General features: G+C 52.7%; 83 protein-coding genes and 4 tRNA genes (1 of these 87 cut by a window edge). 30 read left to right on the forward strand and 57 right to left on the reverse strand.

Features of this window, described 5'->3' with window-relative positions; all coding sequences use genetic code 11:
• Positions 1-197, forward strand: the 3' portion of a protein-coding gene (locus NNO08_RS03955) for a MerR family transcriptional regulator (RefSeq protein ID WP_271440203.1). The gene continues 196 nt to the left of window position 1, outside the view; only the last 197 of its 393 coding nucleotides appear in the window; its start codon lies off the left edge, out of view; its stop codon occupies positions 195-197.
• Between the two features lie 56 nt (positions 198-253).
• Here the strand turns inward: NNO08_RS03955 and gltX are convergent, their stop codons facing one another.
• The gene (gene gltX, locus NNO08_RS03960; protein ID WP_271440202.1) at positions 254-1669 is read right to left on the reverse strand and encodes a glutamate--tRNA ligase; all 1416 of its coding nucleotides are present in this window, start codon (positions 1667-1669) and stop codon (positions 254-256) included.
• A 258-nt stretch (positions 1670-1927) separates the two neighbouring features.
• Here gltX and NNO08_RS03965 point away from each other — a divergent pair.
• The 4 genes from NNO08_RS03965 to NNO08_RS03980 all read left to right on the forward strand — a co-directional run bounded on the left by NNO08_RS03965 (position 1928) and on the right by NNO08_RS03980 (position 2327).
• Positions 1928-2003, forward strand: a tRNA-Val gene (locus tag NNO08_RS03965).
• A 46-nt stretch (positions 2004-2049) separates the two neighbouring features.
• Positions 2050-2125 (forward strand) — tRNA-Val (locus NNO08_RS03970).
• Positions 2126-2171: 46 nt separating this feature from the next.
• Positions 2172-2247 (forward strand) — tRNA-Val (locus tag NNO08_RS03975).
• 4 nt (positions 2248-2251) lie between these two features.
• Positions 2252-2327: transfer RNA gene (locus NNO08_RS03980), tRNA-Lys, on the forward strand.
• A 159-nt stretch (positions 2328-2486) separates the two neighbouring features.
• Here NNO08_RS03980 and NNO08_RS03985 read toward each other — a convergent pair.
• The 3 genes from NNO08_RS03985 to xapA all read right to left on the reverse strand — a co-directional run bounded on the left by NNO08_RS03985 (position 2487) and on the right by xapA (position 5781).
• A complete protein-coding gene (locus NNO08_RS03985; RefSeq protein WP_271456225.1) occupies positions 2487-3371 on the reverse strand; it encodes a LysR family transcriptional regulator in 885 nt (294 codons plus the stop codon).
• 265 nt (positions 3372-3636) lie between these two features.
• Positions 3637-4893: a nucleoside permease gene (locus tag NNO08_RS03990; RefSeq protein ID WP_271456226.1), complete on the reverse strand. Its 1257-nt coding sequence runs from the start codon at positions 4891-4893 to the stop codon at positions 3637-3639.
• Between the two features lie 57 nt (positions 4894-4950).
• Entirely contained in the window at positions 4951-5781 is an 831-nt protein-coding gene (gene xapA / locus NNO08_RS03995) for a xanthosine phosphorylase (protein ID WP_271448565.1), read from the reverse strand.
• 284 nt (positions 5782-6065) lie between these two features.
• Here xapA and NNO08_RS04000 point away from each other — a divergent pair, with 284 nt between their 5' ends.
• Positions 6066-6830 carry a nucleoside-specific channel-forming Tsx family protein gene (locus NNO08_RS04000; RefSeq protein WP_271440198.1) on the forward strand — a complete coding sequence of 255 codons (765 nt, stop codon included), beginning with the start codon at positions 6066-6068 and terminating at the stop codon, positions 6828-6830.
• Positions 6831-6861: 31 nt separating this feature from the next.
• Here the strand turns inward: NNO08_RS04000 and NNO08_RS04005 are convergent, their stop codons facing one another.
• Complete coding sequence (locus NNO08_RS04005; RefSeq protein WP_271456227.1) at positions 6862-7788, reverse strand: LysR family transcriptional regulator; 927 nt, start codon at positions 7786-7788, stop codon at positions 6862-6864.
• Positions 7789-7877: 89 nt separating this feature from the next.
• Between NNO08_RS04005 and NNO08_RS04010 the strand changes: the two genes are divergently transcribed.
• A complete protein-coding gene (locus tag NNO08_RS04010; protein WP_271440197.1) occupies positions 7878-8879 on the forward strand; it encodes a bile acid:sodium symporter family protein in 1002 nt (333 codons plus the stop codon).
• Here NNO08_RS04010 and NNO08_RS04015 read toward each other — a convergent pair.
• From NNO08_RS04015 to zipA, 3 genes are all read right to left on the reverse strand, one after another.
• The gene (locus NNO08_RS04015) at positions 8876-9094 is read right to left on the reverse strand and encodes a DUF3820 family protein (RefSeq protein ID WP_045445890.1); all 219 of its coding nucleotides are present in this window, start codon (positions 9092-9094) and stop codon (positions 8876-8878) included. The genes NNO08_RS04010 and NNO08_RS04015 overlap by 4 nt on opposite strands.
• 1 nt (position 9095) lies before the next feature.
• Entirely contained in the window at positions 9096-11111 is a 2016-nt protein-coding gene (ligA, locus tag NNO08_RS04020; RefSeq protein ID WP_271456228.1) for an NAD-dependent DNA ligase LigA, read from the reverse strand.
• Positions 11112-11182: 71 nt separating this feature from the next.
• Entirely contained in the window at positions 11183-12187 is a 1005-nt protein-coding gene (gene zipA, locus NNO08_RS04025; RefSeq protein WP_271456229.1) for a cell division protein ZipA, read from the reverse strand.
• A 230-nt stretch (positions 12188-12417) separates the two neighbouring features.
• On the opposite strand from zipA, the gene cysZ reads away from it, so the two are divergent.
• From cysZ to crr, 5 genes are all read left to right on the forward strand, one after another.
• On the forward strand, positions 12418-13179 hold the full coding sequence (cysZ, locus tag NNO08_RS04030; protein ID WP_271456230.1) for a sulfate transporter CysZ: 762 nt from the start codon (positions 12418-12420) through the stop codon (positions 13177-13179).
• A gap of 163 nt (positions 13180-13342) precedes the next feature.
• Entirely contained in the window at positions 13343-14314 is a 972-nt protein-coding gene (gene cysK / locus NNO08_RS04035; RefSeq protein ID WP_003038091.1) for a cysteine synthase A, read from the forward strand.
• Positions 14315-14697: 383 nt separating this feature from the next.
• A complete protein-coding gene (gene ptsH, locus NNO08_RS04040; RefSeq protein WP_002913505.1) occupies positions 14698-14955 on the forward strand; it encodes a phosphocarrier protein Hpr in 258 nt (85 codons plus the stop codon).
• A 45-nt stretch (positions 14956-15000) separates the two neighbouring features.
• Positions 15001-16728 carry a phosphoenolpyruvate-protein phosphotransferase PtsI gene (gene ptsI / locus NNO08_RS04045; RefSeq protein ID WP_271454159.1) on the forward strand — a complete coding sequence of 576 codons (1728 nt, stop codon included), beginning with the start codon at positions 15001-15003 and terminating at the stop codon, positions 16726-16728.
• Between the two features lie 40 nt (positions 16729-16768).
• Positions 16769-17278 (forward strand): PTS glucose transporter subunit IIA, encoded by a 510-nt coding sequence (crr, locus tag NNO08_RS04050; protein WP_000522253.1) that lies wholly within the window; start codon positions 16769-16771, stop codon positions 17276-17278.
• A gap of 146 nt (positions 17279-17424) precedes the next feature.
• Here the strand turns inward: crr and NNO08_RS04055 are convergent, their stop codons facing one another.
• The gene (locus tag NNO08_RS04055; protein ID WP_271456231.1) at positions 17425-17664 is read right to left on the reverse strand and encodes a cytoplasmic protein; all 240 of its coding nucleotides are present in this window, start codon (positions 17662-17664) and stop codon (positions 17425-17427) included.
• Positions 17661-18527 (reverse strand): pyridoxine/pyridoxal/pyridoxamine kinase, encoded by an 867-nt coding sequence (pdxK, locus tag NNO08_RS04060; RefSeq protein WP_271440191.1) that lies wholly within the window; start codon positions 18525-18527, stop codon positions 17661-17663. The genes NNO08_RS04055 and pdxK overlap by 4 nt, the downstream gene beginning before the upstream one ends.
• A gap of 82 nt (positions 18528-18609) precedes the next feature.
• Between pdxK and ptsJ the strand changes: the two genes are divergently transcribed.
• A complete protein-coding gene (gene ptsJ / locus NNO08_RS04065) occupies positions 18610-19902 on the forward strand; it encodes a MocR-like B6 salvage transcription factor PtsJ (RefSeq protein ID WP_271456232.1) in 1293 nt (430 codons plus the stop codon).
• A gap of 13 nt (positions 19903-19915) precedes the next feature.
• On the forward strand, positions 19916-20632 hold the full coding sequence (locus tag NNO08_RS04070; RefSeq protein WP_271440189.1) for a type 1 glutamine amidotransferase: 717 nt from the start codon (positions 19916-19918) through the stop codon (positions 20630-20632).
• Between the two features lie 90 nt (positions 20633-20722).
• Here the strand turns inward: NNO08_RS04070 and cysM are convergent, their stop codons facing one another.
• The 10 genes from cysM to NNO08_RS04120 all read right to left on the reverse strand — a co-directional run bounded on the left by cysM (position 20723) and on the right by NNO08_RS04120 (position 29357).
• On the reverse strand, positions 20723-21634 hold the full coding sequence (gene cysM, locus NNO08_RS04075; protein ID WP_271440188.1) for a cysteine synthase CysM: 912 nt from the start codon (positions 21632-21634) through the stop codon (positions 20723-20725).
• 118 nt (positions 21635-21752) lie between these two features.
• Positions 21753-22850, reverse strand: a complete 1098-nt coding sequence (cysA, locus tag NNO08_RS04080; RefSeq protein WP_271440187.1) for a sulfate/thiosulfate ABC transporter ATP-binding protein CysA — start codon at positions 22848-22850, stop codon at positions 21753-21755.
• On the reverse strand, positions 22840-23715 hold the full coding sequence (cysW, locus tag NNO08_RS04085) for a sulfate/thiosulfate ABC transporter permease CysW (protein WP_271440186.1): 876 nt from the start codon (positions 23713-23715) through the stop codon (positions 22840-22842). The genes cysA and cysW overlap by 11 nt, the downstream gene beginning before the upstream one ends.
• The gene (cysT, locus tag NNO08_RS04090) at positions 23715-24548 is read right to left on the reverse strand and encodes a sulfate/thiosulfate ABC transporter permease CysT (RefSeq protein WP_003038061.1); all 834 of its coding nucleotides are present in this window, start codon (positions 24546-24548) and stop codon (positions 23715-23717) included. The genes cysW and cysT overlap by 1 nt, the downstream gene beginning before the upstream one ends.
• The gene (cysP, locus tag NNO08_RS04095) at positions 24549-25565 is read right to left on the reverse strand and encodes a thiosulfate/sulfate ABC transporter substrate-binding protein CysP (RefSeq protein WP_271440185.1); all 1017 of its coding nucleotides are present in this window, start codon (positions 25563-25565) and stop codon (positions 24549-24551) included. It lies immediately after the preceding gene.
• A gap of 305 nt (positions 25566-25870) precedes the next feature.
• A complete protein-coding gene (ucpA, locus tag NNO08_RS04100; protein ID WP_137384730.1) occupies positions 25871-26662 on the reverse strand; it encodes an SDR family oxidoreductase UcpA in 792 nt (263 codons plus the stop codon).
• Positions 26663-26867: 205 nt separating this feature from the next.
• A complete protein-coding gene (yfeX, locus tag NNO08_RS04105; protein WP_271456233.1) occupies positions 26868-27767 on the reverse strand; it encodes a porphyrinogen peroxidase in 900 nt (299 codons plus the stop codon).
• Positions 27768-27860: 93 nt separating this feature from the next.
• The gene (locus NNO08_RS04110) at positions 27861-28436 is read right to left on the reverse strand and encodes an RpoE-regulated lipoprotein (RefSeq protein WP_271456234.1); all 576 of its coding nucleotides are present in this window, start codon (positions 28434-28436) and stop codon (positions 27861-27863) included.
• Positions 28437-28495: 59 nt separating this feature from the next.
• On the reverse strand, positions 28496-28945 hold the full coding sequence (locus tag NNO08_RS04115) for a DUF2919 domain-containing protein (RefSeq protein WP_271440181.1): 450 nt from the start codon (positions 28943-28945) through the stop codon (positions 28496-28498).
• Positions 28932-29357, reverse strand: a complete 426-nt coding sequence (locus NNO08_RS04120) for a GNAT family acetyltransferase (protein WP_271440180.1) — start codon at positions 29355-29357, stop codon at positions 28932-28934. Before NNO08_RS04120 ends, NNO08_RS04115 begins: the two co-directional genes overlap by 14 nt.
• 211 nt (positions 29358-29568) lie before the next feature.
• On the opposite strand from NNO08_RS04120, the gene amiA reads away from it, so the two are divergent.
• Positions 29569-30438, forward strand: coding sequence for an N-acetylmuramoyl-L-alanine amidase AmiA (gene amiA / locus NNO08_RS04125; protein ID WP_137384734.1), 870 nt, complete (start codon positions 29569-29571; stop codon positions 30436-30438).
• 2 nt (positions 30439-30440) lie between these two features.
• The gene (gene hemF / locus NNO08_RS04130; RefSeq protein WP_271456235.1) at positions 30441-31340 is read left to right on the forward strand and encodes an oxygen-dependent coproporphyrinogen oxidase; all 900 of its coding nucleotides are present in this window, start codon (positions 30441-30443) and stop codon (positions 31338-31340) included.
• 84 nt (positions 31341-31424) lie between these two features.
• Here hemF and eutR read toward each other — a convergent pair whose 3' ends face one another.
• From eutR to maeB, 18 genes are all read right to left on the reverse strand, one after another.
• Positions 31425-32477: an HTH-type transcriptional regulator EutR gene (gene eutR / locus NNO08_RS04135; protein ID WP_061068308.1), complete on the reverse strand. Its 1053-nt coding sequence runs from the start codon at positions 32475-32477 to the stop codon at positions 31425-31427.
• Between the two features lie 48 nt (positions 32478-32525).
• On the reverse strand, positions 32526-33056 hold the full coding sequence (gene eutK / locus NNO08_RS04140; RefSeq protein WP_137384737.1) for an ethanolamine utilization microcompartment protein EutK: 531 nt from the start codon (positions 33054-33056) through the stop codon (positions 32526-32528).
• Between the two features lie 11 nt (positions 33057-33067).
• Positions 33068-33727, reverse strand: coding sequence for an ethanolamine utilization microcompartment protein EutL (eutL, locus tag NNO08_RS04145; RefSeq protein ID WP_198903394.1), 660 nt, complete (start codon positions 33725-33727; stop codon positions 33068-33070).
• A gap of 9 nt (positions 33728-33736) precedes the next feature.
• Positions 33737-34633 (reverse strand): ethanolamine ammonia-lyase subunit EutC, encoded by an 897-nt coding sequence (gene eutC, locus NNO08_RS04150; protein WP_271440177.1) that lies wholly within the window; start codon positions 34631-34633, stop codon positions 33737-33739.
• A gap of 20 nt (positions 34634-34653) precedes the next feature.
• Entirely contained in the window at positions 34654-36015 is a 1362-nt protein-coding gene (eutB, locus tag NNO08_RS04155; protein WP_003038029.1) for an ethanolamine ammonia-lyase subunit alpha, read from the reverse strand.
• Between the two features lie 11 nt (positions 36016-36026).
• Positions 36027-37430: an ethanolamine ammonia-lyase reactivating factor EutA gene (gene eutA, locus NNO08_RS04160; RefSeq protein WP_271448580.1), complete on the reverse strand. Its 1404-nt coding sequence runs from the start codon at positions 37428-37430 to the stop codon at positions 36027-36029.
• The gene (gene eutH / locus NNO08_RS04165) at positions 37427-38659 is read right to left on the reverse strand and encodes an ethanolamine utilization protein EutH (RefSeq protein ID WP_003835043.1); all 1233 of its coding nucleotides are present in this window, start codon (positions 38657-38659) and stop codon (positions 37427-37429) included. The genes eutA and eutH overlap by 4 nt, the downstream gene beginning before the upstream one ends.
• A gap of 119 nt (positions 38660-38778) precedes the next feature.
• The gene (gene eutG, locus NNO08_RS04170) at positions 38779-39966 is read right to left on the reverse strand and encodes an ethanolamine utilization ethanol dehydrogenase EutG (RefSeq protein WP_271448581.1); all 1188 of its coding nucleotides are present in this window, start codon (positions 39964-39966) and stop codon (positions 38779-38781) included.
• The gene (gene eutJ, locus NNO08_RS04175) at positions 39956-40795 is read right to left on the reverse strand and encodes an ethanolamine utilization protein EutJ (protein ID WP_271456236.1); all 840 of its coding nucleotides are present in this window, start codon (positions 40793-40795) and stop codon (positions 39956-39958) included. Before eutJ ends, eutG begins: the two co-directional genes overlap by 11 nt.
• A gap of 32 nt (positions 40796-40827) precedes the next feature.
• On the reverse strand, positions 40828-42231 hold the full coding sequence (locus tag NNO08_RS04180; protein ID WP_271456237.1) for an aldehyde dehydrogenase family protein: 1404 nt from the start codon (positions 42229-42231) through the stop codon (positions 40828-40830).
• 11 nt (positions 42232-42242) lie between these two features.
• The gene (gene eutN, locus NNO08_RS04185) at positions 42243-42530 is read right to left on the reverse strand and encodes an ethanolamine utilization microcompartment protein EutN (RefSeq protein WP_137384744.1); all 288 of its coding nucleotides are present in this window, start codon (positions 42528-42530) and stop codon (positions 42243-42245) included.
• Between the two features lie 110 nt (positions 42531-42640).
• Positions 42641-42934, reverse strand: a complete 294-nt coding sequence (eutM, locus tag NNO08_RS04190) for an ethanolamine utilization microcompartment protein EutM (protein WP_003835054.1) — start codon at positions 42932-42934, stop codon at positions 42641-42643.
• A 39-nt stretch (positions 42935-42973) separates the two neighbouring features.
• Positions 42974-43990: a phosphate acetyltransferase gene (gene pta, locus NNO08_RS04195; protein WP_271456238.1), complete on the reverse strand. Its 1017-nt coding sequence runs from the start codon at positions 43988-43990 to the stop codon at positions 42974-42976.
• Positions 43987-44790: an ethanolamine utilization cob(I)yrinic acid a,c-diamide adenosyltransferase EutT gene (gene eutT, locus NNO08_RS04200; protein WP_271456239.1), complete on the reverse strand. Its 804-nt coding sequence runs from the start codon at positions 44788-44790 to the stop codon at positions 43987-43989. The genes pta and eutT overlap by 4 nt, the downstream gene beginning before the upstream one ends.
• A gap of 9 nt (positions 44791-44799) precedes the next feature.
• Positions 44800-45507, reverse strand: a complete 708-nt coding sequence (eutQ, locus tag NNO08_RS04205) for an ethanolamine utilization acetate kinase EutQ (protein WP_271448585.1) — start codon at positions 45505-45507, stop codon at positions 44800-44802.
• The gene (gene eutP, locus NNO08_RS04210; RefSeq protein ID WP_016153958.1) at positions 45485-45964 is read right to left on the reverse strand and encodes an ethanolamine utilization acetate kinase EutP; all 480 of its coding nucleotides are present in this window, start codon (positions 45962-45964) and stop codon (positions 45485-45487) included. Before eutP ends, eutQ begins: the two co-directional genes overlap by 23 nt.
• Positions 45965-45976: 12 nt before the next feature.
• Positions 45977-46312: an ethanolamine utilization microcompartment protein EutS gene (gene eutS, locus NNO08_RS04215; protein WP_137384748.1), complete on the reverse strand. Its 336-nt coding sequence runs from the start codon at positions 46310-46312 to the stop codon at positions 45977-45979.
• 159 nt (positions 46313-46471) lie between these two features.
• Complete coding sequence (gene maeB, locus NNO08_RS04220) at positions 46472-48751, reverse strand: NADP-dependent oxaloacetate-decarboxylating malate dehydrogenase (protein WP_271456240.1); 2280 nt, start codon at positions 48749-48751, stop codon at positions 46472-46474.
• A gap of 280 nt (positions 48752-49031) precedes the next feature.
• On the opposite strand from maeB, the gene tkt reads away from it, so the two are divergent.
• Positions 49032-51026, forward strand: a complete 1995-nt coding sequence (gene tkt / locus NNO08_RS04225; RefSeq protein ID WP_271456241.1) for a transketolase — start codon at positions 49032-49034, stop codon at positions 51024-51026.
• 82 nt (positions 51027-51108) lie between these two features.
• Here tkt and NNO08_RS04230 read toward each other — a convergent pair whose 3' ends face one another.
• The 3 genes from NNO08_RS04230 to aegA form a co-directional block, all read right to left on the reverse strand.
• The gene (locus tag NNO08_RS04230) at positions 51109-52152 is read right to left on the reverse strand and encodes a DUF1176 domain-containing protein (RefSeq protein WP_271456242.1); all 1044 of its coding nucleotides are present in this window, start codon (positions 52150-52152) and stop codon (positions 51109-51111) included.
• 124 nt (positions 52153-52276) lie between these two features.
• Positions 52277-52852, reverse strand: coding sequence for a GDP-mannose pyrophosphatase NudK (gene nudK / locus NNO08_RS04235; protein WP_061068315.1), 576 nt, complete (start codon positions 52850-52852; stop codon positions 52277-52279).
• Positions 52853-52919: 67 nt separating this feature from the next.
• Positions 52920-54899, reverse strand: a complete 1980-nt coding sequence (gene aegA, locus NNO08_RS04240) for a formate-dependent uric acid utilization protein AegA (protein ID WP_271456243.1) — start codon at positions 54897-54899, stop codon at positions 52920-52922.
• A 264-nt stretch (positions 54900-55163) separates the two neighbouring features.
• Here aegA and narQ point away from each other — a divergent pair, with 264 nt between their 5' ends.
• The gene (gene narQ, locus NNO08_RS04245; protein WP_271448589.1) at positions 55164-56861 is read left to right on the forward strand and encodes a nitrate/nitrite two-component system sensor histidine kinase NarQ; all 1698 of its coding nucleotides are present in this window, start codon (positions 55164-55166) and stop codon (positions 56859-56861) included.
• Positions 56862-57045: 184 nt separating this feature from the next.
• On the forward strand, positions 57046-60159 hold the full coding sequence (acrD, locus tag NNO08_RS04250) for a multidrug efflux RND transporter permease AcrD (RefSeq protein WP_271456244.1): 3114 nt from the start codon (positions 57046-57048) through the stop codon (positions 60157-60159).
• Between the two features lie 74 nt (positions 60160-60233).
• On the opposite strand, the gene ypfM is transcribed toward acrD, so the two are convergent.
• Positions 60234-60293 carry a protein YpfM gene (ypfM, locus tag NNO08_RS04255; protein WP_001386977.1) on the reverse strand — a complete coding sequence of 20 codons (60 nt, stop codon included), beginning with the start codon at positions 60291-60293 and terminating at the stop codon, positions 60234-60236.
• A 388-nt stretch (positions 60294-60681) separates the two neighbouring features.
• On the opposite strand from ypfM, the gene NNO08_RS04260 reads away from it, so the two are divergent.
• The 3 genes from NNO08_RS04260 to NNO08_RS04270 all read left to right on the forward strand — a co-directional run bounded on the left by NNO08_RS04260 (position 60682) and on the right by NNO08_RS04270 (position 62519).
• A complete protein-coding gene (locus NNO08_RS04260; protein ID WP_202038088.1) occupies positions 60682-61056 on the forward strand; it encodes an ArsC family reductase in 375 nt (124 codons plus the stop codon).
• Positions 61057-61163: 107 nt separating this feature from the next.
• The gene (gene dapE / locus NNO08_RS04265) at positions 61164-62291 is read left to right on the forward strand and encodes a succinyl-diaminopimelate desuccinylase (protein ID WP_137384763.1); all 1128 of its coding nucleotides are present in this window, start codon (positions 61164-61166) and stop codon (positions 62289-62291) included.
• Between the two features lie 27 nt (positions 62292-62318).
• Positions 62319-62519 (forward strand): YpfN family protein, encoded by a 201-nt coding sequence (locus NNO08_RS04270; RefSeq protein WP_003835080.1) that lies wholly within the window; start codon positions 62319-62321, stop codon positions 62517-62519.
• 92 nt (positions 62520-62611) lie between these two features.
• Here the strand turns inward: NNO08_RS04270 and ypfH are convergent, their stop codons facing one another.
• The 6 genes from ypfH to dapA form a co-directional block, all read right to left on the reverse strand.
• On the reverse strand, positions 62612-63310 hold the full coding sequence (ypfH, locus tag NNO08_RS04275; RefSeq protein ID WP_271456245.1) for an esterase: 699 nt from the start codon (positions 63308-63310) through the stop codon (positions 62612-62614).
• 73 nt (positions 63311-63383) lie between these two features.
• A complete protein-coding gene (locus tag NNO08_RS04280) occupies positions 63384-65399 on the reverse strand; it encodes a tRNA(Met) cytidine acetyltransferase TmcA (RefSeq protein ID WP_271456246.1) in 2016 nt (671 codons plus the stop codon).
• Positions 65400-65414: 15 nt separating this feature from the next.
• A complete protein-coding gene (ypfJ, locus tag NNO08_RS04285) occupies positions 65415-66281 on the reverse strand; it encodes a KPN_02809 family neutral zinc metallopeptidase (protein ID WP_202038085.1) in 867 nt (288 codons plus the stop codon).
• Between the two features lie 129 nt (positions 66282-66410).
• The gene (purC, locus tag NNO08_RS04290) at positions 66411-67124 is read right to left on the reverse strand and encodes a phosphoribosylaminoimidazolesuccinocarboxamide synthase (protein ID WP_003835086.1); all 714 of its coding nucleotides are present in this window, start codon (positions 67122-67124) and stop codon (positions 66411-66413) included.
• Positions 67125-67235: 111 nt separating this feature from the next.
• Positions 67236-68270 carry an outer membrane protein assembly factor BamC gene (bamC, locus tag NNO08_RS04295; protein ID WP_271456247.1) on the reverse strand — a complete coding sequence of 345 codons (1035 nt, stop codon included), beginning with the start codon at positions 68268-68270 and terminating at the stop codon, positions 67236-67238.
• A gap of 16 nt (positions 68271-68286) precedes the next feature.
• A complete protein-coding gene (dapA, locus tag NNO08_RS04300; protein WP_005121885.1) occupies positions 68287-69165 on the reverse strand; it encodes a 4-hydroxy-tetrahydrodipicolinate synthase in 879 nt (292 codons plus the stop codon).
• A 145-nt stretch (positions 69166-69310) separates the two neighbouring features.
• Here dapA and NNO08_RS04305 point away from each other — a divergent pair, with 145 nt between their 5' ends.
• Together NNO08_RS04305 and bcp are read left to right on the forward strand one after the other, a co-directional pair.
• Entirely contained in the window at positions 69311-69883 is a 573-nt protein-coding gene (locus tag NNO08_RS04305) for a glycine cleavage system transcriptional repressor (RefSeq protein ID WP_003037954.1), read from the forward strand.
• A complete protein-coding gene (gene bcp / locus NNO08_RS04310; protein WP_137384768.1) occupies positions 69883-70353 on the forward strand; it encodes a thioredoxin-dependent thiol peroxidase in 471 nt (156 codons plus the stop codon). Before NNO08_RS04305 ends, bcp begins: the two co-directional genes overlap by 1 nt.
• Before the next feature lie 107 nt (positions 70354-70460).
• Here the strand turns inward: bcp and iadA are convergent, their stop codons facing one another.
• The 4 genes from iadA to NNO08_RS04330 form a co-directional block, all read right to left on the reverse strand.
• A complete protein-coding gene (gene iadA / locus NNO08_RS04315) occupies positions 70461-71624 on the reverse strand; it encodes a beta-aspartyl-peptidase (protein ID WP_271448595.1) in 1164 nt (387 codons plus the stop codon).
• Positions 71625-71635: 11 nt separating this feature from the next.
• Entirely contained in the window at positions 71636-72097 is a 462-nt protein-coding gene (locus tag NNO08_RS04320) for a YjiG family protein (protein ID WP_271440253.1), read from the reverse strand.
• Between the two features lie 4 nt (positions 72098-72101).
• A complete protein-coding gene (locus NNO08_RS04325; RefSeq protein ID WP_271448596.1) occupies positions 72102-72761 on the reverse strand; it encodes a nucleoside recognition domain-containing protein in 660 nt (219 codons plus the stop codon).
• 167 nt (positions 72762-72928) lie between these two features.
• Complete coding sequence (locus NNO08_RS04330; protein ID WP_005121878.1) at positions 72929-73993, reverse strand: AI-2E family transporter; 1065 nt, start codon at positions 73991-73993, stop codon at positions 72929-72931.
• A gap of 226 nt (positions 73994-74219) precedes the next feature.
• Between NNO08_RS04330 and bepA the strand changes: the two genes are divergently transcribed.
• Positions 74220-75683 carry a beta-barrel assembly-enhancing protease gene (gene bepA, locus NNO08_RS04335; protein ID WP_271456248.1) on the forward strand — a complete coding sequence of 488 codons (1464 nt, stop codon included), beginning with the start codon at positions 74220-74222 and terminating at the stop codon, positions 75681-75683.
• A 94-nt stretch (positions 75684-75777) separates the two neighbouring features.
• A complete protein-coding gene (gene arsC / locus NNO08_RS04340; protein WP_137384773.1) occupies positions 75778-76137 on the forward strand; it encodes an arsenate reductase (glutaredoxin) in 360 nt (119 codons plus the stop codon).
• Between the two features lie 33 nt (positions 76138-76170).
• Here the strand turns inward: arsC and NNO08_RS04345 are convergent, their stop codons facing one another.
• From NNO08_RS04345 to NNO08_RS04360, 4 genes are all read right to left on the reverse strand, one after another.
• The gene (locus NNO08_RS04345; protein WP_211924219.1) at positions 76171-76872 is read right to left on the reverse strand and encodes a DnaA inactivator Hda; all 702 of its coding nucleotides are present in this window, start codon (positions 76870-76872) and stop codon (positions 76171-76173) included.
• Positions 76873-76967: 95 nt separating this feature from the next.
• Positions 76968-78257, reverse strand: a complete 1290-nt coding sequence (gene uraA / locus NNO08_RS04350) for a uracil permease (RefSeq protein ID WP_003835107.1) — start codon at positions 78255-78257, stop codon at positions 76968-76970.
• 96 nt (positions 78258-78353) lie between these two features.
• Entirely contained in the window at positions 78354-78980 is a 627-nt protein-coding gene (gene upp, locus NNO08_RS04355) for a uracil phosphoribosyltransferase (protein WP_003835110.1), read from the reverse strand.
• 183 nt (positions 78981-79163) lie between these two features.
• Positions 79164-80594: a 6-phospho-beta-glucosidase gene (locus tag NNO08_RS04360; RefSeq protein WP_271456249.1), complete on the reverse strand. Its 1431-nt coding sequence runs from the start codon at positions 80592-80594 to the stop codon at positions 79164-79166.
• Positions 80595-80888: 294 nt separating this feature from the next.
• Between NNO08_RS04360 and purM the strand changes: the two genes are divergently transcribed.
• The 4 genes from purM (at position 80889) to ppx (ending at position 86366) form a co-directional block, all read left to right on the forward strand.
• Positions 80889-81926 carry a phosphoribosylformylglycinamidine cyclo-ligase gene (gene purM, locus NNO08_RS04365; RefSeq protein ID WP_271440153.1) on the forward strand — a complete coding sequence of 346 codons (1038 nt, stop codon included), beginning with the start codon at positions 80889-80891 and terminating at the stop codon, positions 81924-81926.
• The gene (gene purN / locus NNO08_RS04370; RefSeq protein WP_271456250.1) at positions 81923-82564 is read left to right on the forward strand and encodes a phosphoribosylglycinamide formyltransferase; all 642 of its coding nucleotides are present in this window, start codon (positions 81923-81925) and stop codon (positions 82562-82564) included. Before purM ends, purN begins: the two co-directional genes overlap by 4 nt.
• 189 nt (positions 82565-82753) lie before the next feature.
• Positions 82754-84820: a polyphosphate kinase 1 gene (ppk1, locus tag NNO08_RS04375; protein ID WP_202038075.1), complete on the forward strand. Its 2067-nt coding sequence runs from the start codon at positions 82754-82756 to the stop codon at positions 84818-84820.
• A gap of 4 nt (positions 84821-84824) precedes the next feature.
• Positions 84825-86366, forward strand: a complete 1542-nt coding sequence (ppx, locus tag NNO08_RS04380; protein WP_271440151.1) for an exopolyphosphatase — start codon at positions 84825-84827, stop codon at positions 86364-86366.
• On the opposite strand, the gene NNO08_RS04385 is transcribed toward ppx, so the two are convergent.
• Entirely contained in the window at positions 86346-88616 is a 2271-nt protein-coding gene (locus NNO08_RS04385; protein WP_271456251.1) for a sensor domain-containing phosphodiesterase, read from the reverse strand. The two genes, ppx and NNO08_RS04385, sit on opposite strands and share 21 nt — an antisense overlap.
• Between the last annotated feature and the right edge of the window lie 225 nt (positions 88617-88841).

Here is an 88841-nt window from a genome sequence, read left to right on the forward strand (position 1 = left end):
GCAAGGTACCGGAATTTTATCAGGCAGAAGAACCTATTGCCGAGTATACACACGTGGTTCGCAGTCACGCCTGCCGTCAGATAATCAGCGCACTGGATAACATGTCGCCAACGGAACAGGAAAAGCTGGCGATGTATATTTCGCGCGAAGGTATTCGCACTTTCCTGACCCGTCTGGGCATTGATGAGTCTGAATAAATACCAAAAAAAACGGCAGGCTATGCGCCTGCCGTTTTTTTATCTCTTAACCTGTCTTACTGCTGACTTTCACGCTCAGCAATAAACGCGAGCGCTTTGTTAATACGTTCAATGCTGCGAGATTTACCAATCGCATGCACCGTAACGTCTAACGCAGGAGACTGACCCGCACCGGTTACGGCTACGCGCAGCGGCATCCCGACTTTACCCATACCCACTTCCAGCTCATCAGCGGTTGCCTGAATCGCGTGGTGCACGTTTTCCGCGGTCCATTCGCTGATAGCAGCCAGTTTATCGCGAACCACTTCCAGCGGCTGACGGGCAACCGGACGCAGGTGTTTCTTCGCTGCATCGGCATCGAACTCAGCAAAGTCTTCGTAGAAGTAGCGGCAGCTCTGCGCCATCTCTTTCAGCGTCTTGCAGCGTTCACCCAGCAGTTTTACCAGCTCAGACAACTGCGGGCCAACACGCGTATCGATATTTTCCTGCTCGATGTGCCACTGCAGATGTGTCGCCACATATTCTGGTGCCAGTGCATTAATGTAGTGGTGGTTCAGCCACTGCAGTTTTTCAGTGTTGAACGCGCTCGCAGACTTGCTCACCGCACCGAGAGAGAACAGTTTGATCATTTCTTCACGGGTGAAGATCTCCTGATCGCCGCTGGACCACCCCAGACGTACCAGATAGTTCAGCAACGCTTCTGGCAGGTAGCCGTCGTCGCGATACTGCATGACGCTGACCGCACCGTGACGTTTAGAGAGTTTTTTGCCGTCGTCGCCGTTGATCATCGATACGTGAGCATAAACCGGGACCGGTGCGTTCAACGCTTTCAGGATGTTGATCTGACGTGGGGTGTTGTTGATATGGTCTTCGCCACGAATGACGTGGGTGATTTCCATATCCCAGTCATCAACCACAACGCAAAAGTTATAGGTCGGGGAACCATCAGTACGGCGGATGATCAGGTCGTCCAGCTCCTGGTTGCTGAATTCGATCGGCCCACGGATCTGGTCATCAAAAATAACGGACCCGTCCTGCGGGTTCGCAAAGCGTACGACGCAAGGTTCGTCATCCGCGTGGTGTTCATGGCTATGACGGCAGCGACCGTCGTAACGTGGTTTTTCACCTTTTGCCATCTGATCTTCACGCAGCTGTTCCAGACGTTCTTTGGAGCAATAGCATTTATATGCCGTACCTGCTTCCAGCATCTCATCGATGACAGCATTGTAACGATCAAAACGTTTAGTCTGGAAATACGGGCCTTCATCCCACTCCAGATTCAGCCAGTTCATGCCATCCATAATGGCTTCAATAGCTTCCGGAGTGGAGCGTTCGAGATCGGTGTCTTCAATACGCAGTACAAACTCACCGCCATGGTTACGTGCAAAAAGCCAGGAATAAAGAGCAGTACGCGCACCGCCGACGTGCAGGTAACCTGTCGGGCTTGGCGCGAAGCGAGTTTTGATTTTCATGAAATGGCCTTACGTTTATAAAGATGCCGACAACCGGCAAATCCTGGGAAGATTATCAGGCTGGTATTCTATCACTGTGGTCTGATTCCTCAATGTTGTTCAGGTTGGAACATCACGCTTTGCCATTTTCGTATACAAATCATGCGGCATGGATTGTTTTGCGATCGTTTTGCTTAAATTTACGACGAACGAACAATTTCTTTAGAAAATGCGTTGACTCATTTTCAACTCTCCCTATAATGCGACTCCACACAGCGGGGGTGATTAGCTCAGCTGGGAGAGCACCTCCCTTACAAGGAGGGGGTCGGCGGTTCGAACCCGTCATCACCCACCAACTACTTTAAGTAGTCTCCGCCGTGTAAAGTAAGAAATTGAGAAGTGGGTGATTAGCTCAGCTGGGAGAGCACCTCCCTTACAAGGAGGGGGTCGGCGGTTCGATCCCGTCATCACCCACCACTTTCTCGCCAGCTGGATTTCTTACAATAAAATGAAGTACCGAAGTGGGTGATTAGCTCAGCTGGGAGAGCACCTCCCTTACAAGGAGGGGGTCGGCGGTTCGATCCCGTCATCACCCACCACTTCGGGTCGTTAGCTCAGTTGGTAGAGCAGTTGACTTTTAATCAATTGGTCGCAGGTTCGAATCCTGCACGACCCACCAATGTAAAAAGGCGCCCTAAAGGCGCCTTTTTGCTATGCGAAAAATTTAACAATTCGAACCTGCAGCTGGTTCGGGTCTTGCCTGATGCGCTACGCTTATCAGGCCTACAGACTACACGCGTAGGCCGGATAAGACGTTAGTCGCCATCCGGCACAGACATCACATCGTCAATGCCACTACCAGTTTCTCCAGCGCGGGCGTTGCCTGTTGTTGGTCGTACACAATGTACAAATCCGCCGGAATACGTTCCTCTAACGGGCGGAACACCACTCCCGGCCAGTTCATCTGCGCATAACTGTCTGCGATTAAGGTAATCCCAATCCCCATACTGATCATCGCCAGTACCGTTTGCGGCTCCCTCACCTCGCGAATAATCATTGGCGTAAAGCCGACGCTCAGGCAAACACGCTGCAAAAATGTCCAGTCAGTATGAACGGAAGGCATCGTGACAAAATATTCGTTCCGTAACGCTTCCAATGGTATCGCTGCAAGCGCGGCCAGTGGGTGCTCTTCTGGCATCGCTACCAGAAAAGAGGACTCATGCAAACGCAAGCTGGTGAATCCAGGCGAAGGTTCAGTCGCCATCCGCCATACTCCTGCATCCAGCTCACGCCGCTCCAGCATCGTCATCTGCATTGCCGGCATATACTCGCGAAATAGCACTTCAACGTTGGGATTTTCCTTCAAAAAACGCCGCATGACCGGGCGCATTTTTCCCCACATTGCCGTACCGATAACACCAAGTTCAATTCGCCCTGTTTCACCACGACCAATCTGCTCTACGCGTGCCAATGCCTGATTGGCGCTGGCTAACAAACGGCGGGACTCCTCCATCAAAATAGTCCCTGCATGGGTTAACGCAACACTACGGGAGTGACGGATGAACAGCAAAGTGCCAAGTTGATGTTCAAGTTCTTTGATATGAATACTCAAAGGGGGTTGCGACATATTCAACCGGGCAGCAGCCCGACCAAAATGCAGTTCTTCTGCAACAGCAAGGAAATAACGCAATAACTTCAGATCAATACGATGGGCACGTTCCATAACTGTTGCACTCCATGAATGAGGGATAAGGTCTGGAATTTACCACATTACCTGATAAAAAAGAGTTTTAACGACCAGATATCCGATATGCATACAGATAATAGAGAGTACGTTGGGAAAAGACAGGTATGAAAATAGATATATAGCGTAAAATTAATAATGTGCCATTGTCAGCCTCAATACCCTGAAAGGGAATTATTTCTTTACGTATTACTGTCGCTTATAAAGCAAACTGGCGAGTATTTACTCGCCAGTGATATATAAATTAATGTGCCAATGATTTAGTCGCCAACTTTTCTGGATGATGCTGGTACTTAAAGAACAATGCGAATACAACCGCCAGCGCCAGTGCATAAGCAGCAAATACCAGCCAGATGGTTTGCCAGTCTTTTACGCCATCAATAGAGAAATAATCGACGGCCATACCGCTTAAAATCGAACCTACCCATGCACCAACACCATTCACCATCGTCATAAACAGCCCTTGTGCACTGGCACGTATATTGGAACTGACCTCCTGCTCCACAAACACCGAACCTGAGATGTTGAAGAAATCAAACGCACAGCCGTAGACAATCATCGACATAAGAAGCAGCACAAAACCAAACGGAGAAGGATCGCCGAACGCAAAGAACCCAAAGCGCAACGTCCACGCCAGCATGCTCATCAGCATCACCGTTTTGATGCCAAAGCGTTTGAGAAAGAACGGGATAGTAAGGATAAAGCCGACTTCTGCCATCTGAGAAACCGACAATAGAATTGAAGGATATTGCACCACAAAGCTATTGGCAAACTCAGGGTTACGGGCGAAATCATGCAGGAACGGATTACCAAAGACGTTGGTAATTTGCAGTACCGCCCCCAGCATCATTGCAAACAAAAAGAAGATTGCCATACGCGGGTTTTTAAACAGAACAAACGCATCCAGTCCCAACTTACTGGCAAGTGTTGCTGATTCTTTTTTCTCTGCAACCGGAATTTTCGGCAACGTGAGAGCATAAAGCGCAAGCAGCAACGATGCACCGGAGGCGATATACAACTGTGCGCTGCTCAATTCCAGCCCCATCAGACTGACTGTCCACATAGCCACGATAAACCCGATGGTGCCAAAAACGCGTACGGGTGGAAATGATGAGACGGGGTCCAGACCCGCTTTTGCCAGGCAAGAGTAGGAAACACTATTCGATAATGCGATCGTCGGCATGTAGGCCATGGCATTGACTAACATGACCCAAAACATCGTGTCCGAATCCGTGACGGTTGTGGCATACAGCAACACACCGGCGCAGACCAGATGGCACAGCATATACGCACGTTCCGCGCGTAACCATTTGTCGGCAATGATCCCCATAATGCCAGGCATGATAATCGCCGCCAGGCCTTTGGAGCTGTATACCATGCCAACGTTGGCCCCCGTAAAATGTAAGGTGTTTATCATGTATGAACCCAGGGTTACCAACCAACTACCCCAGATAAAATATTGCAAAAACGACATAATTTTTAATCGGGAAATAATACCCATTTTTTATTCCTTGCCGTAGGGTAAAGCCCCTGATGCGGGGCTATTGTTATTGTGTATTTAGGCCAGCTTGCGTAAGAAACCACAAATCAGATTGATAAAGTTCTGACGAGAAAGTTCGGCTGCTGCCAGTGTTTGCTCATGGGACAGTTTTACATCACCCAATCCTTCCGCCAGATTGGTAATCGCTGATACTGCCACAACTTTCAGGTCGCAATGGCGAGCAGCAATAACTTCAGGTACAACAGACATGCCCACCACATCGCCGCCAATAATTTGCATCATGCGAATCTCAGCTGCTGTTTCGAAGTTCGGTCCAGGATAAGAAACAAATACGCCTTCAGTGAGCGGGAATCCTTCATCTGCCGCAACGGTCTGGAGAATGGCGCGGTAATCTGCATCATAAGCATTCGCCAATGAGAAGAAGCGATCGCCAAAACGCTCATCATTTAGCCCGACCATCGGGGTACCCGGCATCGTATTGATATGGTCGCGTAGTGCAACCAGGCTCCCCGGCCCCACTTCAGGACGTAAAGATCCCGCGGCATTAGTGCTGAACAACAATTCGCAACCCAGTAATTTCAGCGTGCGAACGGCGTCAGTCATTACCGCCATACCACGGCCTTCATAAAAATGGCCGCGCCCTTTCATGCAAGCTACCGGGACCCCTGCCAGATGACCAAGCACCAGTTCTCCGGCATGCCCATGGACGGTACTCACCGGGAAACCCGGCAGCTTTTCGTACGAGATAGCCACAGCACCTTCAATTTGTTCAGCCAGCGCGCCCAGACCGGACCCCAGAATAAAGGCGACACGTGGGGTAAAGTCGGGTTTATAGCTACGAATAATATCAGCACTGTACCAGGGATTTTGCGAGAAAGAGTGGCTCATGATATGTCCTTCTAAGGGCTTATTAATTGAATGAAATCTGACACCCTTCGTTTATAGCGGGAATCACATGAACCTTACCAATACCGTTTCCTGCATAATTCAATATCGATTTTATATAGATTGACCTTTATTAATTCAGATCCAATGCCTATCAATTATCAACATTTAAATATTGGACGAGCCATCTTTTACACAAATAACATAAGAACAGCTGCATCCTGGCAGCAATTATAAATTACGCACAAATATTCAGTGCATTTATTATTTGGCAGATGGAACACTCAATGAATAAAAAACTTATCGCAATAAGTTTAGCAACCTCATTAACCTTACCTCAACTGGCACAGGCTGAATTTAAAGGCGGCTTCGCCGATATTGGTCTGCATTACCTGGACTGGACATCCGATACCACAGAAAAAACCAGTAAGAAATCACACAAAGATGATTTTGGTTATCTTGAACTTGAAGGTGGCGCAAATTTTAGTTGGGGAGAAATGTATGGATTCTTCGACTGGGAGAACTTCTACAATGGCCGCCACGCTAAACCCGGCAGTGAACAGCGCTACACCTTCAAAAATACCAACCGTATCTATTTAGGTGATACAGGGTTAAACCTCTATCTTCATGCCTACGGCACCTATGGCTCACCTGAACGTGCTAATTTTCATGATGACATGTTTCTCTATGGGTTAGGGTATAACTTCACTGGCAACGGTTACTGGTTTAAACCCTTCTTTGCCAAACGCTACACTGACCAGACATATTACACCGGAGATAATGGTTATGTGATGGGCTGGGTTGCAGGCTATAGCTTCCTGTTAGGCAGTGAGACGTTTTCCGTCACGAACTGGAATGAGTACGAATTTGACCGCGCAGCAACCTACGCAGCAGGAAACGGCGGCAAAGACGGCATCAACGGTGCCTTTGCGTTGTGGTGGAATGCGACACCGCACCTGACTGCAGGAATTCAATATCGCTACGCCGATAATAAACTGGGGGAGTCTTTCCTTCAGGATGGCATCATTTATTCCATCAAATACATATTTTAACCTACCGCACCTGCCCGACTGGCAGGTGCATTTAAATCTGATACAACGGATCGCGTGCCCGTCCAGCAGTTAATTCACTGGCCTGTGTACGCACCACGTCCCACAATGCCTGAGCGGCAGTTGAGAGAGAACGATTTTTGCGCCGCGCCAACATCAGTTGCCGCTCAACAACTGGCGTTAAACGTTTAACCTGTAAATGGCTGCCCTGCGGTAAGGGGAGTGCCAGCGCGGGCAGCACGCTGATTCCAATCCCTGCTTCGACCATCGGGAACAGCGTTGCCGGGTGTCCAATCTCCTGAACAATGTTGGCATCAATAGAAAAATGAGACAATGCCGCATCAATTAGCGGTCGGCTACCAGAGGCATAATCCTGCAAAACCAGGCGCTCATGCTGCAGATCCTGCCAGTTAATCCATTCCCGGTGAGCTAGCGGGTGATCCTGACGACACAACAACAGAAACGGCTCCGATAGCACCGCTTCACACTGCAGATCGGTCACGGCTCCCGGGTCAATCACAATGCCAAAATCCACTTCCCCCTGACGAATACTCTCCAGTACCCACTGTTGTGGCCTGTCGTGCAGGACAAAATCGATAGCCGGATACAGCTGATTGCTCTGCGCAATACACTGCGGAATGAGATGCGCGGAAATCGTCTGGCTGGCAGCCACACGCACCGTACCGGTTAACTGCGTACCAACCTGACCGGCTTCGCGCAGCGTACTGTGCAGTTCATCCAGGATGCGTTCCAGCCGTGTTGCGAGTTGCTGCCCGGCTTCCGTCAGCACCACCTCGCGCGTTGTACGATCCAGTAGCCTGACACCCGTCTGCCCTTCCAGCTCTTTTACACTATGACTGACCGCCGACTGGCTTAAGCCAATGATATCCCCCGCCCGGCTAAAACTTTTGGCCTGAGCGACGGTGACAAAGATACGTAATTGGCGCAAAGAATAATTCATCGATTCGATTCATATATAGATGCAATAAATCAATTTTATTTCTCAAATGGAAAAACGCAAAATGTGAGTACCGAATTTCAGGAGCTTTTATGAAACTTTTTCGTATCCTTGATCCGTTCACGATAACGCTGATTACCGTCGTTTTATTGGCCTCATTTTTCCCTGCCGAAGGCGGCTTTGTTCCTTTTTTTGAAGGTCTAACCACCGCCGCTATTGCCCTGCTCTTTTTTATGCACGGCGCAAAGCTCTCGCGTGAAGCCATTATTGCCGGCGGTAGCCACTGGCGTTTGCATCTGTGGGTCATGTGCAGCACCTTTGTGGTCTTCCCCGTGCTGGGTGTTCTGTTTGCCTGGTGGGCACCGGTCAACGTTGATCCGATGCTCTACACGGGTTTCCTGTACCTGTGCATTTTGCCGGCCACAGTGCAGTCGGCAATTGCCTTTACGTCACTGGCGGGCGGTAACGTTGCCGCCGCCGTGTGCTCCGCCTCTGCCTCCAGCCTGTTGGGTATTTTCCTCTCGCCTCTGTTGGTCGGACTGGTGATGAATATGCATGGTGCAGAAGGCAGCCTGGAGCAGGTAGGGAAAATCATGCTGCAACTGCTGCTGCCGTTCGTACTGGGACATCTTTCACGTCCGTGGATTGGTAACTGGGTGTCACGCCATAAAAAATGGATCGCCAAAACAGACCAGTCATCCATTCTGCTGGTGGTTTACTCCGCTTTCAGTGAAGCGGTCGTGAACGGAATCTGGCACAAAGTTGGGGTCGGTTCACTGCTGTTTATTGTGATTGTCAGCCTTGTATTACTGGCCATCGTGATTGGTATCAACGTCTTTGTCGCGCGCAAATGCGGCTTCAACAAAGCCGATGAAATTACCATTGTCTTCTGTGGGTCGAAAAAGAGTCTGGCAAACGGGATCCCCATGGCCAATATTCTGTTCCCGACTTCGGTGATTGGTATGATGGTGCTGCCGTTGATGATCTTCCATCAAATCCAACTGATGGTATGCGCCGTATTGGCGCGTCGTTACAAGCGCCAGACGGACGCATTACAGGCGACGCAGCAGAATAGCCGCGCCGCGAAAGCTTAAAGCGGGCGTTTCAGGGGCTGTACCAGCTGTGTCAGCCCCTCGGTTTTAATCAGCAGCGTGATTTGCATTAGCTCACCCAGTTTGCCTGGCGGAAATTCATCTTTGCGGGCAAACCACAGCAGATACTCTTCCGGGACGTCAATCAGTCGACGCCCCTTATATTTTCCAAAAGGCATCACGGTGTTGGCAATATCAATCAGTTGCTCTTTTTCCATCTCAGGCGCCCAGTAAGCGGATCATTTCAGCTTCATCGATAACGATAATGCCCAACTCCTGCGCTTTTGCCAACTTCGAGCCTGCCGCTTCGCCGGCAATAACCAGATCGGTTTTCTTCGACACGCTACCTGCCACTTTCGCACCCAGTGCGGTCAGCCGCGCTTTGGCATCATCACGCGACATCTGGCTCAGACTACCGGTCAGCACGACCGTTTTCCCCGCGAAAGGACTGTCGATCTCTTCTGCATTGATGACGACGGGTGCTGGCCAGTGAATACCCTGCGCCAGCAACTGCACGATCACCTCGCGGTTGCTCTCTTCGGCAAAGAAGTTAAACACGTGAGTGGCCACCACAATGCCGACATCCGGTACTTTTTGCAGCTCTTCAATAGAGGCCGCCTCCAGCGCATCCAGCGTACCGAAATGCGCCGCCAGGCCAGCCGCCGTGGCTTCACCGACTTCGCGAATGCCCAGCGCATACAGGAAACGGGCAAAGGTGGTTTCTTTCGCTTTTTCCAGCGCGTTCACCACGTTTTGCGCCGATTTCGGTCCCATGCGATCAAGACCGGTCAGCTTACCTGCGGTCAGCGTGAACAAATCCGCTGGTGTGTGCACGTACTCTTTCTCGACCAGTTGATCGATAATTTTGTCGCCCATACCGTCAACATCCAGCGCACGACGGGAAACGAAGTGTTTGAGCGACTCTTTACGCTGCGCACCACAGATTAAACCGCCCGTGCAGCGAGTCACCGCTTCGCCTTCCACGCGTTCAACGTCAGAGTTACACACCGGACAATGAGTGGGGAACTCGATTTCGCGCGTATCTTCAGGACGCTCGGACAACACCACGTTAACCACCTGCGGGATGACATCGCCCGCACGACGAATAACGACTTTGTCGCCAATGCGTAACCCCAAACGCTCGATTTCATCAGCATTATGCAACGTCGCATTACTGACCAACACGCCAGCCACTTGCACCGGCTCGAGGCGGGCGACGGGCGTAATCGCGCCGGTACGCCCGACCTGAAACTCAACATCGCGAACAAAAGTCATCTGTTCCTGCGCCGGAAACTTAAAGGCTACCGCCCAGCGCGGTGCACGGGCAACAAAGCCCAGTTGCTCCTGCAGCGCCATGGAGTTGACTTTGATAACCACGCCGTCGATATCGAATCCCAACGTTGGGCGGTCTTCTTCAACCTGATGATAGTAAGCGAGTACTTCCTGCGGAGAGTCGCACAACGTTACCCTGTTGCTGACCGGTAGGCCCCACGCTTTAAACTGCAGCAAGCGCCCCAAATGCGTATCGGGCAGTTCGCCGCCTTCCAGCACGCCGACGCCATAGCAGAAGAAAGTAAGCGGTCGCTTCGCGGTGATACGCGGATCGAGCTGGCGTAATGATCCTGCCGCCGCATTGCGCGGGTTAGCAAACACTTTGTTGCCCGTGCGGCGGGCTTCTTCGTTAATTTTTTCAAACCCGGCCTGCGGCAAAAAAACTTCGCCGCGCACTTCCAGACGTGCCGGAATATTATCGCCACGCAGTTTTAACGGGATCGCGCGGATGGTGCGCACGTTCGAGGTAATGTCCTCGCCAGTCGAACCATCACCACGAGTTGCCGCGCTGACCAGTACACCGTTCTCATACAGGATACTGACCGCCAGACCATCCAGCTTCAGCTCACAGCACCATGTCAGCTTATCCGTGCTCTTCAGTCTGTCCTGAACGCGCTTATTGAAAGCGAGAAAACTCTCCTCATCAAACACGTTATCCAGCGACAGCATCGGCACTTCATGACGGATCTGGCTGAATGCCGCCAGTGGTGCGGCACCTACGCGCTGGGTGGGTGAATCAGGCGTGACGAGTTCAGGATGCTGCGCTTCCAGTTCACGCAGTTCGCGCATCAGGCGATCATATTCCGCATCAGGAATTTCCGGCGCATCCATCACATGGTAAAGATACTCATGATGGCGAAGCGTGGTTCGCAGTTCTGTCAGTTGTTGTTCGATTGATTCCATATCGCACCATCAATGATAAAAAACCCCCGACAGGCGGGGGTTCAGAAAGGAGAGGTCACGCCAGAGGAAAATCAGGCGTGAGATTCTTTAACTTCGCGGATGCGGTCCTGATACTCGCGCAGTTTCTGCGGCGTCATCATACGACGTTGATCGTCGAGCACCACACCACCCACTTCATCGGCAATGTGTTGTGCGGACTGCAGCATCAGCTTGAAGTTTTGCAGTTCGTCGCCATAGGACGGAACCTGCATAAAGATAGTAACGCCCGGCGTGCTGAAATCGCCGGTCATCTCAGGGTCAAACGTCCCTGGGTTCACCATATTGGCAAGACTGAACAGCGACGGGCCACTCCCATCCGGGCTGAGATGACGATGGAAAATATTCATATCGCCAAATTTAAAACCAGCCTGCTGAATGCTGTTGAGCAACACCTCACCGTTGAGCTCGCTGCCATGATGCGCCGCGACGTTCATAATGATGACCGCTTCTTTACGCTGCGGTTTTTCAGCAACAGGCGCTTCTTCAACAACCGGTTCAGGCTGTGGTTGCGGTTCAACAACAGGCTCTACTGGCTGGAAGGCCTGCGGTGCAGGTTGTGGCGCTTGCTGCACGGGTTGCTGTACCTGTGGAGCCGCTGGCTGAGGTTGCATCGGTTGCTGCTGTACCGGCTGATGTTGCACCGGTTGTGGCTGTTGTACTGGCTGCTGCGGATGCTGGGCATGCGGCTGCGGTACCTGTGGCGCCTGAGTGGGCTGCTGCGCGTGTTGACGCGGCTGAGCAGACGCATAAGGCGGCTGGTACTGGTGTTGCGGCGACTGAGGAGGAACACCATGTTCCTGAGCGCTGCCGGGAGCATGATTCACACGATGCACGCGGACTTCGCCCACGCCTTCGTCTTCCTCGACGTTGTCGTCGTAGGAATCCTCGTCATCACGTTTAGACTTCATGCGTTTCAGTGGGCGATCGCGGAATATAGAAGACCGTTCTTTACGGCTAGTCCAGAAACCATGTACCAGTAAAGCGATTATGGCGATCGCGCCAACAATGATTAATATCAGACGCAAATCCTGCATCATTATATTCTCTGTTGTTCTAACACCTTGCCACCACGGCAAACATTTACTCACTAAGAGTATTTGCCGATTACGCCAAGTGCAAGTGCACTCTTGGCTTTCACGGCATAAAGATGAATAAAAACGTGCTTTTTGCTGTTTTTTCGAACATTTCTGAACAGCCTAACGCTCAACAACCCGGTAAGATACGCAAAGTTTACCAGAGCTTTTATAACAAGGAGTATGTCCTGACCATGGTTTCATCATCTGCAGTTGTACCTCGCAGCGGTTTTTATTACTTTTCTCAGGGATGGAAACTCATCACTCAACCGGGAATTCGTCGCTTTGTTATCCTGCCTTTACTGGTGAATATTCTACTGATGGGTGGCGCATTCTGGTGGCTGTTTACGCAACTGGACAGTTGGATCCCCGCGCTGATGAGCCACGTCCCGAACTGGCTACAGTGGCTTAGCTATTTGCTATGGCCGATTGTGACTGTCTCCGTGCTACTGGTGTTTGGCTACCTGTTCTCCACCATCGCCAACTGGATTGCCGCACCGTTTAACGGCTTGTTGGCAGAACAACTCGAAGCCCGCCTGACGGGCGCGACACCGCCTGACACTGGCGTTCTTGGCATCATGAAAGATGTGCCGCGTATTATGAAGCGTGAATGGCAAAAGCTGGCGTGGTATCTCCCGCGCGCCTTTGTGTTACTGCTCCTCTATTTTATCCCCGGCGTGGGGCAGACCGTCGCCCCGGTGCTGTGGTTCCTGTTCAGTGCGTGGATGCTGGCCATTCAATATTGTGATTATCCATTCGACAACCACAAAGTGCCCTTTAAAGAGATGCGTATCGCCCTGCGCACACGCAAAGCCACCAACATGCAGTTTGGTGCGCTAACCAGTCTGTTTACGATGATCCCGGTGCTCAATCTGTTCATCATGCCGGTTGCGGTTTGTGGTGCCACGGCGATGTGGGTAGACTGCTACCGTGCTAAACACGCGTTATGGAAGTAATGCAAAAATGTGTAAAACAGGGATGGCTTATGCCGTCCCTTATTCCATACTGACGTCGAATATTTCCTTTCTGAATATAGATATGCTAAATCCTTACTTCCCCATACTTTCTCAACAGGTATGCTGAAGCGGTATCCCAATTTCATACAGTTAAGGACAGGCCATGAGTAAGATTTTTGAAGACAACTCGCTGACTATCGGTCATACGCCGCTGGTTCGACTGAACCGTATCGGTAACGGACGCATTCTGGCGAAGGTGGAGTCACGTAACCCGAGCTTCAGCGTCAAATGCCGTATCGGTGCCAATATGATTTGGGATGCCGAAAAACGTGGTGTACTGAAGCCGGGCGTTGAGTTGGTCGAACCGACCAGCGGTAACACCGGGATCGCGCTGGCCTACGTTGCTGCCGCCCGTGGTTACAAACTCACCCTGACGATGCCAGAAACCATGAGCATTGAGCGTCGCAAGTTGCTGAAGGCATTGGGTGCAAACCTGGTGCTTACCGAAGGCGCGAAAGGCATGAAGGGCGCGATTCAAAAGGCAGAAGAGATTGTTGCCAGCGACCCAGAAAAATTCCTGCTGCTTCAGCAATTCAGCAATCCGGCTAACCCGGAAATCCACGAGAAAACCACCGGACCGGAAATCTGGGAAGATACCGACGGTCAGGTTGATGTGTTTATCTCTGGCGTAGGTACCGGCGGTACGCTGACCGGGGTGACCCGCTACATTAAAGGGACCAAGGGCAAAACGGACCTCATCACCGTTGCCGTTGAGCCGACAGACTCGCCGGTTATCGCCCAGGCACTGGCGGGTGAAGAGCTGAAACCGGGTCCGCACAAAATTCAGGGCATTGGCGCAGGCTTCATTCCGGGTAACCTTGACCTGAAGCTTATCGATAAAGTGGTTGCCATCACCAATGATGAAGCTATTTCCACGGCGCGCCGCCTGATGGAAGAAGAAGGCATTCTGGCGGGTATCTCTTCAGGTGCTGCGGTTGCTGCTGCGCTTAAGCTCCAGGAAGATGAAACCTTTACCAATAAGAATATAGTGGTTATTCTACCGTCATCGGGTGAGCGTTATCTGAGCACAGCACTGTTTGCCGATCTCTTCACTGAGAAAGAACTGCAACAGTAATGCCAGCATGTTAAATACGCGTAAAAAAGCACCCTTTTGGGTGCTTTTTTGTGGCCTGCTTCAAAGTTTCAACCCACCTGGCATTGATTCAGCCCGCCGGAACTGGTATTTAACCAAACTAATTATTTTGATGCGCGAAATTAATCGTTACAGGAAAAGCGCTAGCTGAATCGATTTTATGATTTGGTTCAACTCTTCCTTTCGCGGCATAATGTTTAATGACGAACGAAACGTCAGCGGCAAGAAGTTGCCAGCAACGGATTGCACCGAACTCCTTTTGTGTCGCGTCCTGTTTACGTCGACGCTAACAATACAGGCTAAAGTTGAACCGCCAGGCTAGACTTTAGTTCCACAACACTAAACCTATAAGTTGGGGAAATATAATGTTCCAGCAAGAAGTTACCATTACCGCTCCGAACGGTCTGCATACTCGCCCTGCTGCTCAGTTTGTTAAAGAAGCAAAAGGCTTTACGTCTGAAATCACTGTGACTTCCAACGGCAAAAGCGCTAGCGCAAAAAGCCTGTTTAAGCTGCAGACTCTGGGCCTGACTCAGGGCACCGTTGTTACCCTTTCCGCAGAAGGCGAAGACGAGCAGAAAGCAGTTGAGCATCTGGTTAAACTGATGGCTGAACTCGAGTAAGTTCAACGAGTTCTTTTAAATATCAGTCACAAGTAAGGTAGGGTTATGATTTCAGGCATTTTAGCATCCCCGGGTATCGCTTTCGGCAAGGCACTGCTGCTGAAAGAAGACGAAATCGTCATTGACCGGAAAAAAATTTCTGCCGACAAGGTTGATCAGGAAGTTGAACGTTTTCTGAGCGGTCGTGCCAAGGCATCTGCGCAACTGGAAGCGATCAAAACCAAAGCTGGTGAAACATTCGGTGAAGAAAAAGAAGCCATCTTTGAAGGGCATATCATGCTGCTCGAAGATGAGGAGCTGGAGCAGGAAATCATAGCCCTGATTAAAGATAAGCACATGACGGCTGACGCAGCTGCGCATGAGATTATCGAAGGTCAGGCCACAGCCCTGGAAGAGCTGGATGATGAATACCTGAAAGAACGTGCGGCTGACGTACGTGACATCGGTAAACGCCTGCTGCGTAACATCCTGGGTCTGGCAATTATCGACCTGAGCGCTATCCAGGAAGAAGTTATCCTGGTTGCCGCTGACTTGACCCCGTCAGAAACCGCACAGCTGAACCTCGAGAAGGTGCTGGGTTTCATCACTGACGCAGGTGGACGTACCTCTCATACCTCAATCATGGCGCGTTCTTTGGAACTGCCTGCCATCGTAGGTACCGGTAGCGTCACCTCTCAGGTGAAAAACGACGACTATCTGATTCTGGATGCCGTAAACAATCAGGTTTACGTCAACCCAACTAACGACATTATCGAACAACTGCGTGCCGTTCAGGAGCAGGTTGCTACCGAGAAAGCGGAACTCGCTAAGCTGAAAGATCTGCCCGCTATCACGCTGGACGGTCACCAGGTTGAAGTGTGTGCCAACATCGGTACCGTTCGTGACGTTGAAGGCGCTGAGCGTAACGGCGCTGAAGGCGTGGGTCTGTATCGTACCGAATTCCTGTTCATGGACCGTGAATCGCTGCCGACTGAAGAAGAACAGTTTGCTGCGTATAAAGCCGTTGCTGAAGCGTGTGGCTCTCAGGCGGTTATCGTACGTACCATGGACATCGGCGGCGATAAAGAACTGCCGTACATGAATTTCCCGAAAGAAGAGAACCCGTTCCTGGGCTGGCGTGCCGTGCGTATCGCGATGGATCGTAAAGAGATCCTGCGTGACCAGGTTCGCGCTATCCTGCGTGCCTCTGCTTTCGGCAAACTGCGCATCATGTTCCCGATGATTATCTCTGTTGAAGAAGTGCGTGCGCTTCGCAAAGAGATCGAAATCTACAAACAGGAACTGCGCGACGAAGGTAAAGCATTTGACGAAAGCATTGAGATTGGCGTGATGGTGGAAACACCAGCTGCGGCAACAATTGCACGTCATTTAGCCAAAGAAGTTGATTTCTTTAGTATCGGCACCAATGATTTAACGCAGTACACCCTGGCAGTTGACCGTGGTAATGATATGATTTCACACCTTTACCAACCGATGTCGCCATCTGTTCTGACGCTGATCAAGCAAGTTATTGATGCTTCTCATGCTGAAGGCAAATGGACCGGCATGTGTGGTGAGCTTGCAGGCGACGAACGTGCTACACTTCTGTTGCTGGGGATGGGTCTGGACGAATTCTCTATGAGCGCCATTTCTATCCCGCGCATTAAGAAGATTATCCGTAACACGAACTTCGAAGATGCGAAGGTGTTAGCAGAGCAGGCTCTTGCTCAACCGACAACGGACGAGTTAATGACGCTGGTTAACAAGTTCATTGAAGAAAAAACAATCTGCTAATCCACGAGATGCGGCCCAATTTACTGCTTAGGAGAAGATCATGGGTTTGTTCGATAAACTGAAATCTCTGGTTTCTGATGATAAGAAAGACACCGGAACTATTGAGATTGTTGCTCCGCTCTCTGGCGAGATCGTCAACATCGAAGACGTGCCGGATGTAGTTTTTGCTGAAAAAATCGTTGGTGATGGTATTGCTATCAAGCCAACCGGTAACAAAATGGTTGCCCCTGTTGATGGCACCATCGGCAAAATCTTTGAAACCAACCATGCGTTCTCTATCGAATCTGATAGCGGCATTGAGCTGTTTGTTCACTTCGGTATTGATACCGTTGAACTGAAAGGCGAAGGCTTCAAGCGTATCGCTGAAGAAGGCCAGCGTGTGAAAGTGGGCGACCCGGTTATTGAATTCGATCTGCCGCTGCTGGAAGAGAAAGCCAAGTCTACCCTGACTCCGGTTGTTATCTCCAACATGGACGAAATCAAAGAACTGATCAAACTGTCCGGTAGCGTGACCGTGGGTGAAACTCCGGTTATCCGCATCAAGAAGTAATTCTTGCCGCAGGGAAGAATGGCGCCATCTGGCGCCATTTTTTTTATCTAACGGACGTCAAAACCTGCCGGATGGTGCTACGCTCCTCCGGCCTACGAAAAACGCCGTAACGTAGGCCAGGTCAGGCGTATGCGCCGCCATCAGCATTAAATTTGTGAAGTAACCGGCCGGTAACACGCCTCGCGCATCAGGATTTTCATACCTTCCGGCCCGCTTTCCAGTATCCGCCGTTCCGAATCCGCCACTAGCAGTTCACAATCATAGCCACCGGCAATCCCAAACATGGCGCGCGCCACACAGATATCTTCCAGCGCCTCTGTTCCGCTGGTATCAAAATGTCCAACGATGCGTCCATGCTGACTAACCACCAGTCGATAACTCTTCATCGCGCCTCCCCTGCCGGTGGCAAAATTAACTCATCACAACCGCACAAGTGCGTCCATGTCATCACTTCCAGCACGCGCTGTGCAGCGTCGTGCGTGGCAGCAGTAAGTGGTTTTCCCAGCACGATACCACTCACCAGTTCAGCGCAGAACAGATCGCCGGTCCCCTTCAGGTCCGTTTTCACCCGCGGATGGGCTAGCACCTCAACCGTTTCAGCCGTCACGACGGCAACCTGAATGACCTCCTCGGTTTCTCCCGGAGCGCTGGTGATTACCACCCATTTCAGCGTATCGGTGAGCAGCGATTTGGCTGCCGATATCGCTTCATCCAGCGTGCGACACGGTTTACCGCTCAACATCTGCAGCTCAAACACATTTGGCGTCAGTCCCTGTGCCAGCGGTAGCAGATGTTTGCGATACGCCTCCGGTATTTCGGCCTTTACGTACATGCCGCTGTCCGTATCCCCAATCACCGGATCAACCAGAATACACAGATCCGGGTGGGTAGCCCGCACGGTCTCCAGCCACTGTGCCAGCAGAGCGATTTGTTCCGCACTGCCCATATACCCCGTGGTCACCGCTTTTAGCTCACGTAACGCATCGCGTTCATTTAAGGCGCGAAGATAGCCGCTAAACCAGTCGGCCGGGATAACACCGCCATAAAAAGTCTCATAATGCGGTGTATTGCTGAACAGTACCGTTGGGATCGCGGTGACGCGTAATCCCTGCGCTTTGATGGCCGGGACGGCGATGCTGTTACCTACGCTGCCATACACCACCTGTGACTGGACGGCGACGATATCGGTTTGTAGCGCCCGATGCTTGTCGTCGAAGAGCACTGACTGTATTTCACTCTCCTGCTGCATAAACTTCTCCTCTCGCTGGACAGCGGGCTATCGCCTCACTATTATCGTCATATGCTAAAATTCATTTTGTCATAGGTCAATAATGATCGACGGAAAAACCGCTAACGAAATTTTTGACAGTATTCGTCAACATGTCGCTACAGGCACCCTCGCCTCAGGCGAAACGCTTCCGCCAGTGCGCGAGCTAGCGACGACATTGAACGTCAACCGCAATACTGTCGCGGCGGCTTATAAACGACTGGTCACCTCCGGGCTGGCACTCAGTCTTGGGAGAAACGGGACGGTAATAAAAGGAATTTCCTCCCCTATCGCGCTGGAGGGAGGGAACCCGGATACCCCGCTTACCGACCTTTCCGGCGGAAACCCTGCGCCGACTTGTCTCCCCGATCTCAGTCGTTATTTCGCGCAAATAAATAAGAATCCACGTCTGTATGGCGATGCCGTCGTATCGCCTGAGCTTAAAACCTGGGCCACACGCTGGATACAGGATGCCCTCCCTGGCGTGGGAGAAATTGATATCACCAGCGGTGCTATTGACGCTATTGAACGACTACTGTGCGCCCATTTATTGCCGGGCGATAGCGTCGCGGTAGAAGATCCCTGCTTTTTAAGTAGCATCAATATGTTGCGTTATGCGGGATTCTCAGCGAGCCCGGTCACCGTAGACAACGAAGGCATGCAACCCGACATGCTGGAGGCGGCGTTACAAAGAGGGGCGCGGGCAGTGATCCTGACGCCGCGGGCCCACAACCCGACGGGATGTAGCCTGAGCGCCGCACGCGCCGCCCAGTTACAAAAAATCCTGGCCCGCTATCCGCAGGTGCTGGTGATTGTCGACGACCACTTTGCACTGCTGTCCGCATGCCGTTGGCACCCGGTGATTGCCGCGCAAACCACACACTGGGCAGTCGTCCGTTCAATGTCGAAAACATTAGGCCCGGATTTACGCCTTGCCATCGTTGCCAGCGATCCGGTCACTTCAGCAAAACTGCGGTTACGACTCAACGCCGGCAGTCAGTGGGTCAGCCATCTGCTTCAGGATTTGGCCTGCGCCTGCCTGAGTGACGAGGAGTATCAACGTAAGCTGGTCCAGACTCAGCGGTTTTACGCAACACAGCAGCAAAAACTGACCACCGCTCTCAGAGGATATGGCATTGATCTACCCGTCGGTGATGGTCTGAATCTGTGGCTGCCTCTGACGCACCACAGTCAATCACTTGCTTTTGCCCTGGCAAAATCCGGTTGGCTGGTGCGCGAAGGTGAGGTGTTTGGTGTGAATACACCATCGCACGGTCTGCGCATTACGCTGTCGACCTTGAACGACAGCGATATTCATAAGCTGGCGGCTGATATTCATCAGGCGCAAAAGCGCTAACAGGAGAGAAAAAGTGCGAGTTCATTTTGTTATTCATGAGTCTTTTGAATCTGCTGGCGCGTATCTGCCGTGGGCAGAACAGCGTGGCTATACCATCACCTGGTCACGGGTTTACGCCGGAGAATCGGTTCCCGCCAATGCTGATGGGTTCGATATGCTGGTCGTCTTTGGTGGCCCGCAGTCTCCACGCACCACGCTGGCAGAGTGCCCGTATTTTGATTCTCAGGCCGAACAGCATCTGATCAATCAGGCGATTTCAGCACGCAAAATTGTGGTGGGGATCTGCTTAGGTTCACAGCTGATTGGCGAGGCGCTGGGCGCGAAGGTATGTCAAAGCCCGGAAAAAGAGATTGGTCATTATCCCATCACACTGACTGAAGCAGGTAAAGCGCACCCGCTGATCGCCCACTTTGGATCGCCGCTGATGGTCGGTCACTGGCACAACGATATGCCTGGATTAACCGATCAGGCGACAATTCTGGCGACAAGTGAAGGCTGTCCGAGACAAATCGTGCAATACGGTAATTTTATCTATGGTTTCCAGTGTCATATGGAATTCACCGCCGAGGCAATCGAGGGGCTGATTCAGCATTCGGAACAAGAGTTAGCAGAGGCCAAAGGAAAACGCTTTATCCGCTCTGTTGCTGAAATGCGCGAATGGGATTACCAGCAGATGAATGAAAAACTGTGGCAGTTCCTGGATAAACTGGTAGAGAACCGTAACGATTAATCATTGAAGGCCGGATAAAACACGCAATGTCTTATCCGGCGATCGTGTCGTATGTTTGCCTGATGGCGCTACGCTTATCAGGCCTACAAATTAAATCCCTGCGCCCTGGTTGAAGTGCTCTTCACCAAAAACGCCGGTCGAAAGGTAGCGATCGCCGCGATCGCAGATGATCGCCACCACCACAGCGCCGGGTGTAGCACGCGCCACGCGTAACGCCCCCGCCACCGCGCCGCCAGAACTGACACCGCAGAAAATGCCTTCACGAACCGCCAGCTCACGCATGGTGTTTTCTGCATCATTCTGATGAATATCCAGCACCTCATCCACCAGCGAGGCGTTAAAAATGCCCGGCATATACTCCGCAGGCCAGCGGCGAATCCCCGGAATACTGCTGCCCTCTTCCGGCTGCAGACCGACAATAGTCACCGGTTTAGCCTGTTCACGCAGAAAACGAGATACGCCAGTAATGGTGCCAGTCGTGCCCATGCTGGAGACGAAATGGGTAATGCGTCCGGACGTTTGCTGCCAGATTTCCGGGCCGGTTGTGGTGTAATGCGCATACGGGTTATCAGGATTGTTAAACTGATCGAGCAACTTACCTTCGCCACGTTGGGCCATTTCCAGAGCTAAGTCACGCGCCCCTTCCATGCCCTGCTCTTTGGTCACCAGTATCAGTTCAGCCCCGTAAGCCCGCATCGCCGCACGTCGCTCCTGACTCATGTTGTCAGGCATCAGCAGCTTCATGCGATAGCCTTTCAGCGCGGCGATCATCGCCAGCGCGATGCCGGTATTCCCGCTGGTTGCTTCAATCAGTACATCGCCCGGCTTAATTTCTCCGCGTTTCTCCGCTTCGACAATCATCGACAGCGCAGCCCTGTCTTTCACCGAGCCCGCGGGATTATTCCCTTCCAGTTTGACCCAAATTTCACTGCCGTTTTCCGGCGCAAGACGCTGCAGTTTAACCAGAGGCGTATTGCCAATCGTTTGTTCTAATGTGTTCACGTTTTCAGCTCAATAAAATGCCGGGTGGCGCTACGCTTACCCGGCCTACAGGTCATGCTTTAGCCCGTAGGCCCGGTAAGCGCAGCGCCACCGGGGAATAACTATGCGAATTAACCTATCAGGCCGATTGCGCCAGGGCAAGTTCCGCTTCACGCGTTTCAATGCGCTGGTCACCGTTGTACAGTCGTGCATTTTGCAGCCCAACAAACAGGCGTTCGCCACGAGCTGGGGAATCGTCTCCCTGCATGACCACTGTCAGCGGTTCGTTATACCACCCCAGTGGTTGCACAACTAATTGGGTGTAGTGACCTTTCGGGCTGGCTTCCAGCACCTGTACCGGCAACGGGGAATCCAGGCTGGTACGACGGCTCACATCCACTTCCCACGGACGCAGGAACAGGTCGACCGGCCCTTGATACGCTGGCGTATAGCCCAATGGCCAACGGTGTGCGCCAACATGGAACTGTCCACCACGAATCGTCCCCTGCAGGCGGTTAACCTCACCCATAAATTCCAGTACAAAGCGGGTTGCCGGTTCACGCCAGACCTGGTCCGGCGCATCGGCTTGTTCAATATGTCCCTGGCTCATTACCACCACGCGATCGGCCACTTCCGTTGCTTCTTCCTGGTCGTGGGTAACAAACACGCTGGTGAATTTCAGTTCTTCGTGCAACTGACGCAACCAACGACGCAACTCTTTACGCACCTGAGCATCAAGTGCACCAAACGGCTCATCGAGTAGCAGGATCTGCGGTTCCACCGCTAACGCTCGTGCCAGCGCCACACGCTGTTTTTGCCCGCCGGAAAGCTGCGCCGGAAAACGATCCGCCAGATGGGCAAGCTGCACCATCTCCAGCAATTGAGTGACTTTCGCCTTAATGGCCGCCGCGTTTGGACGCTCGCGACGCGGTAAGACCGTCAGCCCAAAGGCGATATTGTCGAAAACGGTCATATGGCGAAACAGCGCATAATGCTGAAAGACGAAGCCAACTTTACGATCACGCGCATGTAAACGACTGACGTCAGTACCATGAAAGCGAATATGCCCGCTGGACTGATGTTCCAGCCCGGCAATAATTCGCAGCAGCGTCGTTTTACCCGAACCGGAGGGTCCCAGCAGCGCGACCATCTGACCTGAAGGAATATCCAGCGAGATATCGTTCAGCACCTGGGTGCGACCAAAAGACTTCTTAATATTGGCAATCTCAATGCTCATGATTTTCCTCCTGCTGCGCGCGTTTTTCCTGGTTCTCCAGGCGCCATTGCAGCATGCTCTTCAAAAACAGGGTAATAATCGCCATCAGCGTTAACAACGCCGCTGCGGTAAAGGAGCCGACAGTGTTGTAATCCTGCTCCAGTAATTCAATCTGCAATGGCAATGACAAGGTTTCGCCGCGAATCGAACCAGACACCACCGACACCGCACCAAACTCACCAATCGCACGGGCATTGGTCAACACCACACCGTACAGCAATGCCCAACGGATATTCGGCAGCGTCACGCGTCGGAACATCTGCCAGCCGGACGCGCCAAGCAGCACAGCCGCTTCATCTTCATTACTGCCCTGGCTTAACATCACCGGCACCAGTTCGCGCACCACAAACGGACAGGTTACAAAGACCGTAACCAGCACCATGCCTGGCCAGGCAAACATGATTTGCAGGTTATGTTCATCCAGCCAACCGCCGAGTGGGCCGTTAGAGCCGTAAAACAGCAGATAGACCAGACCGGCGACCACCGGCGAGACAGCAAACGGAATATCCAGTAGCGTCAGCAACAGCTGGCGACCCGGAAAGTTAAAGCGGGTCACCAGCCAGGCCAGCAAGACACCAAACACCAGGTTCACTGGCACTGCGATCAGTGCAATCAACACCGTAAGCCAGATGGCATGCAGCATGTCCGGGTTAGCCAGATTCTGTAATACCGGCAGTAACCCCTTACTGAATGCCTGCACGAAGATATAGATCATCGGCACCAGCAAAATAAACGCGGACACCAGCATGCCCGTGCCAATCAGAAACCATTTACCCCAGTTGATGCGGGGCGCCCCATAGTGTTTCAATTGGGTAATGTCTGCCATCAGTGACCTACCACGCGTCGACCAAAGCGACTCTGCAGGGTGTTAATCGAAAACAGCAGCAACAACGAAGCCCCAAGGATTACTGACGCAATCGCACTAGCGGCTGGGTAGTCAAACTCCTGCAAGCGAACAAAAATCATCAGTGAGGTGACTTCCGTTTTCCACGCAATATTCCCGGCGATAAAGATAACTGCGCCAAATTCGCCTAAACTACGGGTGAACGACAGCGCCACGCCCGCCACCAGCGCAGGTGACAGCTCCGGCAGCACCACTTTACGGAAACTCTGCCAACGCGTAGCACCCAGCGTTTCCGCCGCTTCTTCATACTCCGGTCCTAACTCTTCCAGCACCGGCTGTACGGTACGTACCACAAACGGGATACTGGTAAATGCCATAGCCACCGCGATACCCAGCCAGGTGTAAGTGACCTTAATATCCAGTTTCGCCAGCCATTCGCCGTAGAAACCGTTGACCGAAAACAGTGACGCCAGCGTCAGACCCGCTACCGCCGTAGGCAGCGCAAACGGCAGGTCCATCAGCGCATCCAGCAACGTGCGGCCCGGAAAACGGTAACGGGTTAAGATCCACGCCATTAACAGACCAAACACGCCGTTAAAAATCGACGCCACAAATGCTGACAGCAGCGTGACTTTATAGGCCGCCACGACCTGCGGGTTAGTGATCACATCCCAATATTGCGCCCAGCTCATTTGCGCCAGTTGCATTACCAGCGCACTAAGCGGTAACAGCAATATCAGGCACACAAACAGTAAGCTGGTACCCAGACTTAAGGTAAAGCCGGGCAGCACGCGTCGGGAAGAAACAGCAAACATTTACTTGCGCCCCGCCGCCAACAGTTTGTCCAGCTCACCGCCGCTGACAAAGTGTGTTTTCATCACTTCAGGCCAGGAGCCGAACTTGTCTTCTACGCGGAACAATTCAGTCTGCGGGAATTTATCTTGCAGCTTGTCCATGACCTGTGGGTTATTCACACGGTAGTAATAGTCGGTGATGATGGTTTGTGCCTGCGGGCTGTACAGCCAGTTCAGATACGCTTTAGCCGCTTTCTCTGTCCCGTTGGCCTGCACATTCTTATCTACCCAGGCAACCGGGAACTCGGCAAGAATATTGGTTTTCGGAATAACAACCTCAAAACCCTGCGCTTCATACTGCTTGCGAATGTTATTCACTTCCGACTCGAAGCTGATCAATACGTCACCGAGCCCGCGCTCGGCAAAAGTGGTGGTCGCGCCACGGCCGCCGGTATCAAACACTTCGACATTTTGCAGGAACTGGGTCATGAACTGTTCGGTTTTGGCTTTATCGCCGCCGTCTGCTTTATCCGCAGCGCCCCACGCCGCTAAATAGGTGTAGCGCGCATTCCCGGACGTTTTCGGGTTAGGGAAGATAAGCTTGACGTCAGAACGAACAAGGTCATTCCAGTCGTGAATATTTTTAGGGTTTCCTTTACGCACCAGGAATCCCATTGTGGAATAGAACGGTGAACTGTTGTTCGGCAGGCGAGTTTGCCAGTCGGCCGGGATCAACTTGCCTTTGTCGTGCAGGATTTGCACGTCGGTCACCTGGTTATAGGTCACCACATCGGCTTTCAGTCCCTGTAAAATCGCCAGCGCCTGTTTTGATGACCCGGCATGAGATTGTTTTATCGTCAGTTTATCGCCGCCGTTATCCTTCGCCCATTGCTGTTCAAACGGGGGATTAAGGGCGGCAAACAGCTCGCGAGACACATCGTATGAGCTGTTCAACAGCTCTGTTGCCTGCGCCTGCCCCACCAGCAACAGCAGCGCCGCCAGCGTCAGGGTTCTTTTTTTCAGTAAGTTAACGGCCATTGCGCACCCTTATAAATTTAATGACTTTCTTATGGTCATCATATTTATAACCGGCACTAAAGGAGTAACGGTTTTATATACCGTTTGATGATTTGAAAGTTGAAAAGAGAATAAGAGCTTATCCCAGTAGGTGTAATTGTTGCAGGCAGTTTGGACACGGACAGCGCGGAAAAACCGGAGCGTACACGAAGTACGTGAGGATTTTGAGCACTGCCCAGGGCCAAACTGGCAAATAAAATAGCCTAATGGGCTAGCTCTAAGGGGTACCTCCTCCCCAGGTTCACCAGGGAGGAGACAGGCATCAATCAGATGCCGACGCTAACGCTTTCCGGCAGTGTGCTGCCGCCATCAATCACGTTTTGCGTGCCAGTTAAGTAGCTGGATTCATCCGACGCCAGGAACGCCGCCAGTTCACCCACTTCAAGCGGGCAGGCCAGACGGCGCATTGGAATCGCTTTCGCCATGTCGACTAAAACCGATTCAGGATCGTCCGGGTTAGACTGACGTGCAATATTTTCCGCCATTGGCGTACGAACGTAGCCTGGGCAAATTGCATTTACACGAATCCCCGATTGCGCGTATTCAACCGCCAGGGACTTGGTTAAGCCGATAATAGCGGCTTTCGACAACGCATACGCCGTTTCACCCGGGTCGGCTACCATATCGCCTGTTACCGATGACATCATCACGATGCGCCCGTCTTTGCGTGCAATCATCTCCGGCAGAACGGCCTTCGTCACGTTCCAGACGCCTTTAATGTTGACATCAATGTGGAAGTCGCGATCTTCATCGCTCATTTCAAGGAAGTTGCCAAGGCGACATACGCCGGCATTGTTGACCAGAATGTCGATTTTGCCTTCAATTTTCTTCGCGCGTTTTACCGCTTCCGTGACCGACGCAAAATCTCTGACGTCTGCGTGAACCGCTGTGCAGCGATGCCCGCGCCCAGCCAGTTCATCCGCCAGCTTTTCAATCTCATCGGAGATATCCAGCAGGATTAAGTTCGCGCCATGGCGGGCAAACGTTCTGGCGATCCCCTCGCCAATACCCTGAGATGCGCCTGTAATCAATGCTGTTTTGCCCGTGAGTTTTCCCATTTCAATATTCTCCTTTTGAATATGAAGCCTTCACTTCATTCACGCAGAAGATACAGCATTAACAAATTCATGCTGAGGAATAGCTCACTAAATCAGGTTAATTTCAGGTAAAAAAAATCCCCGTCGGGGCGGGGATTTTCAATTCGATGACAGATAAGAACGCGGTAGGCCCGGTAAGCGTTAGTGCCACCAGGCAACACCGGGATTACAGCGCCATCAGTCGATCCAGCGACGGTGCAAAGTAATAGCCACCGGTGACCGGTTTAGTAAAGCGCAGCATCGCGTCACGTTTGCCGTCGGTATCACCAAACATGCTCAGCAGTTGCTGCTCAATATTGTGCAGACGCGCACAGTACGCGCAGAAATAGAGACCATGCGTACCGCTGGCTGTACCGTATGGCAGGCTCTGACGAACAATTTTCAGACCCTTGCCATCTTCTTTCAGATCCACACGGCTCAGGTGGGATGTTACCGGACGATCGTCACCATCGATCTCTTCGTTGGCTTCCTTGGTGCGGCCAATCATCATTTCCTGATCGTGAATACTCATGCGGTTCAGTTGCTTCAGGTTATGTTCCCAACGCTGCACGAATACATAGCTGCCACCAGCATCGACGCCATCTTTAATAACAGCGACTTCACGACGCGTTTCTTCACCCGCCGGGTTTTCAGTGCCATCAACAAAGCCACTGAGATCACGCTCTTCCACCCAGCGGAAACCGTGGATCTCTTCTTTGACATCGATGCAGTCGCCAAACGCTTCCATGGCCGCCTGCGCAACGGAGAAGTTCACGTCATGGCGCAGCGAGAGAATATGGATCAATACGTCATACTGGGTCGCCGGAGCCAGGCCTTTACCGTAAGGGATGAAGTCCTTCAGCTCTTCCGCGCCCACGCCACCGCTCAGTGTGCGCCAGGTAGTGTTGCCAAAAGCGACTACCGCGCCCAGATGCGCATCCGGGAATTTCGCTTCAAAGGTCGCCAGCTTATCGGCAAATGTTTTGCTGGCCGCTCGCAGAGCCTCAACATCACCTTTTACATTGGCTTCAATCCAAATCGCCGCACGGCAATGTTCTGGCAAAATGCCACTCTGAACCTGAGACATTGTTCCTCCTGAAAAAAAGCTGCCACGACATCGTGGCATTGATGGGCGTTATTCTACCTGTTTTTTTAGTAAGTCGATTTGTTCAGACGCAAATTAACGCCGCCAGATAATTTTGCTGACTTTCCACTCTTGTAGCGTATCGTCAGACGGCATTATGCCTTCAGGGCCGCTCCAGTCACCGGAAAAAATATAGCTAATGTGCTGACTTCCTTCAGCTTTACATTCAACGTTCTCGCTATCATCACCGGTTGCTTTCTGACAATTACCGAAGGCTTTAGTGTAAAGGTCGCTAAACGGTGTACCGATTTCAACACCCGCGTCTGATGAAATATCGCTGTCCAGGACATCAATGCGGCTGATGGTTCCCTGGTCTCCATTGATCACCATTGCCAGCTTGTCACCTTTCATCGCCTCAAAAAAGCGCACGACGTTGCCGTTATTGGTTTTCATCCCACTACGCAGGCGATAATCGCCACCCAGCGCATCAGCAATGGTCTTTTCTTCCAGTGTTGTCGCGCCCGTGAGTTTTCCCACGCCTTGCTCAGTGACCTCGGTCGAAGAACCAAACCAGTTCCACGGATTAGCGGCGGACCAGTTCACCGATGAGAGGGTTGAACACCCGGTCAGCACCAGCGGTATCGCGCATAACGTCAAACGCAGTGATTTCATTTCACTTCCTTCCATATTTATCAACGCTGCTTTGAGTCCGGTTTCACTAAAAAGTGCCGTTATTCTTTCTCGGGGGAAAAACAGGCACGCAAACGTTGATTGGTTAACAGCCAGACCAGCGCGACAATATCCGCCACCAGCAGCGCCAGACCAACGCCGTTGACAGGATCGCCTCCCAACCACAGCATCGGCTGCCAGCAGAGCAGCGCCAGTTGAGCCAGAATCAGTAATCCGCGCAGCCTGTGCCACAAAACGGGAAACGCGGAACGCCGCCCGCTGAGTAAAAACGCCAGCACGGCCGGAACGCCGGGAAGTAACCCCAGCCAGAACGCGTCATGATCGGGATAAAACAAATTCAGCAACGTGTTGCCTTGATCGCGGGAAGAACCCGCAATCACAAACAACACCCAGGTACGCGCCTGGAGCAGCAGCACGCACCAGAACAGAAATGGCAGGCGCAGACGCCCATGACCGTCATAGTCGGCGGGATGGAACTCAGTACTCTTCATCTTCGATTAAACGTTTACCCAGATGGAGTACATCGGTATGTTCATAGCCCAAACGCTCATACATACCCAGCACAACGTCATTATCGTCACGCACCATGATTTGAACCTTTGGACAACCACGGGCAATGAGCTTTTTCTCCAGCCGGTTCAGCAGCGCATTAGCAATACCACGCCCCCTGAACTCAGGATGCACGCCAAGGTAATAAGCGGAACCACGATGACCGTCATAGCCCCCCATCACTGTGCCGACAACTTCACCGTTCACTTCTGCGACCAGAAACAAGCTGACGTCATGATTGACTTTGCGCTCAATGTCCATTTCCGGATCATTCCATGGACGCAGCAGATCACAGCGCTCCCAGAGGGTGATCACCTCTTCGAAATCTTCCTGGCGAAATACGCGTATTTCCATGGTATTAGTTTCCTTTTCAGGACGTTAAAAAGCGATTATGGCGCGAACCACTGATTTAGCCAATATCTGACGCGAAACGACGGAAAAAATGGCATAATACGGAATTGTCACGTATTGAAATGAAAAGTAAAACAATTCTTATCCCGATCCGTCGCAACGGACTACGCGATACGATATAACGTCTGGAACCTTTTTTTACAACTCAGGCCGTATGAGCACTTTTAAACCACTAAAAACTCTCACATCGCGCCGCCAGGTGCTGAAAGCTGGGCTGGCAGCCCTGACGCTGTCCGGCATGTCGCAAGCCATCGCAAAGGAAGAAACGCTAAAGACCAGTAATGGTCACAGCAAACCGAAAGCCAAAAAAGCGGGTGCTAAGCGTGTTGTTGTTCTTGACCCAGGACACGGTGGTATTGATACCGGAGCAATTGGCCGCAACGGCTCGAAAGAAAAACACGTGGTGCTGGCGATTGCCAAGAATGTACGCTCGATTCTGCGCAATGAAGGAATTGATGCACGCCTGACCCGCTCTGGCGATACCTTCATTCCACTGTACGATCGCGTTGAGATTGCCCACAAGCACGGTGCCGATCTGTTTATGTCGATTCACGCCGACGGCTTCACCAATCCGAGCGCGGCGGGGGCATCGGTCTTCGCCCTGTCCAATCGCGGTGCCAGTAGCGCCATGGCGAAGTACCTGTCCGATCGTGAAAACCGTGCCGATGAAGTCGCAGGTAAAAAGGCCACCGATAAAGACCATTTATTGCAGCAGGTACTGTTCGATTTGGTACAAACCGACACCATTAAAAACAGCCTGACGCTCGGTTCGCACATTCTTAAGAAAATCAAGCCAGTACACCGCTTGCACAGTCGCAGCACGGAACAAGCCGCGTTCGTGGTACTAAAATCACCGTCAATTCCTTCGGTACTGGTCGAAACGTCATTCATCACCAACCCGGAAGAAGAACGGTTACTGGGCACAACGGCATTTCGCCAGAAAATCGCCACCGCTATCGCCAATGGCATCATCAGCTATTTCCACTGGTTTGATAATCAGAAAGCACATTCGAAGAAACGTTAATCATGAAGCCCGATGCACAGCGCGTTAAACAGTTCCTGCTTAGTCTGCAGGATAATATTTGCCAACAGTTATCTGCCGTCGATGGTGCAACGTTTGTTGAAGATAACTGGCAACGTGAAGCGGGCGGCGGTGGTCGTAGCCGGGTGCTACGTAACGGCGGTATCTTTGAACAAGCGGGGGTGAATTTCTCCCACGTACACGGTGACGCAATGCCAGCCTCTGCTACCGCGCATCGGCCAGAGCTTGCCGGGCGCAGCTTTGAGGCGATGGGTGTCTCGCTGGTCGTGCATCCGCAGAATCCGTACATCCCTACCAGCCATGCCAACGTGCGTTTTTTTATCGCCGAAAAACCGGGTGCCGATCCAGTATGGTGGTTTGGCGGTGGCTTTGATTTAACGCCCTACTATGGTTTTGAAGAAGATGCCGTTCACTGGCATCGCACCGCGCTTGAACTCTGCCAACCGTTTGGTGATGACGTGTACCCGCGTTACAAAAAATGGTGCGACGACTACTTCTTTCTGAAGCACCGTAACGAGCAGCGCGGCATTGGTGGGCTGTTTTTCGATGACTTAAATACGCCAGATTTCAACCACTGCTTCGCCTTTATGCAGGCGGTCGGGCAAGGTTACACCGAGGCGTATCTGCCGATCGTCGAACGCCGTAAAGCGATGATCTGGGGCGAGCGCGAGCGCAATTTCCAGCTTTATCGTCGCGGACGCTATGTGGAATTTAATCTGGTGTGGGATCGCGGCACCTTATTCGGTTTACAGACCGGCGGGCGCACTGAATCGATTTTGATGTCGATGCCGCCGCTGGTACGCTGGGAATATGACTGGCAGCCGGAAGCGAACAGCCCGGAAGCCGCCCTTAGCGAGTTTATTCAGGTCCGCGACTGGGTGTAATTGCCTGATGGCGCTACGCTTATCAGGCCTACAACCCGTAGGCCGGATAAGACGTAAAGCGTCGCATCCGGCACAATTCTTTCATCACGCCCACTGACGCATACGCTGATGCAGCGTCAGCGAGGGTTTTTCCGCAAACAGCTGCTGGTAATCGGTAGCAAACTGCCCTAAATGCCAGAATCCCCACTGCATCGCAGCGTCCTTCACCGTTGCACTTTGCGACCACGGGCTAATAAGCTCCCGGCGCACAGCATTCAAACGAATACGCTTTAACCAGGCATTCGGTCCGATACCCAGGATCGCGTGAAACGCGTTTTGCAGCGTGCGACGACTCACATGTAGCTGGTTACACAAGTCGAGCACGGTCAGCGGCTCTGACATATTCTCCAGCACATATTCGCGCGCACGCGACAGCAGGCGGCGATAGCTCTGATGGCTGATGCTTTCAGCAGTCATAATCGGCTGCGCGTCTTCCAGCATAGTGCCCATCGCCAGCAGCAGGTTATCACCCAACACTTTGCGCACCGCCGGCTGATGAAGGTTCTCTGGATTTTCACTAAACGTCGCCAGCGCCTGTTGCACAAAGCCCCATAACGCGGCTTTATGCTGTTCTTTTACTTCTAACGCCGACTGATTTCGCAACATATGCAACACCCTTTCCGGGTTATGCAGGAAGTTAGCCTGACGCGCAATGGTGTCTTCAGAGATAACGACCCCCAGAATGGTGTAATCATCCGGTGTGCTCAGCTCAAACTCCGTTCCGCCTGGGCGGGTCGCAATTTCAGCACTGCCAAGGCATTGCGTACCAATAAACCCCTGCTCGCCGCGCGTAGCCGGAATACCAAACCAGAACGAATTCGGCCAAACCAGGCATGACTGGCGCAGCGCAAGACCGGTGTATTCACGGAACACCTGAATATCATCAAGCAGGATTTCCGTGAACTCGCCATGAAATTTTCCCGGATGCAGTTGATCGTAAATCTGCTGCCAGGCAGTAATCGTCAGGGCATGCTCATACACATCTGTTGTTCGCCGTTGGTGAACGTTGTCCACCTCCACCTTCGGCGTAAGTTTAACGTCTTCGGGTAATGCTTCATGATAAAGATGGTGCAGGTTTGCAGTACGGGTCTTTTTCATGATCTTTTAAGCCGGAAGCTTCAATGAAGCCCCCGGCCCTCCGACAGGTTAATTTTTTAAGCGATAGCGACTACTGCGTTTACGCAACGCTCCGTCAGAAAAGAGCTGTTCCAGCGCATTTCTGGCTTTATCAAGTGACCAGCCAAAGTGCGCGGCCACTTCCCCTGCCGTCATTCCTTGACGGGTTGATGCCAATAACGCCAGGAGCTCATCAGAAGATTCAGATGTCACAGGCGCTTCCTGTGTCTTTTCCGCTTTGGCTTCTGGTTTCATTTCTGGCTTCGGCGCGGGTTTCTTCGGCGCACGTTTAAAACCGCCGATCAGCCACTGGGTGTCATCATCCGGCCGCCCTATCTCCTTACGGCTGATAACACGGCCTGTACGCGCAGCAGCAGCACTGCCAGCATCCAGCGCAGCGCGGCACGCCGCCAGATCGCCTTCCACCACCAGCGTCAGCCTGCCAGGATCGAGCACTTCGTGGCTAAGCAGTCGCACGTTCGCAGCTTTCAGCATGGCGTCCGCAGCATCAACAGCCGCAACCATGCCATCCACTTCCAGTAATCCCAGTGCATTGATCATCACAACCTCTCTTACGCGCGTTGTACCGGATTACGGGCAATATCCAGAACGGCATCGGCAAAGGCGTTACACGCGGCTTTACAGGCGGCCTGACTACCGGTCAAAAACGCCGCTGAGTAGTTGGTTTCTGACGGTGGTGGAACGTAGGTCACCAGCTGTACATCGGCAGATTTCAGTGCAGCATCAATACCGAATGTCGCTTCCAGCGGCGGTGCCACCAGATAAGCCATAGGATCGCCAAGCCGACATCCCGCTGTCGCGGAAAGATACGAACCCGTGCGCGATACGACGTGCGCCAGGAAGGCGGTATTTTCTGCGTCATTTGCCCACTGGAACGCCGCGCCACTTTCAATATTGGCAACCATGGCGTCCAGGCCCGCGCGAACTTCAGCCGGGTTCGGCCCGCCGAGCATAATCAGCACTTCACCTGCGGTGGGAGAAGGTCCGTGTGCCGCACCGGCATACAATGAGCGGCCATAAACCACTTCAACCATCGCCTGTTTTGTCGCTTCGTCTGCGGCAATATACGCCACGTCATCAGAATCTGCTGTGATGAGCCCGAGGCTACGTATATGTGGTGGTAATTTAAGTTCGCGAGCAAAACCGTCATTTACCGAGGCAATCACGCGCATCGCGGTGACTGAGGGTCTTATCAAATCTAATGCTGGCATGATGTCTCCTTAACGGGTCATATTGATGCCGGATGCTTTCTGCTCCAGCATGCGCTTGGCCAAATCGACGATTACCGCAGCCGCTTCTACCGGAGGTGTACCGCCCTGGTGAATGTTCGAGATACAGGTGCGGTCAGCTTCAACGGTTGTCGCCACGCGCGGTGAATACACCGCGTAGCAGGAAAGGCTCTCCGACTGGCCGAGGCCCGGACGTTCACCCACCAGCAGGATCACCGCTTTCGCGCCCAGCAGTTCACCAATCTGATCTTCGATTTTTACGCGACCATAGCGAACAAAGAACGGCGTACCGACCTTCAGCCCTGCTTGTTTTAAACCAGACAGCAGCGGCGGCAGAATCTCTTCGTAGTTCGCGGTGATCGCATCGGTAGACAGGCCATCAGAGATAATCACCTGTACATCCGGGTTAGCCACACACTGCGATTTCAACGCTTCAATGGCTTCCGCACTCAGACGACGCCCCAGATCCGGGCGTGTCAGATACAGATTTTTGTCACTGATTTCTGAACGAACTTCCAGCAACCCTTGCGCTTTCACCCACTCTTCCGGCACCTCTTTTAAGACCGTATCTTTCGAACGCGAATGGTCCGCAAGGAAACGCAACAACGCCTGAGTACGCGGGCGAGGACCGGCACGACCGGTGCACACGCGTGCTGCAGTACTGCGACGCAGTTCAGTCAACACGTCCGCACGGTGTGGATTTTCAACGCCAATCCACGCTTTGGCTTCAGCAGAACCTAAGTCCATCGCACAGCTTTCACCTGTCGGCGCAGCACACTGCGTGGTGCTGCATTTCGCTTCCGGTGACGGTGCCTGAGCCTGCGGCTGTGACTCACCCATTGACGCCATTACGCTGCGTACAATTTCTTCAATCTGTTTTTGATCCATCGTGTGTCATCCCCGCGTCATCAGAAGAACAGTGACGGATCGCCCGCCCGTTTGGTCAGGCGACCGTTTGCCATAATGCCCATGGTTTCCAGCCAGCGCTCAAACTCCGGCGACGGACGCAGGTTCAGCAGCTGGCGCACGGTCGCGGTATCGTGGAATGCAGTGGTCTGGTAGTTGAGCATGATGTCGTCACCGAGCGGCATGCCCATGATGTAGTTGCAGCCAGCGGTGGCGAGCAGAATCATCAGGTTTTCGTTGAGGTTCTGGTCAGCATCAGCATGGTTGGTGTAGCAGCAGTCACAGCCCATTGAGATGCCGCTCAGCTTGCCCATGAAGTGGTCTTCCAGACCGGCACGAATGATCTGACGGTCGTTGTAGAGATACTCTGGTCCGATAAAGCCCACCACGGTGTTCACCAGGAACGGATCGTAGTGACGCGCCAGCCCGTAGTTACGCGCTTCCATCGTCACCTGATCGGCACCAAAGTTAGCGCCAGCAGAAAGCGCAGACCCTTGCCCGGTTTCGAAGTACAGGCAGTTTTCCCCGGCGATACGGTTAAACTCCGCACCCACGGCACGCGCTTCATCCAGCATCGCCAGCTCAACGCCAAACTCTTTTAAGCCTTTTTCACTGCCGCAGATACTCTGGAAAATCAGCCCGCCCGGCGCGCCGCGACGAATTGCTTCAATCTGCGTGGTGACGTGCGCCAGTACGCAGCCCTGGGTCGGGATGTTAAATTTGTCGATGACGCCATACACGGTATCGAGGACGCGGCTTAAGTTCTCCACATCATCTGTTACCGGGTTGACGCCGATGACCGCATCACCCGCACCGAAGGAAAGACCTTCATAGATCTGAGCGGCGATACTCTGTACATCGTCACGGGTATCGTTCGGCTGCAAACGGCAGCTAAAGGTGCCCGGCAAGCCAATGGTGGTGTTCGCCTTTTTGATCACCGGCATTTTCTTGCCGCCGTAGATCAGGTCCGCGTTGGAACAGATTTTAGCCACCGCAGCAACGACTTCCGACGTTAACCCTTTGCGCGTAAACGCAATGTCATCGACAGAGGTTTCATCACTCAGCACATACTCGCGCAGCTCACTGATACTCCAGTTTTTGATGCGGTTATAGGCCGTTTCGTTGACGTCATCCTGAATCAGACGCGTTACGCAGTCTTCTTCATAGGAAATCACCGGGTTATTGCGAATATCCGCCACCGTCATTTCCGACAACACCTGCTTGGCAGCCACACGCTCCTGAGAGCTTGTTGCGGCCACTCCTGCCAGCACATCCCCCGAACGCAGTTCGTTGGCTTTTGCCAGCACCTCTTTTACATCCTTAAACTGATAAACATTGCCGAACAATGTGGTCTTTAGTTTCATAAGTCGTTCCCTCAGGAAGGAAATGCGAGTGATTTCACCGTCACCGGCACAACCGATCCGCCAAAAAGAGGCGTACCAATGTCGATATAGTCCCCCGCCCGGACAACCACCTCATCGATGACTGCCAGCGGGTGTTGCTGTAACTGTGGGCGTAACAGCATGCCCAGGGCTTTACCAAAATCCTGCTCGGCTACCACCAGCAGGGGATGCGGATTCGGATAACGCGCGACGAAGGCCAGCAGCGCGTCAATCACCGTTAACAGCGCGGCGTAGCGCACCGGTAACGAACCGGGCAGCGCAAGCACATAAGCATCCGTTTGTGGATCCAGATCAAGCTGCATCAATGCCTGTTGCCAGGCAGCAACCAAATCGGACTCATCCACCGGAATCGCCACCGGCAGATTGCGCAGCGGAAGCTGAACACCCTCCAGCCAGATTGTGCTGCCCGAAAGCGACAGCGTATGCGCACCAGCACCAATCACCGTGGCGCGCACGGTTTGCGCCGGGAACTGCACGTTCATCTCACGCAGACGAGGGTGCTCATGCAGCGCCGTGGCAAGCAGTGGCCCGATGTCGGAAAAACAGAACGGATCGGCAGGTTGGTTGCGGTAGCATTCGCCCACTCCGCCGGACAACGTAATCACTTCCGGTTTCACGCCCGCAGGCAGCAGACCGGTTTGCATCAGCGCCTGCGCCAGTGGTGAAAGCGTGCCTTCAATCACTTCCACAATCAGCGCCGCCATCCGTCGCGCCACCTGAACCAGTTGCGTGGCGTTAAGCGAACGCGCATCGGTGCCAGGGCCAAAAACGTCATCGACAATCATCTGTCCCGGCTGATGCGCGTGAACCACGCGCCCCTGGCCGTCCGTTTCCAGCAGACGCCCTCCGACGTTCAGGCAGGCTGAACCGCTGACTTTCCCCGCGTCGAACAGCACGTAGTTCGACGTCCCGCCACCGATGTCGATATTCAGTACACGGCACAACTTCTGCTCTGACAGGGTCTGGGCACCCGCACCATGGCCAGCAATCACCGATTCCAGATGTGGACCGGCGCTGGCCACCACGAAATCACCCAACGACTGGGAGAGCGTCATCACCGCCGGACGCGCATTGCGGGTTTTCGCACTTTCCCCGGTAATGATGATCGCGCCGGAATCGACGGTTTCTGGTGCGATACCCGCCGCCTGATACTGGGCGAGGATCAGCGCTTTCAGTTCGGCTTCTTTCAGCCCGCCCTGCTTATCAACGGGGGTAAAGAAAACCGGGCTTTGCCAGCTAATTTCGCGTTTGATGAATTCGTAGCGCGGCACCTGCGACACTGCCGCACGGTTAACCAGCTCAAGGCGAGAGAAGATCACCTGAGTGGTGGTGGTGCCGATATCGATACCGACGCTCAGTAGCTGGCGAGTATTCACGATTGCGCCTCCGGGTTGGTTTCTACTTCTGCTGGAACATCTTCATCTTTCGGTACCAACAGCATAGCCACACCAATCGCCGTCACGCCGCCAATCAGCTTGCCGACAATCATCGGGAAGATCATGGCGTTCATGTTCGCTGCGGCGAAGCCTAAGTGGTCACCCAGCGCGAAGGCCGCGGAGACCGCAAAGGCGCAGTTGATCACTTTGCCGCGGGTATCCATATTCTTCATCATGCCGAACATTGGGATGTTGTTCGCCAGCGTCGCCACCATACCAGCAGCCGCAATGTTATTGATTTTTAAAAGATTACCGACGCTCATCAGCGGTTTTTCAAACCAACGAGTCAGCAGCAACACCATTGGGTACGCACCGAGCAGCACGCAGGAAATAGAACCGATAACTTCGATGGCGCGCATCACTTCACCCGGTTTGTCGCCCGGAGCCATGAAGATAGGATCAAGACCCGGGATCAGCTCCCAGCCGAGCAGGAATTTGACCACCGCAGCTGCCAGGCCGATGGTGATCAGCGCCACCAGGAATTTCGCGAAGATCTGGAAGCCGTTGATCATTTTTTCCGGGATAAATTTCAGTCCCAGCGCCACCAGCACGGCCACGATCAGCACCGGGATCATATTCATCAGGATCAGCGCGAAGGTGAACTCCACCGGCTGCCCGTTGATTTCGACGCCGGAGTACATCGCAATCAAACCGCCCGCAATACAACCAATCGGAATGGTGACGATACCGGCCAGCACGCCCAGCGCCAGATAACGACGGTCAGACGGTTCAATAATCCCCAGCGCAACCGGAATGGAGAACACCAACGTCGGCCCCATCATCGCCCCAAGGATCAGGCCAGAGTACAGCCACGCCGCAACGTCGCCGCCCGCCAGTTCTTTCGCCAGGAAGAAGCCGCCCATATCGCACGCCAGCAGCGTTCCGGCAAACATCGACGGGTTCGCGCCCAACATTTCGTACAGCGGAATAATTACTGGCCCGAGCACATGCGCCAGTACCGGTGCCAGCGCGGTCATACCCACCATCGCCAGACCCAGCGCGCCCATCGCCATAAAGCCTTCTTCAAACTGGCCGCCCGATCCCTCAATACTCTTACCGAACTTACCGAGGAAGCGTGCCGAACCGCCGAACTGCGACAGGATCCTGTCCACGGCGGCAATCAGCATAAAGAACATCATGATGTACATGATGATTTCGTTAATTCCCATAGCCCCTACTCCCTGTCATTTGTGATTTGTAGGCCGGATAAGACGTTTACGTCGCCTCCGGCATTAACGCCGTGTTATTGCCGGATGGCGGTGCGAGCACCTTATCCGGCCTACAGGCATTACCCGGCAGCCGCGTACAGGTCGATAATCTGTGCCTGTGTGGCGGTGCGTGGGTTACTGCGAATACAAATATCCTCCAGCGCGGCGTGAGCCCATGCGCTGTAATGCTCAGGCTTTGCCCCAACGTCAGAGAGTCGTTTGGTCTGGCCCACCTCGTTAATCAGATCGCTAACCGCGCTGATGGCGTCACGATCGTCCGATTTCTTATTGGTTAATGCCCGCCCGATATGGCTGAAGCGTTCGCGACACACCATGCGGTTAAACCCCATGACCGTGGGCAGCAGCATGGCATTAGCCTGTCCGTGCGGGATGTGCAGCGTCGCCCCCGGCTGGTGCGCCATTGCATGGCACAAGCCCAGCCCCGCACTGGAAAACGCCATTCCGGCCATACAGGAGGCCAGTAACATGCTTTCGCGTGCCGCCAAATCCTGACCGTAGCCGACGGCCTTCGGCAGCGATTTGCCGATCATCGCAATCGCGCCAATCGCCAGGCTGTCGGTAAACGGCGTCGCGTTCAGCGCGCTGTAGGCTTCAACCGCATGGGTCAGCGCATCAATTCCGGTCATCGCCGTCACGTGCGCGGGCACACCTTCCGTCAGCGCTGCATCAAGAATCGCCACATCCGGCATCAGGGTTGCATGCGCCAGCACTTTCTTCAGCCCGGTCGCGGCATCAATAATCACCGTGACGTTGGTGGTTTCTGAGCCTGTTCCGGCGGTAGTCGGTACAGCAATCAGTGGCAACCGTGGACGTAACACGCTGCGTTCGTCCATGTCAGCCAGCGTCTGGGTCGGGTTGGTCACCAGCAGTGCGACCGCTTTGGCCGCATCCAGTACGGAACCGCCACCAAAGGCCACGACGCCGTCGCACTTCGATTCACGCAGTTGCGCGACCGCCGCGCAGACATCCGTGATGCACGGCTCGCCCACCGGGCACGGCCACAGCGTCATCGCCACACCTTTCATCGCCAGGCTACGCTCAAGCGAGGCCGTCATTCCCGCCTGATGCAGGAAGCTATCCACCATGACAAACATATGCGTCAGTCCGCGCGTTTGCGCTTCCTGCCCGCAGGTGCTGAGCGCACCCAACCCGCACAATGTGACAGGGGGAACACTAAACGTTTTAACGCGTTGCAGATTCAGGGTGTCGAATGCCTGAAAGAGCGCGGTCTGCAATTCAGCTTGCATAGATTCCTTCCGCTTTTTCTTTTCCGCTATTTGCAATCGCCAGCGGGGTCATGAACAGGCTGTGCTGAGGTAAGTGCACTTGCAGTTCCGGAAAACGCTTACGGAACAGCTCATCGACTCCCGGCTGCATGCAGGAACCACCGGCCAGCCATAAATCGGTAACTCCCTGTCCTGCAATATGGTGAGCTACGATTTCCGCCATCTTTTCGTAGACCGGCTTCACCACCGGCCAAATTTCTTTACCGTTGCTGCGCTTGTACTGCTCAGCTTCTTCGAGCTGAATGCGGCGATTTCCGGCCAGCGTCAGGGAAATGTGGTGTCCACCGGTCGCTTCATCAGCGGAATAGGTCACTACCCCCCGCTTAACAATGGCAATTCCGGTAGTACCACCACCAATATCCACGACCCCGGCGTTATCAAGTTGCAGCAGATCCGCAACCGCGGTCGGCTCGTCTAACACATGACTCACGTCAAGCCCGGCGGATTCCAGCACGTTGATGGAGATACGCGGGTCGGTTCCCGGTGGGAATGAGGTCGCCGCATGGGTAAAACGGCAACCTAACTGTTGTTCAAGCGTATCGAGATGGCGACGAACGATGGTCACCGCACCGAAGAAATCCCAAACGATGCCATCGCGCACAACATCAGCCCAGTCCAGACAGACCGCAACCGGCTGCCCGTCGCTGTCGACAACCATCGACACCACATCACATGTCCCCAAATCAACGCCCAGCCACAGCGGTGATTCGCTCACGGCAGGTGTCTGGTTACATAGCGTTGCCGCTTTTTGCAGTCTGGGTGTGAGCCAACGTTGTTCGTCGTGCGCCATCTCTTTCTCCCTATAGCCTGATGGACTAACTGTTATACGATGCGAAACGCATCCACCAACACACAGCGACGCAGACGCACAAACGTGCGCGCACTGGTCACCCCTTCCCCGGTTGGCGTGGTAATGGTCATCGTGGTCCAGCCTTCGCCACCGAGTCCCAGGCCTGCAATACACGGCCCATTCTTGACGAAAATGCTGGTATCAATGGCGTTAGCCATACGGTTCATATTGTCGATGTTGCGTGAGTGCATTGCCGCCGTGTGGTGGCAACCGCCTTCAAGCGCGACGGCCAGATCAATGGCCTCATCAACGTTGGCAACCCGCACCACTGGCAGTACCGGCATCATCAGTTCGGTGACAGCGAATGGATGCGTGGCCGGGGTTTCGACGAATAACAACCGGGTTTGATCCGGTACGTTCAGGCCAATTGCCGCAGCGATTTTTCCAGCGTCACGCCCGACCCAGTCACGGCTGACCGTACCTTTGCCGCGCTCATCAACATTTTTCAGCAGAACCGGTTGCAGTTGCTCAGCCTGGGCCGCCGTCAGCTTGACCGCATGCTGGCTTTCCATCAGGCGCATCAGTTCGTCGGCAACACTGTCGACAACAATCAGCACTTTTTCGTCGGCACAAATGATGTTGTTATCAAACGATGCGCCTTTGACGATGGACTGTGTTGCACGTACCAGATCGGCCGTTTCATCGACCACCACTGGTGGATTACCCGCACCTGCGGCAATCAGACGTTTATTGGTGTGTTTACGCGCCGATTCCACTACCGCTTCGCCACCGGTTACCACCAGCAGGCCGATACCAGGGTACTTGAACAGACGCTGAGCGGTTTCGATATCCGGGTTGGCAACGGTGACCAGCAGATTCGCCGGGCCACCCGCAGCAACCACCGCCTGGTTGAGCAGGGTGATGGCACGCTGAGAAACACGTTTAGCCGCCGGGTGCGGAGCAAAGACCACGCTGTTACCCGCAGCAATCAGGCTGATGGCGTTGTTAATGACGGTTGCCGCCGGGTTGGTGGACGGTGTCACCGAAGCCACTACGCCCCACGGTGCGTTTTCAATCAAGGTCAAGCCGTTATCGCCGGTCAGAACCTGTGGAGACAGGCATTCCACACCCGGTGTGCCACGGGCCTGCGCCACGTTTTTGGCAAATTTATCTTCAACGCGTCCCATACCGGTTTCACTAACGGCAAGCTCCGCTAATTCTCTGGCGTGTTTTTCGCCCGCTTCACGAATAGCGTGAATGGCCAGTTGGCGCATAGCGACGCTTTTCAGCCCCTGCTGGGCCAGTTTTGCGGCCGCCACTGCGTCATCCAGGGAGGCAAAAACGCCCATTTCTTGAACGGCACTAACGGGCTGGCTGCTGTCTTTCATTTTCAGCAGTACCGCTTTCACGACCTGTTCAATATCCTGTTGATTCATGATTTTCTGCCCTATTTATGGAAGATCACCTGACCACCTGCCACCACTTCATCGACAATGCCAATCACGCACAAATCGACAGGCGATGATTCGTTATGGTGCGCCTGACGGGCTGAGCTTCCGCTGACCAGCAGCACCCACTCTCCGTTTCCCGCTCCGATGCTGTCGATCGCAACAGCACACTGCCCGTCAGGATTTCCCTGGGCATCAATCATTTCCACCATCAGCAACTTATCGTGCGCGAGTCCCTGATGGCGTACGGTACAAACGATTTGTCCTGTGACGATTGCCAGTTTCATACCCGCCTCCGTGGCATATTTCAGGTAAAACCTCCCCCTACCCTCCGCAGAAGGTAATGTGAAAAGGAGAGAGGGTGACGCCAGCAATGATGTGGCGTCACATGGACTACTTACATGTCGTTGCTGTCGCCTTTAAAGCTGATCGGGAAGACTTCTTCCAGATCGCCATGCGGGCGCGGAATCACGTGTACAGAAACCAGTTCCCCAATGCGCTGTGCTGCAGCAGCACCCGCATCCGTTGCTGCTTTACAGGCCGCCACGTCGCCACGAACCATTGCAGTAACCAGACCGCCACCGATTTGCTTCACGCCAACCAGTTTCACGCGTGCCGCTTTAACCATTGCGTCAGAAGCCTCAATCAGTGCAACCAGGCCCCGGGTTTCAATCATTCCTAATGCTTCCATTGTGCTTTCCTCTTAAGTAGAAGGGGTCCAGAACGGGACCTAAACAACCAGTGTTTGTGAGGCGTCTTCACGACTCACGTCAGTCTGGCGCGGCACTGCTGCCACCAACGCCAGTTCGATAATTTCCTGTACGCTACAGCCGCGAGAAAGGTCATGAAGCGGTGCGGCAAGCCCTTGAATCAACGGACCGACGGCACGATACCCTCCCAGGCGCTGAGCGATTTTGTAACCAATGTTGCCTGCCTCCAGTGACGGGAAGACCATCACATTGGCATTGCCGTGTAGCGGACTGGCAGGCGCTTTTTGCGCGGCGACATCCGGTACAAAAGCGGCATCAAACTGCAGTTCACCATCAACGGTGAGCTGCGGTGCGCGTTCACGAACGATGTCCGTGGCCTGCTGCACGTTGGCAACGTTGGGATGGCGCGCACTGCCATTACTTGAAAAGGACAGCATGGCGACACGCGGTTCTTCTCCGGTAATGGCCTGCCAGGTCTGCGCACTGGCAATCGCAATATCCGCCAGTTGTGCAGCAGTTGGCTGCGGCACCACGCTGCAATCGGCAAACCCTAATGACGGCCCGAGGTACTGCGGCAGCATCAGGAAAATCGACGACAGCGTTTTGCATCCCGGCTGTAACCCAATGATGCGTAGCCCTGCACGCAGCACATTCGCGGTTGATGACAGGTTGCCAGCAATACAAACATCGGCTTTACCTGCGCTGACCATCGCGGCGGCGAACATTAGCGGATCGTTGAGTTTCTCAAGTGCATCTGGCGGCGTTTTCTCTCCCGCCCGAGCCAGCCAACGCAGCGCAAATTCCTCTCGCATTTGCGGGTTGCTTTGTGGGTCAATCACCTGAATACCGTCCATTGCCACGCGATGGCTGAGGGCAAACTGGCGTAGCGCGAACGGGCTGGCGACGAGAATGGGATGCGCCAGGCCGTGCTGATACAGGTAGTTCGCGGCTTTCAGCACCCGAACATCCAGCGCATCCGGGAACACCACCCGAGCGGGTGCGCGCTGGGCGAGTTGACGAGCACGTTCAATGATCATTGCTTCTCCCCCAGTCGCTGTTGGATTTGGCTGACGCTTAGCGGATGCTTCGCCACACTCAGAATCATCATCACGTAGACCGTACTCGACAGGCGATTCAGCGCCTGCAGAATGTCCGGTCGCAATACTTCAAAACTGCGGGTGATAAACACCTGCGCCGCTACGGTCTCCGTTTCACGGACTTTGGTGCGCAGCAGATTGAGCAATGCAGAATCGCGTCCATGGCTGGCTTCAGGCACCAGATGATCGTGATCCAGATAGCGCAATGGCTGATGCGACAGGCGGTGCAAGTCTTCATCGCTTAAACCGACGATTGACTGCGCGGACAGCGGTTCGTCCATGGCATCGGCACGCATGATGTTGCCCAAACGTGAGCGGATATCCGCCAGCCATGGCTGCCACGGCTCCGCCAGTTCAATCTGCAGCCACACCGCCAGACCAATGGTGCTGTCCAGCGCGGCGCGAAATCCCAGCCGAGGGTCACTTTTGGCGACCATCTTGTCCGCTGTCAGATGCGTCAGGGTGTCCGGTTTCTTCGCCACCGGTTGATGGCACAGTTCGCAACTGGCCTGTGGATGCGTATCGCTGCTGGTTAATCCATGCACCGGCTGCGGCTGCTGTTCTTCGTCATCGATAAACAGACTGCCCTGCTCGTCGATAAACTTAATGCGCAGATGTCGGCTTTCCAGCAGTTCCCGGGCAGACGGCGTCAAGCGAGCATCAGCGGGGAGGTGAATTTCAGCTCCTTCGCTAAGCGTGTGATTCGCTCTTAGCCATGCTTCGGTAATGAAATCCTTCATACATCCGCCTTAGCAGGACTGCCAGTTCGCAGGCCAGGCCACATACAGGAATTTCACAGTCGATGGCGTACCAAACTCGATGCTGGAGCCTTTCGGGATAAACATCACATCCCCGGCTTTCGCAATCATGGTTTCGCCTTCATGACGAACGTGCAGTTCGCCTTCCAGAATCATGTCGATTTCGTCGTAGTTCAGCGTCCATGGGAAAAAAGCGTTATCCCACTGCATGAAGCCGGCGGCCATACTGCTGCCGTCCTGGTCGGTCACTAAGTCGGTTAAGCCAACACAGTGCGGTTGAGCACCGTCAAAACGACCAAACTTCACGCTGCTGCCTTCAATGACTTTCACGCCGCCTTTGCCGGTAACCGAGTTAAAGCTCGGCTGCATTCCGCCCTGCTCCAGCGACTGCTTCTCCTTCATGACTTTATCCATCAACTGCGCGACCAGGCTTTCGGTGAACTGCCCTTCCGGCAGTTGCGCGATGATGGTTTCGCGAATGCGCTGACTTTCCGATTTGCCATCATCCACCGGAGCGGCCGCTGCGGCGGTTGCTGCAACTGGCGCTGATTCGTCGCATTCAGTGATAGTGACGCCCAGCAGCTCCGCAACCTCGCGAGCCTCCGGGGTGATGATGCTGGCGCGCAGAACAACCGACAATTCCTGTTCGCCGCGTGCGTGGGCCGCACGAATATCGTTAGCTGTGATGAGTTTTTTCACCTGCCCTTTCCTCCTTTTGGCTGAGCTCAGTCAGATAATCCACCAGGTGCTGCACGCTGCGCGGGTCATGGCTATTGAGTTCGAAAATTGGCTCCTGGAACCCTATCCCGCGAAGTAGTTGTCGCGTTGCGGCGACGTCGGCATCCGGCATGTCCGTTTTACTGATAACGGCGATTTGTCGTTTACTGGCGCCGATATCCAACAGCCCGGCAGGTAAGCGACTTTCTTTATCATTTGCCGCGTGTATATAAATCAACGTATCAACATCTTGCAGCGTGGTAATTAAGGCGTGATACCAGCGCGGATGGCTAAAATATTCTCCGGGTGTATCGATATCACCGTTTTCATTAAACTCCACGGCCTGTGTTTTTCTGGCGAGGGAATAATTTCCCTGGAGCGCATTAAAAAGCGTTGTTTTCCCCGCCCCGACCGTACCGACAAAAGCAATACGTTTCATCGCCGCCTCTGATTAACTTTTTGTCAGGTTGCACAAAGTGAAATTTAATACCCGACCCAGGCCGCTAACGGTCTGCAATAATGCTTCTTCGACCGCACCAACAGAGCCGTAGATCACCAGCGCACCACTGAATCTATCGAGAAAACCGATATGTACATCCGCGGCCTTCATAGCCAAATCGCCGGCAATCATCGCGGTTTCTCCCGGCGTAAGCGTCATGATGCCGATAGCACCCGCTTCGGGAACGCCGATCTTTTTCGCCAGTTCTTCACCGGGGTGCGCAATCAGATGCGCCAGCGTGACCTGTTTTCCCGGCACAAATTCCTGAATGATGCGTTCTTTTTCCATTGCTCACCGCCTCTGCTAAAACTGTCCTCATCGTGGCAATTTTTTGTCAGAGTAAATAACAAAATTCGGCAAGTGGGTTTAAAAGGTGAAGTAGATCACTAAGAAATGAAAAATAAAAAGGCGCGGGAGAACCCCGCGCCGGAAATAATTAAAGTGAAATTACAGCGGTTGCGTTTGGGCTTCTACGACCGCCAGCGCCACCATATTAACGATACGACGAACAGAGGCAATCGGCGTTAATACGTGAACAGGTTTAGCGACCCCCATCAGCACCGGCCCCACGGTAACACCTTCCGAACTGGAAACGCGTAGTAAGTTGTAACTAATACGGGCAGCTTCCATATTCGGCATCACCAGAATATTGGCTGAGCCTTTCAGCGGGCTGTCCGGCATCCGATCGTTACGAATGCTCTCTACCAGCGCCGCATCACCGTGCATTTCACCGTCGATCATCAGCTCAGGCGCACGCGCCTTAATCAGCTCCAGCGCGTCGCGCATTTTGCTGGCGGATGGGCAATTGGAAGAGCCAAAGTTAGAGTGCGACAGCAACGCCACTTTCGGTTCGATACCGAAACGACGCACTGTTTCTGCCGCCATCACGGCGATTTCAGCCAGCTGTTCCGGCGTCGGGTCATCGTTAACGTAGGTATCCGCAATAAAGGTGTTTCCGCTTTGCAGCAGCAGCGCATTCATCGCCCCTGCCGTATGGACACCTTCACGATGACCAAACACCTCTTTCACCACGCTGAAATGCTCATGGTAGTCGCCAATCGTACCGCAGATCATTGCATCTGCTTCGCCACGCTGCACCATGATCGCACCGATCACCGTGGTGTTGGCGATCACTGCGCGCTGCGCCTGTTCCTGGGTGATCCCCCGGCGCTTCATGATCTGGTAATACTCGCTCCAGTACTCTTTGAAGCGTGGATCGGATTCATTATTGACGATCTCGAAATCGACGCCAGCTTTGATCTGCAAACCCAACTTCTGGATACGCATTTCGATCACGCTCGGACGACCAATCAGGATCGGCTTCGCCAGGCCTAAGGTGATCAATTCCTGCGTTGCATGCAGTACACGCGCTTCTTCCCCTTCCGTCAGCACCACGCGCTTCGGCGCTTTGCGCGCCAGCGAGAAAATCGGCTTCATGAACAGGTTGGTTTTGTAGACGAATTCGGTCAGCTTATCGATGTAAGCGTCAAAATCAGCAATCGGGCGTGTCGCCACGCCAGAATCCATCGCCGCTTTCGCTACCGCTGGCGCGATTTTGACAATCAGACGCGGGTCAAACGGTTTAGGAATAATGTATTCCGGGCCGAAGCTCAGATCCTGATCGCCGTAAGCCGAAGCCACGACTTCGCTCTGTTCAGCATGCGCCAGTTCTGCAATCGCGTGTACCGCGGCCAGTTTCATCTCTTCGTTGATGGCGGTAGCACCCACATCCAGCGCACCACGGAAGATGAACGGGAAGCACAGGACGTTGTTAACCTGGTTCGGGTAGTCGGAACGACCAGTACAGATGATGGCATCAGACCGGACTTCTTTCGCCAACGGCGGCAGGATTTCCGGTTCCGGGTTGGCGAGGGCCAGGATCATTGGCGCACGGGCCATTTTCTTGACCATTTCCTGAGTCAATACTTTCGGCCCCGAGCAGCCGAGGAAAATATCTGCACCGTCAATCACGTCATCCAGCGTACGCTTACCGTCATCTACCACCGCATAAGCCGCTTTGGTTTCCGCCATATTCGGCTCGCGGTCTTTGTAAATCACGCCTTTGGAGTCGCAGACCACAATATTGTGCTTCTGCATACCCAGCGCCACCAGCAAGTTCATACAGGCAATCGCCGCAGCACCTGCGCCAGACACCACCATGCGCACATCAGAAATATTCTTCTCTACCACCCGCAGACCGTTAAGAATGGCGGCCGTACTGATAATCGCAGTGCCGTGCTGGTCATCATGGAATACCGGAATATTCATGCGCTCACGCAGCTTTTGCTCAATGTAGAAACATTCCGGCGCTTTGATGTCTTCGAGGTTGATACCGCCAAATGTAGGTTCGAGGGCCGCCACGACATTGATAAATTTATCCGGATCGAGTTCATCGACTTCAATATCGAACACGTCAATTCCGGCGAATTTCTTAAACAGAACGCCTTTACCTTCCATCACGGGTTTACCGGCTAGCGCACCGATGTTACCCAGTCCCAGCACCGCAGTACCGTTAGAGATAACCGCGACAAGGTTGCCACGCGCAGTATATTTGTAGGCTGCCAGCGGGTCTTTTTCAATTTCAAGGCACGGTGCAGCTACGCCCGGCGAGTAGGCCAGAGCAAGATCGCGCTGTGTTGCCAGCGGCTTGGTCGGAGAAACCTGGATTTTACCGGGTACTGGAAATTCGTGGAAATCGAGGGCGCTTTGTTTTAACTGGTCATCCATCTTGTTGTTCCTTTCACGTATCTATCAAAAAAGTGGCGCGGGTAACCATTCTGCTGAGCCGCACATTATCACCTCAGTCAGCGGCACAAACTTTGAAGGCCTCCAAACTCTCACCATTCAAAGAAAGAATTTGTTATCAATTTATAACAGCTATGTTACCTGCTTAAGCCAGCAATACCATGCCTGTCTGCTATGCTTTTTGCTGACAACGCCCGCAATTTTCCCAAAAGTGTGAATCACAACACGCATCTAACGCTTTACTTTTCAAGGAGTATTTCCTATGACCCGTAAAGAGCTTGCCAATGCCATTCGTGCGCTGAGTATGGATGCCGTCCAAAAAGCTAACTCTGGCCATCCCGGTGCACCGATGGGCATGGCCGATATCGCTGAAGTGCTGTGGAACGATTTTCTCCACCACAACCCAACCGACCCCAGCTGGTACGATCGTGACCGATTTATCCTGTCCAACGGTCATGCCTCTATGTTGCTCTACAGCCTGCTACACCTTTCCGGCTACGATCTGCCGTTAGAAGAGCTAAAGAATTTCCGCCAACTGCACTCAAAGACGCCAGGGCATCCGGAAATTGGCTACACACCGGGCGTGGAAACCACCACGGGTCCACTGGGTCAGGGACTCGCAAACGCGGTTGGGATGGCCATAGCTGAACGGACGCTGGCTGCACAATTTAATCAGCCGGATCACGAAATTGTCAGTCACTTCACCTACGTCTTTATGGGTGACGGCTGTCTGATGGAAGGGATTTCTCACGAAGCCTGTTCGCTGGCGGGCACACTGGGGCTAGGTAAACTGATCGGTTTCTACGATCACAACGGTATCTCGATTGATGGCGAAACCAAAGGCTGGTTTACCGACGATACAGCGAAACGCTTTGAAGCCTATCACTGGCATGTGGTGCACGAGATTGATGGCCACGACCCTGAAGCCGTGAAGCAAGCAATTGTGGAAGCACAGCGCGTAACCGATAAGCCGTCACTGATTATTTGTCGGACGGTGATTGGTTTTGGCTCCCCCAATAAAGCAGGAAAAGAAGAAGCGCACGGTGCCGCGCTGGGTGAACAAGAAGTGGCGTTGACCCGTCAGAAACTGGGCTGGCATCACCCGCCCTTTGAGATCCCGAAAGAAATTTACCGGGCATGGGATGCACGCGAAAAAGGGGAAAAAGCGCAACAGAACTGGAATGCGAAATTCGCGGCTTACCAACACGCATACCCGGAACTGGCAGCAGAGTTTACCCGCCGGATGCGCGGCGCACTCCCCGACGAATGGGAAAAAACAACCCAGAAATACATTACCGAACTGCAGGCTAATCCGGCCAAAATCGCCAGCCGCAAGGCTTCGCAAAATACACTGAACGCCTACGGGCCAATACTCCCTGAACTGCTTGGTGGTTCGGCAGATCTCGCGCCCAGCAACCTGACTATCTGGAAAGGCTCAGCATCCCTGAAAGAAGATCCCGCTGGCAATTATATTCACTACGGCGTGCGTGAATTTGGCATGACCGCCATTGCCAACGGCATCGCTCATCACGGTGGTTTTGTGCCGTACACTGCGACCTTCCTGATGTTTGTCGAGTATGCCCGTAACGCCGCACGCATGGCGGCACTCATGAAAGCCAGGCAGATCATGGTCTATACCCATGACTCGATTGGCCTGGGAGAAGATGGACCGACGCACCAGGCCGTCGAACAACTCGCCAGCCTGCGCCTGACACCTAACTTCAGCACCTGGCGTCCGTGCGATCAGGTGGAGACAGCGGTCGGCTGGAAGCTGGCGGTGGAGCGTCATGACGGACCCACGGCGTTGATCCTCTCCAGACAGAATCTGGCACAGATTGAACGTACGCCCGAGCAGGTGAAGCAGATTGCCCGCGGTGGCTATGTGCTGAAAGACGGTGGAGGAAAACCCGATGTCATCCTGATTGCTACAGGTTCAGAAATGGAAATTACATTGCTGGCAGCGGAAAAGCTGACGGGTGAAGGCCGCAATGTCCGTGTGGTTTCACTGCCCTCAACGGATATTTTCGACGCCCAGGATGAGGCTTACCGGGAATCGGTTCTGCCGGCAAACGTGAGCGCACGCGTGGCAGTAGAAGCGGGTATTGCCGACTACTGGTACAAATACGTCGGCCTGAAAGGGGCTATTGTCGGTATGACGGGATATGGAGAATCCGCCCCGGCGGACAAGCTATTCCCGTTCTTCGGCTTTACGGTGGAGAACATTGTCGACAAAGCGCATAAGGTGCTGAACGCCTGATGGCGACGCTCACGCGTCTTATCAGGCCTACGAACTCTATCACCATCAGGCCGTATAAGGCGCAGTCGCATCCGGCATTAAATTAACGCGTGATCCACAGCGTGGGCCAGGCATCTGGTCCATGCCAGTTATCACAACTTGGCTCTTGTGCGTAACGCACCAAACGAAAGCGCTGGCCGTCAAACCGCCAGCGAGTCTGGATCCCGCAGTCCGATAAACCTCGCCCTTTGGCGAGAGTGACCAACTCACGAGATTTCTCGTCAAACGTGGCATTGGTCAGCTCCATGTCGGTACTGTCTGCATCGGTTTTAAATGGCAGGCTCAGACGTACAGCGCGAGAGGTAAACGGCGTGGTGCGAGAAACGGTCCATGCCAGATCGATGGTGTTGTATGCCCCTGCTTCGCAGCCGATCATCAGCAGAGCTTTATCGTCCGTTAAGGCGAAAACCCGCATCTCACGACGCATGGGATCGAGTGAACAGCGGATGCCATTGATCCGCCAGTTGCCATAATCCAACAGCTCGCTACGCTCCTGTTGAGTGAGTGGCGTTGGCGTGGAATTAACCACCGCCACACCTTTCAGGGCGGGAGCCGGCGGAACGCTGAGCGGCGGCTCGTCTCCTTTCTCAATCCAGGCGGTTTCACTACCGACGCGCTTTTGTTGCGCATCAATAAACAACAATGCTGCTTTCAGCCCAGACAGAGACAGCGTTTGCGTACCTTTTTGTAGGGTAATGGCTTTCGCATCCTGCACGGTTTGTAAAAATGTACCGATGGTAGCCGGATCATCCGTCATCAAATGCCAGGGCGTAATACGCCAGTGTTCACCGGCCAATGGGAGTGGCGCGCCGTCCAGCAGCAAGCGCGGCGCAATATCGGCCTCTTTGACATCAGGAGAATCCATACCGCCAAGTTCAATACGTAACACAGCATCGGTATGCGCCCCGGCACTGCGGCTCAGGGTCATCACCAGGCCGTGATGATCTCCCGTATTTCGCGCCACGCAGAAGTTTTGATTGTTGCAGGTCACCTGCCAATCAGAAAATGCCTGTTGCGCAGGTGCCGCCCACAGCAAGCGGGCCGGTAACAGGCCGAGCAGGAACAAGAAAATAATGCGATAGCGCATGGACGGTACAACCCCGAAATCAAAACACACAGCCCAGGCGGTATCTTCCTTGCGCGACTGATGAGGCTCAATAAGAATCGTCGGATTGGCCTGTATCTTTGTAAAGAAATATAAACTCTGACCGCTAATCCATAAGATGCGACGATTGCAGGTAGTTAAGTAACAGCACCGTTTTCCCGTCGCGAATCTCGCCCGTTTTGATCATCGATAGTGCCTGTTCAAAAGGCAATTCCAGTACTTCAATATCCTCATCTTCAATACCGCCACCCGCATTTGCCCGTTGGCTGTCACTGTATTGCGCGATAAAAAAGTGAATGATCTCCGTCACGCCGCCCGGCGACATATATAACTCAAAAAGTTTCCGTGCTTCGCCCACTTCATAGCCGGTCTCTTCAATGGCTTCTTTACGAATGCAAACTTCCGGTTCATCGTTGTCCAGCAACCCGGCGCAGGCTTCAATCAGTTGTCCACTTTCATTGCCGTTGACCCAGGTCGCAATACGAAACTGACGGGTCAGCACGACGGTTTTTTTCTCCGGGTTATACAGCAAAACTGTGGCACCGTTACCGCGATCGTAAACCTCACGTTTGTGGCGAATGACCTCGCCATTGCTGCGGGTCAGGTCATAGGTGATATTGCGCAGGATGAAGTAGTTATCAGAAAGGACTTTATCTTTGATGAGGGTAATTTTTTGCGACATACCGGCTCCACAGCAAGAAGTGAGAAATAATACTACGCCGTGAAACCGGGTTTGTCTTGACCTTAGGCTAATGAGATTTGACTGATTTTACGCCCAGCCAGTCAATGATGCCCTGTGCGGCATGTCGCCCTTCCGCCATCGCAGTAACGACCAGGTCCGCACCGCGAACTGCATCACCACCAGCAAAGATTTTCGGATTGCTGGTTTGATACCGGTATGCACTCTCCACATTCGCTGCAATACGTCCCCAGTTGTCGACCTTCACACCCTGACTCTCAAGCCACGGCATACCGTGCGGGTGAAAACCAAACGCCATAATCACCGCATCAGCGGGCATGACAAACTCACTCCCGGCAACAGGGACCGGGCGGCGACGCCCCTGAGCATCAGGCTCACCGAGTTGGGTACGTAAAAAACGTACGCCGCTGACGCGTCCATCAGCCTTTAACATCAGTTCAACCGGCTGAACGTTAAATTCGAAATTGGCTCCCTCTTCACGCGCGTTCTTCACCTCTTTTTTCGAGCCCGGCATGTTGGCTTCATCACGACGATAGGCGCAGGTCACCTGACTCGCACCGTGACGTAACGCGGTTCGCACACAGTCCATCGCCGTATCGCCGCCGCCCAGCACGACAACGTTCAGCCCTGCGGTATCAATAAAGGGCTCTTCCGGCAACGCATCCAGCCCCATCACCTGTTTGGTATTGGCAATCAGGAACGGCAGTGCATCATAAACGCCCGGCGCATCTTCATTTGGTAGATCGGCTTTCATCGAGCGATAAGTACCAACCCCCACAAATACGGCGTCGTAATCGTCCAGCAACGAGGACAGCGCCACGTCTTTACCCACTTCACAGTTCAGTTCGAAATGAATGCCCATGGCGCTAAAGATTTCACGGCGGCGCGCCAGCAGCGATTTGTCCAGCTTGAAAGCCGGAATACCAAAGGTCAGCAAACCGCCGATTTCAGGATGACGATCGAACACGGTGGCGCTGACGCCGTTTCGCGCTAACACATCAGCACAGGCAAGACCTGCCGGACCAGCGCCAATAATAGCGACACGTTTATCGACTTTCTGTACATGGCTTAGGTCAGGTCGCCATCCTTTGCTCAGCGCACGGTCAGAAATATAACGTTCAATATTGCCGATAGTCACCGCGCCATGTTCGTTTCGCACCGTGCAGGCCCCTTCGCACAGTCGGTCCTGCGGACAGACGCGCCCAGTCACCTCTGGCAGGCAGTTAGTCTGGTGAGAAAGCTCTACCGCCGCATCAATGTTCCCGGCTTTTACCAGTTCAATCCACTGCGGGATGTGGTTATGCAGTGGGCATGTCCATTCGCAAATACTGTGCTCGCCACACTTCAGGCAGCGAGATGCTTCCCGCTCCGCCTGCGCCGTACGAAATGGCAGGTATATTTCATCAAAGCTGGTTTTACGGGCTTCTATAGCCAATTTATCCGGCTCACCGCGCGGTGGAGTCGCCTGCATCTGCTCGCGCCTGGTGAGCAAATGGGGCGTAAAATCGGTCGCGCTGGCATGCCAGGGCTGACTTTCGAGACTTGCCGTACGCAGCCGGCGTGCTTTTGATAATCCGGTAAGCGAACTTTCCGTCACCAGTTGTAACGCCTGCGCCGGACAGTTCTCCACGCAAGCCGGACCCTCTTCACGCCCCTGACACAGGTCGCATTTGTGCGCTGTTGCTTTTACCTTTCCTTTAGCGACAGGAGTGAGTACGATCTGCATCGTACCAAAAGGACAGGCAACGACGCACGATTTGCAGCCAATACACTTTTGCGCATTCACCTGAACGCTGTCGTGCTCATGACTAATGGCCCCATTCGGGCAACTTCTGGCACAAGGGGCATCTTCACAGTGGTGGCAGGTGACTGCACTGCGCTGTTGCTGATGCTTGATGACGGTAATTCGGGGCTGAAAATGCCGTTGGCTCAGGACATGTTGCTCGTCATTGTGGGCCATGACGCAGGCGACCTCACAGGCGTGGCATCCCAGGCACTGTTGGCTATTGACCATAATAAAACGATTCATGGCTTCCTTCTTTTTTGGTTGCGAAAACCTTATTCTTTATATGACTGTTGTTATTAACCGACCCTGAAGAGGGCGGCAATGTTCATTTGCCCAGGAAGCACAACTATTTATCCAGAACCTGTGGCAGATCAATTTATTTCATCGAATATGAAATTGTGTTTCATTTAATAATCAGTTTCATGATTACTTTTTTAACATTTATCAAATACGCTGAATCGTTCAGGTTGAGTCGGAGCGTGGCGTGAATTGTGTGAGGGTGCGCAAGTGACGGTAAAGCGTCCGGTCTCGGCCAGCCTGGCTAAGGCTTTTTTCTATATAGTGTTGCTGTCGATTCTCTCAACGGGTATTGCACTGCTTACGCTGACCAGCAGCTTGCGGGATGCTGAAGCCATCAATATTGCCGGCTCTCTGCGTATGCAAAGCTATCGATTAGGTTACGATTTGCAAAGCCAGAGCCCGCAGTTAAACGCCCACCGTCAGCTTTTCCAGCAAGCGCTTAACGCGCCAGCATTGCAAAACCTGAATGCCTGGTATGTTCCGCAAACGGTAAAAAGTCGCTATGGCCGCCTGCATGCTAACTGGCTGGAAATGAACGCCCGTCTGACCAATGGCGACTTGCAGTGGTATCAGTCCAATATCAACAACTACGTCGATCAAATCGATCTCTTTGTGCTGGCACTTCAGCATTATGCCGAGCGCAAGGTGATGTTGGTTTTTGGCATATCGCTGGCAGGGGGGATCGGCATCTTCACCCTCGTCTTCTTTACGCTACGGCGTATTCGCCAGCAGGTCGTGCGCCCGCTGAATAAGCTGGTGATGGCCAGCCAGCATATTGAACACGGTCGGTTTGATATCTCACCGCTGGATACACAACTCCCCAACGAACTGGGATTACTGGCGAAGACGTTTAGCCAGATGTCGAGTGAGTTGCATAAGCTGTACCGCTCGCTGGAAGCCTCCGTCGCCGAGAAAACCCACGATCTCCACGAAGCCAATCGCCGCCTGGAAGTGTTATATCAATGTTCCCAGGCACTGAATACCAGCCAGATTGACGTGTACTGCTTCCGCCATATTTTACAGATTGTCCGCGAACATGACGCCGCGTATTTTCTGGAGCTCACCGTCGGTGATAACTGGCGAATCAGCGAAGGAACAGCAAGCCCTGAACTGCCGATGCAGATCCTGCCCGTCACGATGCAAGATACGGTGTACGGTGAACTGCACTGGCAAAGCCCGAATGTCAATGCTTCCACACCACTACTCAACAGCGTATCAACTATGCTCGGGCGCGGGCTGTACTTCAACCAGGCGCAAAAGCATTTTCAGCAGTTGCTGTTAATGGAAGAGCGAGCAACAATCGCCCGCGAGCTCCACGACTCGCTGGCACAGGTACTTTCCTATTTACGTATTCAGCTTACGCTACTGAAACGCGCTATTCCGCAGGATAACATTCCGGCGCAAAGCATCATGGCGGACTTCTCCCAGGCACTGAATGATGCTTATCGCCAATTGCGCGAGCTGCTTACCACCTTCCGCCTGACGTTACAGCAGGCCGATTTGCCTTCCGCCCTGCATGAAATGCTGGAAACGCTGCAAAATCAAACATCTGCTAAACTGACTCTCGATTGTCGACTGCCAACACTGGCACTGGACGCGCAAATGCAGGTGCATCTTTTACAGATCGTCCGTGAAGCCGTGCTGAATGCCATTAAGCATGCCAATGCCAGCGAAATTGCAGTCAGTTGTGTGACCGCGCCGGATGGTAATCATACCGTTTATATCCGTGATAACGGTGTCGGCATCGGTGAGCCTCATGAGCCTACGGGGCACTACGGTCTGAATATCATGCGTGAGCGCGCAGAGAGACTCAGCGGTACATTGACCTTCTCGCAACCTTCCGGAGGAGGCACGCTGGTGAGCATCAGCTTTCGATCGGCAGAGACCGACAGTCAGCTAACGTAAAGAACGGCAAAGCGTCGGAAAGCCTGAATTCAGGCCTGACGGCATTGGCACAAAAGGTACGCTGTAAACGGGCATGATAATTTACATTATCTTCTTTTTTTCTCCACGTTTGCTCCGTACCTTGCCGCTACAGTGAAGCAAGTCATACGCATAAATATACGCAGAAACACGAGGTCCCCTTTTAATGGCGAATTTTTTTATCGATCGCCCCATTTTTGCCTGGGTGTTAGCTATCCTGTTGTGCCTGACGGGAGCCCTGGCTATTTTTTCGCTGCCCGTTGAGCAATATCCTGACCTGGCACCGCCAAACGTGCGGGTAACCGCAAACTATCCAGGCGCATCTGCACAAACTCTGGAAAACACGGTGACCCAGGTTATCGAGCAGAACATGACGGGTCTCGACAATCTGATGTATATGTCATCCCAAAGCAGCGGAACCGGTCAGGCGACGGTGACGCTTAGCTTCGTGGCAGGGACCGATCCTGATGAAGCTGTACAGCAGGTGCAAAACCAGCTGCAATCGGCGATGCGTAAACTGCCACAGGCGGTACAGGATCAGGGTGTTACGGTGCGAAAAACCGGGGATACCAATATTCTAACCATCGCTTTTGTGTCTACCGATGGTTCAATGGATAAGCAAGATATTGCCGACTACGTGGCGAGTAATATTCAGGACCCGCTTAGCCGTATTAACGGTGTAGGGGATATTGATGCTTACGGTTCACAGTATTCCATGCGTATCTGGCTCGACCCAGCCAAACTTAACAGCTTCCAGATGACTGCCAAAGATGTGACTGACGCTATTGAGTCACAGAATGCGCAAATTGCAGTTGGGCAGCTTGGCGGTACGCCTTCGGTGGACAAACAGGCGTTGAATGCAACGATCAACGCGCAGTCACTACTACAAACGCCGGAACAGTTCCGCGATATTACACTACGTGTTAACCAGGACGGCTCGGAAGTCAGACTAGGCGATGTGGCAACGGTCGAAATGGGGGCCGAGAAGTACGACTACCTCAGCCGGTTTAATGGCAACCCCGCGTCCGGACTTGGTGTCAAATTGGCCTCTGGTGCCAATGAAATGGCAACAGCGGAACTGGTCATCAACCGCCTCGATGAGCTGTCGCAGTATTTTCCGCACGGGCTGGAATACAAGGTGGCATATGAAACCACCTCTTTCGTCAAAGCGTCGATTATCGATGTGGTGAAAACGCTGCTCGAAGCAATCGCGCTGGTTTTCCTTGTGATGTACCTGTTCCTGCAAAATTTCCGTGCGACGCTTATCCCGACAATCGCCGTTCCCGTCGTCCTGATGGGTACCTTCTCCGTGCTTTACGCCTTTGGCTACAGCGTTAACACCTTAACAATGTTTGCGATGGTGCTGGCGATCGGCCTGCTGGTTGATGACGCTATCGTGGTGGTGGAAAACGTCGAGCGTATTATGAGTGAGGAAGGTCTCTCACCACGTGAAGCGACGCGAAAATCAATGGGGCAAATCCAGGGCGCGCTGGTCGGTATTGCTATGGTGCTGTCGGCGGTCTTTATTCCAATGGCCTTCTTCGGCGGTACGACTGGGGCCATTTATCGCCAGTTCTCGATTACTATCGTCTCCGCGATGGTGCTGTCCGTTCTGGTGGCGATGATCCTCACCCCTGCCCTGTGCGCTACGCTACTTAAACCGCTGCATAAAGGTGAGCATCATGGTCAAACAGGCTTCTTCGGCTGGTTTAACCGGATGTTTAACCGCAACGCTGAGCGTTACGAAAAAGGCGTTGCCCGGATCCTGCATCGCAGCCTGCGCTGGATACTGATCTACGGACTGCTGCTTGGCGGGATGGTGTTCCTGTTCCTGCGCCTGCCAACGTCCTTCTTGCCGTTAGAAGACCGCGGGATGTTTACCACCTCGGTACAGTTACCGAGCGGCTCCACGCAGCAGCAAACATTAAAAGTCGTTGAGGAAGTCGAGAAGTACTACTTCACTCACGAAAAAGACAACATTATGTCCGTCTTCTCCACGGTTGGTTCCGGTCCAGGGGGGAACGGACAGAACGTGGCGCGCATGTTTGTCCGGTTAAAAGACTGGGATGAACGCGATACCACCACCGGTACCTCCTTTGCCATTATCGAACGCGCGACCAAGGCCTTTAACAAGATTAAAGAAGCCCGCGTCTTCGCCAGTAGCCCTCCGGCCATCAGCGGCCTTGGTAGTTCCGCGGGTTTCGATATGGAATTACAGGACCACGCCGGCGCAGGCCATGACGCGCTAATGGCTGCACGCGACAAATTAATTGAGCTTGCCGGGAAAGACTCTTCACTGACCCGTGTTCGCCATAACGGTCTGGATGACAGTCCGCAACTGCAAATTGATATCGATCAGCGTAAAGCCCAGGCGCTGGGCGTTTCCATTGACGACATCAACGACACATTGCAGACGGCGTGGGGCTCCAGCTACGTAAACGACTTTATGGACAGGGGCCGCGTGAAGAAGGTTTACGTCCAGGCTGCGGCAAAATACCGCATGCTCCCGGACGATATTAACCTGTGGTACGTGCGCAATAGCAGCGGCGGCATGGTACCTTTCTCCGCGTTTGCCACTTCGCGCTGGGAAACCGGTTCACCGCGTCTGGAGCGATATAACGGTTATTCTGCTGTTGAAATCGTCGGCGAAGCCGCACCCGGAGTCAGTACTGGTACGGCAATGGACGTGATGGAATCGCTGGTTCGCCAGTTACCAACCGGATTTGGCCTTGAATGGACGGCGATGTCGTATCAGGAACGGTTATCGGGATCTCAGGCTCCTGCCCTGTACGCCATTTCGCTGTTGGTCGTATTCCTGTGTCTGGCTGCGCTGTACGAGAGCTGGTCGGTACCGTTCTCCGTTATGCTGGTCGTACCGTTGGGGGTCATTGGCGCGCTGCTGGCGACCTGGATGCGGGGCCTGGAAAACGATGTTTATTTCCAGGTCGGCTTATTAACGGTAATCGGGCTATCGGCGAAGAACGCGATACTGATTGTTGAATTCGCCAACGAGATGAACGAAAAAGGACACGACCTGCTCGACGCTATGCTGCATGCGTGTCGCCAGCGTTTACGTCCGATTCTCATGACATCGCTGGCGTTTATCTTCGGGGTACTACCGATGACAATCAGTAGCGGTGCTGGCTCCGGCGGCCAGCATGCGGTTGGGACCGGTGTCATGGGTGGGATGATTTCAGCCACCATTCTGGCGATTTTCTTCGTCCCGCTGTTCTTTGTGCTGGTGCGTAGACGCTTCCCGCTGAAGCCACGCCCAGAATAATCGGGCACAAAAAAGGCGACTTACGATGAGTCGCCTTTTTCATCCTTTTCAGGATATGAATTTCTTCCAGAAAATTATTTACGAAGCATCACTTCGATAAAGTCTTTCCAGTTCCCCAGTTCACGTTCAATCATAACGACCTCTCTTATTATTATGGGCATTCTACGAAATCATCCTCATTAAAAGAAGATAATTTAACCGATGGTTGTGATTACATCCTCCAGTACTTGGGGTCATGTCATCACTATGCGCTATACCCATAAATTTTATGTGACTCACTGCAATATTTTGAAATATTCACACATAATCTACGACTTTGCCAATTTTGATGGAAAAACAGACTGATGCAAACAGGTTAATTCTGAAATACCGCTCGACGTGAAATTTTGGAACTTTCAGGAATCATTATTCACCGTTGTTCAACAATGTTATATTTTTCTATAACGAATGAATGACAATATGTATTATCAGAAACGCGACAATACAAGAATAAGTATTCAAAATACGTTAATAAGGATTCACATGATCACCCTCTACGGCATTAAGAATTGCGATACAATTAAAAAGGCCCGACGCTGGCTGGAAACGCAGGGTATTGACTACCGCTTCCATGATTATCGTGTCGACGGTCTGGACAACGCACTGTTACAGTCCTTTATCAGCGAGTTAGGCTGGGAGGCGCTGCTCAATACGCGGGGAACCACCTGGCGCAAACTGGATGAAGCAACGCGTAATCAAATCACGGATGCCACTGCTGCCGCCTCATTGATGATTGAAATGCCTGCAATTATCAAACGCCCATTGCTCTGCGAGCCGGGTAAGCCTATGCTGCTTGGTTTCAGTGAATCCAGTTATACTCAATGGATTTCGGGCAGCGGGAAGGCAACCAGCGAATGAGCCACAGGAGCTTACTAAAGTCAGTGACTGGAGTGAGTGAATGCCATCGCCGCACATGCAGCTTGAAAGATGACGAGTATTTGCAGTTTTTTAATGAGGTATAGTCTATGTCGTGCCCGGTTATTGAGCTGACACAGCAGCTTATTCGCCGACCTTCCCTGAGCCCGGATGATGCCGGGTGCCAGGCGTTAATGATTGAACGTCTGCGTGCGGTAGGTTTTACCGTTGAGCGAATGGATTTTGGTGACACACAGAATTTTTGGGCATGGCGCGGAAAAGGTGAGACCCTGGCATTTGCCGGTCACACCGACGTAGTGCCCGCAGGCGATGTTGATCGGTGGATCAATCCGCCGTTTGAACCGACCATTCGCGACGGCATGCTGTTCGGGCGCGGTGCGGCCGATATGAAAGGTTCGCTGGCGGCAATGGTCGTGGCGGCAGAGCGATTTGTCGCCCAACATCCGAACCATCAAGGGCGTCTGGCATTTTTGATAACGTCTGACGAAGAAGCCAGCGCTAAAAACGGCACCGTGAAGGTCGTTGAAACGCTGATGGCGCGCAATGAGCGGCTGGATTATTGCCTGGTCGGTGAGCCGTCCAGCACCGAAATCGTCGGTGACGTGGTAAAAAATGGACGCCGTGGTTCCCTCACCTGCAACCTGACTATTCATGGCGTACAGGGACATGTGGCCTATCCGCATCTGGCTGATAACCCAGTACACCGGGCTGCACCAATGCTCAATGAGCTGGTGGCGATTGAGTGGGATCAGGGCAATGAGTTCTTCCCGGCAACCAGCATGCAGATTGCCAATATTCAGGCAGGCACGGGCAGCAACAACGTCATCCCCGGCGAACTGTTTATTCAGTTCAACTTCCGCTTCAGTACCGAATTAAACGACGAAATGATTAAGTCGCGGGTACTGGAACTGTTGGACAAGCACCAACTGCGTTACACAGTAGACTGGTGGCTTTCCGGCCAACCGTTCCTGACCGAACGCGGTAAACTGGTGGATGCAGTGGTGAACGCCATTGAGCACTATAATGAAATTAAACCGCAGTTACTGACGACAGGCGGGACGTCCGACGGGCGCTTTATTGCCCGCATGGGGGCACAGGTGGTGGAACTTGGGCCGGTCAATGCCACCATTCATAAAATAAATGAATGCGTCAATGCCGCCGACCTGCAGCTACTTGCCCGTATGTATCAACGTATCATGGAACAACTCGTCGCCTGATGAGTGTTCCTGCAAGAGGAAATAAGCATGGACTGGCTGGCAAAATATTGGTGGATTTTAGTGCTGGTGTTTCTGGTGGGGGTACTGCTGAATGTGATCAAAGATCTTAAGCGTGTCGACCACAAGAAGTTTCTCGCCAATAAGCCGGAGCTTCCCCCGCATCGTGATTTTAACGATAAATGGGACGATGACGACGATTGGCCGAACAAGGATCAGCCGAAGAAATAATTTGTAGGCCGGATAACACATATCACGTTGCTATCCGGCACTATCACTGACTGTCATGCCGGATGGCGGCTTCGCCTTATCCGGCCTACAGGTTAAATCATCTCAATCACATCATCATCGTGAGGCTTACCACCGCTCAGCGCTTCATCAAAGTAGTGCTTCGGCACGGTAAAACGCAGATGGTCGAGCGCAAACTGCATGCTGTGTTCATCAATGGCATGTCCGAGGGCATCAACAATATCCAACGTTACGTCCCCACCTGCTCGAATTAACGCTTCCTGCGCAGCAACGGCATGAGATAACTCAATCACCCGATCTTCACCGCCGTGAATCAAATGCACTGTGGTAGCGGTGGTAGCCACTTCCGGCAAGGTAGCGTAACGCCCATTAAAGGCGATGACCCGCGATGCCAGCTCCGGCTCAGCTTTGATACTCTCGAGTGACATAATCGCCCCCTGAGAAAAACCAATCAACGCCGTAGCCTGAGGTGACACACCACTCTGTTTCTGCCAATAGCGAACGGTTTCGATAAAGACCGGCATGATGGCATCAATACGCGCCTGACGGTTCTCTTCTGTTACACCCTGAACCGAAAACCACTGACGCCCACCGGCTGCGCCATAAGGCTCAGCGCCACCAATACTGACAATCAGCGCGTCCGGAAACAGTGGTGCAAACCAGGAACCAATTTCGCCCATGGCTACCGGATTATCGCCGACACCATGAAACAGCAACAGCAACTGTTGAGCGGGTTTATCGGGACTTTGAACAACAAAATGGTCATGTTTCATGGCGATCTCCTTAACTGATGAGAATTATTCTACGCCGCTTAACCGCAATGACCATGCCAGGAAATTGAAGAAGTTAGTGAAAAAATTGCCATTGCATAATGCGATTACGTAACTGTTGCTGACGTTCGATATCCAACTGCGCTAACGCCTGCGCCGCCTCTTCACGCTGAACCAGCAACAACGCTTTGCGCCCCGATACCTTCAGCCGCTTGCACAATTCCGCGTCACTGCATTGTTCCTGTAAACGCCCTCGCAGCGCCGGGAGAGGCTGTTCACAGTGCTGGAGCAGACGACTCAGACAACCGAGTGATGTGAGTAACGGCCGATGCGCGAAGGCAAACCCTGCCAGCTCATCCCAGTCATCATCATTAAGCGTAGACGCTTTCAGTGGAACGACCGGGATACACTCATCATTCCATTGTGCGAGGATCGCCGCATCACGACGCAATCGCTGATGCTCCCGCTCAGCCAGGCGCTGCCCTGCATCACTGATAGGAAGCAACGCCATTGCCGTATAGCACCCGCTGCTGGCTTCACGATGATTCCCCATCCGCACCATGACAAAACCGCAGCGCTGCCAAAAACGCCACAACTCGGCCGTATAACCAAAACTGACGGAAAGATAGTCACACTGCGAAGAATACTGATGGGCCTGCATAATCAGTTGCTGCCCGATACCTTCCCGCTGACGAGCAGGATGAACCGCAATACGGCTAACCCGCCGGCCAACCAGCGTTGCGGCCAGCGGATCGCTGCCATGCGCCGCCAGTGACTGCGCAACCAGGTTGCCTCTTGGCCGACGATATCCCGCCCACACAGCCTGACTTAACGCTGTGGATAGGCCACCCTCATCCACCAGCCAGACAGCGCCCGCAACAGCGTCCACGCCCGATGCCTGAAGAAAATGCTGCCCCGGCGCATCCATCATCCGGCGCAGATCCAGTGGTGAAGTGCGATAATGCGCGCCGGAGAGCAATTGATAGACCGCCAGCGGTAGCGTCGGGTTGGTATGCCAGACATTCGCATCAAATGCGCTGAAGCGAATCTCACCCTGTGGTGCATGAGTAAAGGTTTCATCATCAAACACCAACGCATCGCTGACAATTTTTTCCAGTGGGCATCCCTGTGCCCAACGCACTGGCTGTTGTAATTCATAGCGTTGCAGATTTGGGAAGCGAGCGCAGAATTTCAACAAAAAACCTCTGCCGGTTCCTTCATAGCCCTGAACGGTTGTCGTTAACAGCGTGCGGGGAAAACGTGAAACCAGCTGATGCAAAAGCGGCGCAGGAATCGCAGCAGCTTCATCAACAACGAGCCAGTCAGCCGTTTCAGCACTGGCTAACAGCGCGTCCGGCGCCATAAAGCAGTAGCGTTCCCCGGCAAATTGCGCCAGTACATCCGTTGCCGCTTTCGCCGGTGCGGTAACGATGGCCGTCCCCTTCATACGCGAAATCAACTGCCCGGCCAGCGCAGATTTACCCCGACCACGCGCGGCGGTCACCGCAACCACACCCGGAGGCATATCCAGCAAATGATGTAAAATCTTCGCCTGTTCCGGCTGAGGATCGCCGTTTGCCGGCTGCCAGTCTGCTCGCACAGGAAAATGCGGATAGGATTTCGCCTGATGCTGTTGCCAGTGCAGCGTTTCCCCTTCACGAGCCACTGCTCGCCTGAAGTGTTCAACAAAGTGCGGTGTTGGGATAGGTTCAGCGCAGTCGCTCCAGCGCAGGGAATCCGAGTCCGGATGCGTGTGCCAGTCCTGCCAGGGTGGGGTCAGCAACACCAGCCAACTGCCGGCAACCAGCGTTCCGCTTAAGGCGGCAAATGCCGCGGCGTCAAACCCCTGTCCGGCATCAAAAACGGCATGGCGAAATTCACGCCCTAACAGCGTCTGTAGCGCCTGGGGTGTACAGTTCGGCTCAGCAGGAGCTGTTGCTCCCACCCATAGCCAGTCGCCCGGCAATGTATTGCGTAGCGCTAACGCTTGGGCCTGGCACCAGTTTTCTTCGCCGCTGATTATCAGCAGACGACGAATCCCTTCGCGGCTCATCTGTTCTGTGAGCGCACTCAGTGCTGCATTGTCAGACATCCCTGCCTCAATATCTTAAATGCCCTTGCCAAAGGTATTACATTGTCCCGGATCGCCACTGTCAAAGCCGCGTTTAAACCAGGTGTAACGTTGCTGCGAGGTGCCGTGAGTAAAGCTATCGGGCACAACGCGTCCTTGCCCTTGCTGTTGCAAACGATCATCACCAATGGCCTGAGCGGCGTTTAACGCCTCTTCCAGATCGCCGGATTCAAGTACACCCTGCTGCTGCATACTGTGTCCCCAGACACCCGCAAAGCAATCCGCCTGCAGCTCCATACGAACGGAAAGGCGATTCACTTCGGCCTGAGAGGCATTCTGCTGCATCTGGCGAACTTTCGGTTCAATACCCAGCAGTTTCTGCACATGGTGGCCTACTTCGTGCGCGATGACATAGCCCTGAGCAAAATCGCCATCGGCACCCAGTTTATTTTTCATGTCATCATAGAAGGAAAGATCGATATATACCGTACCGTCCGCCGGGCAATAAAACGGGCCCATCACGGACTGGCCCGCACCGCAGCCGGTACGCGTCGCGCCACGATACATCACCAGCTTCGGCTGTTGATAGGTGCGCCCCATTTTTTCAAACTGCTGACCCCAGGTATCTTCGGTCGTTGCCAGTATCACTGAGGTAAATTTTGCGGCTTCATCATCATTTGGGCTGATGGAGCGTGTGGTTTGCTGTTGCGAAACAGGCTGGCCGGTCATTAGTCCGGTGAGATCTACGCCATAATAGCCCGCAACAAGCACCACAATCAGCAGAATGATACCGCCTTTACCACTCGGCAAACGAAAACCAGGGCCGCCCATGGAAGGACCACCGCCGGCGCTATTTCGTCTGTCTTCCACATTGTCACTTTCACGACGCCCTTGCCAGCGCATAGTCACCTCAACTTTTTATTCATTATGTTGATGATCGTAGGCGGTTCGGAACAGGATTACCATAAGAAACAGTAATCAAAATCGGGGGGATTGATGAGCCGGAGAGCGATCGCCGGCTCAGGGGGAGGATTAGTCTAACTTCACACCCAGACGATGCGCGACGGCTTCATAGGCTTCGATCAGCCCGCCCAGACTCTGGCGGAAGCGATCTTTGTCCATTTTATCCAGCGTTTCTTTGTCCCACAGACGACTACCGTCCGGTGAGAATTCGTCGCCCAGCACCACTTCACCTTTATACAAACCAAACTCAAGTTTGAAGTCGACCAGAATCAGGCCTGCATCATCGAACATCTTTTTCAGCACGTCGTTGGCTTTGTAGGTCAGCTCTTTCATACGTGCCAGATTCTCTTTGCTCACCCAACCAAAAGTTTCGCAATAGGAATCGTTAATCATTGGATCGTGCATAGCATCATTTTTCAGGAACAGATCAAACAGCGGCGGATTCAGTTCAATACCTTCCTCAACGCCTAAACGCTTAACCAGTGAGCCTGCCGCGCGGTTACGTACCACACATTCAACCGGCACCATCTCCAGTTTTTTCACCAGACATTCGGTATCGGAAAGCAGTCGCTCCATCTGGGTAGGAATGCCTGCTTCTTGCAGTTTGGTCATAATGAAATGGTTGAATTTGTTATTCACCATACCTTTACGGTCAAACTGTTCAATGCGCGCGCCATCCCCTGCTGACGTATCATTGCGGAATTCGAGCACCAACAGGTCCGGGTTTTCCGTGCTGTATACGGTCTTCGCTTTACCACGATACAACTCAGCTTGCTTTTGCATCTTTATTACTCCTGGGTGTGAATTAACGATAAATATTGCGTTTTTCTGCTGACGCACACGTTTGCGTATCATATCAGAAAAAAAGGGCTGGATAACTCCAGCCCTTCATTTTTACTTACTGAACGCTGCCTGGAAGACGGCAACCAGCGCGTCGTTCTGGCTTTGCGTCAGGGTATGTCCCTTCGGATCGATAAACTGCATGCTACTGCGGTTGTCTAAATCACCCACCTGCAGTTTATAGTCACCGGATACAAGTCCTGGATCGGTTGCGCCCAGTTCCTGCCAGTTGCTGTCTGACAGTGGTTTGTAAGTCACCGCGATGCTGCCCTGAGAACGGGTGCTATCGGTCACTTTCATGCCCACTTTTTCCAGCGCTGCCGGCAGACGCTGCCACACCACGTTGAACGGCCCACGAACCACCAGCATCGGTAAACCGGTGTCATCTGCCGCACTCTGAACGTCCATCGTCGCGGCAGAACGGTTCTGCGCGGCATTCGCAGCGTCAGTGGCGTTCTTATCCAGACCCGCAGAGATAACGTTCATCATCTCAGCGCTATAGCGCTGCATGGATGCCGGATCGGCTACCGGTTTACCCGCCTGCTCGAGGTTAATCAATTTCACCGTCACCGCCTGCTGATAGCCCTGCGGTTTAACCGAGATTTGATAACGTCCACGGTACTGTTCGTCTTCATCCAGACGGTTCCAGTCAACCCAATCGGTGGTCAGCGTCTGGCTGGCATCATCACGTTTCGCGATGGCGTAGTTTTTAGACTGAACAACGCTCACGACCTGCGGCCACAGCGTGTTGCCACGACCATTTTCCACCAGCAATGTCGCCGTATCGCCCGCGATCTGAGTGCGGGCACCAGTGACTAATGCTAATGGCTGAGCCGGTGGGCGAATGTCCAGCGCTTTCCCCACGGCACCGCTGCCGTTGGTTACCGGGATGTTATAGTCGCCGGTCATAACCGGCAGAATCATCCCAGCTGGCGCATGAAGCTCAGCAAGCGGTGCGGCCTCCAGATAGGATTCATCACCGCTCACCTGGCGCTTATAGCGCGAGTCAGAACTACAGGCCGCGAGCAACATAACAAGCGAAACACCCGCAACCTTGGCCAGGCGCGACTTTTGTACTGAGTAAGCCATCAAATCTCCCTAAACTTTACAGCAAACCGGCATGCTTAAGCGCCGCTTTGACGATATCACGAGCATTGTCCGTGATTGGTGTCATCGGCAAACGTAGCGTATCGGTCGCCACAAGTCCCAACTCCTTACATGCCCATTTCACTGGGATAGGATTGGGTTCGACAAATAGTTTATTGTGTAACGGCATCAGACGTTGGTTGATCACCCGCGCCTCGGCAAAATGCCCTTCTGCCGCCAGTTTGCACATTTCAGCCATATCGCGTGCCGCAACGTTAGCTGTTACGGAAATCACGCCATGACCACCGAGCTGCATGAAGTCCAGTCCGGTCGCATCATCACCGCTGAGCAGAATAAAATCGTCTGAAACCAGCTCTTTGATCTGGTGAACACGACTTAAGTTCCCTGTGGCCTCTTTGATAGCGACAATATTTTTTACCTTCGCCAGGCGACCAACGGTTTCCGGCAGCATATCGCAGCCAGTACGGGACGGCACATTATACAGAATTTGCGGCAGGTCAGTATGTTCCGCGATGGCTTTGAAATGCTGGAACAAACCTTCCTGAGTTGGGCGGTTGTAATAAGGCGTCACCGTCAGGCAGCCGACAACACCGCTGTCGTTAAAACGCTGCGTCAGACTAATGCCTTCTGCGGTCGCATTGGCGCCGGTTCCGGCAATAACCGGAATACGCCCATCGGCCAGCTCCAGCGTCATCATTACCACATCGCCATGTTCATCATGACTCAGGGTAGCGGACTCACCGGTGGTGCCAACCGAAACGATCGCCGAGGTGCCGCTGGCGACATGATAATCAATCAGTTTTTTCAGGCTCGACCGGCAGACTTTACCTTTCTCATCCATCGGCGTAATAAGCGCGACAATACTTCCCGTGAACATGGGCCATCCTCTGTGCAAACAAGTGTCTCAATGGTACGTTTGGTACGACAATAAAAGCAAGCGACCATAGCCCTTCTGATTGTTGTATGCATGTTTTTTTTATGCTTTCCTTATGATTACCTCACCGCTCAAAGGAAGAACAGGTTTGACATCGTCATCGCAACACTATCTGGTCATTACTGCGCTGGGTGCTGACCGCCCGGGAATTGTGAACACTATCACCCGTCATGTCAGCAGTTGTGGCTGTAATATCGAAGACAGCCGACTGGCCATGCTGGGTGACGAGTTTACGTTTATCATGTTGTTATCCGGAACCTGGAATGCCATCACCCTGATTGAATCAACCCTGCCTTTGAAAGGCGCAGAGCTGGATTTATTGATTGTGATGAAGCGTACGACGGCTCGCCCCCGCCCGGCGATGCCCGCCACGGTATGGGTGCAGGTCGATGTCCCCGACTCTCCTCATTTGATTGAGCGCTTTACCGCCCTTTTTGACAGCCACCAAATGAATATTGCGGAACTGGTTTCGCGCACACAGCCGGCAGAAAACGGCAAGGCTGCACAATTGTTTATTCAAATTACCGCACATAGTCCTGCGTCACATGATTCGGCAAATATTGAGGATGCGTTTAAAGCACTCTGTACAGAACTCAATGCGCAAGGCAGTATTAACGTCGTCAATTACTCACAGCATGATGAACAGGATGGAGTTAAGTAATGAACCCACTGAAAGCCGGTGATATTGCACCGAAATTTAGCTTGCCGGATCAAGACGGAGAACAAGTAAATTTAACCGACTTCCAGGGACAGCGTGTTCTGGTTTATTTCTACCCGAAAGCCATGACGCCCGGCTGTACCGTACAAGCCTGTGGCTTGCGCGATAACATGGATCAGTTAAAAAAAGCCGGTGTTGAGGTGCTGGGAATAAGCACCGATAAACCAGAAAAGCTTTCCCGATTTGCGGAGAAAGAAGTGCTTAACTTCACGCTCCTGTCTGATGAAGATCATCAGGTTTGCGAGCAGTTTGGCGTCTGGGGTGAAAAGTCATTTATGGGTAAGACCTACGATGGCATCCACCGCATCAGCTTCCTGATTGATGCCGAAGGCAAAATTGAACATGTGTTTGATGATTTCAAAACCAGCAATCACCACGACATCGTGCTGAACTGGGTTCTGGAAAACGCCTGACCGTGAAATGCCGGATGGCGGTGTGAACGCCTTATCCGGCCTACAAATGCACGCACGTAGGCCGGATAAGACGCTTTAGCGTCGCCATCCGGCAGATAACCACCCGGTTACTCAAACGTCCCTTTAACGCACGCCTTTTTCTCTTTCACCACGGCTTTCCCCTTCGCCCACAGGTCATTCACTTCCAGCGCGTCGTTCAGCACCAGAATGTCCGCATCGCATCCCACCGTCAGACGGCCTTTATGCGCAAGCCCAAGAAACTCCGCGACTGTGCGTGTAAGCGGGCAAAGCGCCTGTTCCAGCGGTATCGCATGAATCTGCACCAGTTGACGCACCGTTTCCGCCAGTGATTCAAATCCTGCGACGCCAATCCCTGTCAGATTACCGGACGCATCAAATTCCGGTTGGCTACCGTTGCCATCCGAGCTCAGGGTAATACGCGATAGCGGCACTTCGTGGCGCAATGCTGTAGCGATCGCCGTTGCCGGATCAACAGGCTCATCAATACTGCTGGTGATATCGATATAGCCCCCTTTCCGGGCATAGTCTAACGCCGCATGGAACAACGGTTCCGCGCGATTAACATGCGTTGGCAACAGTTTGGTCATCGGTACATCGCAACATGCCAGAATTTCATACAGCGGTTCCAGCATGCGCGGACTGTCCCCCATATGAAATACGCTAATCCCGGGTTTTTGCCCTAATAACCCACCAACACGCGACTGCGCCGCCATGTTCGCCAGCGCCGTTGCATTTGGGGCAGAGGAGCGATGATCCGAAACTGCGCATTTCACGCCAATCACTTTGTCAATTAGCGCAACATCGCGGTCAATACTGCCGGTTATCGTAGGTGAAGGTAGAGAATATGCCCCAGTGAGCATCCAGGCGCTGATCCCCTCAAATTCCAGCGCACGGGTTTTCGCCAGCAACGACTCAGGATGACGGGTAATCCCGTCCGTTCCCAACAATCCCACGACGGAAGTGATACCGGCTTCAACCAGTCGTGACAGACGTACTTCCGGCGTGCGGGTGTGCGGTCCCGCTTCCCCACCACCGCCAATCAGATGGACGTGTTGGTCGATAAAGCCGGGACAAACAATTGCCCCTTCAAGATTGATGCACTCACAACCGGGAAAATCTTCTGCCGCAATAGACGGGGCGATGGCGACAATTTTTCCGCCAGAAACCAGAATATCCTGTTGGCCTAAATCTTCAGGTGCGTATACGTGTCCATGCTGGAACAACGTCAAATTAAGAATGGAACAGTTCATAACCTTCCTTGTCAGGCAATAACCTGCATAACCCAAATAGAGAGCAGCGCATTAATCACGCAGACTGCAATAATCAGCGGGTAGTAGCGAGGATGGACTCCCGCCGTTCCCAGACAACGTCCAACATTTTGCACCGGATTCCCCATCAGGTAGATAGCCGGTAGCAATACCGTAGCATCATGTCCTGAAAGCGTACCTGCGACAACCAGGCTTGCACAAACGCCGACGCCACCGCCCATACTCATCACCGCCGCCAGCAGCACGGTGGCAGACTCCCCCGGCAGTCCCCACAACGCCATGATCGGTTCACATACCCTGCCTACGATGTCGAGTAACCCCGTCACCTTCAGCGCCTGAATAATCACAAACGCCATCACCACGTTAGGTAGCAAGCTGGTCGTGGCAATGGTAAACCCGCGTCGTGCGCCATCGATAAACATATCCATGACATTTTTACGTACGTGTGTTGTCATCATCTCAGCCCTCCTGCTGCATACGGCGATTTTCAAGCTGTGCGATCCACAACCGCAACAGGTTCGCCCCTACAAACTTGAAGACAAGGATCACCGCCAGCGGCGTGATTACCGGTACGGTGACCATCGTAAACAGGGCTGCGCCTGACGAAAAATAGTTAGTGATGCACGCGCTACCGCTGGTTTGCCAACAAGCAAAGATGGCGCGTTCCTGCTCGGTAATGATCCCCGCTTCGGCCATTTCCTTAGTCATCCCGGCCGCCGCATCGGTATTTTGCAAATTCGCGATCAGCGCCAACGAGCATACACCCGGGATACCGAGTAAAGGTCGTAGAACAGGCGTCATTAGCTGTTGTGCCGCGCGCAGCCCTCCAAGCCCTTCGGTTACGGAAATAATCCCGAGAGAAAGAATGACGGAAGGAGCCAATTCAAGTGCGAATAAAAAACCATCTTTTGCCCCCATACCGCCCGTACCGCGAAAAGAGACCGCCGTTTCGCCAGCCGTATTAATTTGCCCAAACGCACCGTTGAGGAGGGTGAAATCAAACACCCGCCACCATTCGGTACTTTTCGCAAACATGCCGGAAAAAAGGACAATTGTGATAAAAAAAGCGAGATAGCCGCCCCATCCCACTTTTTGCTGCGTGTGTGTGTTGTGACCCATTTAACTCTCCTGTTGGTCTTATTCCTTACGTGACGAAAAAAACATCACGAGGGCCAAGTTAAAGACAAACGCGGAGAAAAACGATACCGGAGGAAATTATTCAGAAAGTGTGGATAGAGGTCAGACAAGTTCAGCTCCGGCGGCATTGCGCCGTCGGAGCTGACGGATTAGCGATCGTCAACCGTCTGACCATCCGGCCAGGCATGCACCACGGCTTTGATTAGCGTCGCCAGCGGAATGGCAAAGAATACCCCCCAGAATCCCCACAGACCGCCAAAAATAACGACCGACAGAATAATCACCAATGGATGCAGGTTTACGGCTTCGGAGAAGAGGACGGGAACCAGCAGATTGCCGTCCAGCGCCTGGATTATCAGGTACACGGCGAAACAGCTCCAGAACTCCGTTCCGAGTCCGAACTGAAACAACGCCACACCAACGACCGGAATAGTCACCACAAACGCGCCGATGTACGGGATTAGCACAGAGAACCCCACCAGCACTGCCAACAGCAGAGAGTAGTTAAGACCAAACATCAGGAAGCCCAGCCAGGTTGCAACACCGACCACCACCATCTCCAGTACTTTACCGCGGATATAGTTGGTGATTTGCTGGTTCATCTCTTTCCAGACCTGTCCTGCCAGTCCACGATTTCGCGGCAGCACCCGGCGCACAGCATTCAACATCTGGCTTTTATCCTTCACCAAAAAGAACACCATCAATGGGACAAGCACCAGATACACCGCCAGTGTCAACAGCCCAACCAGAGAAGCCAGCGAATATTTCACCACTGAATCGCCCATGGTGAGCATCCGGGAACGCATATTCTCGGCCATCGCATCAATGATGCCCGCATCCATAAGCGCCGGATAACGTCGCGGTAAGGTGGCGGCAAAGTCAGACAACTTGTTGAGCATGCCAGGCATATCGCGGATCAAATAGATGCCTTGCTGCCATGCGACAGGCATTACCACAAACGCCATCAGCAGCAAAATTCCGACAAACACCACCAGCACAATTGACGTCGCCCAGCGCCGCGAGCAACCGATATTTTCCAGCCGGGCGGTAGGCCATTCCAGCAGATAAGCCAGCACAATCGCGACCAGCAGCGGCGCTAACAGACCGCTAAAGAAGAACAGGATGCCAAAACCGGCAACCAGAATAATCAGCAAAGCAATAGCCTCTGGGTCGCTAAAGCGGCGGCGATACCATTGCGTCAACATTTCGAGCATAAAACCTTCCCTGAACCTCAATAGCGGGATTGCGATCCCGAATTGTATCGAAATGTCACAAAAAAGACTTCGCTTTTTATGGCTGATTACGCAAAGTGAAAAGACATTTTTCCTGGGTGTTCATCGTCAGGTTTCGCAGTTACACTCGCTAAGCTTGCGGAGTGTGAACGATACTTCGCGGCATTGGTCAAATGGCTATCTCAAAAAAGAATACAGGACAGAGGTTATGTTCAGGCAGTTGAAAAAAAACCTGGTTGCTACCCTCATTGCTGCACTGACCGTCGGTCAGGTCGCGCCCGCATTTGCTGACACTGCGGATACCCTACCTGATATGGGAACCTCGGCAGGGAGTACGCTTTCTATTGGACAAGAAATGCAGATGGGCGATTATTACGTTCGCCAACTGCGCGGTAGTGCGCCGTTAATTAACGATCCGCTGCTCACCCAATATATTAATGCTCTGGGGATGCGCCTGGTTTCGCATGCAGACTCCGTAAAAACACCCTTCACTTTCTTTTTAATTAACAACGATGAAATAAACGCCTTCGCTTTTTTTGGCGGCAACGTGGTATTGCACTCAGCACTGTTCCGCTATTCCGATAACGAAAGCCAACTGGCGTCGGTAATGGCGCACGAAATTTCTCACGTCACGCAGCGCCACCTGGCGCGAGCGATGGAAGATCAGAAACGTAGCGCACCGCTGACATGGGTCGGCGCATTAGGTTCGATTTTATTAGCGATGGCCAGCCCGCAGGCAGGTATGGCGGCGCTAACCGGTACGCTGGCGGGTACTCGCCAGGGGATGATTAGCTTTACTCAGCAGAACGAACAGGAAGCAGACCGCATCGGTATTCAGGTGCTGCAACGTTCAGGATTCGATCCCCAGGCCATGCCAACATTCCTGGAGAAACTGCTCGATCAGGCCCGTTACTCTACACGTCCCCCGGAAATTCTTCTGACTCACCCCCTGCCAGAAAGCCGTCTGGCAGATGCGCGTAACCGCGCCAACCAGATGCGCCCGGTCGTCGTGCAATCTTCAGAAGATTTCTATTTGGCCAAAGCGCGAACCCTGGGCATGTACAATTCAGGCCGCAATCAGTTAACCAGCGATCTACTGGATAGCTGGTCGAAAGGCAACGTGCGCGAACAGCGCGCTGCGCAGTACGGTCGGGCGCTGCAAGCGATGGAAGCCAGTAAATACGACGAAGCACGTAAAGCGCTTCAGCCGCTGCTCGCGGCAGATCCGAATAATGCATGGTATCTCGACCTGGCAACAGATATCGATCTCGGTCAGAAGAAAACCAGCGATGCCATTAATCGCCTGAAAAACGCTCGCGACCTGCGCGTGAATCCCGTATTGCAACTCAACCTGGCAAATGCGTATTTGCAGGGGGGACAAGCTAAAGAGGCTGCCACCATCCTGAATCGCTATACGTTTAACCATAAAGATGACACTAACGGCTGGGATCTGTTGGCGCAAACGGAAGCGAACCTGAATAATCGCGATCAGGAGCTGGCCGCGCGTGCTGAAGGGTATGCGCTGGCGGGCCGTCTTGATCAGGCGATCTCGATGCTCAGCAATGCCAGTGCTCAGGTGAAACTCGGCAGCCAGCAGCAGGCCAGATACGATGCCCGTATCGACCAGCTGCGCCAACTGCAAGAACGCTTTAAACCGTACTCGAAGATGTAACCATTGAATACTTGCCGGATGGCGGCGCTGTTGCGTCTTATCCGGCCTGCGGCAGGCACATTTGGTCGGCCGAATCGTCATGCAAGGAGAAGTCATGTCAGACGCGATTAAAATTTACCATAACCCACGCTGCTCAAAGAGCCGTGAAACGCTGGAATTGCTAAAGTCTAACGGTGTAGAGCCAGAAGTCGTGCTCTATCTGGAAACCCCGGCTGATGCAGCGACACTGCGTGAATTGCTAAAGATGCTGGGAATGTCCAGCGCGCGTGAACTGATGCGTCAGAAAGAAGATCTCTACAAATCGCTCAACCTGGCGGACAGCAGTTTGAGTGAAGATGCGCTGATTCAGGCGATGGTCGAAAACCCGAAGCTGATGGAGCGCCCGATTGTGGTAGCGAAAGGTCAGGCCCGGATTGGTCGCCCACCTGAGCAAGTGCTGGAAATCGTCGGCTAATCTTAAGACTGCCGCAGTTTTTCGGCTGCGGCACTACAGCTTCAAAATTTCTTTTACGAAGGGAATCGTCAGCTTGCGCTGAGCGGTGATCGAAGCATGGTCCAGTTGATCCAGCGTCATAAACAGCGTACGCATTTCTCGATCCAGACGCTTAAGCAGAAAACGTCCTACATCTTCAGGCAGTTCGAACCCACGTAATCTGGCACGTAATTGCAAAGCCTGTAGCTTGTCTTCATCGGAAAGCGGCTGAAGCTTGTAGATTTGCCCCCAGTCCAGACGTGAGGCGAGATCCGGCAGCCCCAGGTTCAGCTGTCTCGGAGGACGATCGCCGGTGATCAGCAGGCGGGTTTTCCCTGATTCCAGGATACGGTTGTAAAGATCAAAGATCGCCATTTCCCAAAGAGAATCTCCGGCGACACACTCGATATTATCGATGCATACCAGCGACAGATGCTCCATTCCGTCAAGCACCTCAGGTACGAACCAGGTTCGTTTATCGAGCGGCACATACCCTACCGCATCACCGCGTGCAGACAGTTCTGCACAGGCTGCATGCAGCAAATGACTACGGCCTGCGCCTTCACGCGACCAAAGATAAATGTACCCGCTATGTTCCTGACGCAGCACGTTTTGCAGTGCAGCCAGTAAAGAGGAGTTATCCCCCGGCCAGAAACTTGCGAAGGTTTCATCGTCAGGAAGATAAAGTGGCAGAGAGAGCTGTGCCGGTGTGTTCAGAGATACCTCAACCCAGGATTTCATAAAATCGAGATGAGTTTAACACAGAAATACGTCGTGATAGAACCGGGCAGCAGTGCTGCCCGGTCAGAGACTTACTGTTGCGGGCTATCCGCATCCTTAGCATCAAGGACGACTTCTTCCGGACGCAGCAGACTGATGACTTTGAAAATCAGGCTCAGGCAAACGCCGACGATGGTCGCCAGCGCCATACCTTTCAGTTCCGCAGCACCAATGTGAACCTTCGCGCCACTTACGCCGATGATCAAAATAACAGACGTCAGAATCAGGTTTTGCGCCTTGTTATAATCGACTTTTGATTCGATCAGTACGCGAATACCGGAAGCGCCGATGACGCCGTACAGCAACAGCGATACGCCGCCCATGACCGGCAGCGGGATAATCTGGATTGCCGCCGCCAGTTTACCCACACAGGAGAGCAGAATGGCGAAAATCGCCGCACCGCCGATAACCCAGGTACTGTATACGCGAGTAATCGCCATAACACCGATATTTTCACCGTAGGTGGTGTTAGGCGTCGAACCAAAGAAGCCGGAGATCACCGTCGACAGGCCGTTGGCAAACATCGAGCGGTGCAAGCCAGGGTCACGAATCAGATCTTTTTTCACAATGTTGGCCGTGACGACCAGGTGGCCTACGTGCTCGGCGATAACGACTAATGCCGCAGGCAGGATGGTCAGAATCGCAACCCACTCAAAGCGCGGTGTGTAGAACGTTGGCAGAGCAAACCAGTGCGCTTGCGCAATGGGTGTGGTGTCCACAACGCCCATCACAAAGGAAAGCGCGTAACCGGCCAGTACACCAATCAAAATCGGGATAATCGCCATAAAACCGCGGAACAGCACAGAGCCAAATACCGTTACGGCCAGCGTCACCATTGAGATGATGATGGTTTTCGAGTCTGGTAATTGCCCTTCAGCAGGCAACAATCCCGCCATGCCCGCAGCAACACCCGCCAGCTCCAGACCGATGACGGCAACGATTGCGCCCATCGCAGCAGGCGGGAACATCACATCCAGCCAGCCGGTGCCAGCTTTCTTCACGATGAAAGAAACCAGGCAGAACAGAACGCCGCACATAATAAAACCGCCCAGCGCCACTTCATACCCTAACGGCAGCAGCAACAGTACCGGGGAGATAAACGCAAAGCTGGAACCCAGATAGGCTGGAATTTTACCTTTACAAATGAAGAGATACAGCAACGTACCAATGCCGTTAAACAGCAGGACGGTAGCCGGGTTGATATGAAACAGGACTGGCACCAGTACCGTTGCACCAAACATGGCGAACAGGTGCTGCAAACTAAGCGGGATTGTCTGTAAAAGCGGCGGTCTTTCACTCACCCCGATAGCACGGCGCGTCATAGTGTTTTCCTCTGAGTATTGTGTGTTAGTAGCGATTGGGTTGTTTTATTCAAAAAAAAGCCGACTCTTAAAGTCGGCTTCTTTTTATTTATTCATTTACTTGGTACCAAAAATCTTATCGCCGGCATCGCCGAGTCCCGGAATAATGTATCCATGCTCGTTCAGCCCCTGGTCGATAGATGCGGTGTACAGCTCAACATCCGGGTGTGCTTTTTCCAGTGCTGCGATACCTTCTGGTGCCGCAACCAGGACCAGTACTTTAATGCTGGTGCAGCCTGCATTCTTCAGCAGGTCGATGGTCGCGATAACGGAACCACCGGTTGCCAGCATCGGGTCAACGATCAGCGCCATGCGCTCATCGATGTTAGAAACCAGTTTCTGGAAATACGGAACCGGCTCCAGCGTCTCTTCGTTGCGGTACATCCCCACCACGCTGATACGCGCGCTCGGAACGTTCTCCAGTACGCCTTCCATCATACCCAGTCCCGCACGCAGGATGGGGACTACGGTGATTTTTTTGCCTTTGATTTGGTCTACTTCAACCGGGCCGTTCCAACCTTCAATGGTCACCTTTTCGGTTTCCAGACCTGCAGTTGCTTCATAAGTCAGCAGACTGCCAACTTCCGAGGCGAGTTCACGAAAGCGTTTAGTGCTGATGTCGTTTTCACGCATCAGTCCCAGCTTGTGTTTGACGAGTGGGTGTTTGACTTCCACGATCTTCATACTCTTCTCCTTTCCTCAGACGAGTGGCAACCACAAAAAAAATCGCCGGATTATACCGCTTTTCGTCTCTGGCGCAACACTGGATACGCTTGATATGGATCAACCAAAGTCATTTGCGTCTGGAAGATGAGTATAAAACAAGCCCCGCAATATGGGCGGGGCTTAATATCAATGCACTGAATTTTATAGAAATTCAGCGTTGCTCCGGATGACATTTTGATACCATGAAAAAGATTTCTTAGGAGAGCGTGCTAATGTCCCACTCCCGTCATTATTTTTGTCGACATAAATAAATCCGTAGCGTTTTTTCATTTCGCCGGTTCCCGCTGACACTAAATCAATACAGCCCCATGGCGTGTAGCCCATAAGATCCACACCATCTTCCACCACCGCTTTTTTCATCTCACGAATATGGGCTGCCAGGTAGTCAATGCGGTACTGATCGTTTACCGTGCCGTCACTTTCCTGTACGTCAATCGCACCAAACCCGTTTTCAACAATAAACAGCGGAAGCTGATAATGATCCCAGAACCAGTTCAGCGAATAGCGCAGACCAACCGGATCAATCTGCCAGCCCCAGTCTGATTTCTGCACATACGGATTGGGCACCAGACTTTTCGATTCGTCGTAATCCAACTGCGGGTTATCTGGCGTTGCCTGCGTCGCGAAGGACATATAGTAGCTAAAGCCGATATAGTCGACGCAGCCCTGGGCCAGTATTTGTCGGTCTTCTTCAGTAATATCGAGTTCGAAGCCGCGACGCGCAAAGTAGTTCAACAGATGCTGCGGATACTTGCCCCGAGCGTGAACGTCGGTAAACCAATATCGACGGTGCATCGCGTTCATCGCCATCATTATGTCGTCTGGCGCACAGGTCAGTGGGTAAACAGGACACATAGCGATCATGCACCCAACCTGCAATGCCGGGTTGATTTCGCGTGCAACCTTTACTGCCAGCGCACTCGCCACCAGTTCATAGTGCGCCGCCTGGTACATGACCGGTTCGCAGTCTTCACCCGGCTGATACTTAAGACCGGAGTTGGTAAACGGAGCAAAATCTTCGTGGAAGTTAGCCTGGTTGTTGATTTCATTAAACGTCATCCAGTACTTCACTTTATGCTGGTAGCGAGTGAAAACCACCCCGGCAAAACGGACAAAGAAATCGATCAGTTTACGATTGCGCCAGCCACCGTATTCCGTCACCAGGTGATAAGGCATCTCGAAATGCGACAGTGTAATCACCGGTTCGATGCCATACTTCAGGCATTCATCAAAGAGATCGTCGTAGAATTGCAATCCGGCTTCATTGGGCAGGGCTTCATCGCCTTGCGGGAAAATACGCGTCCATGCAATAGAGGTACGAAAGCACTTAAAGCCCATTTCAGCAAACAGCTTAATATCATCCTGATAGCGATGATAAAAATCGATAGCCTCGTGGTTAGGGTAATTTTTACCTGCAATCACGCCGTCGGTAATTTCACGCGCTACCCCATGAGCCCCAGCCGTCATCACATCGGCAACGCTAATCCCTTTACCGCCCTCCTGCCAGCCGCCTTCCAGTTGATGAGCGGCCACAGCACCGCCCCACATAAAATCTGCTTTAAACCCAGGCATACGTTTCCCCTATCATGATTGCACTGTTCAAACGCACCTGATGTGGTACGTAACAGAAAACAGAAACCGGTTTCAGTACGATACTGTGCATTCAGCAGGCAGGTTTCAAGCACAAGACTGAACCCGGTTTCATTTTCGTGGCTCAGTTCAAACAAATAGATAAATGACTGTAAAATGCTGAAATACTCAGCAGATAAAAGTCACTGTAAAGCAGGCTCGCAAACGTTTGCTTTCCCTGTTAGAATTGCGCCGAATTTAATTGCTACCGCAAGTTAACGCGTGGGGACCCAAGCAGTGACCGATAAAACCTCTCTTAGCTACAAAGATGCCGGTGTTGATATTGACGCGGGTAATGCTCTGGTTGATCGAATCAAAGGCGTAGTAAAGAAAACTCGTCGCCCGGAAGTAATGGGTGGTCTGGGTGGCTTCGGTGCGCTGTGCGCATTGCCGCAAAAATATCGTGAACCGGTACTGGTTTCCGGCACGGATGGCGTAGGGACAAAACTGCGTCTGGCAATGGATCTGAAACGCCACGATACCATCGGCATTGATCTGGTGGCGATGTGTGTGAACGACCTCGTGGTTCAGGGCGCTGAACCGCTGTTTTTCCTCGACTACTATGCAACGGGTAAACTGGATGTGGACACCGCAGCCAGCGTAATCAACGGCATTGCCGAAGGTTGCCTGCAGTCTGGTTGTGCATTGGTTGGTGGTGAAACGGCTGAAATGCCGGGGATGTATCACGGTGAAGATTATGACGTGGCAGGTTTCTGTGTTGGCGTCGTCGAAAAATCAGAAATTATCGACGGTTCAAAAGTGGCTGATGGCGATGTGCTGATTGCGCTCGGCTCCAGTGGCCCGCACTCTAACGGCTACTCCCTGGTACGTAAAATTGTTGAAGTCAGCGGTTGCGACCCAGAAACCACCGAACTTGAAGGCAAGCCGCTGGCGGACCATTTACTGGCGCCAACACGCATTTATGTGAAATCCATTCTGGAACTGATCGAGAAGGTTGATGTGCATGCTATCGCACACCTGACCGGCGGTGGTTTCTGGGAAAATATTCCGCGCGTACTGCCAGACAATACTCAGGCCGTCATCGATGAATCCTCATGGCAGTGGCCAGCCGTCTTCAACTGGCTGCAAACTGCGGGTAACGTCAGTCAGCACGAGATGTATCGCACCTTCAACTGTGGGGTCGGCATGGTCATTGCCCTACCGGAATCCGAAGTAGAAAGTGCACTCGCGCTGCTGAAGGCAAAAGGTGAAAACGCCTGGAAAATCGGTATCATCAAAGCGTCTGATTCCGAACAGCGTGTGGTCATTGAATGAAAAACATTGTGGTGCTCATTTCCGGCAACGGAAGCAATTTGCAGGCAATAATCGATGCCTGCAAACAGAAAAAAATCAGTGGCACCCTACGTGCAGTATTCAGCAACAAGGCCGATGCGTTCGGCCTTGTTCGCGCGCGAGAGGAAAATATTCCGGCACATTCCCTGGAAGCAAGCCACTTTGCCAGCCGCGAAGCATTCGACCGCCAGCTGATTCAGGAAATTGATGCCTATGCGCCAGATGTCGTCGTGCTGGCCGGCTATATGCGCATCCTCAGCCCGGCGTTTGTCGCTCACTATTCTGAACGACTGCTGAACATCCATCCCTCTTTATTACCCAAGTATCCAGGCCTACATACCCATCGTCAGGTGCTGGAAAATGGGGATGAAGAACACGGAACTTCAGTCCATTTCGTCACCGATGAACTGGACGGCGGACCGGTTATTCTCCAGGCCAAGGTGCCGGTATTTGCAGGTGATAGCGAGGATGATATTACTGCCCGGGTTCAGGCGCAGGAACATGCGATTTACCCGCTGGTCGTCAGTTGGTTTACCGACGGTCGCCTGAAGATGCGCGATAACGCAGCATGGCTGGACGGCAATCGCCTCTCACCACAGGGTTATGCCGCAGACGAATAATCGGCTCATCAATCTGTAAAGCCGGATGGCGGCATAAATGCCTTATCCGGCCTACGCGTTATTCTCCCCTTTCTCTTCGCTATCAGACGGTTTATTGTCATATTTTTCTGGCACAGTTGGACATCTGAGAGCAATGCTCGCCATAATAAATCGGTAGTGTCCCGTGAATGAAACGGAGTAAAAGTGGTAATGGGTCAGGAAAAGCTATATATCGAGAAAGAACTCAGCTGGTTGGCGTTCAACGAACGCGTGCTCCAGGAGGCAGCTGATAAATCAAACCCGTTGATCGAACGGATGCGTTTCTTAGGCATCTATTCCAATAACCTTGACGAGTTTTACAAGGTGCGTTTTGCCGAACTGAAGCGCCGTATCATTATTAGCGAAGAACAGGGTTCTAACTCTCACTCCCGCCATTTGTTAGGCAAAATCCAGGCCCGCGTATTAAAAGCCGATCAGGAATTTGACGGCCTGTACAACGAATTACTGCTGGAGATGGCACGCAACCAGATCTTCTTGATCAACGAACGCCAGTTGTCAGTAAATCAACAGAGCTGGTTACGCCACTACTTCAAGCAATATCTGCGTCAGCACATTACGCCAATCCTGATTAACCGCGAGACGGATTTAGTCCAGTTTTTAAAAGACGATTACACTTATCTGGCCGTGGAAATTATCCGCGGAGATACGATTCGTTACGCTTTGTTGGAAATTCCATCCGATAAGGTTCCTCGCTTTGTGAATTTGCCGCCGGAAACCCCGCGCCGTCGCAAACCGATGATCCTGCTGGACAACATTTTACGTTATTGCCTTGATGACATTTTTAAAGGGTTCTTTGATTACGATGCGCTGAATGCCTATTCGATGAAAATGACCCGCGATGCCGAGTACGATTTGGTGCATGAGATGGAATCGAGCCTGATGGAGCTCATGTCCTCCAGCCTGAAACAACGTCTGACCGCAGAGCCTGTACGTTTTGTTTATCAGCGCGATATGCCCAATGCGCTGGTTGAAGTACTGCGTGAAAAACTGACGATCTCTCGCTACGACTCCATTGTCCCCGGCGGGCGTTATCATAACTTCAAAGACTTTATTAATTTTCCCAACGTTGGCAAAGCTAACCTGGTGAACAAACCCCTGCCGCGTCTGCGCCATATCTGGTTCGATAACGAGAAGTTTCGCAACGGCTTTGATGCCGTACGAGAACGCGATGTGTTGCTTTATTATCCGTATCACACCTTTGAACACGTTCTTGAACTGCTGCGTCAGGCCTCATTTGACCCGAGCGTGCTGGCGATAAAAATTAACATCTACCGTGTGGCGAAAGATTCGCGCATCATCGACTCGATGATCCATGCCGCGCATAACGGTAAAAAAGTAACCGTGGTGGTGGAACTGCAGGCGCGCTTCGATGAAGAGGCCAATATTCATTGGGCTAAGCGCCTTACCGAAGCGGGGGTTCATGTCATCTTCTCCGCACCAGGGCTGAAAATTCACGCCAAGCTGTTCCTGATTTCGCGCAAAGAAGGCGATGAAGTCGTGCGCTATGCACATATCGGCACCGGGAACTTCAACGAAAAAACAGCGCGTCTGTATACCGACTACTCGCTGCTGACTGCCGATTCGCGCATTACCAACGAAGTCCGTCGGGTGTTTAACTTCATCGAAAACCCATATCGCCCGGTAACGTTCGATTATCTGCTGGTTTCCCCGCAGAACTCACGGCGCCTGCTGTACAGCATGATCGACAAAGAGATCGCTAATGCACAGCAAGGGCTGCCTTCTGGCATTACCCTGAAGCTGAATAATCTGGTCGATAAAGGGCTGGTTGACCGCCTGTATGCGGCTTCAGGTTCAGGTGTCCCCGTTAATTTATTGATCCGCGGAATGTGCTCACTGATCCCGAATCTGGAAGGCATCAGTGACAATATTCGCGTTATCAGCATTGTTGACCGCTATCTCGAACACGACCGGGTCTATATCTTCGAGAACGGGGGCGATAAGCAGGTGTATCTCTCCTCTGCTGACTGGATGACAAGAAACATTGATTATCGTATCGAAGTTGCCACACCGCTTCTTGACCCGCGTCTTAAGCAGCGCGTGCTGGATATTATCGATATCCTGTTCAGCGACACGGTGAAAGCCCGCTTTATTGATAAAGAACTGAGTAATCGCTACGTACCGCGCGGAAACCGCCGTAAGGTTCAGTCACAATTAGCGATTTACGACTACATCAAATCACTCGAGCAACCTGACTAACTCTATGCCAATACACGACAAGTCTCCACGACCGCAGGAATTTGCTGCGGTCGACCTTGGTTCAAACAGTTTCCATATGGTCATTGCCCGCGTGGTTGATGGCGCAATGCAAATTATCGGGCGACTGAAACAACGCGTACATCTGGCGGACGGCCTTGGCGCGGACAACAAGCTAAGCGAAGAAGCGATGGAACGCGGCTTAAGCTGTTTGTCACTTTTCGCTGAACGTCTGCAGGGATTTCCTCCCTCCAGCGTCTGCATCGTGGGAACCCATACTTTGCGCCAGGCGCTAAATGCGACCGATTTTCTTAAGCGAGCAGAAAAGGTCATCCCCTACCCGATCGAAATAATTTCCGGTAACGAAGAAGCCCGACTGATTTTTATGGGCGTGGAGCATACGCAGCCAGAAAAAGGCCGTAAGCTGGTTATCGACATCGGTGGTGGTTCGACAGAGCTGGTGATCGGTGAAGATTTCGAGCCTAAACTGGTCGAAAGTCGCCGTATGGGTTGCGTCAGTTTTGCCCAGATGTACTTTCCGGGTGGAGCGATCAGCCGGGAAAACTTCCAGCGAGCCCGTATGGCGGCAGCGCAAAAGCTTGAAACGCTCACCTGGCAATTTCGAATTCAGGGCTGGAACGTTGCACTGGGAGCTTCAGGCACCATCAAAGCCGCGCATGAAGTGCTGCTGGAAATGGGTGAGAAAGATGGTTTTATCACCCCTGAACGTCTGGACAAGCTGACAACTGAAGTCCTGAAGCATGCTTCCTTTGAGGCACTCAGCATGCCGGGGCTGTCAGAAGAACGAAAAGCCGTTTTTGTTCCCGGTCTGGCGATACTGTGCGGTGTTTTTGATGCCCTCGCTATTCGTGAACTCCGACTTTCCGATGGCGCGCTGCGTGAAGGCGTACTGTATGAGATGGAAGGCCGTTTTCGCCACCAGGATGTTCGTAGCCGTACCGCCAGCAGTCTGGCAAACCAGTACAATATCGACAGCGAACAAGCCCGACGTGTACTGGAAACGACCATGCAAATGTACGATCAGTGGCATGCGCAGCAACCTAAACTGGCAAACCCGCAACTGGAAGCGTTGCTCCGGTGGGCGGCGATGCTGCATGAAGTCGGGCTGAACATCAACCACAGCGGACTGCATCGCCACTCGGCTTATATTTTGCAAAACAGCGACCTGCCAGGTTTCAACCAGGAGCAACAGCTGATGATGGCGACCCTGGTTCGCTATCATCGTAAAGCGGTTAAGCTGGATGATTTGCCCCGCTTTACGCTGTTCAAGAAAAAGCAGTTCCTGCCGCTAATTCAGCTGTTGCGACTTGGGGTATTGCTCAACAACCAGCGCCAGGCAACCACTACGCCACCGACGCTCACGTTGATTACCGACGATAACCACTGGACGCTACGCTTCCCGCACGACTGGTTTAGCCAGAACGCGCTGGTGTTGCTCGATCTGGAAAAAGAGCAGCAATACTGGGAGGCCGTCACAGGCTGGCGCCTGAAAATTGAGGAAGAAAACTCACCCGATATCGCTGCGTGAGTGATCGGCAGGTGCCAGCGTGACTGGCACCTGTTCTTCCAGAGTTTTATGCAGCGGCCGCGGCTCACCAATCAGATAGCCCTGCAAATAATCAATCCCCAGAGAAATCACCGCACTACGTATTTCTTCGCTTTCAACATACTCCGCGACCACCAACATTTTTTTCATCCGCGCCAGGTGGCAAATCGAGGCCACGATTTGGTAGTCGAGACTATTTGAGACAATGTTACGGATAAAGCTTCCGTCAATCTTCAGGATGTCAGCGCTCACATTTTTCAACCGTGCATAGCTGGCATAGCCGGTACCAAAATCATCGATCGCAATCTGACAGCCCAGAACTTGCAATTGCAGCAATGTTGCCTGCGCCTGTTCCGCATTAGTTAACGCATTGCTCTCTGTAACCTCAAAGATCAATTGCCATGCTTCAACCTGATACTTCGCCAACAACTGGCTGATTTCGTGAGGAAATTTGGCTCGACATACGGACGTGGGTGATAAATTGATCGCAAAACGATGAGCGGGCATTTTCTCCCGATTCTGCGCCATAAATTTCAGCGTATTTTCAATGACCCACAGATCAATGCTGGATGACAACCCAAACTCATGGGCTACCGGTAAGAAATTATCAGGAGCAATCGTTTCACCTTCATCGCCCTGAAGGCGCAACAGGATTTCATGATAAACATCGCCCCGCACGCCAAAAATCGGCTGTGCCATCAGGAAGAAGCGATCATGCTCCAGCGCCTGCTGCAAACGGTTCATCATCGCCACTTTATCTTTCAGATCCCGCTGCAGGTGCATTACGCCACGTCGCTGCAAATTCTCCGGCATATTGGTTGCCAGCGAGAGCTCGGCGATAGTGCTTAACTCCCCCAGCAACAGATAGATGTGGTTAACGGGTGAGCGAACATAGCAAAAACTGATCCCAACCTGCGGTTGTAGGGGCATACCATCCCAGACAAAACGAAACTGCCTGATATGTTTGTCCAGCGCTTCAATACGCTGCTGATGTGACTCAGTATTAAAACGCAGAATTAAATCATTACCGGATAATTGAAAAACATATTCGTCTTGTTCCAGCAACGGCGCTATCCAATGAGAAAGTTTTTGCTTGTACTGGATACGCAGCATAATACCGTAGTTTTTCACCAACAGTTCCATGCCCGGAATACGCAGAAAACAGAGCACTGACCATGGCGCTTTTTTCAACGTTCGGTTCAATGCCCGCAGATTTGGCAAATGCACCATCGGATCAAAATATGCCAGACGATGTGTGCGTCGGGTGACAAATCGCTGACGCGTTGCCAGCACGGCAATGTAATTTACGATGAAAGAAAAAACGAGGTAACTCGAAGAGGTAATTGCAAGTTGTGTATCGTAACCCGAATACCAGGGCATATAGCGCTGATAATAATGAATGGCAGTTATCAACACGACTGTCCATATCATTGAAATAAATCGGTAACCGTAACGCATTGCGCCCCATAACATGACGGGCAGTAACAGAGACAAGGTATAATTTGTGCTGAATATCGAACTCTGTTCATTTAACGGCATACACAGCAGAGCCATCAATAAAGTCAATATTATCAACCAGACAGCAAACTCTGTTCGCGTTACTTTGGTGCCAAACTGCTGCTTTAATTGCGAAAAATAGCCCCGTATATGCAGCGGATTACGAATGGTTCGGATTATAAAATAGCACAGAGGAATACCAACAAGGTTCCCGACCAGCATAGCCTGGTAGTTAATCAACGTTCCTGTATTAAAGGGCATAACGCCTACCATGCCTGATTTGCTCTCGTATACGCCAACAAACGCAGCGAACTGAAAGAGGATCAGGAATAGCGTTGCCGGACAGAAAACCTGCCAAAATATTCGCTGAAACATCAGATGGGAGTCGCCATGCGCCACGTTGTTTCGCCGGGGAGCAAAAACTTTATATCCACCCCAACTAAGCACCATTGTAACTATAAAGTGCGTAATAATTGACAGCGTTTCAAATAACCCAACCTGCGGATATTTGTACCAACCGATGGCAATGATTATTCCTGGCAGTGCCGCCCAACTAAAAAACAACATCAGGCTAATCGTCAGCGCTAAAGGCAGGTAGAAAAGGATGACAGTACCGGTACTAATATGTGCGTAGGTATTGGCAGTGCTCAATAACGGCAACAGTAAAGATGGTAAGATGAGGGGTAGCGCCCACCATTTATCTCTAATACTTATATAGTTTTTATTGAGTTTCATAGATGCTCAGTAGAATCCCTCACGTCATGTAGGGGTATTTTCTGTGAAGGGCATTCAGACAGGCATCCCACCTGACTTTAAAACTATGATGTAATACACATCACAACGACTCATCGATTTTAGTTACGGATAACCGATGAGGTTTGATATATGTCAAAAAAAATATTCCCCATTAATCAATTATTACCTTTTTCTTTATTTATGATCGTTTATTCATTATTAATG

Origin of the sequence: Citrobacter sp. Igbk 17, assembly GCF_028069775.1 — a bacterium.
In the GTDB taxonomy this organism is placed as follows: domain Bacteria; phylum Pseudomonadota; class Gammaproteobacteria; order Enterobacterales; family Enterobacteriaceae; genus Citrobacter.

What these genes read in the sequence shown, in the direction of transcription:
- ucpA (WP_137384730.1), bottom strand. Translation starts at nt 26,662, where the DNA reads ATGGGAAAACTCACGGGCAAAACAGCATTGATTACAGGCGCATCTCAG.
- bepA (WP_271456248.1), top strand. Translation starts at nt 74,220, where the DNA reads ATGTTCAGGCAGTTGAAAAAAAACCTGGTTGCTACCCTCATTGCTGCA.
- NNO08_RS03990 (WP_271456226.1), bottom strand. Translation starts at nt 4,893, where the DNA reads ATGGGTATTATTTCCCGATTAAAAATTATGTCGTTTTTGCAATATTTT.
- ppk1 (WP_202038075.1), top strand. Translation starts at nt 82,754, where the DNA reads ATGGGTCAGGAAAAGCTATATATCGAGAAAGAACTCAGCTGGTTGGCG.
- zipA (WP_271456229.1), bottom strand. Translation starts at nt 12,187, where the DNA reads ATGATGCAGGATTTGCGTCTGATATTAATCATTGTTGGCGCGATCGCC.
- NNO08_RS04325 (WP_271448596.1), bottom strand. Translation starts at nt 72,761, where the DNA reads ATGGGTCACAACACACACACGCAGCAAAAAGTGGGATGGGGCGGCTAT.
- NNO08_RS04280 (WP_271456246.1), bottom strand. Translation starts at nt 65,399, where the DNA reads ATGTCTGACAATGCAGCACTGAGTGCGCTCACAGAACAGATGAGCCGC.
- NNO08_RS04005 (WP_271456227.1), bottom strand. Translation starts at nt 7,788, where the DNA reads ATGAATTATTCTTTGCGCCAATTACGTATCTTTGTCACCGTCGCTCAG.
- hemF (WP_271456235.1), top strand. Translation starts at nt 30,441, where the DNA reads ATGAAGCCCGATGCACAGCGCGTTAAACAGTTCCTGCTTAGTCTGCAG.
- bcp (WP_137384768.1), top strand. Translation starts at nt 69,883, where the DNA reads ATGAACCCACTGAAAGCCGGTGATATTGCACCGAAATTTAGCTTGCCG.
- tkt (WP_271456241.1), top strand. Translation starts at nt 49,032, where the DNA reads ATGACCCGTAAAGAGCTTGCCAATGCCATTCGTGCGCTGAGTATGGAT.
- cysK (WP_003038091.1), top strand. Translation starts at nt 13,343, where the DNA reads ATGAGTAAGATTTTTGAAGACAACTCGCTGACTATCGGTCATACGCCG.
- NNO08_RS04010 (WP_271440197.1), top strand. Translation starts at nt 7,878, where the DNA reads ATGAAACTTTTTCGTATCCTTGATCCGTTCACGATAACGCTGATTACC.
- maeB (WP_271456240.1), bottom strand. Translation starts at nt 48,751, where the DNA reads ATGGATGACCAGTTAAAACAAAGCGCCCTCGATTTCCACGAATTTCCA.
- ptsJ (WP_271456232.1), top strand. Translation starts at nt 18,610, where the DNA reads ATGATCGACGGAAAAACCGCTAACGAAATTTTTGACAGTATTCGTCAA.
- iadA (WP_271448595.1), bottom strand. Translation starts at nt 71,624, where the DNA reads ATGAACTGTTCCATTCTTAATTTGACGTTGTTCCAGCATGGACACGTA.
- cysT (WP_003038061.1), bottom strand. Translation starts at nt 24,548, where the DNA reads ATGTTTGCTGTTTCTTCCCGACGCGTGCTGCCCGGCTTTACCTTAAGT.
- amiA (WP_137384734.1), top strand. Translation starts at nt 29,569, where the DNA reads ATGAGCACTTTTAAACCACTAAAAACTCTCACATCGCGCCGCCAGGTG.
- eutM (WP_003835054.1), bottom strand. Translation starts at nt 42,934, where the DNA reads ATGGAAGCATTAGGAATGATTGAAACCCGGGGCCTGGTTGCACTGATT.
- NNO08_RS04120 (WP_271440180.1), bottom strand. Translation starts at nt 29,357, where the DNA reads ATGGAAATACGCGTATTTCGCCAGGAAGATTTCGAAGAGGTGATCACC.
- cysP (WP_271440185.1), bottom strand. Translation starts at nt 25,565, where the DNA reads ATGGCCGTTAACTTACTGAAAAAAAGAACCCTGACGCTGGCGGCGCTG.
- NNO08_RS04015 (WP_045445890.1), bottom strand. Translation starts at nt 9,094, where the DNA reads ATGGAAAAAGAGCAACTGATTGATATTGCCAACACCGTGATGCCTTTT.
- ypfH (WP_271456245.1), bottom strand. Translation starts at nt 63,310, where the DNA reads ATGAAACATGACCATTTTGTTGTTCAAAGTCCCGATAAACCCGCTCAA.
- purN (WP_271456250.1), top strand. Translation starts at nt 81,923, where the DNA reads ATGAAAAACATTGTGGTGCTCATTTCCGGCAACGGAAGCAATTTGCAG.
- pta (WP_271456238.1), bottom strand. Translation starts at nt 43,990, where the DNA reads ATGATCATTGAACGTGCTCGTCAACTCGCCCAGCGCGCACCCGCTCGG.
- ppx (WP_271440151.1), top strand. Translation starts at nt 84,825, where the DNA reads ATGCCAATACACGACAAGTCTCCACGACCGCAGGAATTTGCTGCGGTC.
- gltX (WP_271440202.1), bottom strand. Translation starts at nt 1,669, where the DNA reads ATGAAAATCAAAACTCGCTTCGCGCCAAGCCCGACAGGTTACCTGCAC.
- NNO08_RS04055 (WP_271456231.1), bottom strand. Translation starts at nt 17,664, where the DNA reads ATGAAGAGTTATCGACTGGTGGTTAGTCAGCATGGACGCATCGTTGGA.
- NNO08_RS04330 (WP_005121878.1), bottom strand. Translation starts at nt 73,993, where the DNA reads ATGCTCGAAATGTTGACGCAATGGTATCGCCGCCGCTTTAGCGACCCA.
- NNO08_RS04320 (WP_271440253.1), bottom strand. Translation starts at nt 72,097, where the DNA reads ATGACAACACACGTACGTAAAAATGTCATGGATATGTTTATCGATGGC.
- NNO08_RS04115 (WP_271440181.1), bottom strand. Translation starts at nt 28,945, where the DNA reads ATGAAGAGTACTGAGTTCCATCCCGCCGACTATGACGGTCATGGGCGT.
- eutN (WP_137384744.1), bottom strand. Translation starts at nt 42,530, where the DNA reads ATGAAACTGGCAATCGTCACAGGACAAATCGTTTGTACCGTACGCCAT.
- acrD (WP_271456244.1), top strand. Translation starts at nt 57,046, where the DNA reads ATGGCGAATTTTTTTATCGATCGCCCCATTTTTGCCTGGGTGTTAGCT.
- eutR (WP_061068308.1), bottom strand. Translation starts at nt 32,477, where the DNA reads ATGAAAAAGACCCGTACTGCAAACCTGCACCATCTTTATCATGAAGCA.
- NNO08_RS04230 (WP_271456242.1), bottom strand. Translation starts at nt 52,152, where the DNA reads ATGCGCTATCGCATTATTTTCTTGTTCCTGCTCGGCCTGTTACCGGCC.
- NNO08_RS04270 (WP_003835080.1), top strand. Translation starts at nt 62,319, where the DNA reads ATGGACTGGCTGGCAAAATATTGGTGGATTTTAGTGCTGGTGTTTCTG.
- eutK (WP_137384737.1), bottom strand. Translation starts at nt 33,056, where the DNA reads ATGATCAATGCACTGGGATTACTGGAAGTGGATGGCATGGTTGCGGCT.
- ptsH (WP_002913505.1), top strand. Translation starts at nt 14,698, where the DNA reads ATGTTCCAGCAAGAAGTTACCATTACCGCTCCGAACGGTCTGCATACT.
- eutT (WP_271456239.1), bottom strand. Translation starts at nt 44,790, where the DNA reads ATGAAGGATTTCATTACCGAAGCATGGCTAAGAGCGAATCACACGCTT.
- NNO08_RS04260 (WP_202038088.1), top strand. Translation starts at nt 60,682, where the DNA reads ATGATCACCCTCTACGGCATTAAGAATTGCGATACAATTAAAAAGGCC.
- nudK (WP_061068315.1), bottom strand. Translation starts at nt 52,852, where the DNA reads ATGTCGCAAAAAATTACCCTCATCAAAGATAAAGTCCTTTCTGATAAC.
- ptsI (WP_271454159.1), top strand. Translation starts at nt 15,001, where the DNA reads ATGATTTCAGGCATTTTAGCATCCCCGGGTATCGCTTTCGGCAAGGCA.
- NNO08_RS03985 (WP_271456225.1), bottom strand. Translation starts at nt 3,371, where the DNA reads ATGGAACGTGCCCATCGTATTGATCTGAAGTTATTGCGTTATTTCCTT.
- eutH (WP_003835043.1), bottom strand. Translation starts at nt 38,659, where the DNA reads ATGGGAATTAACGAAATCATCATGTACATCATGATGTTCTTTATGCTG.
- purC (WP_003835086.1), bottom strand. Translation starts at nt 67,124, where the DNA reads ATGCAAAAGCAAGCTGAGTTGTATCGTGGTAAAGCGAAGACCGTATAC.
- cysW (WP_271440186.1), bottom strand. Translation starts at nt 23,715, where the DNA reads ATGGCAGACATTACCCAATTGAAACACTATGGGGCGCCCCGCATCAAC.
- uraA (WP_003835107.1), bottom strand. Translation starts at nt 78,257, where the DNA reads ATGACGCGCCGTGCTATCGGGGTGAGTGAAAGACCGCCGCTTTTACAG.
- ligA (WP_271456228.1), bottom strand. Translation starts at nt 11,111, where the DNA reads ATGGAATCAATCGAACAACAACTGACAGAACTGCGAACCACGCTTCGC.
- cysA (WP_271440187.1), bottom strand. Translation starts at nt 22,850, where the DNA reads ATGAGCATTGAGATTGCCAATATTAAGAAGTCTTTTGGTCGCACCCAG.
- xapA (WP_271448565.1), bottom strand. Translation starts at nt 5,781, where the DNA reads ATGAGCCACTCTTTCTCGCAAAATCCCTGGTACAGTGCTGATATTATT.
- eutP (WP_016153958.1), bottom strand. Translation starts at nt 45,964, where the DNA reads ATGAAACGTATTGCTTTTGTCGGTACGGTCGGGGCGGGGAAAACAACG.
- pdxK (WP_271440191.1), bottom strand. Translation starts at nt 18,527, where the DNA reads ATGCAGCAGGAGAGTGAAATACAGTCAGTGCTCTTCGACGACAAGCAT.
- arsC (WP_137384773.1), top strand. Translation starts at nt 75,778, where the DNA reads ATGTCAGACGCGATTAAAATTTACCATAACCCACGCTGCTCAAAGAGC.
- NNO08_RS04000 (WP_271440198.1), top strand. Translation starts at nt 6,066, where the DNA reads ATGAATAAAAAACTTATCGCAATAAGTTTAGCAACCTCATTAACCTTA.
- eutC (WP_271440177.1), bottom strand. Translation starts at nt 34,633, where the DNA reads ATGGATCAAAAACAGATTGAAGAAATTGTACGCAGCGTAATGGCGTCA.
- NNO08_RS04360 (WP_271456249.1), bottom strand. Translation starts at nt 80,594, where the DNA reads ATGCCTGGGTTTAAAGCAGATTTTATGTGGGGCGGTGCTGTGGCCGCT.
- dapE (WP_137384763.1), top strand. Translation starts at nt 61,164, where the DNA reads ATGTCGTGCCCGGTTATTGAGCTGACACAGCAGCTTATTCGCCGACCT.
- yfeX (WP_271456233.1), bottom strand. Translation starts at nt 27,767, where the DNA reads ATGTCTCAGGTTCAGAGTGGCATTTTGCCAGAACATTGCCGTGCGGCG.
- eutL (WP_198903394.1), bottom strand. Translation starts at nt 33,727, where the DNA reads ATGCCAGCATTAGATTTGATAAGACCCTCAGTCACCGCGATGCGCGTG.
- bamC (WP_271456247.1), bottom strand. Translation starts at nt 68,270, where the DNA reads ATGGCTTACTCAGTACAAAAGTCGCGCCTGGCCAAGGTTGCGGGTGTT.
- eutJ (WP_271456236.1), bottom strand. Translation starts at nt 40,795, where the DNA reads ATGGCGCACGACGAACAACGTTGGCTCACACCCAGACTGCAAAAAGCG.
- upp (WP_003835110.1), bottom strand. Translation starts at nt 78,980, where the DNA reads ATGAAGATCGTGGAAGTCAAACACCCACTCGTCAAACACAAGCTGGGA.
- crr (WP_000522253.1), top strand. Translation starts at nt 16,769, where the DNA reads ATGGGTTTGTTCGATAAACTGAAATCTCTGGTTTCTGATGATAAGAAA.
- eutS (WP_137384748.1), bottom strand. Translation starts at nt 46,312, where the DNA reads ATGGAAAAAGAACGCATCATTCAGGAATTTGTGCCGGGAAAACAGGTC.
- eutB (WP_003038029.1), bottom strand. Translation starts at nt 36,015, where the DNA reads ATGAAACTAAAGACCACATTGTTCGGCAATGTTTATCAGTTTAAGGAT.
- eutG (WP_271448581.1), bottom strand. Translation starts at nt 39,966, where the DNA reads ATGCAAGCTGAATTGCAGACCGCGCTCTTTCAGGCATTCGACACCCTG.
- ypfJ (WP_202038085.1), bottom strand. Translation starts at nt 66,281, where the DNA reads ATGCGCTGGCAAGGGCGTCGTGAAAGTGACAATGTGGAAGACAGACGA.
- NNO08_RS04385 (WP_271456251.1), bottom strand. Translation starts at nt 88,616, where the DNA reads ATGAAACTCAATAAAAACTATATAAGTATTAGAGATAAATGGTGGGCG.
- cysZ (WP_271456230.1), top strand. Translation starts at nt 12,418, where the DNA reads ATGGTTTCATCATCTGCAGTTGTACCTCGCAGCGGTTTTTATTACTTT.
- NNO08_RS04180 (WP_271456237.1), bottom strand. Translation starts at nt 42,231, where the DNA reads ATGAATCAACAGGATATTGAACAGGTCGTGAAAGCGGTACTGCTGAAA.
- aegA (WP_271456243.1), bottom strand. Translation starts at nt 54,899, where the DNA reads ATGAATCGTTTTATTATGGTCAATAGCCAACAGTGCCTGGGATGCCAC.
- dapA (WP_005121885.1), bottom strand. Translation starts at nt 69,165, where the DNA reads ATGTTCACGGGAAGTATTGTCGCGCTTATTACGCCGATGGATGAGAAA.
- NNO08_RS04110 (WP_271456234.1), bottom strand. Translation starts at nt 28,436, where the DNA reads ATGAAATCACTGCGTTTGACGTTATGCGCGATACCGCTGGTGCTGACC.